Origin of the sequence: Streptomyces sp. NPDC059832, from assembly GCF_042731715.1 — a bacterium.
Lineage (GTDB): Bacteria > Actinomycetota > Actinomycetes > Streptomycetales > Streptomycetaceae > Streptomyces.
Window position 1 is genome coordinate 1 of sequence record NZ_JBHWIY010000008.1, and the last position, 114,797, is coordinate 114,797.

Genomic DNA, 114,797 nt, shown 5'->3' on the forward strand with positions numbered 1-114,797 from the left:
CACGCACCCCCGCCAGGGGGTGCGTGGCCGCCTCAAGAGCGAAGCTCAGCAGGTCACTTCAGGCCGAAGGCCCGGATGATCTCCTGGTCGACGCCCAGCCCGTCGGCCGCCTCGGCGTGCGCCTTGAGCGAAACGAACGAGCCGGCCTTCTTCGGGGTCTTGAACCGGGCGGTCCAGGAACCGGCCGCGTCCTTGCGGAGCTGCACCGCGTCCCAGGTCTTCCCGTCGTCGTAGCTGACCGACAGCGAGGCCCCGGTGGCCTTCACGGCACCCTTCAGCCACTCCTGCGTACCGGAGGCGAGACCGACCTCGGTCCACTTGCCCGCCTTCACGTCGCCGGCCAGGTCGGTGTCGACCCGGTAGTCCAGCTGAAGCATCGGGATGTCGGCCTGGAACGGGCCGTTCTCGTCCATGGCACCCGAGACGAAGTTCCACTCGGTGTGGGTGCGGGTGGACGTCTTCCACACGTCGCCGTCCCGGGCGGAGTCGAGGACGAAGCGGTACGGCAGCTTCTCGGGCGAGACGTCCCAGGCGAAGCCCGCCCGGCCCGCGGCCTTCTTGATCAGGGTGTCGCCCTGGTAGAAGGCCGTGGTGGTGGTGTCGTACTCGTCCTCCGGCATGGCGCCCGAGTGGCCCGCGCCCGAGTCGGTCCACGGGGTGAAGTTGTACTGGATGTCGTTGTAGACGGACCGGAACGGACCCCAGTAGCCGGTACCCAGACGCGGGCGGGCGATCGGTGCGAACCATTCGGCCGGGTAGGTGCGGCCGGCCGTGTAGTCCAGCTCGCCGCTGCGCATCTCCTGGGCGGAGTCCGTCTTCGTGGCGTTGAAGACCGAGTGGTTCTCGTACCAGAAGGAGGCTCCGGGAAGCGGGGTGACCCACTCGTCGCGGGTGCCGGGGAACTTCTCGTACTCCTCGAAGCCGATGCCCGGACCGTAGTCGGGGATGTCGTAGCGGTAGCCGCCGCCGAGCATGTCCTTGTGGCCGTAGAAGGTGTTCTCCACCTTCGCCAGCCGGCCGGCCGACGGGGCGTACTCCAGCGAGCGGTCCGGGACGACACCGTCGTGGCGGTCGACCAGGTCGTACACGTAACGGGCGAACTTCCGCTGGGCGATCGTCACCTTCGAACCGCGCCGCGCCACGTCGATCAGCTTCTCGCCCGCGAGGCGCTGGACCGAGGCGACCGGGACGGCGGTCTCGGTTCCGTAGGGGGCGTAAGACTCCATCGCGACGCCGTCGCCGTCGTTGACGACGAAGAGCGCCCTGGCGCCCGCGGCCACCGCGTTGGCGGCCCGGTCCTCGGGAGCGACCGCGTCGCTGCGGCGGATGACGACCGCCTTGCCCTTGACGTCCAGGCCCTTGTAGTCGGCCACGGCACCGTTGCCCGCGAAGACGGCGGCGAGCTTCTGCGTGCTGCTCTCCGCGACCGGCGAACCGCCCTGCGCGGTCACCGGGACATCACGGCCGCCGGCCGTCAGGTCGATCAGCTTCTCGCCCTGCCGCCAGCGGGTCAGGAAGGAGAAGCTGCCCTGGGTGACCTTCTTGGTGGGGCTCGCCCACAGCTGGTCGTACATCAGCGGGATCTGGTAGGCGTCGCGCTGGACGGTACCGTTGGGTGCGGTACGTGCCATGTCATATCGCAGCTGCCTGGTCTCGGTCTCCTTCGGCGTCCGCACGGAGACCTTGCGGGCCTTGGACGCGTCGAGGGTGACCGTGGTGGCCTTGTCGAGGATGACCTCGGGGGCCGCGAGGAAGGCCAGGGCCTTTGAGTCGGCGCGGTCGCCGGCGATGTCCGCCGCCGCCCAGGTGGTGTAGTTGCCCGGCGGCAGCCGCAGCGTGGTCTCGCCCGGGACCGCGACGGGCTGCAGCTGCGGGTCGCCCAGCGCGCCGAGGACGACGGTGCCGTCCATCGGCTTGCCGTCGCGGTCGCGGAGCTTGAGCGTCAGGTCGTACAGCTCCTGCTCCTTGTTCAGGGCGAAGCCGGTGTGGGCGACGGTGGTGCCCGCCGCGTCCTTGGCGACGACCTGTCCGGAGAACCGGGTGTTGTTCGCGACCTTCGACGGGTCCAGCGAGAGCACGGCCTCGGCGGTGGAGCCGGCCGGGACGGTCAGCTGCTTCGTCGAGAGGGTGTAGGCGTCGGCGTCCGTGTCCGTGGCCAGGTCCAGCGTGACGTCCTTCGCACCCGTGTTGCGGTAGGTGATGGTCCGCTCGGCGACCGGGTCGGACGGGGAGTGCGGCCAGTCGTACGAGGCGACCGCGACGGAGCCGGTGGCCTCGATCGTGGTGTCGACCGCCGCCTTCACGTCGAGCCGGCCGGTGCCCTGCTGGTACGGGGTGTAGTCCGGGAGCTCCTTGGACGAGCTCATCAACGTGTCCTTGATCCGCTGACCGGACCAGTCGGGGTGACGCTGCTTCAGAATGGCTGCGGCGCCCGCGACGTGCGGGGTCGCCATCGACGTACCGGACATCGACTGGTACATCCCGTCGATGCCCGGCACCGACTGCGAGGCGGCCGCGTTGATGTCCACGCCCGGTGCGGAGAGGTCGGGCTTCAGACCGTAGGACCTGACCAGCGGGCCCATGGACGAGAAGTCCGCGCGGTTGTCCTTCTTGTCGACGGCGGCGATGGTGAGCGCCTTCTCCGCCGACCCGGGCGAACCGATGGTGCCCGCTCCGTAGGCGTTGCCCGCGGCGATCACGAACAGTGGACCGCCGTCGGCGGAAAGGGCGTCGACGGCCTGGGACATGGGGTCGGAGCCGTCGTCCGGGATGCTGGAGCCGAGGCTCATCGAGACGACGTCGGCGCCTTCGGCCTTCGCCCACTCCATGGCTTCGATGATGCCGGAGTCGGCACCGGAGCCCTCGTCGCTGAGCACCTTGCCGATGATCAGGTCCGCGCCCGGGGCGACGCCCTTGTTGACGCCTTCGGAGGCGGCGCCGGAGCCCGCGATCGTGGAGGCGACGTGGGTGCCGTGGCCGTTCCGGTCGACGACCTCCTCGCCCGGCACGAAGCTCTTGGTCTTGAGGATGCGGTCCTTGACGTCCGGGTGCGTGGCGTCGATGCCGGTGTCCAGGACGGCGACCTTGGAGCCCTTGCCGTCGTATCCCTCGGCCCACGCCTGCGGGGCGTTGACCTGCGGCACGGAGTCCTTGAGCGCCGCCTCCGCACGGCCGTCGAGCCAGAGCTTGGCGATGCCGCCGTCCAGCGAACGGGCCGCGGGGGCACCGGCTATGCCGTTCCAGAAGGTGCGGGCGGTGTCCTTGCCGGCCTTCAGCGCGGCGCCGTGGATGCTCTCCAGGGTGCGGACCTTCTTGGCGCCACGCGGGGCGGCGGGCAGCGAACGGCCCTTGCCGGCCGGGTAGGTGGCGATCAGCGGAATGCCGCCCGACCGCTTGTCGTCGTACCCCATCTTCGCGAGGGCGGAGACATTGAACAGCCTGCGGTCCAGTTTCCCGGCCGCGAGCAGCCCGGTCGCCTCGTCGGGCAGTACGTAGATGTCGTCGCCGGCCTGCTGGACATGCACCCCGCCGGTCGCACCGTCGGGGCGGTCCACGGTGACGGTGTCCTGCTTGCCGACGCCGTCCGTGTAGTGCACGACATCGCCCGTGAGCAAGGTGATGTCGTACTCCTCGACGGGGGCGCCGGCCTGGCGGTCGGCGGTCGGACGGAGCCCGCCCGAAGCGGCGGAAGCGAGGCCGGCTGCGGGGACCAGCGCACCGCTCACGAGGGCGACCGCGGTCGCCAACAGCAGTGCTCTGCGTCCCGCGCGGGCGGATCTCGCCCGGCCGGAAGCGGAGGGAGGAGTAAAAGTCATGCTGCTGATCTACCGGCAAATGCATGGCTACGGTTGAGTTCACACCTGGCGTGAAACCGCCGTGGCGGCAACCCGCCCGCAGTGGTCGGGGTCCGGAGGCCGGTTCAGGCCACGGATGTGATCACTCCGGTCGGCGGCCGGCCGGCCTCGTGATGGATCGGGGTGTGCGCGCCCTTGAGCGGAACGCCGCTGCCGCCGCGCCGGTCGGCGACGATCTCAGCGGCGATCGACAGCGCGGTCTCCTCGGGGGTACGTGCTCCGAGGTCGAGGCCGATCGGCGAGTGGAGCCTGGCCAGTTCCAGCTCCGTGACGCCGACCTCGCGCAGCCGGTCGTTGCGCTCCAGGTGGGTGCGGCGCGATCCCATCGCCCCGACGTACGCGACCGGCAGCTTCAACGCCAGTTCCAGCAGCGGGACATCGAACTTGGCGTCATGGGTGAGGACGCACAGGACGGTGCGCGTGTCCACGTCGGTCGCCGCGAGGTAGCGGTGCGGCCAGTCGACGACCAGCTCGTCGGCCTCGGGGAAGCGGGCCTTCGTGGCGAAGACCGGGCGGGCGTCGCACAATGTCACGTGGTACCCGAGGAACTTGCCCGCCCGGACGAGTGCCGAGGCGAAGTCGATGGCCCCGAAGACGATCATCCGGGGTGGTGGGACGCTCGATTCGACGAGCAGGGTGAGCGGTTGTCCGCAGCGCGAGCCGTCGGCGCCGATGACGACACCACCGGTGCGGCCCGCGTCGAGCATGGCGCGGGCGTCGGCGGCCGCGGTGCGGTCCAGTTCCGGATGTCCGCCGAGCCCGCCCTCGTACGAGCCGTCGGGGTGGACGAGCAGGGGGCGCCCGAGGAGTTCCGCCGGCCCGTCGGTGATCCTGGCGAGGGCCGCCGCCGTCCCCCCTGCGGCGGCGGCGAACGCGGCGGCGAACACCGCCCGCGCGGGGTCGTCCGCACGGACCGGTGTCACCAGGATGTCGATGACGCCGCCACAGGTCAGTCCGACCGCGAAAGCGTCCTCGTCGCTGTAGCCGAACCGTTCGAGCACCGCGGTGCCGTCGTCCAGCGCCTGCCCGCACAGCTCGTACACCGCGCCCTCCACACACCCGCCGGAGACGGATCCGATCGCCGTGCCGTCACGGTCGACGGCGAGCGCGGCTCCGGGCTGCCGGGGCGCGCTGCCGCCGACCGCCACGACGGTGGCCACGGCGAAGTCGCGTCCCTGCTCGACCCACCGGTTGAGCTCTTCGGCGATGTCCAGCATGGCGTTTCTCCTTCTACGGATGTGCGGAGGGGCAGGAGGGACAGGAAGGACAGGAGGGACGGCGCGGGAGGTACCGGTGCGGACCGGCTGTGGTGCGGACCGGCTGTGGTGCTACTTGGCGCCGATCCAGCTCTCGATCGGGCTGAGCGCGAAGTACACGACGAACACGCCGGTCAGCACCCACATGAAGACGCCCACTTCACGGAACTTGCCCTGCGCCGCCTTGATCGCGGCGAAGGAGATCACCCCGGCGCCGACACCGGCGGTGATGGAGTAGGTGAACGGCATCAGCGCCACGGTCAGGAAGACCGGCACGGCGACGGAGCGGTCGCTCCAGTCGACATGGCGGGCGTTCTGCATCATCATCGCGCCGATCACGACCAGTGCGGCGGCCGCGATCGGCCCCGGCACGATCTGGGCGAGCGGGGTGAAGAACAGTCCGGCGGCGAAGAGCACACCGGTGACGACGGAGGACAGACCGGTGCGGGCGCCCTCGCCGACGCCGGTCGCCGACTCGATGAAGACGGTCTGCCCGGACGCCCCGGAGACGCCACCGATCGCGCCGCCCGCACCGTCGATGAACAGTGCCTTGGAGAGACCCGGCATCCGGCCCTTGCTGTCGGCGAGACCGGCCTCGGTACCGACACCGATGATGGTCGCCATCGCGTCGAAGAAGCCGGCCAGCACCAGGGTGAAGACGATCATGCCGACGGTCATGACGCCGATGTCGCCCCAGCCGCCGAACTCGACATGGCCGAAGAGCCCGAAGTCGGGCATCGAGACCGCGCTGCCCTGCAGTTCGGGCGCGCTGCCGCCCCATGCCTTGGGGCTGATGTCGCCGACCGCGTTGACGATGACGGCGAGGACCGTGCCGACGACGATGCCGATCAAAATCGCGCCGGGCACATTGCGGGCCTGGAGCATGAAGATGAGCAGCAGGGTGACGCAGAAGAGCAGTACGGGCCAGCCGGCGAGCTGCCCGCCGACACCGAGCGTGACGGGGGCGCCCTTGCCGACGAAACCGGCGTTGACCAGGCCGATCAGCGCGATGAACAGGCCGATGCCGATGGTGATGCCGTGCTTCAGGGCCAGTGGTATGGCGTTCATGATGACCTCGCGCAGCCCGGTGACGACCAGCAGCACGATCACGGCGCCGTACATCACGCACATGCCCATGGCCTGCGGCCAGGTCATGTGGGGTGCCACCTGGGTGGCGAGCACGCCGGAGACGGAGAGTCCCGCGGCGAGGGCGAGGGGCACCTTGCCGATGAAGCCCATCAGCAGGGTGGACACGGCGGCGGCCAGGGCGGTCGCCGTGATCAGCCCGGCGTGGCTGAGCCGGTGGCCCGCCGCGTCCGGCCCGGACAGCAGGAGCGGGTTGAGCAGAAGGATGTAACACATCGCCATGAAGGTGGTGATACCGCCGCGCACTTCGCGTGCGACGGTGGAGCCACGGTCGGAGATGTGGAAGTACCGGTCGAGCCAGGATCTTCCGGCGGGGACGCGCGAGCCCTGGCCCGCGTCCTCCGCACTGGTCCTGGGCTCCACTGACTGCTGGGTCATGATGCCTGACTCCCAAGGTTCACAGGGGCACCCGCGATGAAGAATCGATATGCGGGATTTGGGATGACTGCGCTGGCGGCACGACCCGGGGGACGGCCCGAGGCGAACTGTTCATGCAGAGTGGAATGTGACGTGTGACGTGGTACATGTGCGGCAGCACCCGCACTCCTGGTGCTGCGGTACTTCGGGTACCGCGGACTGCGGGTGCTGCGGTTCCCCGGGCGGTGCGGGCAGCGGAAGTGTGACGTTCCTGGGAGGCACACACCGCCCGGAGAGATCGTGTGGAGCCGAGGCTCAGGTGCCGGTGAGGTGCTCGGGGCGCACCGGCGTCCTGTTGAGCTCCAGGCCCGTCGCGTTCCGGATCGCCGCGAGGACGGCCGGGGTCGACGACAGGGTGGGGGCCTCACCGATGCCGCGCAGCCCGTACGGGGCGTGGTCGTCGGCGAGTTCGAGCACATCGACCGGGATGGTCGGGGTGTCGAGGATGGTGGGGATCAGATAGTCCGTGAAGGACGGGTTGCGCACCTTCGCGGTCTTCGGGTCGACGATGATCTCCTCCATGACGGCGACACCCAGGCCCTGGGTGGTACCGCCCTGGATCTGTCCTTCTACGGACAGCGGGTTGAGTGCCTTGCCGACGTCCTGGGCACAGGCCAGTTCGATGACCTTGACCAGGCCGAGTTCGGTGTCGACCTCGACGACCGCGCGGTGGGCGGCGAAGGAGTACTGGACGTGGCCTTTGCCCTGTCCGGTGCGGAGGTCGAACGCCTCGGTGGGCCGGTGGCGCCACTCCAGCTCGATGTCGACCGCCTCGTCCTCCAGTACGTCGACCAGGTCGGCCAGCACCTCGCCGCCGTCGGTGACGACCTTGCCGCCCTCCAGGAGCAGTTCGGCGGTGGCCCACGCGGGGTGGTACGTGCCGTACTTGCGGCGGCCCATCTCCAGGACCTTCTCGCGGACGGCCTCGCAGGAGTGCTTCACGGCGCCGCCGGTGACGTAGGTCTGCCGGGAGGCGGAGGTGGAGCCGGCCGAGCCGACCTGGGTGTCGGCCGGGTGGATGGTGACCTGGGCGACGCCGAGTTCGGTACGGGCGATCTGGGCGTGGACGGTGACGCCGCCCTGCCCGACCTCCGCCATGGCCGTGTGCACGGTCGCGACCGGCTCGCCGGCGATGACCTCCATGCGCACCCGGGCGGTGGAGTAGTCGTCGAAGCCCTCGGAGAAGCCGACGTTCTTGAGGCCGACCGCGTAGCCGATGCCACGTACGACGCCTTCGCCGTGGGTGGTGTTGGACAGTCCGCCGGGCAGGGCCCGTACGTCGGCCTGTTCGCCGGCCACCTCCCACTGGCGCTCGGGCGGCAGCGGCCTGGCCTTGACCCGGCGCAGCAGTTCGGCGACCGGGGCGGGCGAGTCGACGACCTGTCCGGTCGGCAGCAGGGTGCCCTGCTCCATGGCGTTGAGCTGCCTGAACTCGACCGGGTCCATGCCCAGTTCGGCGGCGAGCTTGTCCATCTGGGCCTCGTAGGCGAAGCAGGCCTGCACCGCGCCGAAGCCGCGCATGGCGCCGCAGGGCGGGTTGTTGGTGTAGAGCGCGATGGCCTCGATGTCGACGTCGTCGATGACGTACGGGCCGACGGAGAGCGAGGAGGCGTTGCCGACCACGGCCGGGGAGGCGGATGCGTAGGCTCCGCCGTCCAGCACGATGCGACATTTCATATGTGTCAGCTTGCCGTCGCGGGTGGCGCCGTGCTCGTACCAGAGCTTCGCCGGGTGCCGGTGGACGTGGCCGAAGAAGGACTCGAACCGGTTGTAGACGATCTTGACCGGCTTGCCGGTGCGCAGGGCGAGCAGGCAGGCGTGGATCTGCATCGACAGGTCCTCGCGGCCGCCGAAGGCCCCGCCGACGCCGGAGAGCGTCATGCGGACCTTGTCCTCGGGCAGGCCCAGGACCGGTGCGATCTGGCGGAGGTCGGAGTGGAGCCACTGGGTGGCGACGTACAGGTCGACGCCGCCGTCCTCGGCGGGCACGGCGAGGCCGGACTCGGGGCCGAGGAAAGCCTGGTCCTGCATGCCGAAGACGTATTCGCCGCTCACCACGACATCGGCGCGGGCCGCCGCCGCGTCCGCGTCGCCGCGGACGATGGGCTGGCGGTGCACGATGTTGGGGTGCGGTACGTGCCCTGCGTGGTGGTCGTCGCGTCCCTCGTGGACGAGGATCGCGTCGGGGGCGGTGGCGGAGGCCTCGTCGGTGATGACGGGCAGTTCGCGGTAGTCGATCCTGATCTTCGCGGCGGCGCGGCGGGCCGTCTCCGGGTGGTCGGCGGCGACGAGCGCCACCGGTTCGCCGTGGTGGCGGACCTTGCCGTGGGCGAGCACGGGGGTGTCCTGGATCTCCAGGCCGTAGTTCTTCACCGAGGTCGGCAGGTCGTCGTAGGTGAGTACGGCGTAGACACCGGACGTGGCGAGCGCCTCCGAGGTGTCGATGGAGACGATCTCGGCGTGCGCGACCGTGGAGCGCAGTGTGTGGCCCCAGAGCATGTCCTCGTGCCACATGTCGGAGGAGTACGCGAACTCGCCGGTGACCTTGAGGATGCCGTCGGGGCGGAGCGTGGACTCGCCGATGCCGCCCTTGGTGCGGGTGCCCTGGTTGATGCTGGTGGGGTTGCCGGTTACGCCCATCGTCAGACCGTTTCTTCCGCGCGGGCGGCCGCGAGGCGGACCGCGTCGAGGATCTTCTCGTAGCCGGTGCAGCGGCAGAGGTTGCCGGAGAGCGCCTCGCGGATGTCCGCGTCGGACGGTTCCGGGTTGCGCTCCAGCAGCTCGTCGGCGGCGACCAGCAGGCCGGGGGTGCAGAAGCCGCACTGGACGGCTCCGGCATCGATGAACGCCTGCTGGATCGGGGAGAGTTCACCGCCCTCCCGGGTCTCCTCGCCGGCCGGCCCGGCCTGCCACTGCCGGGCCTTGTCGAGCGCCGTGCCGCACGCGCCGGAGGCGCAGCCGCTGCCCGGGTGCTGCTCGGAGCGGTGGGCGGCGAAGTCGGCGAGGCCTTCCACCGTGACGACCTCGCGCCCCTCCACCTGGCCCGCCGCGACCAGGCAGGAGCAGACCGGCACACCGTCCAGGCGGACCGTGCAGGAGCCGCACTCGCCCTGCTCGCAGGCGTTCTTGGAGCCGGGCAGGCCCATCCGTTCACGCAGCACGTAGAGGAGGGACTCGCCCTCCCAGACGTCGTCCGCCTCGTGCCTGCGGCCGTTGACCGTGAAATTGACGCGCATGATCAGGCAGCTCCTTCGGTGCTGCGGCCGTTGCCGCGGTACGACTCCCAGGTCCAGCCGAGGGTGCGGCGGGCCATGATCCCGACCGCGTGCCGGCGATAGCTCGCGGTGCCGCGCACATCATCGATCGGGTTGCAGGCACCGGCGGCGAGCGTGGCGAACTGCTTGGCGATGGACGGGGTGATGATCGTGCGGCTGTCCCAGAACCCGCCCTCTTCGAGCGCGGCGTTCAGGAATTCCTCGGCCGCCTTCGCCCGTACGGGCGTGGGGGCGGCCGAGCCGATGCCGGTGCGCACCGTGCGGGTCTCGGGGTGCAGGGCCAGGCCGAAGGCGCAGACGGCGATGACCATCGCGTTGCGGGTGCCGACCTTGGAGTACTGCTGCGGCCCGTCTGCCTTCCTGATGTGCACGGCCCGGATCAGCTCGTCCGGTTCGAGGGCGTTGCGCTTGACGCCGGTGTAGAAGGCGTCGATCGGGATCATCCTGGTCCCGCGTACGGATTCGGCCTCGACCTCGGCGCCCGCGGCGAGCAGCGCCGGGTGGGCGTCCCCGGCGGGCGAGGCGGTGCCCAGGTTGCCGCCGACGCCGCCGCGGTTGCGGATCTGGGGCGAGGCGACGGTGTGCGAGGCGAGCGCCAGTCCGGGCAGCTCGGCCCGCAGGTGCTCCATGATGTGGCTGTACGGGACGCAGGCGCCGAGCCGTACGCTCTCCTGGCCCACCTCCCACTCGGTCAGCTCTCCGATGCGGTTCAGGTCCATGAGGTACTCGGGCCGCCGGTGGTCGAAGTTGATCTCGACCATCACATCGGTGCCACCCGCGATGGGCACAGCCGTCGGGTGCTCGGCCTTGGCGGCGAGCGCCTCCTCCCAGCTGGCGGGGCGAAGGAAGTCCATGAGTGGCTCTCTTCTTCTCAATCGGGTCGTTCACTGGGGGCGGGGTGCGGCCGGCCCTCGACTGGTCGTTCATGTGTTGTTAACGCGGTGTGGGGCCAAGTACACAAGCCGTGCTCCACCCGGTGCAGTCACCGAAACCATGAAGGAGTTGGCTGGTCGATCTCCTCGTCTTGTAGATTCGAACGAATGGCGGGGATCAGTAACCTCACCGCAATACCCAGTTTTCACCCGCACCAACGAAAGAGATCGGCGGCGACGAGATGCGGCTGCGCGCACTGCTGGAGACCGACGCGCTGGGCCTGCGGCTGCTCGGCGGCGAGGACGAGCTGGACCGTTCGGTCCGCGGCGTGATGACCACCGACCTGCGGGATCCCAGCCGCTATCTGTCGGGCGGCGAGCTGGTCCTCACGGGCCTGGCCTGGCGCCGGGACGCGGCGGACTCGGAGCCGTTCGTACGGATCCTGGCGGGTGCCGGCGTGGCCGGGCTCGCGGCGGGCGAGGCGGAGCTCGGCGACATCCCCGGCGATCTGGTGGAGGCGTGCGCGCGGCACCGGCTGCCGCTCTTCGCCGTCCATGAGACCGTCGCGTTCGCAACGATCACCGAGCATGTGGTGCGCCAGGTGTCCGGTGAGCGGGCGGGCGATCTGGCGGCGGTCGTGGACCGGCACCGCAGGCTCATGACCTCGGGCCCGGCGGGCGGCGGGCCCGAGGTGGTCCTGGATCTGCTCGGATCCGACCTCGACCTGCATGCCTGGGTGCTCTCCCCCACCGGCCGGCAGATCGCGGGCGCCGGTGAAACGTCACTGCCCGGACCGGTCGGCGCCGCGCTGGCGGGCCACCATCTGGCCGCCACCCGCACCGGTCACCGCCCCCCGCACCGGGCCACGGTGGATGGCACCGCGTATTCGCTCTTCCCGATCCGGAACACCGGCCGCGGCGCCGTCCCGGCCTCCCGCGACGTCCGTGAGTCGGTGCTCTCGGACTGGCTGCTCGCGGTCGAGGCGGACGCGAGCGACTGGCCGCCGGCCCGGCTGGATCTGCTCCAGGGCGTCACCCAGCTGATCGCCGTCGAACGGGACCGGCGCGACGCGGCCCGTACGGTACGCCGCAGGCTCGCCCAGGAAGTCCTGGAACTGGTCCAGACGGGTGCCCCGCCGGCCGAGATCGCCGCCAGGCTGCGGGTCGCGGCCCCGGTGCTGCTACCGGGGCTCGGGTCCGCGCCGCACTGGCAGGTCGTGGTGGCGCGGGTCGAGTGGGGCGGCGCGGAGGGCCAGTCCGCCGCCGGCGCCCCGGCAGGGTCCGGTTCCGCAGTCGCCGGCGGCCCGGTCGCCCAGGCGCTGCTGGAGGAGATCCTGGTCGACCCCGCGGTCACCGGCTCCGACTCGGCGGACCGGATCGCGGTCGCCCATACGGGCGAGGAGGCCGTCGCCCTCGTACCGCTGCCCGCCGTCACCGCGCCCGCGCCGGACCGGGACGCCGCGCACACCGAGGCGGGCGTGGATCCCGCGCTCCATGCCGATGTGCTGCTCGCCGCCGTCCGCGAACCGCTCTCCGCGGGCCTCGCCGACGACGGCCGGCTGACCCTGGGTGTCAGCGCGGCCGTCCATTCGCCCGAGGGACTGCGCGGTGCCCTGGAGGAGGCCCGGCACGCCCGCCGGGTGGCGGCGGCCCGCCCCGGCCGGGTCTGCGCGGCCGGACACCACGAGCTGGCCTCGCACGTGCTGCTGCTGCCGTTCGTCCCCGACGACGTGCGCCGCGCGTTCACCGCACGCCTGCTCGACCCGCTGCGCGACTACGACCGGCGCCACCGCGCGGAGCTGATCCCGACGCTGGAGGCGTTCCTGGACTGCGACGGATCGTGGACCCGCTGCGCGGCCCGTCTCCACCTGCACGTCAACACGTTGCGCTACCGGGTGGGGCGAATCGAGCAGTTGACGGGACGTGACCTTTCGCGCCTGGAGGACAAGCTCGATTTCTTCCTCGCCCTGCGTATGAGCTGATTTCCCGGCCCTGTCACGGCTGTTGGCGGCTCCGTTCGTTTGTGAAATCTTTCACCTGAGATTGAACGACCCCTTGGCCCGGCGTGCAGATCCGTGCTGAGATGCCGCCAGACCCAACAGCTCGATGGCGCGCTCGGGGAGGGCAATGTGGCGCATACCGCCATGTCTGGTTCCGGAACGACAGCAGATGACGATCCGCCGCTCCAGACAGCGGTATGGCGGCTGCGGTCACGCGCCTGCTGGACGGACGCCGCAGCGCTGCTCGAACCCGGCGCCGGCACCGATCCGGCCGCCGCGCTCCAGCGGACCGCCCTGCTGACCGAACGGTGCCTGTACACCGGAAAGGGCTGGACCGACGCCGAGGACGCCTTGCGTACCGCGGAGGCGCTGGCCCACGACGACGACGAACGCGGCGCGGCCGCGTGCGAACGCGGCCATCTGGCGTACGCGTCGACACTCCTGGGGGTACGCGACCGGGCCGACGAGGCCAGTGTCGCGCTGAGCCGGGCCGCCGCGCTGCTCGCCCCGTCCGCGCCGGGCCGTCCGCTGCTGGACTTCCGGCGGGGCCTGATCGCGCAGAACATCGCCGACTCGCCGGAGGCCGCGCGCGCCGCGTACCGCAGGGCCCACGCCGGGGCCACCGCCCAGGGGGACGCGCTGCTGCTCTCCTCGACCTGGCGCCATCTCGCCCTGCTGGCCCTGCGCGAGGGCGATCTGGCGGAAGCCCGGCACGGCTTCGCGGAGTCCCTGCGGCTAAGGGAGGAGCTGGGCTATCTGATCGGTACGGCTCCGGCCCTCATCGCCCTCGCGGACTCCGAACCGGAGCCCGAGCTGGCGACCCGGCTGCGCGCCGAGGCGGGCCGGCTGTTCCGGCTGCTCGGGGGCGTGCCGACGTGGCTGGCGCCGCATCTGGACCCGCCTCCCGCGGAGACGGCCGGGGCGAACTGAGGCCGGGTGTCGGTCGGCAGCCAGGGCGGGCCCCGGGTCCGGGGCGTCGCGCCCGGTCAGCCCTCGGCGCCGGTGAAGTGCTCCCGCACGAGCGACTGCACGACGGCCAGGTCCTGGGCGATCAGCGCGTCGAGCAGAGCGGTGTGCTCGGCCGCGTCGGCGAGGAGGTCGGCGCGGCGGGTGACGGGGTTGCTCTCCAGCGGCCACTGGGAGCGGCGGTGCAGGTCGTCGGCGACCTGCACCAGCTGCTCGTTGCCGCAGAGCGCGAGGACCGCGCCGTGGAAGGCCCGGTCGGACTCGGCGTAGCCTGCCCGGTCGCCCACGGCCGCGGCGGCCACCGTCGCCTCGGCCAGCGGGCGCAGGGCGCACCAGGCGCCGGGCGGGACGGTCCGGGCCAGCCGCAGCATCACGGGGACCTCGATCAGGGCGCGCACCTCGGCCAGCTCGGCGAGCTCGCGCGGGCCTCGCTCGGACACCCGGAACCCTCGGTTCGGTACGACCTCGACGGCGCCCTCGATGGCCAGCTGCTGCATCGCCTCGCGCACCGGCGTGGCGGAGACCCCGAACCGGGCACCGAGAGCCGGGGCCGAATAGACCTGCCCCGGAACCAGCCGGCCGTCGACCAGGGCGGCGCGCAGCGCCTCCAGGATCTGGCCGCGCACGGAGTGCCGCTGCACCACCGCGCGCGGGGCGGGCGGCTCGCTGTGGGTGTGTTCGCCACGCGCCTGCTCGCCACGCGTCTGTTCGGGCACCCGGACGACCGCCGGGACGGTCGCGGGCGTGGCGGTCCCGTACGCCTCACGCGCTCTGCCCTGCTCCACTCGGACCTCCTCGACCGGGCGCGGGCGCGGCTCGCGTACGCCATGCCTCTTGTGCACGATAGGCGCAGGACGCCGCAGTTCAAACATCGATCCGGTCGGGTAAGGTAAGGCTAACCTGCAAACGGTCGCGATTCGGTGGTCCCTGCATGACACTCCCCGCCCTGCTTCCCGGCACCACGGCGTCCGCCGTGACGGACGCCTACGCGCGCCTGGCCGAGGTCTTTCCCGGGCTGCGCGCGCAGGTGCTGGCGGACGACGAGACCGCTCCTCGCGGCACCGGCTGGGTGGGTGCCGACGAGCTGGCGGCGGGGGGCGCCGCACTGAACGCCTTCCTCGCCTGGGACCACGCCCAGGTGGTGCGGGACTACGGGCAGCAGCCCCGCCCCGACGTGGTCGCCAGCTTCGGGCTGCACCGCTACGCCTGGCCCGCCTGCCTGCTGGTGACGGTGCCCTGGTTCCTGCATCGGCGGGTGCCCCGGATTCCCGTCGGGGACGTGGCGTTCCAGCGGGCGCTGGGTCATCTGACCCTCCGGGTGAGGGAGTTCGCCTGCCTGCCGGACGATCCGGCCGCCGCGCTGCCGGGCGCCCGCGTGGTATCCGACGAGACGGAGCTGCGGGCCGAGGTGCTCGCGGCGGTGGCCGACCACATCGGCCCGGTGCTCGACGGCTTCGGACCGCGGATGCGGCGCGGCAGGCGCGCGCTGTGGGGCATGGCGACGGACGAGATCGTCGAAGGGCTCTGGTACGTCGCCCATCTGCTCGGCGAGGAACGACGGGCGATGGCCGAGCTGGAGGCACTCCTGCCGGGCACCACGAAGCCGTACGTCGGCTCCGCGGGCTTCCGCGATCTGACCGGACCGGACGGCGAATCGCTGCCCACCCGCGACCGGGCGAGCTGCTGTCTGTTCTACACGCTGCGCCCCGAGGACACCTGTGTCACCTGCCCCCGTACCTGTGACGCCGACCGGGTGCGGAAGCTGACGCCCGCTCACTGATCAACACCACTCGCGCGAGTAGTACAATTCGAACGCAACTCATCGGTCGCGTGCGGGCATTCGAGCCGACCCCGGTCTTCCGTACGCCGTGCCGACCCAATGGCGTTCTCTTGCCCCGAAACCCCCTGTGCGTGACGGGGTTTCGGCAATCATGGCGCCCGAAATGCCCTACGCAATGCAAGGGACCGCGCATGAGACTGACCGACATATCGCTGAATTGGCTGCTTCCGGGCGCCGTGCTGCTCGTGGGAGTCCTGGCGGCGGTGGCGGTGGTCGCGCGCGGCAAGCGCGCCGCTGACACATCCGCGGCCGAGGACAGCTGGGAACGCAGCGAAGAGCGTCGCAGACGCAAGGAGGCCCTGTACGCCACCGCCTCGTACGTCCTGCTGTTCTGCTGTGCGGCGGTCGCCGCCGCGCTCTCCTTCCACGGGCTCGTCGGCTTCGGCGAGCAGAATCTCGGCCTCTCCGGGGGCTGGGAGTACCTCGTCCCCTTCGGCCTCGACGGCGCGGCCATGTTCTGTTCCGTACTCGCGGTGCGCGAGGCCAGCCACGGTGACGCTGCGCTCGGCTCACGCCTGCTCGTGTGGACGTTCGCCGGCGCCGCCGCCTGGTTCAACTGGGTGCACGCACCGCGCGGGATCGACCACGCGGGCGCCCCGCACTTCTTCGCGGGGATGTCGCTCTCGGCGGCCGTGCTCTTCGACCGGGCCCTGAAGCAGACCCGTCGGGCCGCGCTGCGCGAGCAGGGCCTGGTGCCCCGTCCGCTGCCGCAGATCCGGATCGTCCGGTGGCTGCGCGCCCCCCGGGAGACCTTCGGCGCCTGGTCGCTGATGCTGCTGGAAGGCGTACGCACGCTGGACGAGGCGGTCGACGAGGTACGTGAGGACAGGCGGGAGAAGGAGCAGAACCGCCTCCGCAGGAAGGACCAGGAGAAGCTGGACCGGGCTCACATCAAGGCGCTGAACCGGCAGAACCGGGCCTGGCGCCGGGTCGGCCGCGGCGGCACCCAGGTGGACGTCCAGGCCATCGCGCCCACGGCGGGCTCCGCGTCCGTCGTGGAGCCCGCCATATCCGAGCCGGGACAACTGCCGTTGCGCCCCCGGCCATCCCTGCAAGCCGTGACGGGGCCGAGCGCCGCCGCCCCGGGCCGGAACCCGAATGATCCGGTCACCGTCGACCTCACCGCCGAGGACGACACCCAGGCACTGCCCCGGCTCGATTCACTGGAGCGGAAGCTGAAGGATCTGGAGCAGCAGTTCGGCTGATCCGCAGTCACAGGCCCTGACGGCCCGGTTCCCTTCCGGTCCGTCAGGGCCTTTCGCCGTCCAGCTCGAACCAGACGACCTTGCCCAGCGCATGGGCGCTGACTCCCCAGGCGTCCGCGAGGCTCCGCACCAGCAGGAGCCCTCGGCCATGCGTACCGTCGTCGGCGTTCGGTACGTACGACAGGGGCAGCCCGGACACGAAGTCCCGTACCTCCACCCGTAATCTGGCGGGCGCCACGCTCACCGTGACGACCGCGCCGTGTCCCGTGTGGATCAGCGCATTGGTCACCAGCTCGCTGAGCAGGAGCTCCGCCACCTGGACCGGTTCGGTACTCCACCGGTAGCGCAGGAACTCGCGTAACGCATGGCGCACTTCACCCACGGCCGCCAGATCGGTGTGGGCCAGTCTGCGATGCAGCCGGACCGGCTGCCGCTCCTTCGCCCCCGGTTCGTGCGTGACCTCGTCCTCCATGGGTTCGGCATCTCCCTGACGTTCCATCATTTCCCCCGCCCGCACAGTGAATCGCCCCCTTCTCGTGGTCCTGGTCTCCCGTATCGGATATTTCTCGTTGAACTCCTTCGCGGAACACGTTCACGGGATGCATGCCCCGCTGACGGTCCGCCACGCTTGTCGACTCATCAATAAGTGAACGGAGAACCGGAACCGGCCGGAGGACTGCCGGACATCTGCGCGACACATTTCCCCCCCTCGGGTTAACTTCCAAAAAATTCACATCGGTTGGCGTTGACGGGACCGTATCTACGCGCGTCATCATGGTGGCTATGCGAATCCCCCCACGGATCACCACGCTCGGTGGCGCAGCCGCCCTCCTGTCCGTCCTCCTCGTCGGCGCCCCGGCCACCACGGCCACCGCCTCGACCCCATCCACCTCCGTCTCCATCACGTCGGTCGGCAGCATCTGTTACTCGGCGCTGCCCGCCCAGGCGCACGACACCCTCGACCTGATCGACGCGGGCGGCCCGTTCCCGTACTCGCAGGACGGCTCCGTCTTCCAGAACCGTGAAGGCGTCCTGCCCGGCCAGAGCACCGGCTACTACCACGAGTACACGGTCGTCACCCCCGGCTCCCCGACCCGCGGTGCGCGCCGGATCGTCACCGGCGAGAAGGCGCAGGAGGACTACTACACCGGCGACCACTACGCCACCTTCGACCTGATCGACCAGGGCTGCTGAAGCCCGGCCCCTCCGGACCGATCCGCGCCGTAGACCCCCACCTGCGGCGCGGATCACGTTCCGGGGCCGGCAGGCGGACCCGCACGCTCCACGACTTGTACCCTCCCCCCATGACCGTGACCTATGTGATCGACGGCTCCCGGGTCACCGGCCTGGAGCAGTTCTGGGAAGTGATCGGCGAGGCCGTGAACGGCCCGGGTGGGTACTTCGGCCGCAATCTCGACGCCCTCGCGGACTGTCTCAGCGGCGGGATGGGTGCCCCGGACGACGGCGATTTCGTCTTCGAGTGGCGGGACCACGCTTCCTCCGCACAGGCCCTGGGACACGAGGAGACGGCGCGCTGGCTGCGGCAGATCCTGACCCGGGCGCATCCCACCAACCGGGCGTCGGTCCAGGAGCGGCTGGACGAGGCCCTGGCGGGGCGGGGACCGACACTCTTCGAGCTGATCGTGGAGATCCTGACGCGGGGCGGGGCGCCCGGCGCGCTGCGGCTGTCGTGAGCCCGGGGCCATGTCCGGCGGACGCGGCCCGGGGGACGGCACCGGCCGGCCGAGCGGGATCATCACTCGGCCGCCCGACACCATGGGGGTCGTAGGGATCAGAACTCGGTGGTGACCTTGGCTCCGTCGAACGCCTCGGTGCCGTAGAGGCTGATGAAGTGGTAGCCCGGCGCCGGGTTGTTGACGGTCAGGGTGTGCTCGTTGCCCGCGCCGACGGACTTGTCGGTGTAGACCTTGGTGGTCGCCCACTCCTGCGAGCTGTAGTAGAGATCGGCGTCACCCGTGCCGCCGGAGGCGGTGATCTTCAGCTGGGTGGTGCCGGCCGGGATGAGGACGGCCAGATAGGCGTAGTCGCCCTTGACGGCCTTCAGCCCGCTGCGCATGCAGTTCTGGCCCAGCATCCTGGTGTCGGCGTCCTTGCACTCGGTGATCTCACCGGGCGGGTTGGTGGACCCGCCGCCGCAGGCACCGGCCGCGCAGGCGGCCAGCCAGGTGTTCCAGTCGGCGTCGTAACGGCTGCCAATGGTCGACGTGAGCAGGGTGCGGGCGCCGTCCCAGTCGCCCTTGCGGTAGAGACCGAGCAGGGTGTCGACGTCGGAGCGGTGGGATTCGAGCATGTAACGGACGGCCAGGTAGCCCCAGTTGTAGACGCGGGTCTGGTCGGCGTTGTCGTAGGTGGTGTCGAACAGGGTCCGCAGGGTGTAGGTGCGGTTGGCGGCCTGGGCGACGGCGTCGTCGTAGGTGACCTTGCGGTACGAGTACGAGACGAACTCCGCGAAGCCCTCCACCCACCAGACGGTCGGCGTGGTCATTCCGGCGGCGAAGTCGCCGTACATGTTGAAGCGGCCGTCGAGGTAGTGCGTGTACTCGTGGTTGAGGTTCCAGATCTGGAAGTCGGGGCGGGCCCACTCGGCCTCGTAGGCGATGAACCGGGGCTGGTTGCCCACGGCCTTGGGGTCGCCCTCCAGGTACATGCCGCCGTTGTTGGTGTCGATACCGAAGATCACTCCGGCGTAGGTCTGGTAGTCGGTGCTGGAGTTGAAGGCCACGACCTCGATGGTCTTGTTGTTGTCGTCGGCGACCGCCCCGTTGTCCCGGGCCACCTCGTGGAAGTAGGCGTCCTGGTTGCGCAGGCTGGTACAGCTGGCTTCGAGCTCCTCCGCGGTCATGTCCTGCGCCCGGATGGTGATGCTGTCGCTGCAGGTGTGCCTCACCGGCAGGACGGCCTTCTCGAGACGCTCCGCGAGATCACAGGCGCCGTAGGCCGCGCAGTTGTCCTTGTCGTAGGCGTCGACCATCTTGGCCAGATTGACCCAGAGCGGGGCGGTGGGACCGTCGATGGAGCTCTTGCCCATCAGGTCGATCGCGAGCGGGCTCGCCTTGGCGCGCAGCGAGTCCTCCTTGAGGAAGCGGCCGAGCTCGAGTCCCGCGTTGGAGACCAGGAACGACTGCTTGGTGCCCAGCAGGTCGAGGTGGTTCGCGGCGAAGTCGCGCAGGGAGTTCAGCACGCTGGAATCGGCCTCGATGGCGCTGATGAACTCGGGCACCTGGTGACCGCGGAACATGACCGTGTACACACTGTTCACGGCGTTGAGCATGTACCAGGAGCTGTTGTACGACGCGTCGTAACCGGCCAGCATCCGCTTGACGATGTTCAGGTAGCGGGCGTTCTCCTCGGCGCTGTCGATCAGGATGATCGCCTCGGACAGGCTCTCGCCGTTGGCGTCGGTGACGTCGAAGGCGTGCGAGGAGCCGAAGAAGCCGTCGAGCGCGCCCTGGATGGCCGTGCGCAGGCGCGGCCCGTACTGTCCGACGGTGTCGGGGTCGTAGTACTGCACGTAGTAGCCGGCCCGCAGGAAGAGGACCAGCTGGGGCATGCCGGTGCTGCTGTCACCGGGGTAGGAGGCCGATGCGTCGCGCATGGCATCGGCGATGGTGACCATCTGGTCCTCGCGGAAGGCGTTGTAGCCGTCCTGGCCCTTGAGACGGAACAGCGTGTTGACGCAGTCGGTGGTCGCCGCCTTGACCTTCTCGACCAGAGCGCTTCCGGTGTTGTTGGTGAAATCGGTGGTGTTGCACTCGGCCGCGGCCCTGCCGAGCTTCTTGGCGCGGCGCTTCTCGGCCTTCATCGAAGGTGCCGGGTGGCTCGGAAGCGCGGTGGCCTGGTCGTCGTAGTCCCGCTTGAGCGCGTCCTGGGACGCGGACAGTGGCGGCCGGTCGGCGGCCTTGAGCGACTTGCGTTCGACGTGAGCGGCATCGTCGGCGGGTGCCGTCAGCGCCTCGGCGGTGGGGCCGCCGACGTCCTGGGTCCGAGTCTCCGCCCGTTCCTGAGCGGCGCCCGAGGAGTGGGCGGCCGACGCGGCGGGGCGCTGCTCGACGGCCTGGCTCGGTGCCGTGAACAGGCCCACGCCGAGGCATGCTGCCAGGACCACAGTGGACAATCCGGTTATTCTCTGTCGAACCATCAGGTTCTTCACGTGCCGCCTCCCAGCGGAGTGGTGACCGCGCGACAGGGCGCGGTTGTGGGGGAATGCAAGAGGCCGGTGGCGGACCGGGTCTGAACTGCACTCACGTCGTGACATGAGCACGGCTCCATTCCTCTTGCGCGCTGTACAATGGCACATGTCACATGTTCTTTGGAACCCCTCTCGCGCACATTCATCTGCGCGACAACTTCTCGTCGCAGCACGGGATATGGCACGCGGCCCCGAGCGCATCGGCCGCCACACCGGTTACCCCACTACCGCACCACCGCGTCCCGGGAATTCCGGCCCCGACCCCGGTCCCACAGAGCCCCCGAGGAGCAATGCCCGTGTCCCGTACCTTCTCCGCGCCCCGCACCGGCAGCCACGATCTGCCGGTGTCACCCGCCCTGGACGCCTTCATGAGCACCGGGTGGGCCAAGTCCCCACTGTCGACGGACCTTCGTGTCCCCTCCATCGACGCCACCCCCGCCCGCCGGGCCCGGCTGGCCGCCCGCTTCCCCGGCGAGCGCCTGATCATCCCGGCGGGTGCGCTCGCCGTTCGCTCCAACGACACCGACCACCGCTTCCGGCCGCACACCGGCTACGCCTGGCTCACCGGCCTCACCGGTGAGGACCAGGCCGGCCATGTCCTCGTCCTGGAACCGGACGGCGACGAGCGCCACGAGGCGGTGCTGTATCTGCGGCCCCGATCACCGCGCACCGGCCAGGAGTTCTACCGTGATCGCAGGTACGGGGAGTTCTGGGTCGGCCGCAGGCCCGACCTGGCGGAGGCCGCCCGGCTGACCGGCATCCGCTGCGCGCATCTGGACGCCTGGGAGAAACTGCTCACCGGGCCGCAGCCACCGGTGCGGGTGCTGGGCGGTGTGGACCCGTCCGTCGACGAACTGCTGCGTTCCTGCCGCGCGTTCCCGCACGGACGCTCGGCTCCGGCCGGGCTCGAAGCGGTGCTCAGTGAGCTCCGCCTCGTCAAGGACCCTTATGAAACCGGCCAGTTGCAGCAGGCCGTCGACGCGACGGCGACGGGGTTCGAGGACGTGGTGCGAAGCCTGCCGCAGGCGCTGCGCCACCCGCGCGGCGAACGCTGGATCGAGGGCGTCTTCGATCTGCGGGCCCGGCTGGAGGGGAACGGTCCGGGCTACTCCACGATCGCCGCGGCCGGGGCGCACGCCTGCGTCCTGCACTGGATCCGCAATGACGGACCGCTGGAACGCGACCAGTTGCTGCTCCTGGACGCCGGGGTGGAGACCGACTCGCTCTACACGGCCGACATCACCCGCACCCTGCCGCTGTCCGGCCGCTTCTCCCCCGTGCAGCGCACCGTCTACGAGCTGGTGCTCGCCGCCCAGGACGCGGGCATCGCGGCCCTGCGTCCGGGAGCGCGATTCCGTGACTTCCATCTGGCGGCCATGCGGGTCATTGCCGAAGGGCTGCACGCGTGGGGCGTGCTGCCGATGTCCGCGGACGAGGCGCTCGATCCGGACAACGGCTTCTACCGCCGGTACACGCTCTGCAGCAGCGGCCACATGCTCGGCATGGACGTGCACGACTGCGCGCAGGCGCGGGCCGACACCTATCTGGACGGGCGCCTGGAAGCCGGTCAGGTACTGACCGTGGAACCCGGGCTCTACCTCCAGCCCGACGACGAGACACTGCCGCGGTCGCTGCGCGGGATCGGGGTGCGGATCGAGGACGACCTCGTGATCACCGCCGACGGCGCTCGCCTCATGTCATCCGCGCTGCCGCGCACCGTCGACGGCATCGAGGAGTGGATGGCCTCGCTGCTGGAGACCCGGGCCTGAGACTCCGCTTCAACGGCCGTCCACCGGGCGGCCGTTGAAGGGCAGGGATCGGGGCGATCACGAGGAGACCGGAGGGGCGGGAGCCGATCAGGGTTCGCTCCCTGCGCTCCGCGGAATCCGTGAGCGCCATGAGCTCCGTGAGCTCTGCGGACTCCGCTGTCCCTCCGTGGGGTTCGGGCGGACTCGAAGGGTCAGGCCTCTGCGACCGGCAGTGACACCCTTCGGATCCGTATGCCTCCGGCGCCCGTGTCGTTGGGCTCCTCCTCTGCCCAGAGATTCCTGACATGTGACATATGAGCCAGCATGCACCGCTCGGCGCGCTCCGCGTTGCCGGCGATCAAGAGGTCGAGCAGTTGGCCATGTTCCTCGGCCGACTGGACCAACAGACCTGTCTCGTCGAGCCGGTTCAGCCCGAAGAGGCGTGATCGCTTGCGCAGATTGCCGACCTCCTCCACCAAGCGGCGGTTTCCCGCCAGGCCGAGCAGTTCGAGGTGGAAGCGACGGTCCGCCTCCAGATAGCCGAGGATGTCGTGCTCGGCGGCGGCTGCGACGATCGCCTGGGCGAGTGGCCGCAGCGCCTCCAGCTCCCTCGTCCTGCCCATCCGGGCGATGCGTCCGACGGTGGGAACCTCGATCATGACCCGCAGCTCGGTGAAGTCGTCGAGATCCTGTTCGGTCAACTCCGTTATCCGGAAGCCCTTGTTGCGTACGGCTTCGACCAGGCCCTCGCGAGCCAGGTCGAGCATGGCCTCGCGGACCGGGGTGGCGGACACTCCGAAGTCGGCGGCGAGCGCGGGAGCGGAGTAGATCACCCCCGGACGGAGTTCCCCCGCGATGAGGGCCGCCCTGAGGGCGTTTGCCACCCGGTCACGCAAGTGCTCCTGCGCGGAGATGGCGTTGAGCGTCGTCAGGCGGGCCATATGTGTTCCTCCAGCGCCGTGCGGGGCCTCAGAATACAATGTCACGTTTCCGCCAGGGCCCGTCGTTCCGGAGCTGTGGACAACTGGTTCAAGGCGCCGAATTCCGGAGCACCGCCTCGGCGACAGCGAGGTCTTCCCAGCCCATCCCGACGCTCTTGAAGAACCGGGGACGCTCGAAGTCGGCCGGCTTTCCGTCAAGGTTGCGACCGGTCACCAGCTCGGCGAGGTTGGCGACGATGTCCTCGGCCCCGAAGGCGCCCTCCGCCAGCGGGATCAGCAGATCGCCCGCCTCCGTCAGTGCCGCCGACCGCGATTCGACGATGACGGCGGAGCGTGACACCAGCGCGGTGTCCACCTCCCGGGCATCGGGGGTGTGCGAGCCGACCGCGACGACCGTCGCCCCGTCCGGCACGAGGGAACCGTCGAACAGCGGGGTGGCGGATGTGGTGCAGCAGAGCACCAGATCGGCCGTGGCGACCTCACCGGCGCCGTGCCCCTGCCCCGCGCGGGCGTCCACCCCGAGCCGGCGGGCGTGCTCGGCCAGCGCCTCGGCCCGGTGCGGGTTGCGGCCGACCACGGTGACCCGTTCGACCCGGCGTTCCGCGAGCACCGCGGCCAGGTGCCCGTACGCCTGGGGGCCGGTTCCGAAGAGCACCAGATGGCGCACGACGGGCCCGGTGAGGTGGCGGATCGCCAGTGCGGACACGGCCGGTGTACGCAGGGTGGTGAGCGCGGCCCCGTCCAGCAGGGCGAGCGGCAGCAGCGTGGGTGCGTCGAGCAGCAGATAGCTTCCGGTGATCCGGGGCAGGTCGCGCGCCGGGTTGGCCGGGGCGACCCCGGCGATCTTCACTCCGGTGACCTGCCGGGTGGTCGCGGGCATGATCAGCAGCTCCCCGCCGGGCACTGTGACATGGTGCCGGGCCGGCGCCGTCTCCGGATCCAGTCCCCCGCTCAGCGCCGCCTCCAGTGCGTCCACGGCTCCGGTCGGTCCCAGGGCCTCGATGTCGTCGGCGCCGAGCAGGGGAAGATTCACAGCAGGAATCCTTCGGGGAAGGGGTCGGACGGGTTCAGGAAGAATTGTGCGGTACCGGTGATCCAGGCGCGGCCGGTGACGGTGGGGACAACGGCCGGCAGCCCGCCCACGGTGGTCTCCTGGACGAGACGTCCGGTGAACGAGGTACCGATGAACGACTCGTTCACGAAGTCGGTGTCCAGGGGGAGTTCACCGCGTGCGTGCAGCTGGGCCATGCGGGCCGAGGTGCCGGTCCCGCAGGGTGATCGGTCGAACCAGCCGGGGTGGATGGCCATCGCGTGCCGGGAGTGGCGGGCGTCGGAACCGGGTGCGATGCACTGCACGTGCTTGAGGCCGTGAATGTGCGGGTCCTCGGGGTGGACGGGCCGGTCGGTGGCGTTGACCGCGTCCATCAGAGCGAGCCCGGCGGCCAGGATGTCGTCCTTGCGCGCCCGGTCGAAGGGCAGCCCGAGGTCGGACAGCTGAAGCATCGCGTAGAAGTTCCCGCCGTAGGCGAGGTCGTAGCGCAACGTCCCGTAGCCGGGTACGTCCACCGTCCGGTCGAGCGCGACGCTGAAGGCCGGAACGTTGGTGAAGGTCACCGCGGTGGCCGCGCCGTCCTTCACCTGTACGTCGACGCTGACGAGCCCGGCCGGAGTGTCCAGTCGCACGGTGGTGACGGGTTCGGTGACCTCCACCATGCCGGTCTCCACCAGTACGGTCGCCACCCCGATGGTGCCGTGCCCGCACATCGGCAGGAGGCCGGAGACCTCTATGTAGAGGACGCCGAAGTCCGCGTCCGGCCGGGTGGGCGGCTGGAGGATCGCGCCGCTCATGGCCGCGTGACCGCGCGGTTCGTACATGAGCAGGGTGCGCACGGCATCCCGGTGCTCCTGGAAGTGGTTGCGCCGTTCGGCCATCGTGGCACCGGGGATGGTGCCGATGCCTCCGGTGATGACGCGGGTGGGCATGCCCTCGGTGTGTGAGTCGACGGCATGGAAGATGTGACGTGTCTGCAAGGCTCCCCCTGGTTCGTCACGACGGACACGAAGAACACGAGAAACGGGACGGAACGAAACGTCCGGGCCGGACGCTCCGTCCGGGCGTACGGCGGCCGGATGCCGCTCTCAGTGAAGGCCCCCGGCGAGTGCCTTCTCCGTCGCGGCGCGTACGGCGGCCGCGTCGTCGGCGGGGAGGGGGAACCGGGGCGGACGGGTGCGGCCGCCGTGGCGTCCGGCGACGTCCATGGATGCCTTGATGGCCTGGACGAACTCCGGCTTCGAGTCCCACCTCAGCAGCTCGTGCAGCTCCCGGTACAGCGGCAGAGCGGTTGCCATGTCACCGGTGACAGCGGCCCGGTACAGATCGACGCAGCAGGAGGGCAACATGTTCGGGCAACCCGCGATCCACCCGACGGCGCCGGCGAGTGCCAGTTCCAGCAGTACGTCGTCGGCGCCCACGAGCAGGTCGAGGCCGGGCGCCTTTTCGGCGATCTCGTACGCCCTGCGGACATCGCCGGTGAACTCCTTGACGGCCACGATGCTGCCGTCCTGGTGGAGACGGGCGAGCAGGTCCGGTGTCAGATCCACCTTGGTGTCGTACGGGTTGTTGTACGCGACGACCGGGACCCCGACTTCGGCCACCTCGGCGTAGTGGGCGCGCACCGCCGCCTCCTCGCAGCGGTAGCCATTGGGCGGCAGCAGCAGTACGGAGCCGGCACCCGCCTCGGCGGCATGTTCCGCCCAGCGCCGTGACTCCGCGCTGCCGTAGGCGGAGACACCCGGCATGACGCGCCTGCCGTCGCCCGCGGCTTCGACGGCGACCCGGACCACCTGGTCGCGTTCGCTGTCCGTCAGGGTCTGGTACTCCCCCAGTGAGCCGTTGGGCACCACTCCGTCGCAGCCCGCAGCGATGAGCTGCCGCACATGGGTGGCGTAGGCGTCGTAGTCGATGGTGCAGTCGTCGCGCAGGGTGACCGGGGTGGCGACCATGACGCCGTGCCAGGGGCGGGTGCGCGAGTCGGTGTTCGTCTGCATCGTGGCTCCTTGAGAGGTGTGACATGTCACGGTGTGGCGGAAACATGGACGACGGTGGTGCACGCACCGTTCCGGTGCGCGGGAGCCCGTAGCGCCGGGCCGCGGGGCTCCGAGGGAAGGACTGGCTGCGGGCCTACCCGGGCCCGGCCAGGTCGGCAAGTGTGGAGAGCTTCACGGGGCAGGCCAGCGGGCGCCGGTCGGGTCCGCCCGGCTCCTGTCCGGCGCCGTGCGCGGCGGCGAGTTCACGGACGGCGAATCCGCACGTCCGGCCCTGGCACCACCCCATTCCGGCCCGGGTGAGCAGTTTGACGGTCCTGGCGTCACCGGCTCCCAGCTCCTCGCACGCCGTGCGGATCCGGCCCGCGGTGACCTCTTCGCAACGGCAGACCTCCGTATCGCCGGTCAGCCACTTGCTCCACCCGGGCCCCGGCCGGTGCACGGTCCCCATCAGCGCGGCGAAGGCCCGCAGTCGGCGCCGGGAGCGCTGCAGTGCGACCGCTCTGCGCGCCTCCTTCCTCAGCGCCCCGCCCCGCACCTCGCGAATGACGGAGAGGGCCACCAACTCACCTTCACAGAGGGCGAGTTCGACACCACCGATGCCACCGGACTCGCCGGCCGCCCAGACCCCGGGGACGGTGGTCCTGAGCTGCTCGTCGAGGGTGACCGCGTGTGTGCCGTCGGGGCCCGGACGTGTGGCGCAGCCGGCTGCCACGGCGAGTTCCAGCTGTGGCACGAGCCCGTGTCCCACGGCGAGCGCGTCGCAGTCGATCCGACGGCCGGTCCCCGCGACGGGGCGCCATCGGCGGTCCACCCTGCTGACGGTCACCGCCTCCACCCGCTCGTCGCCGTGCACCTCGGTGACCGCACGGTGGGTCAGTACCCGGACCCGGGCGCGCGCCAGCGCCGCCCCGAACCCGGCACCTTCCGCCGCCTTGCCGGGGTTGGCGGCCAGCACCCGGGGAGCACGGGCGTAGGCTCCGTAGCCGGCGGCTTCGACCAGCGCCGGGACGCGCGCCCCCGCACGCGTCAGCGACAGGGCGACGGCCTGCAGGAGCGGCCCGCTGCCCGCGACGACGATCCGGCGCCCCGGCAGCACCAGCCCCGACTTCAGCATGGCCTGGGCCCCCGCCGCACTCACCACCCCCGGAAGTGTCCAGCCGGGGAAGGGAAGTTGACGCTCGTGGGCCCCCGTGGCCAGGAGCATTCTGCGGGCCCGGACGGCGGTGCGCTTCTCCTCGTCGCCCCCGGTGACCGCGTGCAGGATCCAGTCCCCGTCGCCGGTTCGTTCGACCGTCCACACCTGGTGGCCGGTGAGATGGCGGATCCCGCCGGTGTCGCGGTGCGCGGCGAGTCGCGCGGAGAGTTCCGCGAAGGCGCGCCAGTTGTGGTGAAGGGCCCCGGGCCGGGTGGCGCCGAGTCCGTCGGCCGGGCTGCGGTAGTACTGCCCGCCGGGCGCGGCGGCCGCGTCCAGCAGCACCACGTCGAGCCCGTGGTCGGCGGCGGTGACGGCTGCGGCCAGGCCTGCCGGTCCCGCCCCCACCACGGCGATGGCTGCGCGGTCGGCCTCCCGCACCCGGCGGTCATCCGTCGAGTGCGGCATGCCCGTCGCCCTCCTGCGTAGTGATGGTGTCGCCCGGCCCGGCGGGCAGCAGGCAGGCACGCTGGTTGGACCGCCCGTTGACGGTGGCCAGGCAGTCGTAGCAGGCGCCGATGCCGCAGAAGGCGCCCCGCGGCCGGCCGTGGACCCGGGTGGTGCGCCAGGTCAGGATGCCCGCCGACCAGAGTGCGGCAGCGATGGTCTGGCCCGGTAGTGCGCGGATCGGGCGACCGTCGAAGGTCAGCCGGAACTCCGGTTCGGGCTCGGCCCCGACGAGCTCGGCGGGGGTACGTGCACGGGTGCGTCTCACTGGGTCCTCTCCTGGGGCACGGGCGCCCCGCTCTCCGCCGTCATGTGACATGGCAAGTGGCATCGAACCGGTCGGGGGCGAACGGTCCGAGATCGAGTACGGGCCGCTTCCCCCGGATCGCGTCGGCGATCAGCAGTCCGGTGGCGGGCGCCAGCCCGATCCCGGCACCCTCATGACCGCAGGCGTGGAAGAGCCCCGGCACCCGGGAGTCCGGTCCGATCGCGGGCAGATGGTCGGGCAGGTAGGGACGGAACCCGTGGTAGGCGCGCAGCACCCGCACATCGGCGAGCACGGGGAAGAGGGCGGCGGCCTGGGCCGCCAGCCGGGCGACCACCGGAACGGACAACGTCCGGTCGAATCCGACCCGTTCACGGCTCGCCCCGATGAGAACCGGACCAGAGGGTGTCCCCTCCACCACGGGCGAGGTCTGCAGCGCCGCCGACCCGCTCGACACGTCGGCCACGTACTCCGCCGCGTAGACCTTGTGCCGGATCAGTCGAGGCAGTGGTTCGGTGACGAGTACGAACCCCCTGCGCGGCAGGACCGGGAGGTTCACCCCGGCCAGTGCGGCGAGGTCGCCGCCCCAGGTGCCCGCCGCGTTGACGACGACGGGGGCCCGCAGTTCGCCCCGTGTCGTGCGTACCCCGCGTACGGCACCCCTCCCGTCCCTGAGTATTCCGACCACCTCCTCCCCCGGGCACATGAGCGCGCCGGCGCGAGTGGCCGACCGCAGCAACTCGGCCGCTGCCAGCGCCGGATGTACCTGCGCATCCTGCGGATAGTGGCAGCCGCCGGTCAGGTGCGGTGCGAGCTGGGGTTCGAGGTCGCGGAGCCGGTCGGATGTGACGTGGTACGCCTCGACGCCCGCCTCCCGCTGGCCGGCGGCCGTCGAGGACAGGGCGGTCAGGGAGTCCTCGGTCGCCGCGACGACCACACCGCCCTTGAGCTCGTACTCGATGTCCGGGGGCAGTTCCTCGGACAGTTGCTGCCACAACGTGGCGGAGAGCAGGGCCAGTTCCAGCTCCGGTCCCGGCACTTTGTCGGAGACCAGGAGGTTGCCCTCGCCGGCTCCGGTGGTGCCGCCGGCCACCGGCCCGCGGTCGACGACGGCTACGGACAGTCCGGACCGGGAGGTGTAGTAGGCGCAGGCGGCACCGACCACTCCGGCCCCGACGATGACGACATCCAAGGGGTGTCTCGTGAGCACGCCAGTAATATGTCACATTGCTCAAGGGTCGCCAAGGGTGCGCACAGGGCCAGTTGATCAACCGTCACCCCGTCGCGCTGCTCACAGGGGTGCCGGGTCGGCCGCCGGGGAAGTGGAGCCATGGACACCCGCAGGCACCAAACCCGAGGAGCCGTGATGCACGACGACCGCACCCTGGTGGAGGACCGCCTCGAACGTGCCCTTCACCAGTTCATCCGCCCCGCCCAGTACCCGGACCGGACCCCGCTCACCCTCTCCGTGCGGCACATCCCCGGCGAACCCGTTCCGGTGACGCAGGTCCTCCAGGAATCGTTCGAGCCGTTCCGTACCGGGACCGAGTGGGGCAGGCCCTGGTCCACCAGCTGGTTCCGGCTGGAGGGGACCGTGCCGGCAAAGTGGGCGGGGCGACGGGTCGAGGTGGTCGTCGATCCCGGGTTCTCCGGTCAGGGGCCGGGTTTCCAGGCCGAGGGCATGCTGTACGACATCGCGGGCGTCCCCATCAAGGGCATCCATCCGCGCAATCGCCATCTCACGCTGGCCTCCCCGGCAGCGGGCGGTGAGCCGGTCTCGCTGCTCCTGGAGGCGGCGGCCAACCCGGCCGTGCTGGAGCACGGTTTCGCGCCGACTCCGCTCGGGGACGTGACGACGGCGGGCGACCGGCCGCTCCACCGGTTCGCCGCCGCGGACCTGGCGGTGCTGGACGAGGAGGTCTGGCATCTGGTCCTGGACATCGAGGTGCTCTGCGAGCTGATGCGGGAACTCCCCGTCGAACGTTCTCGACGGCACGAGATCCTGCGGTCGCTGGAGCGCATGCTCGACGTGCTGGACCTGCACGACGTGGCGGCCACGGCGCGAGCCGGGCGGGACGAGCTGGCCGAAGCGCTGTCCCGCCCGGCCGCGGCGAGCGCGCACCGGATCTCGGCCGCCGGTCATGCGCACATCGACTCGGCGTGGCTGTGGCCGCTGCGGGAGACGGTGCGCAAGGCCTCGCGCACCTTCGCCAATGTCACCGCACTCGCCAAGGACTATCCGGAGCTGGTCTTCGCGGCTTCGCAGGCCCAGCAGTACGCCTGGATGAAGGAGCACCAGCCGCACATCTGGGAGCGGATCAAGCAGGCCGTGGCGGACGGGCAGTGGGCGCCCGTGGGGTCGATGTGGGTGGAGTCCGACGCCAACATGCCCGGTGGCGAGGCACTGGCCCGGCAGCTCGTGCACGGCAAGCGGTTCTTCGAGCAGGAGCTGGGAGTGGAGACCGAGGAGATCTGGCTGCCGGACTCCTTCGGCTACACGGCCGCGTTCCCGCAGCTCGCCCGGCTTGCAGGGGTGAAATGGTTCCTGACCCAGAAACTGTCCTGGAACCAGAGCAATAAAATGCCACATCACACCTTCTGGTGGGAGGGCATCGACGGGACCAGGGTCTTCGCCCATTTCCCGCCCGTGGACACCTACAACGCCCAGTTCCACGGCCGCGAACTCGCCCACGCGGAGCGGAACTTCGCGGAGAAGGGCCTGGCGACCCGCTCCCTCGTCCCGTTCGGCTGGGGTGACGGCGGGGGCGGGCCCACCCGCGAGATGCTGGAGAAGGCGCGCAGGCTCCGGGACCTGGAGGGTTCGCCGAGGGTGGGCATCGAGCGGCCGGCGGAGTTCTTCGCGGCGGCCGAGGAGGAGTACGGGGCACAGGCTCCGGTCTGGTCGGGCGAACTGTATCTGGAGCTGCACCGGGCCACGTACACCACGCAGGCCAAGACCAAACAGGGCAACCGCCGCAGCGAACACCTTCTCCGTGAGGCCGAGTTGTGGGCCACGGCAGCGGCCCTGCGCAACCCCGCCGACCGCTACGGCTATCCGTACGAGGCACTGGACCGACTGTGGAAGACGGTCCTGCTGCATCAGTTCCACGACATCCTGCCCGGCTCGTCGATCGCCTGGGTGCACCGCGAGGCCCGCGAGACCTACGAGCGGGTACGGGTGGAGCTGGCGGATCTGACGGCGGACGCGGTAGCCGCACTGGGCGCGGCCGAGGGCCTGGTGGTGCTCAACTCGTCCCCATACCGACGCCGTCAGGTGGTCGAGCTGGACGCGGAGGCGGGCGGGGTGCTGCCCTCCGGCGCGCATGTGCAGCACCTGGGCGACGGGCGCACGGCGGTGCTGGCCGACACACCGGGGCTCGGCGCGGGTCCGCTGAACGGCTCGGCGGTACCGGAACACCCGGTCACCGCGACCGATTCGGCGGGCGAGGGCCTCGTGCTCGACAACGGGCTGTTGCGGGTGGTGGTCGACGGCGACGGCCTGATCGCCTCCGTGCGCGATCTCGACGCGGGGCGGGACGTCCTCGTCCCCGGTCACCGGGCCAACCTCCTCCAGCTGCACCCGGATCACCCCAATCACTGGGACGCCTGGGACATCGACCGGCACTACCGCCGTACCCGCACCGATCTCACCGACGCCGACTCCGTCGAGCTGGTGGAGGAGGGGCCGTTGCGGGCCGCGGTCCGCGTGCTGCGGTCCTTCGGGCACTCACATGTCACACAGGAGATCCGGCTGACCGCGGGCAGCCGGCGGATCGACATCGACACCGAGGTCGACTGGCGGGAGTCGGAGAAGGTGCTCAAGGCGGCGTTCCCGCTCGATGTGCATGCCGAACGGTCCACCTCCGAGATCCAGTTCGGTCACATCCACCGCCCCACGCACGACAACACCGGCTGGGACGCGGCCCGTTTCGAGATCTGCGCCCATCGCTGGCTCCGGGTCGCCGAGCCGGGGTACGGCGTCACATTGCTCAACGACTCGACGTACGGGCACGAGGTGACCCGGACCCCGCACAGTTCGGGCCTCGGCACGACCGTACGGCTGACGCTGTTGCGCGCCCCGCACAGCCCCGACCCGGAGACCGACCTCGGCCGGCACCGGTTCAGGTACGCGCTGGCACCGGGCGGCGGGATCACGGACTCGGTACGGGAAGGGCTCGCGCTCAATCTGCCGTTGCGGGCGGCCGTGGCTCCCGTGCTGCCGTCGCTGGTCGACACGGGGCATCCGGCGGTCACGGTGGAGTCGGTGAAGCTCGCCGAGGACCGGAGCGGCGATGTGATCGTGCGGCTGTACGAGTCGGCGGGCGGTCGCGCCGGCACCACGTTGCGGGTCGGATTCCCCGTCGTACGGGCCCAGGTCACCGATCTGCTGGAACGGCCGCTGCGCGAGGCGGACACCGACGAGCACGGTCTCGTACTGTCGCTGCGGCCGTTCCAGATCCTGACACTGCGACTGACCCCGGCGTGATGGCCCGGGGCGTGTCCCGGTGTCACATGTCACCGCGCACCGCCCCGCACCGCCCCGCACCGCCCCGCACCGCCCCAGGTCCTGCCCGGGGCGCCCTTCAGGGGCGGGGCACGTTCCGCAGGTTGGAGCGGGCCATCTGGACCATCCGGCCCACTCCCCCGTCCAGCACGATCTTGCTCGCGGAGAGCGCGAAGCCGGTCACCATGTCGGCGCTGATCTTCGGCGGGATGGAGAGGGCGTTGGGGTCGGTGACGACGTCGACGAGCGCCGGACCCTTGTGCTTGAAGGCGTCCTTCAGGGCGCTTTCGAGCTGTTTGGGCTTCTCCACCCGCACGCCGTACGCCCCGCAGGCGCGGGCGACCGAGGCGAAGTCCGGGTTCTTGTTGGACGTACCGAACGACGGCAGACCCGCGACCAGCATCTCCAACTCGACCATGCTCAGCGAGGAGTTGTTGAACAGCACGACCTTCACCGGCAGGTCGTACTGCACCAGCGTCAGGAAGTCGCCCATCAGCATGGTGAATCCGCCGTCGCCGGACATCGAGACCACTTGCCGGTTCCGGTCGGTGAACTGGGCCCCGATGGCCTGCGGGAGCGCGTTGGCCATCGAGCCGTGGCTGAACGAGCCGATGACGCGGCGCTTGCCGTTGGGGGAGAGATAGCGCGCGGCCCACACGTTGCACATACCGGTGTCGACGGTGAACACGGCATCGTCGTCGGCCAGTTCGTCCAGCACCGAGGCGACGTACTCCGGATGGATCGGGACGTGCTTCTCGACCTTGCGGGTGTACGCCTTGACCACGCCCTCCAGCGCTTCGGCGTGCTTCTTCAGCATCCGGTCGAGGAACTTGCGGTCGCTCTTGGCCTTCACCCGCGGGGTCAGACAGCGCAGGGTCTCGCGGACATCGCCCCAGACCGCCAGGTCCAGCTTGGAACGACGGCCCAGGTGCTCGGGACGCACATCGACCTGGACGATCTTCACATCGGTCGGGAGGAAGGCGTTGTACGGGAAGTCGGTGCCGAGCAGGATGAGGAGATCGCACTCATTGGTCGCCTCGTACGCGGCGCCGTAACCGAGCAGGCCGCTCATCCCGACGTCGTACGGGTTGTCGTACTGGATCCATTCCTTGCCGCGCAGCGCGTGCCCCACCGGGGCCTTCACCCGTTCGGCGAACTCCATCACCTCGGCATGGGCGCCCGCCGTGCCGCTGCCGCAGAACAATGTCACACGTTTCGCCTCGTCGACCATCCGGCAGAGCTTGTCGATCTCCTCGTCACCGGGCCGGACCGTCGGCCGCGAGGTGACCAGCGCGTGCTCGATGGACTTCTCCGGGGCGGGCTGTGAGGCGATGTCGCCCGGCATCGTGACGACGCTGACCCCGCCCCGGCCGATCGCGTGCTGGATGGCCGTCTGGAGCAGCCGCGGCATCTGCTGCGGATTGGAGATCATCTCGTTGTAGTGGCTGCACTCCTGGAAGAGCAGCTCCGGGTGGGTCTCCTGGAAGTAGCCGAGACCGATCTCGCTCGACGGGATGTGCGAGGCGAGTGCGAGCACGGGGGCCATGGAACGGTGGGCGTCGTAGAGACCGTTGATGAGGTGCAGATTGCCGGGGCCGCACGATCCGGCGCAGGCCGCCAGCGAGCCCGTGACCTGGGCCTCCGCGCCCGCGGCGAAAGCGGCGGTCTCCTCGTGCCGGACCTGGATCCAGTCGATGTCCCGGTTGCGGCGGATGGCGTCGACGACCGGGTTGAGGCTGTCGCCGACGACACCGTACATACGCTTGACGCCCGCCCGGACGAGGATGTCGACGAACTGCTCCGACACGTTCTGCTTGGCCATGGGTGCGTACCCTTTCCGCGCTTCGGCTTCCGGATTCCGCATCCATCAACCCATGGCGCGCGCGGTTACGCCTCCCAGACGCCCACGCCCGTACGGTCGTCGGCGTACCCCTTCACCCGCAGCTGGGTGTCGGCGAGGAAGGTGACAAGACCGGGCGCCGTGCCGGGGGCCCAGCGTCCGGCGAGCTCCCGGGCCAGGGCGGGCTCGCCGCGCAGGGGTTCGGCCAGTCCGGGGCTGCACAGCAGCAGGGTGTCCCCCGGCCGGGCCACCGAGCCCCGGAACCGGAACGGTTCTGCCGGTGGGTCGAGCGGGGTCCCGGCGTACGACGACGCGGGGGCGGTGACGGCCGGATCCGTGGTGAGGCGGTCACTGTCGGGGCCGTTCCCGGGGGACGCGGGGCCGGATCCGGCCCCGGAGTCCGCGCCGGTGTCGCCGGCTGCCGGGACCTCCGGTTCGAGGTCCTGCCAGATGCCGTCGCGCAGCCGGAGGAGTCCACCGGCGCCGATGCCGAAGAAGATCCTCGTACGGCATTCGGGGTCCGCCGGCAGCAGGAGGCAGCGCAGGCCCGCGGTGTACTGCCGCGGTTCCTTCCCCAGCTCGGCGGCGCGGGCGCGCAGCTTGCCGTACGTGCGGTCGGTGAGGCGGTTCAGGCCGGACTTGAGGTCTCCGCGGCGGCCCGCCCTTATGTCCTCGGAGAGCCGGGCATGGCTGCGGCCGACCGCTGCGCCGATCCAGCGGCAGGCATCGGCCGCCGCCAGATGCGCCGATTCGGTGGCGCGGGCCCCGGTCGCCACGGCGACCAGGACGAGTGCGTGCTCGTCGGCGCCGAAGCGCGCGGTGAGCAGCGCGTCGCGGCGGGGCTCGCCGCGAAACCGTGCGGAGTCCCCGCGCACGGAGGCGGCGCGCAGGGTGTACGTGCCGTAGCGGGCGCCGTCGAGCGCGGTGTCGGAGACGAGACCGTCCAGCTCCTGCGGGACGGTGGCGGGCAGCGCGGTGGGCTCGGCGTCGTAGGTGGGCGGTCGGTCACCCACATGGCCGATCACGGAAGGGGGGACGGAGGCGGTTTCGCGCTCGGCCTCCGGTGCGGGTACGGCGGGTGAAACGGGTGCGACGGCCGTGGTGTCAGGGGCGGACTGGGCGACGGGCACCGGCGGGGCGGCGGGCCTCTCGGCGACCGGACGTCCGGGCAGCGGCGGCACGGACGGCACGGACACCGCGTCGCCGGTAGGCGGCTCGATCGGCAACTCAATCGGCGGCCCGGTCGGCGGCTCCGGGGCCGGCGGCCGGTCGGGCGCGGGCGGGGGATCTGCAGGAACCGTAGGCGCGGCGAAGGTACGCGGCTGCGACGGGCCGGCCGGGGACGCCCCCGACGCCCGTACGGTCGCGGCGGGCGGCTCCCACGGCGCACGCTCCCCCGCCGGCCTGGGCACGGCCACCGCACTCCGGGACCCGCCCTCCGCCTCCCTCCTCAAAGGCGCCGCCTCCCCCGCGGGCGTCGTCCCCGTCTCCCCGGCGGATCCCCCGCGCCCGCCCGGACCGACCGCGTCCGACGCCGAGTCGAAGCGGTCGTCGAGGCTGTCGGCCGCGTTGCTCGTCCCGGTGTCCCGGGCATTCTCGTCGTACAGCCTGCGCCACCAGTCGTCCTCGTGGGCGGCGGACCTCTCCCCCTGCTGACTCATGACCTTATTGTCGACCGCGGGGGCCGTACGAAAACGGGTCATCCGGAAAAAGTGGCCGCGAACATGGGTCCGCCGGGCGGCCCCACCCCCCACGGGAAGGACGCCCGGCGGACCGGTCAGGTCGTGATCAGCGCACGGCGTACGCGTCGTTCACGGTCTGGATGACGGAGTTGCCGTTGGCGTCCGTCAGTTCGGTCTTCAGGGTGACCGGCTTGCCGGCCGCGCCCGCGTGGTTCACGGTCGCGGTCCAACGGCCGCCCTGCTGTGCGGTGGTCGCGTCGATCCAGGTCTCCCCGCCGTCGTAGGAGTACGAGACCTTGGCCGCGGTCAGCTTGCCGGGCGTGTAACCGGCGTGACCGGTGACGCTGAGGCCGATCGTCTGACCGTCCTTCGCCGCCAGGGTCTTGAGCCCGTCGGCCGCCAGGTCGTAGCCCGGGAAGAGCAGCGGAAGGCCCTGGGAGTAGACGTTCTCGTCGCGCTTCGAACGGAACTTCCACGTGGTCTCGGTGCTGGTGGACCGCTTCCACACGGCGGCGGGCTGACCGAACCTGGTGGTCTGCATGGTGAGTTCGTACGCGGCGTCCTGCGCCGGGACGGTGAACACCCCGGACGGCCAGCCGGACTCGCCGATCACCTTGCCACCGCTGCTCAGGCGCATGCTGCCCAGGTCACCGAAGGAGCCCTGGAGACCGGCGTGCTCGCTGTCGCTCCAGAAGCCCGGGGCGACACCGATCAGGTTGTCCTGGCGCTCGCCGGCGAGCTGGAGCTTGCCGGCGGCGTCACGCGGGGCGGCGGGGGCGGGGATGCCCCGGTACCAGTTCTCCGTACGCTTCGAGCCCGCCGTGTAGGTGCGCGGCTGGTCGACCATCATCTCGCCCCAGGGGAAGCTGGAGGAGAGGTACCGCACCCACGCGGTGTCGCCCGCCGAGTAGTACTCGGTGCGCTTGCCGGGGACCGCGACGGAGTCGGTGACGGCGGAGAACGTCCCGCCGTACGGCCGGTTGATGATCACCGTGTCGACGTAGTCCGCCGCGACGCCCATCGCCTCGTAGTTGGCGGTGACCTTGCCGAGCTTGGTGTCGCGGACCTTGTAGGTGCGGTCCGAGGTGACCGGTCCGGTCTCGGGGAAGGCGAGGTTGTAGACGAACGGGCTGACCGCGGTGGCCTTCCAGCGCAGCTTGACCGGGCCGTCGGCCAGTGCGGCCTTCAGCGCGTCGGCCTCGTTCGTCTCGATGCCGAGCGCGGGCAGCATCGACGGGGCGTAGCCGACGGACGGCTGCCAGGGCCCCGCCGAGGGGCGGTGGGCGATGACGGCCTTGGCGCCGGCGGCCTTGGCGTCGCGCGCCTGGGTGTACATGGAACCCTCGTCACCGACCTCGACCAGGGCGATCTTCCCGGCAACACCCGCGGCCTTCAGTTCGTCGGGGGTACCCGTACCGGCGTCGACGAGTGCGGCCTCGCCCGTGCCGTCGAGGTTGGCGGAACCGGTGCTCGCCACCCTCGGGTGGAGTTCGGCGCCGCCGACGACCGACAGCTTCTCGATCTGCGGGGCGTACGCGCGCCAGAAGCTGGCGAACTCGAAGTCGCCGTCACCCGCCCTGCCCTGCACGTCGGCCAGGTAGTTCCTGACCGCGGAGCCGCCGGTGATGGAGCCCGAGTGCAGCCAGACATCGTCCCAGCTGCGGCCGAACGCGAGCGTCGTGGAGCGGTTCTCGGAGGCCCGGTCCTCGGTCTTCACCTGGATCCGGTGGGCCTTGCGGGCGTCCAGGACCAGGGTGGTGTCCTTGGTGACGTTCAGCTGGGGCCGCGCGAGGTAGGCGACGGACTCGTCCAGGTTGCCGGTGGCGTCCTTCGGGTCGGGCGTGGTGACGAAGCCGGACACGAAGTACGCGCCGGGGCGCACCTGGTAGACCTGGTCGGTGGCGCCCTCGTTGAAGCGGCGCTCACCGCTGGAGGTGTCGGTGCCGATCACGTCGAGCGAGGAGGAGCCCGCGGCGGCCTTGCCGGCACCGTCGACGAGCTTGACCCGCAGCGTGACGGTCTCGGCCCCGACGTACAGCGAGAACGGGGTGGAGACCTTGACGCCGCCGGGGCCGGTGGCCAGCACACGTCCCGTGACGTCGCCGTACTGGGCGGCCTTCAGCTTCGCCGTCGGGTCGATCTTCAGCGGGACCTTGACGGTGGCTCCGGCCGGGACGGTGACGGTGCTCGCGTCGAGCTTCGCGACGGAGGAGCGGACGGCCGAGCCGTCGTTCCCGGTGACGCCCTGGACGCTCAGCGACAGCTTCACCGGCTTGGTGCCGGAGTTGGTGTACGGGACGTCGACCGTGGTGCGGTCGCTCCGGTCCTGCGGCCAGTTGAAGGTGCCGCCCTGGACTGCGGGGGCGCCGACGAGGGTGGTGTCGATGGCGGCCTTGACGTCGAGGCGGCCGCCGCCGGTCTCGCGTACGTCGCCGGGGATGTCGCTCTTCGCGGACGAGACGAGCGCCGCCTTGATCTGCTGGGCGGTCCAGTCGGGGTGACGCTGCTTCACGATGGCCGCGGCGCCCGCGACATGCGGGGTGGCCATCGACGTACCGGACATCGTCTGGTACGCGTGGATGCCGCGGCCACCGGCCGCCGCGGCCGAGATGGCGACGCCGGGGGCGGCGATCTCGGGCTTGAGGGTGTGCGATCCGATCACGGGTCCGCGGCTGGAGAACTGGGCCGTGGTGTCGTCGCGGTCGACGGCGCCGACGGTCAGCACGCTCGGGGCACAGCCGGGCGAGGAGACGGTGTTCAGCGTCGGGCCCGAGTTGCCGGCCGCGATCACGAACAGGGTGCCCTTGTTCTGCGCGAGTTCCTCGGCGGCGACGCTCATCGGGTCGGTGCAGTCGGTCGGCTCCGGGCTGCCGAGGCTCATGGAGACGACGTCGGCCTTCTGGTCGACGGCCCACTGCATGCCGGCGATGATCCAGGACTCGGCGCCGGAGCCGCTGTCGTTGAGGACCTTGCCCGCGAGCAGGTCGGCGCCGGGGGCGACGCCCTTCTTCTTGCCGCCGCTGGCCGCGCCGGAGCCGCCGACGGTGGAGATGGTGTGGGTGCCGTGGCCCTGCCGGTCGTCGGTGCTGTCGGAGTCGGTGAAGTTCTCCGAGGCGGTGACCCGGCCCTTGAGGTCGGGGTGTTCGGCATCGACACCGGTGTCGAGGACGGCGACCTTGGTGCCCTTGCCGTCGTATCCGGCGGCCCAGGCGAGGTCGGCGCCGATCTGCTTGGTGGACCGGTCGAGGGTGGCCTGAACCTTGCGGTCGAGCCAGAGCTTCTTCAGACCGGAGGCCGAGCGGGACCGGGTGTCGGTGACGTCCGACCAGAAGTCGGCGGCCTTCGTCTTCTCGGCCTTGAGGGCGACACCGTCGATGGCGTCGAGCGCGAGTCCGCGCTTGGCGCCGCGCGGGGTGGCGAGCGCGGAGCGGGCCTGCTCCTTGCCGTAGACCGCGATCAGCGGCAGCGACTTGGTGTGCGCGTCGTCGTAGCCCTGCCGGATGAGGCCGGTGACGTTGAAGAGTTCCTCGTCGACCTTGCCCGCGGCCAGCGCGGCGGCGGCGGTGTCGGGGTAGACGTACAGGTCCTTGCCGGACTGCCTGGTCTGTACGAGGGGTACGGTCCCGTCCTCACGGGGCAGCGCGGTGACCGACGTGGCTCCCGAACCGCCCGTGCTCACCAGGACCTTGTCGCCGGTGACCAGCGTCACGGTGACCGGCTTGCCCTTCTTCGCCTCGGCGGCGACGCTGCCGGTCAGTGGTCTCTTCCCTGTCGCGTCGTCCTGCGGCGCTGCCGCTGACGGTGCGATCGCGGTGACGGCCAGGACGGCGGCGGTGGCCGCTCCCAGCGCCGTGCGCGATATCGGACGCATCGCTCTCCCCAAGTGAATCCGGAATCAACTGCGCAAACCGCAGCCTTCCGGAGGTTGTTGGTACTGCGGTGGCGCCACATTGGCAGAGCGACGGGCGATAAAGGGATGATGTACACGGCGGGTTTACGCCGTGGCCGCTTTCCGCCACGACCGGGCGCCCGACGACAGTGACAGGGTGCGGAATCAATCCGTCCGGGAGGGGTCCGGGGATGCTGGGAGCCATAGGTCTCGACGAGATACAGGAGTCGGCGTACCGCGCGCTCGTGGCGGTGGGAGCCGCGGAGGTCGCCGATCTCGCGCACCGGCTGTGCCTTCCCGAACCGGACACCGAGCGGGCCTTGCGCAGGCTGGAACAGCACGGCCTGGCCGCGCAGGCATCGGCCCGCACCGGACGCTGGGTGGCGGCGCCGCCGGGTGTGGCGCTCGGGGCGCTGCTGACCCAGCAGCGCCATGAGCTGGAGCAGGCGGAGCTGGCGGCGGCGCTGCTCGCCGAGGAGTACCGGGCGGAGGCCGCCGAACCGGCCGTGCACGATCTGGTCGAGGTGGTCACCGGGGCGAGCGCGGTGTCGCACCGATTCCATCAGTTGCAGCTAGGTGCGACGAGCGAGGTGTGCGCCCTGGTGACCGGGAAGCCGATCGCCGTCAGCGGGATGGAGAACGAGGCCGAGGAGCGGGCCGCGACGCGCGGGGTGTCGTACCGGGTGGTGGTCGAGCGGGAGCTGCTGTCGCTGCCGTTCGGGATTCTGGAGCTGTCGGCGGCGCTGAGCCGGGACGAGCAGTGCCGGGTCATCGACCGGGTGCCGACCAAGCTGGTCGTCGCCGACCGCGCCCTGGCGATGGTGCCGCTGACCGGACGCGGCGCCGAGCCGGCCGCCCTGGTGGTCCATTCCTCCGGGCTGCTGGAGTCGCTGATGGGGCTCTTCGAGGCGGTGTGGCGCGAGGCGATGCCGCTCAGGCTGGGCGAGAGCGGCCGGCCGCAGGAGGAGGACATGGGGCCCGATCCGACGGACCTGGAGATCCTGTCGCTGCTGCTGGCCGGGCTGACGGACGCGAGCGTGGCGAAACAGCTGGAGCTGGGGTTGCGGACCGTGCAGCGAAGGGTGAAGGGCCTGATGGAGCTGACGGGCGTCTCGACCCGGCTGCAATTGGGCTGGCACGCGTACGAACGAGGCTGGGTGTCCCGCACACCACGGGCTTGAGCAGGGCCCGCCGGATGCCCCGGGCCGGTGCGAGGGCGGCGCCGACGGCGTGCCGATACGGCTCCGGTACGGCTCTGAGCTGCGCCGACGGCCTCCGCCTCCGGGAGCGCTGACGGGCGGGACCGGCCGGACTCCGGCAGGCTGGACAGATGGGTGTGTGGCAACTCGTCGCCGTCGGCCTCGTCATGCTCCTCGGCCTGCTGGGCGTGCTGGTGCCGGGGGCACCGGGACAGGCGATCGTCTGGGCCGCCGTGCTGTGGTGGGCGCTCACCGACACGACGCCGGTCGCCTGGGGCGTACTCATGGGCGCGACGGCGCTGCTGCTGCTGAACCAGGCGCTGAAGCCGTTGCTGCCGCCGCGCCGCCCGCGCGAGACGGGGGCGCCGCGCAAGACGCTGATGCTCGGCGGGATCGGCGCGATCGTGGGCTTCTTCGTGGTGCCGGTGATCGGCGGAGTGGCCGGATACGTGGGGGCCATCTACGGGGCGGAGCGACTGCGGCTCGGCAGCCGCGGGGCGGGCTGGACATCGGTGCGCTCGGTGATGCGGGCGACCGGCTATTCGGTACTCGTCGAGCTCTTCGCGTGCCTCCTGGTGGCGGGGGCCTGGCTGGGCGCGGTGATCTGGGGCTGATCACGCCCCGCCCTCCCGTACATCTGGCTGACTCCAATCAGATACGCGGCAACACATCGGATCTCTCCCGCTCCATTGACGCAGCAATGCCTCGCGCCTACCTTCCCTCAAGGAATAGCTCGGATGAATTGAGCGCCTGCGTACGAGCCGCCAGGAGAAGCCTTGCCCACAGCACCGGACCCCTCCCGCACGCCCCGGACCGAAGCCTCGTCACCGTCCCCTTCCCGGCCGTCCCCTTCCCGGAGAACGGTTCTCGCCACCGGCACCGCGATCGGCGGCATCCTCGTGGTCGGCGGTGCGGCCGTCCCGGCCCGAGCAGCCACCCCGGCCGCGCCGGGGCCCGCCGTCCCGGCGCCCACCACCGTGCACTCCCCCGGCGACAGCTGGCGCACCGTCCTCGACGACGCCGACCTGCTCTGGCAGAAGCTGCCGAAGGCCTGGTACGAGGGCCCGTATCTGGGCAACGGCCGCCTCGGCTCCGGCATCTACGCGGAGCCCGGCGCCACCACCCGGGCCATCCGCTTCAACGTCCAGCACTCCGAGGTCCAGGACCACCGCCCCGAGTTCGGTTCGCTCTTCGGCCTCGCCCGCCTCCCCATCGGCCACTTCACCCTGGAGCCGGTCGGCACCATCACGGGCGTCGAGTGGTGGATGCGGCTGCGCACCGCCCAGCTCGAAGGCACCGTCACCACGACCGCCGGCACCCTGGAGCTCCGCGCCTTCGTCCACTCCACCACCGATCTGCTCACCGTGGAGGTCACCCCGAGCGCGGGCGAACAGGACTTCCGCTGGGTCTTCCACCCGGCCGAGGCGATCAGCCCGCGAGCCGCCTTCAAGCCCCTGCCGGACGGCTACACCGGCAACCCTCCCGCCCTGACCGAGCAGCACGGCGGGACCACCGCGGCCGTCCAGCCGCTGCTCGCGGGCGGTCAGCACGTCACCGCCTGGCGCGAACGCACCAGGGGAGCCGGCCGCACCCTGTACGTCACGGTCGCGCACTCCCACCCCGCGGCAACGGCCCGGGACCGTGCGCTGCGTACCGTGAAGACCGCTTCCGCGCTCCCGTACGGTCCGCTCGCCGCACCTCATCGCACCTGGTGGGACCGGTTCTACCGGAAGAGCTTCCTGTCCCTGCCCGATGCCCGGCTCCAGCGCTTCTACTGGATCCAGCTCTACAAGACCGCGTCGGCGGCCCGCAAGGACGCCCCGGTGATGGCCACCTCCGGCCCCTGGCTGGAGCCCACCCCCTGGCCCAACACCTGGTGGAACCTCAACGTCCAGCTGGAGTACTGGCTGATCCACGGCTCCAACCACCTGGAGCTGGACGCGGTCACGCGCGCCCTGAGCGAATTCCGCGACCAGCTCTCGCGCGAGGTCGCCGCCCCCTACCGGGCCGACTCGGCCGGCATCCCCCGCACCACCGACCCCCAACTGGTCAATGGCGCCTCGGTCGCCGACGGCGGCTACGGGGTCGGCATCCCCGGCCAGGACCCGCCCACCCCCGAGGTCGGCAACCTGACCTGGGCGCTGCACAACGTATGGCTCTCCTACCGCCACACCATGGACGAGTCGATCCTGCGCGACACGCTCTTCCCGTTGCTGCGCAAGGCGGTCAACTACTACCTGCACTTCCTGACGCCCGGCGCGGACGGCAAGCTGCACCTCCCGGCAACGTTCTCCCCCGAGTACGGTGTCAACGCCCCCGACTGCAACTACGACCTCATGCTGCTGCGTTGGGGCTGCCGCACCCTGCTGGATTCGGCCGAGCAGCTCGGCGTCCACGACCCGCTGACGGCCCGCTGGCAGGAGGTCCTGGCCAGGCTCGCGCCGTACCCGGTCGACGCCAACGGGTTCATGATCGGCGCCGGGGTCCCGTTCGCGCAGTCGCACCGCCACTACTCGCACATGCTCGCGGTGTATCCGCTGTACGAGCTGACGGGCGCGACGGCCGGCGAACGCGCTCTGATCGAGAAGTCCCTCGCCCACTGGGTGGGCTTCGAAGGCGCCCTGCAGGGCTACACCTTCACCGGCGCCGCGTCGATGTCCGCGCTGCTCGGCAAGGGCGAGGACGCGCTGAAGTACCTCGGTCAGCTGATGAGCCGCTTCATCCAGGCGAACACCATGTACAAGGAGCGGGCCCGGTCATCGAGACCCCGCTGTCGGCGGCCCAGTCCCTGCACGACATGGTCTGCCAGTCGTGGGGCGGCACGATCAGGGTCTTCCCGGCGCTGCCCGACGCCTGGCGGGAGCTGACCGTGCACGACTTCCGGACCCAGGGCGCGTTCCTGCTCAGTGCGGTACGCGAGGAGGGCCGGACCCGCTGGGTGCGGCTGACCAGCGAGGCCGGCGCACCCTGTGTCGTACGCCACGGCATCGACGGCCCGGTGGAGATCCGCGACCGGCACGGACGGCCACTGGCTCACGAGGAATCGGCCGACGGCACGGTACGCATCCACCTCCGCACGGGCGACTCGGCGCTGATCACGGCGAGGGGCGACCGCCCGGACCTGGCCATCCGCCCGGTGACGGCGAACGAACCCGCGCCACGCTGGGGCCTGCCGGCGTAGGGCCTGTCCGACCCTGATCCGCCGGACAGGCCCCCGGGCCCGCTCACAACAGGCCCAGGAGCCCCAGATGGCGCACCCCGTACGAACGCCAGGGCCGCCACAGGTCCGACTCGGGCCGCTCTTCCGGATCCACATCCGGATCGCCGAGCGCACGCATCCTGATCAGCGCCGCGGCTGCCGGGCCGATCCCCGGCAGCCGTAGCAGCGCCTGCTCGGCCTCGTCGCGGTCGGCCCCGGCGTCGAGCCGTACGTCCCCGTCGGCGAGCGCGGACGCCAGCGCCCCGAGCTCCGTGCCGTCCGCCGCCCCGGCCAGCACGCCCGGCTCGGGGAACACATGCGTGAGCCCGCCGCAGGGCACGTCCAGGAGCTTCCCGTACGTCTCCACGAGCCGCTCCGCCTCGTCCCTGCCCACCAGCGTCCGTACCGCGAACTCCTCCGGATCCGCGGCACCGGGCGAACGCAGCCCGGGGCGGGCGGCGACGCCCGGTGCGAGTCGCGGGTCGGCGCCGAGCCGCTCGTCGACGGCGTACGGATCGGCGTCCAGATCCAAGAGCCGCCGCAGTCGCTGGACGGCCGTCGTCAGGTCCCGCAGGTCCGTGAGGTGGATCCGGGCCTCCAGCCAGGACCCGGCGGACCGCTCGTCGACGGCCACGATGCCCGTGCCGTACGGAAGCCGCAGGGTGCGCCGGTAGGTACGGGCGCCGGCCGCACCACTGACCTCCTCGATCCGGGCGACCGTCTCACCGGCCAGAAGATCGAAGACCTCGCGGGCCGCGTACGGCCCCCGGTGGGCGAGCCTCAGCGGGATCCCGGTGGTCCGTGCCTCCCGGACCGCCGCTCCCAGCCCCGTCCCGGCCTCGGCCCGCAGCGCACTCGGCGTGCGGGCGTAGATCTGCCGGATCGTGTCGTTGAACTGGCGCACACTGGCGAAGCCCGCGGCGAAGGCGATCTCCGTCACGGGCAGCCCGGTCGTCTGGAGCAGCACGCGCGCGGTGTGGGCCCGCTGGGCGCGGGCGAGCGCGACCGGGCCCGCGCCCAGCTCGGCGTTGAGCTGCCGCTGCACCTGGCGCGAGCTGTAGCCGAGCCGGTGGGCGAGACCGGGCACGCCCTCCCGGTCGACCACACCGTCGCCGATCATCCGCATGGCCCGGCCCACGACATCGGCCCGGACGTTCCAGTCCGCCGAGCCGGGCACGGCGTCCGGGCGGCAGCGCCGACAGGCCCGGAAACCATGGCCCTGCGCGGCGGCCGCGGTCGGGTAGAAGCGGACGTTCTTCCGCTTGGGCGTGACGGCGGGGCAGCTCGGCCGGCAGTAGATGCCGGTCGTTTCGACGGCGAAGAAGAACTCCCCGTCGAATCGGGCGTCGCGGCTGCTCACCGCCTCGTACCTGGTCCGTTCGTCCATCACACCGTCCAGTGTGCGGCACCCGCCGGTACCGCACTCGCGGTTTTCGGACGTGGACCACCGGCCTACGACCGTGGCCGGTCGCGGAGCGGGGAACCGCCTCTACCGCACCCGGCCCCGCTTCGCGTTCATGGCTGCCCGGCCCTCGGCGCCCTTGCGCTTCCAGTCGCGCAGGATCTCCGACCGCACCCGGGCGTCGGTCTTGGCGACGATGCGCTGGTTCTCGCGCAGCAGCTTGCGGAAGCTGTCGAGGCGCCGTTCGTGCAGCGAACCGTCCTCGATCGCGGCGAGCACCGCGCAGCCGGGCTCCGTCTCATGGGCGCAGTCGTGGAACCGGCACTGCTCGGCCAGCTCCTCGATCTCGGAGAAGACCTGGCCGACACCGGCCTCCGCGTCCCAGAGCCCGACCCCGCGCAGCCCGGGGGTGTCGATCAGCACGCCCCCGGAGGGCAGAACCAGCAGATTGCGGGTGGTGGTGGTGTGCCGGCCCTTGCCGTCGACGTCACGGGCGGCCTGCACCTCCATCACGTCGGCGCCGAGAAGGGTGTTGGCGAGGGTCGACTTGCCCGCACCGGACGCCCCGAGCAGCACGCTCGTGCCGCCCGAGACGATGGCGGAGAAGACATCGAGCCCCTCCCCAGTGGCGGAGCTGACGGTCAGCACCTGCACACCGGGGGCGACGCCCTCGATGTCCTGGACGAGGTACGACAGCGTGGCGGCGTCCGGTACGAGGTCGGCCTTGGTCAGCACCACGATCGGCTCGGCGGCGCCGTCCCCGGCCGGCCCGCCGTCCCGCAGCAGCGCGTCACCGCTGGAGCTGGACATCGCGAGCGCGAGGAAGCGCTCCACCCGTCCCAGGTCGAACTCGACCGCGAGCGAGAGGCAGATGACGATGTGGTCCACGTTGGTGGCGAGCACCTGTCCTTCGGAGCGCTGCGACGACGTCGAGCGGACGAAGGCGGTACGCCGCGGCAGCAGCGTCCGTACGAACTGCGGATCACCGTCCGGGTCGACGGCGACCCAGTCGCCGGTGCAGACGATCCGCATCGGATCGCGCGGGACGACGAAGGCGGTGTCGGCCCGGAGCGTGCCGTGCGGGGTGACGACGTCGCACTGGCCGCGGTCCACCCGCACCACGCGTCCGGGCAGCAGACCCTGCTCGGCGTACGGTGCGAATTCGGCCGCCCACGCGTCGTCCCAGCCGTACGGGGACAGCGGATGCGACGCGGACGAGCCCTGAAGAGAAGAAGCGGACGGAAAAGACGGGAAAGACAAGGGAAACCCTTCAAAGGGGTGGCCCCGGCAACGCGCAGACGGCGCGGAGAGTTACGGAGTAGGTCAGCCGGCGACCACGGGGGTGGGAACGATGCTCTTCGGGTTGTGGGCAGCGCCCATCGCAGCGACAGTCATCACGATCCTCACCTCCTGGTTCAAGCACGGGACCGACAGCGGTGATTGGTCTCCGCCGTCCGGAACAGTGGACACCATAGTCCGTCCGCGTCGGGCGGCTCAACACATTTGATCGCAGCCGTGGGCAGCCGTCGGGCGGAGACGATTCGAGCCGCATCCATCAGTGATATCCGGCTATCTCCCTCGATCAGGTGATACTCATGCACAACGACCGGTCCGGGGCCGTTATGGTGCCGAGCATGACCTCACCCCAGACCTCCACCGGCACGTTCGCACAAGCCCAGTTGGGCACGATCACACTGATCGGGTGGAGCGGCGAACACCCCGCCGACGGCAACGACGTCGCCTTCCTTCTCGTCTACTCGCTGGGCGACGGTACGGACGGCCCCGCCGCCGGCGAGGCCGCCATGCGCGTGGCCCTGGAACGCACCGGACTGCCGGTCGGCAGCGCTCCCGTGTACGCCGCCGAGACCCCTGGGCTCCAGGTGAAGCTGCTCGTCCAGGCCGGTCAGGCGGTCCTGACGCTGCCTCACTTCACGGCCCAGTACCCCGCACCGCCCGAGTGGCTGGCCGCGGCCGGCCGGCGGGGCGAGGTGCATGCGATGTTCGCCACCCGCCCGTGGCCCCAGGGCGAACCGGGCCGACCGGTGAGCGAGGAGCAGCTGCGGTCCTTCGCGGCCGACCCGGAGGTCATCACGACCGCCGCCCACTGCGTCCTTCCGGTACGCAGCCTGGGCTGACCCGCCCGGGTACGCCGGATGCCCACCGCCCCCGTGGCGCGGTGGGCATCCTCATGCGTGGAGCCCTGGGGCAGTGCCCCGGATCCTGCCTGTGCGGCGCGGTGCGCCGCGGTGCGGGCGACCTCGGGGAATCCCCGGGCAGTCCGCACGTCGGTCACATCAGTCGTTGGCGATCCCGTTGCCCGAGAGCACCGGGATGTCGTCGACGAGGTGCGACAGCGGCTCGTCACCCTTGGCCTGGGTGGAGTTGTCGGCGCACTGCTGGTTCTGCGGCGAGGCCAGGACATTGACGTCCTGGACCGCGACCGGCACCGGCAGACCGGCGAGCGAACCGACGTTGGCCTTGAGCGGCAGGCCGACGCAGGCCTTGTTCAGCGCGCCCTGGACGAGCTGGACCTGCGGGCTGCCGTCGCCGCGGGTCACGCTGTTGCCGAACTCGTCCACGGCGCCGTTGCCGTTGACCGACGTGGTGCCCCCGTCGTTGCCGATCGCCATGGCCGCAGGGGCCACTGCGGCGGACAGGCCGACCAGGGACACGGCCACTGCTGCGCCGGCCATCATCTTCTTCATCACGCTTCACCTTTCGGAGCGTCCCGTTGTGGAACGTACTGATCAACCCGCTACGGAAGCGTCGGTTCCGCAGTACCACTCAAACGGGTTCGATCCGGCATGAGTTCGATCGTCTTCGGTCACCCGTCGACGGCTTCACCGGAGGTGCGGGCTGCGGGGACCCGGCTTCCCGCGCACGGCCGGTCGGGCTCCGCGGGCGGCGCCGGCTCCGGGCCGCCGCGGGCCGCCTGCCACTCGGCGAGCAGCCGGTCGTAGATGGGTGTGCCGTCCTGTGCGTGCCGCTGCCGGCCGCGGGGGCGTTGACTGTCGTACTGGTCCATGAATGGCCCCTACCCGGTGCGGCGGGTGATGTCCGCCGTCACTACGGCAACCGGCCCAGTCCACCCGCCCCTTCGAGGGCCGTGGCGCCCCGGACACCCGAGTCCGGACACACGAGTGGGGCCGACGCGTCCGGGCGGCCGACGAACGGCTGCCGTGCGGATACGTCGACCCCACGGGTGTTTCGGGTACTGCGTACAGGCAGGCTCGAAGCTGCCCGCGGCACGCTCCCCTGCCGGTTCGAACACCGGCGAGGAGCGCCCGGAGCGGTACGGCCTTAGTTGTTGCCGACGCCGTTGCCGGACAGGACCGGGATGTCGTCCAGGATGTGCGACAGCGGCTCGTCACCCTTGGCCTGGGTGGAGTTCTCCGTGCACTGCTGGTTCTGGGGCGAGGACAGGACGTTGAGGTCCTGGACCGAGACCGGGACGGCCCCGAGGACCGAACCGACGTTGGCCTTGGCCGGCAGCGCGATGCAGGGCTTGTTGAGCGAGCCCTGGACGAGCGCGAACTGCGGGCTCATGTCGCCGTGGGTGGCGGAGTTGCCGTACGACTGGATGGCGTCGTTGCCGTTGACCGACGTCGTGCCACCATCATTGCCGATGGCCATGGCCTGCGGGGCGATCGCGGCGGAGACGCCGACGATCGAAGCAGCGACGGCTGCCGAGGCCATAATCTTCTTGATCATGAAATAGCCCTTCTGGGTTTTCTGTTGCCCGCCTGTCCGGAGCGCCCTGATCAACTCACGACAACGGGGATGGTTGTGCGGATTCACTCGAACGGTGCTTTTACGTTCGGTTGTTCGCCGAATTCACAGCACCGGAGGAATACGAAAGGACGGGGCCGGCGGGGAACTGCCGTGGCGCGACGGATCAGCCGCCGAGCGGCAGACCGCCCATGAGCGGGGCCGCACCCTTGGCCGCGCCGGTCGCCTGGCCGGCCAGCTTGGCGACGGTACCGTTCTTCTGCACCGACTCCGCGGCGCCGCCGACCGTGTTCACGATCGGGTCGACAGACTTCGGGGCGTTCTCCACCGCCTGGTTGACGCCTCCGTTGAGGCTGAAGTTGGGGGCCGTGGCGTTGGTGACGGCGAAGGCGGGAGCAGCCGTTCCGAGAGCAACCACGGAACCGGCAACGAACGCAGCAGTCTTCGCGTACTTCACTATCGGGTTCCCTTCTGCAGCGGCATCTGTTTCGGTCGCGTACCCGCGCCGCACGAGCCTTCTTTAGCCGTGCCTTCTGCCGCTTTCGCCCTGGGTAACGATGCGGTTGCGACACGGCAACTGGACGGCGTCGGTTTTTCTGCGGGACCACCCGATCGAATGCCGGAAGGCAAGGGGGAAGGCCCCGGACCGCGCGGGAATGCGATCCGGGGCCTTCGGTCACGAGCGTTCGGCTCGTCCGACCAGAGGTCAGGCGTTGACGCAGGTGCTGCCGAAAGTGGGGTTGAGCAGACCGATCGCGTTCACGGTGTTGCCGCACAGGTGGAGCGGAACGTGGATCGGAGCCTGAACGTTGTTGCCGGACACCAAGCCCGGGGAGAAAGCAGCGCCGCCCTCGGCACCGGAGTCGGCGAATGCGGGCGCGGCGGCACCCATCGCCATCAGGGTTCCGGCGGCGATGGCGGCAACCTTGGTGTACTTCACTTTGTTCCCTTTCTTTGACGGAGTCCGAAGCGGCCACGTCTTTCGTGCCGCACGAGTGCGAATCCGATCACCCGTAACCCCGCCGATGTAATTCGTAACGATTTCAGACCGCAGACGAAACTCTTCTGGCGGAAGATTCTCGAAAGATCGCCCGAACGATGCAACATCGATCGCTCGATATCACCGGAAAGGTCTTCCGACAATCGGATGCGCCACTGCCGGGGGACGACAGCAACAGGCCCGGGACGCGCGGAGGAGGAACGCCGGCGGCCCGGGCCTGTCGTTGCGGCTGGATCAGCTGCGGATCAGCTGTTGCCGGCACCGTTGCCGGAGAGCACCGGGATGCCGTCCAGGATGTGCGACAGCGGCTCGTCGCCCTTGGCCTGGGTGGAGTTCTCCGTGCACTGCTGGTTCTGCGGCGAGGACAGCACGTTGATGTCCTGGGCCGCGACCGGGATCAGGCCGATGAGCGAGCCGACGTTGGCCTTGGCCGGCAGGCCGATGCACGGCTTGTTCAGGCTGCCCTGGACCAGACCGAACTGCGGGCTGCCGTCACCGTGGGTCTCGGCGTTGCCGAACGACTGCGAGGCTCCGTTGCCGTTGATCGAGGTCGTACCGCCGTCGTCGCCGATGGCCATGGCCTGCGTCGCGCCCAGACCGAGGACGGAGGCGGCAACGGCACCCGTAGCCAGAACCTTCTTGATCACGATTAACCCTTCTCGTACCGAATGCCCCGTACCGGAGCGCCCTGCCCAACTCACGACCGGGCGTTTGGTTCTCTCCGTTCACCCGAATGCCAGGGGTGCACGCACAGCAGTACGAAAAAGCGCTTCAAGGGCTCGTCTGCGGAATCGATCCGCCCGGCTGTTCCACGGCCCCCAGCAGCCGTTTTCCCACCCGCCGACCCGAGCGCCCCTACACGCCGGGCGGGGTCGGTTCCCACCCGAACGCGTACTCCATTCGTGTGGACACACAACTTCCACGACCATTCTGGTTTCCTCGACAAACCCTCCTCGTTATGAGTGTCACAAGCGTGCAGTTCGGGCGCTTGACCGGCAGAAGCCAAGGACTCTTCAACATGAAGCGCACGTCTTCGTGGTCTCTGCGCTTTCCGTAACCGCCGCTTACCGAGTCGCGCACAGGCACCGCCGGGGTGGCCTCCGGCGGCCTCCGCACCGGCCTGACCAATGAACTGCGAGCGTTCCGCTCGCACGGAATGTCCTAAGAAGGGGCAATCAATGCGAAAAGCCTTGAGTAAGAGCGTGCTGGTGATGGCGGCGGCATCAGGGATCCTGACCGCAGCCGGCGGATACGCGTTCGCGGATGCCTCCGCCGACGGCGCGGCCGTCGGTTCGCCCGGCGTCGGCTCGGGCAACAACCTGCAGGTCCCGGTGCACGTGCCGGTCAACGTGTGTGGCGACACGGCGAATGTGATCGGTCTGCTGGACCCCGCGTTCGGCAACGAGTGCGTGAACGCGGACGGTCAGGGCGGCGGGGACCAGGGTGCGAGCGCCGAGGGCGGCGGGGACCAGGGTGCGAGTGCCGAGGGCGGCGGGGACCAGGGTGCGAGTGCCGAGGGCGGCGCGGTCGGCTCCGCCGGGGTGCTGTCCGGCAACAACATCCAGGCTCCGGTGGACGTTCCGGTCAACGTGTGCGGCGACACCGTCGACGTCATCGGTCTGCTGAACCCTGAGTTCGGGAACAAGTGCGGCAACGAGTCCGGTGGGCAGGAGACCCCGCCGCCGCCGGTGCACCCGCCGCACAAGCCGCCGGTGCATCCCCCGCACAAGCCCCCGGTCTACCCGCCGCACAAGCCGCCGACGACGCACAAGCCGCCGCACCACCACACTCCGGACTGCCCTCCCCCGCACCACAAGCCGCCCACGCACCACAAGCCTCCGACCCACCACCAGCCGCCGACCCACCACCAGCCTCCGACCCACCACCAGCCGCCGGCGCATCACCACCAGCCGCCGACGCACCACCACCACCACAAGCCGCACCACCACAGGCCGCCGGAGCTGGCGCACACCGGTGCCGACGCCAACCTGGGGATGGCCGGCGGAGCCGCCGCGGCCATGGTGCTCGGTGGAACCGTGCTGGTCCGCCGTACCCGCGCCTCGAAGAGCTGACCGGCGCGGTCGACAGCTAGCGGACCGAAAAGAAGCGGTCCGTCGTCCCGGCCGGGGCTGTGACGACGGACCGCTGTCCTTTGATCCGGGCCGCTCACACCCGGGCGAGCCCCGCGCGGTCCAGGCAGGCCGCGATCTCGGCGGTCTCGGCCGCGTCCAGGCGACGCATCGGCGCGCTCATCGCGTTCGTGTCGATGATCCCGCGCAGCATGAGTGCCGTCTTGAACGCGCCGAGCCCCGCGGCGGTGGCGGACGCCGTGCCGGGAGGGGCCGCACGGACGATGTCGAAGAGCGCGACCAGGCGGTCCTGTTCGGCCCTGGCGGTGGCCCAGTCGCCCCGTACCGCGGCCTCGTGGAGACGTACGTACCCGTGCGGGTCCACGTTTCCGAGCCCGGGGACCGAACCGTCCGCGCCGCCGAGCATCATCGCGTCGACGACCAGCTCGTGCCCGGTGAGCACGGAGAACTCCGGGAGCTCACGGGCGCCGATGGCCAGGCGGCGGAACGAACCGTCGTCGCCGCTGGAGTCCTTGACTCCGGCCAGCACGCCGTCCGCGGCGAGCGGCAGCAGCAGCTCCGGGTCGAGCTTGCTGTGCACGCAGACCGGCACGTCGTACGCCAGGACCGGCAGGTCGAGAGCGGCGGCGATGTCGCGGAAGTGGCGGTCGATCTCGGTGTCGTGCGTGCGCGTGTAGAAGGGGGCGGTGACGACGACGGCGTCGGCGCCGAGCGCTTCGGCGGCGCGGGCCCGCTCGATCGCCCGGCCGGTGGTGGTCTCGATCGCGCCGACGAGCACCGGGACCTGACCGGCGCAGGCGGCCGTGATGACCTCGATGACCTCGTCCTGACGGCCAGGCGTCAGATAGGCGGTCTCCCCCGAGCTGCCGAGGGCGAACAGGCCACTGACGCCGCCGTCGAGCAGATGCCCCACGGCCCGCTCCAGGGAGGGGCGGTCGATCTCGCCGTCCGCGGTGAGCGGGGTGACGACGGGCGGGATCACTCCGGTGTAGCGGGGGTTCCGGGCGGTCATGCGGTGCTCCTTGCGGACGGTACGGGGGCCGGGTGCCCGGCGGGGGACGTGGGGTTCTGGGGGTGGACGCAGTGCCAGCGGTGTCCGTCCGGGCCGGAGGCCGCGGCGGGAAAGACCGTGGCGCAGGCGTCGTCGGCCTTCCAGCAGCGGGTGCGGAACGGGCAGCCGGACGGCGGGTTGGTCGCCGAGGGCACCGGCCCGGTGAGCACGATGCGTTCGGTGGTCTCCAGCAGGCTCGGGGTCGCGGAGAGCAGTGCCTCGGTGTACGGGTGCACCGGGGCGCCCGCCACGTCGGCCGCACGCCCTTCCTCCACGATCCGGCCGAGGTAGAGGACGGCGAGGCGGTCGGCGAGGTAGCGCACGGTCTGGATGTCGTGCGAGATGAACACCATGCCGAGCCCCAGGCGTTCACGCAGATCGACCAGGAGGTTGAGTACCTGGGCGCGGACGGAGACGTCGAGGGCGGAGGTCGGTTCGTCGGCGACGATCAGTTCCGGTTCCAGGGCCAGGGCGCGGGCGATGGCGACGCGCTGGCGCTGGCCGCCGGAGAGCTGTCCGGGGAGCGCGGCGAGGGTGTGGCCGGGCAGGCCGACCAGGTCGAGGAGTTCCTCGACCCGTGCCTCGCGGGCCTCGCGGGTGCCCCGCTTGTGCACGTCGAGCGGGTCACGGAGGATCTGACGGACCGTGAGCCGGGAATTGAGGGCGGTGGACGGGTCCTGGAAGACGACGCCGACGGCGGAGCCGAAGTCGTCGCGGCGCTGCGCCGCGGACATGGTCCACAGGTCGCGGCCGTGGAAGGTGACCTCGCCCTCGGTGGGCTTCTGCAGGCCGGTCAGTACCCGGGCCAGGGTGGACTTGCCGCAGCCGGACTCACCGACCAGGCCGACGATCTCGCCGCGCTCGACCTCCAGGGTGGCGTCGGTGAGGGCGTGCACCGCGTCCCGGCGGAAGACTCCGCCGCTGCGTGCCTTGTGGCGTACGTGGACGCCGTCGAGCCTGATCACCGGGCGCTCCCTTCCAGTTGTGCGGCCTTCGCCGGGTGGTGGCAGGCGAAGCCGTGGTCGTTCGCGGCGTCGCGGGCGGTGAGTTCGGGTGCGGTGGTACGGCACAGATCGGTGGCCGCTTCGCAGCGCGAGGCGAAGCGGCAGCCGGTGCCGAAGCCCTGGGGTGCGGGGACGATGCCGCGGATCTGGTGCAGCCGGTCGGCGCCGGCCTCCAGGGAGACGACCGAGCCGAGCAGGCCGCGGCTGTAGTGGTGCGTGGGGCCGGTGAGTACGGAGCGGGTGGCGCCGATCTCGGCGAGGCGGCCCGCGTACATCACGGCGACCCGGTGCGAGAGGTCGCCGACGAGGGCGAGGTCGTGAGAGACGAGGACCATGGCGAAGCCGAGTTCGTCACGCAGTTCCACGAGGAGTTCGACGACCTGGGCCTGGACGGTGACGTCGAGGGCGGTGGTCGGTTCGTCGGCGATGAGCAGGCGGGGGTCGCGGGAGAGCGCCATGGCGATCAGGACGCGCTGGCGCTGGCCGCCGGAGAGCTCGTGGGGGTAGCTGCGCAGGGTGCGTTCGGGTGCGAGACCGACGAGTTCCAGGAGTTCGGCCGGGGTCTTCGTACCGCCGCGCGAGGTGAGCTGCTTGAGCTGGGTGCCGACGAGGACGGAGGGGTTGAGGGAGGAGAGCGCGTCCTGGTAGACCATCGCGATCTCCGGGCCCATCAGCGCGCGGCGTTCCTTCGGCGGGAGGTCCAGCAGGTTCCGGCCGCGGTACAGGATCTCGCCGCCGACCTCGGCGTTGCGGGCGAGCAGGCCCATGACGGCGAGGCTGGTGATGGACTTGCCGCAGCCGGACTCACCGACCAGGCCGAGGGTCTCGCCCTCGTGGACGGTGAAGTTCAGTGAGTCGACGACGGGGATCTGCCCGTAGCGGTCGGGGAAGCGGATCGACAGGTCCCGTACGACGAGCAGTTCGGCGGCGTCGTCCCGTACCGGGGTGATGGTCGGCTCGGTGGCGTTGATGCGGTCGGCGAGCCCGGTGAGGGCGGCGTCGATGTCCACGGTGGCGGTGGCCTCGACCGGGTCGGGTGCGGTGACCGCGGTGGGTGCGACGGCGGCCCTGGCGCTCCTGGGCGCCGCGGAGGCGTCGGTGAGGCCCTCGGAGAGGACGTTGAGGGCGAGGACGGTGATCAGCAGCGCGAGGCCGGGGAAGAACGTGGCCCACCAGCCGCCGGCGAGGAGGATCTGCCGGCCGTAGGCGAGGACGCTGCCCCAGCTGGGGTCGGGGTCCTGCACTCCGGCGCCGATGAAGGAGAGGCCGGCCTCGAAGATGATCGCCTCGGCGACCATGACGGTGGCGAACACCATGACCGGGGCCATGCAGTTGACGGCGACGTGGCGGAGCACGATGTGGCCGCGGCGGGCGCCGATGACCTTCTCGGCGGCGACGTAGTCCTCGCCGTACTGGGAGAGGACGTTGGCGCGGACCACGCGGGCCAGCGACGGGGTGTAGACGAAGGCGATGGTGAAGATGATCACCGGGATGCTGGTGCCGAAGACCGCGACGAGGACGGCGGCCAGCGCGATCGGCGGGAACGACATCACGATGTCGAGGGTCCGCATCACGGACTCGTCGCCGAGCTTGCGCGAGGTGGCGGCGATCGAGCCGAGGAGCGCTCCCGCGACCAGTGCGAGCGCGGTCGCGCCGAGGCCGATCACCAGCGAGTAGCGCGAGCCGTGCACGACCCGGGCGAAGACGTCGCGGCCGGCCCGGTCGGTGCCGAACCAGTGGTCGCCGCCGGGTGCCTGGACCGGGGTGCCGGTGGTCAGCGGGTCCTGGGTGAATACGGGGGCGAGTACGGCGCCGAGGACGACGACGATCAGTACGCCGAGGGCGATGCGGGAGGTGACCGGGAGGGCGCGGAACGCGATGCCCGGTCGGGACAGTTTGTTGGCCAGACGGCCGGTGGCGAACATGTCACACCGTCCTGATGCGCGGGTTGACCAGCAGACAGAGCAGGTCGACGATGACGTTGACCACCAGGAACGCGATGGCGATGGTCAGTACGGTGCCCTGGACCAGGGCGACATCGCCGCCGGTTACACCTTCGAGGATGAGCTTGCCCATACCGGGCAGATCGAAGATCGCTTCGATGACGACCGCGCCGCTGAGCATGTAGCCGACCTTGATGCCGAGCACGGTCAGCGGGGTGACGAGCGCATTGCGCAGCACCGAGCGGATCACCAGCAGCGGCGGGAGGCCGTTTCCGCGGGCGGTGCGTACGTAGTCGCGGTCGAGTTCGGCGACCATCGAGGTCCGGACGAGGCGGGCGAGGGAGGCGGAGACCGGGAGCGCGAGCGAGATCGCGGGCAGGGCCATGGTGGTGAGCCAGCCGTTGAAGGAGTCGGCCGGGTTGGTGTAGCCGCCGGTCGGGAAGATCCGGGTGTTCAGCGCGAACTGCTGGATGAGCAGCACGCCGAGCCAGAAGGACGGGATGGCGACCCCGGCCATGGAGACCACCCGGAACAGCTGGTCGGGCCAGCGGTCCCGGTACATCGCGCCGGTCACTCCGAACAGCACGGCCAGCACGACCGCGAGGAGCAGTCCGAGCAGGGTCAGCTGGAGGGTGAGCGGGAAGGCGGCCGTGATCCGGTCGGCCACGGGCTGGCTCGGCGGGACGGTCATCCCGAGGTCGAAGTGGAGCAACTGGCCGAGGAAGTGGAAGTACCGGACCGGGAGGGGGTCGTTGAGGCCGTTGGCCTCGGCGAAGGCCGCTCGGGCCTCGGGGGTGGCGCTCTCCCCGAGCGCGTTGAAGGCCGGGTCGGCCGGCGAGAACTGGAGCACCACGAAGACGAGCAGCGCGATGCCGAGGATCATCACCGGCATCATCGCGACGCGGCGCAGCGCGAGCCGGAGAAAAGCAACCATCGTCGGGTTCCTTGCGGTTGGGCGGTCTGGTGGCCCGAGCACCGAAGGGCGGGGTGCCGGACCGGGCTGTCGGCCACCTGTGACATGTCATCGGCGCACCGTCCGCGGCACGGCGGTCCGGTGACATGTCACAGGTGGCCTGTGCGCTTCGGTCAGGCGCGGCTGACGTCCAGGAAGGAAAGGCCCGTGGTGGGCAGCGGCTTGAAGCCGGGCAGCGCCTTCTCGTTCCAGGCGGTGGGCAGCTTGCGGTGGAGGATCGGGTAGAGCGCGGCCTCGTCGGCGACCAGGTCGGTGACCTCGCCCCACAGCTCCTTGCGCTTCGCCTCGTCGGCGGCCTGCGCCGCCTTGTCGAGGGTCTGCCTGACCTTCTTGTACGCGTCGGACTTACCCCAGCCGTAGCGCTTCTCGGGCCAGAAGCCGTAGTAGAACCAGCGCAGCAGGAGGTCGGCGTCGTTGCCGAAGACGGACGGGTCGCCGGGGGCGACCAGCACCTCGAAGGCACCCTTGTCGATCTTGGCGTACTGGGCCGGGGACTGGGCGATGTCGAGGGTGACCTTGACGCCGGCCGCCTCCCAGCTCTCCTTCAGCAGCGGGGCGATGTCCTTGACCCAGCCGGTGTCGGTGGTGAGGACGGTGAAGGAGAGGTTCTTGACACCCGCGTCGGCGAGGAGCCGCTTGGCCTTCGCGACATCGTGCGTGTAGACCGTGGCGGCCCTGTGGTAGTCGGGGTGGGTGGCGGGGACGTACCCGGTGGCGGCTGCGGCGTTGCCCACCATCGCGGTCGAGATGATCTTCTCGGTGTCCAGTGCGTAGTGCAGTGCCTGGCGCACGCGCTTGTCCGCGAACCGCTTGTCGGCGGTGTTGAACATCAGGAAGAGCAGGCCGAAGGACTGCACGGACTCGGTCTTCGAGGCGCCCGCGAGCCGCTTGACGTCGATGTAGGGGGCGTCCTCGATGGCCTGGACCCGGCCCGACTCCATGGCGCTGACGCGGGCCGACTGGTCGGACATCAGCCGCCAGATCATCTTCTTGGCCTTGGCCGGGTGTGCGCCGTTGTACTTGTCGTACGCCTCGAAGACGATCTTGTCCTCGCGGGTCGCCTCGATGAACTTGTACGGTCCCGAGCCGACCGGCCTGGCGTCGAATGCCCTGGGGTCCGGTTCGACGATCTTCTTCGGGACGATCCGGGCCACGGCGATGCGGGACGGGAAGAGCGCGAAGGGGTACTTCAGCTTGAACTCGACCGTGCCGGCGTCGACGGCCTTCACCGTGTCGATGAAGGGCACGAACTGCGCCATGAGCGAGGCGTTCTTCGGGTCCAGGATTCGTTCGAAACTGAACACCACGTCGTCGGCGGTGACCGGTGATCCGTCATGGAAGGTCGCGCCCTTGCGGAGCGTGGCCCGGTAAGTGGTGGCGTTGATCTTCTTCGGCATCTCGGTGGCAAGTGCGGGACGGGCCACGAGTGTTGCCGGATCGAGATCCACGAGGCCCTCGAAGATGTGCATATTGGCGGCGTACGGAGTCGCGCCCGAGGTGATCATCGGGTCGAAGCCGGTGGACAGGGGGTACGAGAGACCGGCCTCGATGAGGCCGCTGCCGCTGCCCTTGTCCACCGTGCCGTCAGCGGTCGAGGACGGTCCGCCGCAGGCGGAAAGGCTCGCCGTGATGGCTGCTGCCGCGCCGACAGCGCCGGTGTATCGCAGGAAGGTGCGGCGCTCGACACCGGCTGGTCTCAGCTCGGGCACGGGTCCTCCAGGGACGTCGAAGGTGGAACGTAAGGGCGGAAAACTGGCGGGGAAACGGGTGACGGAACGCGGGATCGCGAGGGATCGAGGAACCGGGGGCATCAGACGTCAGATGTCTGATGCCTTGATAGCGTGGGAACGTAGCTGGACAATCGAGAGGGGTCAAGAGGTGGGGAGTTCACATATGTCCGGTGCGAGGCCCGGCCGGCAGCTGCTCCGGCAGGAAGTCGTCGAGGGCATCAAGCGCTACATCCTCGAAAAGCGACTCCGCCCCGGGGACCCGCTGCCCACCGAGCCGGCCCTGTGCGAGGCGCTCGGCGCCAGCCGCTCCAGCGTCCGCGAGGCGGTCAAGATCCTCAACGCGCTGGACATCGTGGAGGTGCGGCACGGGCACGGCACGTACGTGGGCAGGCTGAGCCTGTCGGCCCTGGTGGAGAGCCTGACCTTCCGCGGGCTGCTCTCCCCCGACGACGACTTCCAGGTGATGGCCGACCTCGTCGACGTACGCGAGCTCTTCGAGCGCGGGATGGCCGACCGGATCGTCTCGCTGCTCAGCAAGGACCAGCTCGACGCGCTGGACGGCCTGGTCGCCACGATGCGCAGGACCGGCGCCCAGGACGGGCACGGCTTCGTGGAAGCGGACCGGGCGTTCCACGCGCTCCTGGTGGCGCCGCTCGGCAATGAGCTGATCGGCCAGCTCTCGATGGCCTTCTGGGACGTGTACTCGATCGTCGCGCCGCATCTCGACGGATTCACGCACGCCGACGAGATGGCGACGATCGCGGCCCACCAGAACATCGTGGACGCCGCGCGGGCCGGGGACATCACCGGCTTCATGAAGGCGCTGGGCGAGCACTACGCCCCGGTCAGGCGCCGGATCTCCGAGGCCCGCACCCGCGACAACGCCCCGGACTGACCCTGCCGCCCGCCCTTCCGGGGAGACGCGACCGGGCCCTGCCGGGACAGATCCTGGTCCGGCGGGGCCCTTGACGGCCGCCGCGAGCGCTGCCTAGGGTCCGTGTGCCGCCGGGACATCTGACGTCTTCTGTCTCGATGCCCGGCATTCACACCCCCGGCGCATCCCAGGAGGGCACCTCCATGCCGTTGACGGACCTCTCGCTCGCGGACTGTCGCGAATACCGGCCCGAGTTGCCGGTTCCGGACGGCTTCGACGCCTTCTGGTCGAGCACCCTGAGCGAGGCGTCCGCCGCCGGCGGTCCGGTGCCGAAGCCGGTGTTCGCCCCCGTGGACACCGGGCTCACCCAGGTCCGTACGTACGATGTGACATTGCCCGGCTTCGCCGGACGTCCGGTCCGCGGCTGGCTGCATCTGCCGGCCGGGGCCACCGAACCCCTCGGCTGCGTGGTCGAGTTCCTCGGTTACGGACGTGGGCGCGGCCTGGCGCACGAGAATCCGCTCTGGGCCTCCGCCGGTCACGCACACCTGATCATGGACACCCGCGGTCAGGGCTGGTCGGCCGCGAGCGGTTCCACCGCCGATACGGACGCCGGTGCGGCCGGCACCGTACCCGGTTTCCTCACCCGCGGCATCGAGAGCCCCGAAACGTACTACTACCGGCGGGTGTTCACCGACGCGGTGCGCTGTGTCGAGGCGATGCGCGAGCACCCCGCGGTCGATCCGGACCGGATCGTCGTGACCGGGGTCAGCCAGGGCGGCGGCATCGCCCTGGCGGTGTCGGGGCTGGTGCCGGGGCTGGCCGGGGTGATGCCGGATGTGCCGTTCCTCTGCAACTTCCGGCGCGGCACGGAGATTTCGGGCCGGCCGCCCTACACCGAGATCGCCGAGTACCTCAAGCTCCACCGCGACCGCGCCGGGACGACCTTCACCACCCTCTCGTACTTCGATGCCGCACTGCTCGCCACCCGCGCCACCGCTCCCGCACTGTTCTCGATCGCGATGATGGACGAGATCTGTCCGCCCTCCACCTGCTTCACCGCGTACAACCACTACGCGGGCCCCAAGGACGTACGCGTCCACGAGTTCAACGGACACGAGGGTGGCGCGGCGTATCAGCAGCGGGAGCAACTGGCCTGGGTGCGTTCCCTGTTCGCAGGCCCGCCGTCGGGGCGGGCCGGCCACTCCTGACCGGAGGCACCTTCCGTGCGCAGACGATCCATGCTTCTTGCCGCCGGCGCGGCGGCCCTGAGCGCCCAGTTCGGCGGCCGCGCCTTCGCCGCCGCTTCGGGCGGCGGCCCGCTCCTGGACCACGACACCCCCGTGGACCTGGACGGCAGCGAGTACGTCGACCTGTCGAACCAGGTCGGCGCACTCGCCCCGCTCACCGCGGGGACCATCGTCGTCACCTTCCGCACCACCAGCCACAACGAGGCGATGACCCTGCTCAGCGCCTCCGATCCGACCGAGCCCTCGTCCGACATCACGCTGAATTTGAGCGGCGGCGCCCTTCAGTTCTCCGTGCGCGAGAAGGGTGCGGTACTGGTCAATGTCATGACCAGGACACGCTATGACGACGGGTTGCGTCATACCGTCGCCGTCACCGTCGACTCCTGGGGCACCCGGCTGCACGCCGGCGGACGCAAGGTCTTCGAGACGGCACGGCGCTCCTTCTTCGCCGCCGTCTCCGGGCTGAGCGCACTCGCTCTCGGCCGCAATCTCGACAGCGACCACCCCGGCGGCGAGTGGTTCTGCACCGGCACGATCGAGCGGGCCGCAGTCTGGGACCGGGTGCTCGACGAGGCCGAACTGGTCGCGCAGAGCCCCCGCCCCGACCTCGCCGATCTGGGGAGGATCTCCACGGTCCTGAACAGCGACACTCCCGCCACCTGGGTCGTCACCGGCGACAGCATCACCCACGGCGCCCTGCACACCAACGGCTGGCGCAGCTACCCGGAGCACTGGACGGAGCGGGTCCGCTGGGAGCTGGGCAAGCCGAAGAACCGGGACTTCGTGATCGATTCCGGCGTGAGCGGCGCCACCAGCGCCGAACTCGTCGCCATGTTCGGGGAGCGGGTCACCGCCTTCTCGCCCCGGGTGGTCTCGATCATGATCGGTACGAACGACATCGCCACGTCCGGCCTCGGCCCCGAGGCCTACCGGGCCAACCTCGTCTCGCTCGTCCGCTCGGTGCGGGCACTGCCCGGCTCGCCGGTTCCGGTACTCCAGTCACCCAACCCGGTCGATCCGGCCAAGTGGCCCGGCCGGGTGGGACTTTCACGGTACGCACAGGTCATGGGCGAGGTCGCGGCGGAGCAGAACGCCGTGTTCATCGACCACCACGACGACTGGCTGAGCGGCAACGGCGGCCAGGTCCCGCTCTCCCTGCTCAACGACGGGCTCCATCCCGATGAGCGGGGCCATCATCGCCTCGCGCTGAAGATGATCAAGGACTTGCGGGTCTTCGACATCGACAGCCGGGTCTGCTCGCTGCGCATCCCGTAGCGGCGCGCGGGTCTCGGCACCCGCCCCCGGCCCCCGGCCCGGCCTTCCCAGAAGCACCACCCCCTTCCGAGAAGAGAGATCGTCCATGCAGCGAAGAGTCTCCGTCGCTCTGCTCAGCGCCGCCATGCTGGTGGTCACCGCGACCGGCACCGCCCACGCCGCCTCCCCCGCCCCCGGTCAGCCGACCTCGCAGGACCTGACCGTCGACGGGGTGGGTTCGCCCCACTACCGCATCCCGGCACTCACCACCTCCGTCAAGGGCACGGTGCTCGCGGCCTACGACGCCCGCCCCACCCTCGGCGACCTGCCGAGCAACATCTCCATCGTGCTGCGCCGCAGCACCGACAAAGGTGTGACATGGCAGCCGCAGCAGGTGGTCCACCAGGACGCCGCGCCCAAGGGCTACGGCGACCCGAGCCTGCTCGTGGACCGCACCACCGGCCGGATCTTCCTGTTCTACGCGGCCTCGGTGAACCAGGGCTTCTTCGGCTCGGGCACCGGCAATGACGAGACCGACCCGAACGTCCTCCAGGCCGACTACAGCTACTCCGACGACGACGGGGTGACCTGGACCCATCGCCGTATCACCAAGCAGATCAAGAACCCCGCCTGGGCGGGCATGTTCGCGGCCTCCGGCGAGGGCATCCAGCTGCGCCGGGGCCCGTACAAGGGCCGGCTGATCCAGCAGTACGCCGTCCGCATCAACGGTGCCAACCACGCGGCGAGCGCCTACAGCGACGACCACGGCGAGACCTGGAAGATGGGCAATCCGGTCGGTCCCGGCGGCGACGAGAACAAGACAGTCGAGCTGTCCGACGGCAGGGTCATGCTCAACAACCGTTCGAAGCCCTACCGGACGATCGCGTACTCCACCGACGGCGGGGTCAACTACACCCCGTTCGCCCAGGACACGCAGCTCACCGACCCGGCGAACAACGCCTCGGTGATGCGGTACGCCCCCGATGCCGCACCGTCGAACCCGCAGTCCTCGTGGCTGCTGTTCAGCAACACGGAGGACGCCTCGGCACGGCGCAACCTCACGGTGAAGATGTCCTGCGACAACGGGAAGACCTGGCCGATCCGGAAGGTCGTCGACCCCGGCGCCGCGGCCTACTCGACGCTGACCCGGCTGCCCGACGGCCGCCTCGGACTGCTCTACGAAAGGGCCGACTACCAGCACATCACCTACGCGTCCTTCGACCTGAAGTGGCTCGGCGGCACCTGCGCCGACATCACGATCACCCCGCCGGCGACGCTCAAGGCCGGTACCGGCACCGAGGTGACGGTGCGGGTGGTCAACCGGATGGACGTGCGCCGTGACCGGGGCACCGTCGATCTCACCGTGCCCGGCGGGTGGACGACGAGCCAGGTCGTCGTCCCGGCGCTCAACCCGGGCCAGGGAGCGAATGTGAAGGTCCCGGTGACCGTCGCGGCGGGCACCTCGGGCGGTGTCACGCTCACCGCCACGTACCGGGCGAGCGGCAAGCAGGCGTCCGGCAGCGCGACGGCGACCGTGACTCCTTAGGGTCCGGCCCCCGGGAGGTGGCGCGCGTTCCCGTCCCGCACCTGCCCGCGCACGGGTGCGACGATGTGGGCGTCCAGCACCTCCCGGAGCGTCGGAACAGGCGGTAGCACGGTGGCAGTGACAGGTTTACGCATCGGGGTGGTCGGCGGCAGCATCGCCGGCTGCGCGATGGCGGTCGCGGGGGCGCGGGCCGGGGCGGACGTCACCGTCCACGAGCGCAGCGACGGCGCGCTGCAGGACCGGGGATTCGGCATCGTCATCCCTCCGCCGCTCCATCAGGAGCTGGTCGCGGGCGGGTATCTGGGCGCGGACATGCCGACGGCACCGGTCGCCGCCCGGGTCTGGCTCGCACGGGCGCCGGGGCGTCGGACGGCACGTGAGCTGGCACGGCAGCAGGCCCCGGTCGCGGCGTGCAACTGGGGTCTGCTGTGGCGGGCGTTGCGCTCGAACATCGGGGGCAGCACCTACCACCGCGGGCGGCCCGTCGGCTCCGTCGTCCGTACCGCCTCCGGCGGCGCCCTGATCCGTACCGCGGACGGCGAGCGGGAGTACGACATCGTCGTCGGGGCGGACGGGCACCGGTCCGTCACCCGTGGACTGATCGCACCCGAGGTGCGGCCGGTTCCCGCCGGATATCTGGTCTGGCGGGGCACGATCCCGGCGAGCGCGCTCCGCGACCATCCGGAGCAGCTGGCACTGCTGGAGAGCGCCTGGGTCACCCTGGGCTTCCCCGGCGGACACGGTGTCTTCTACCTGATCCCGGGAACGGAACCGGGATCACGGCTGCTGGCGTACGCCATCTACGCGCCTCCCCCGGCGTCGGTGACGGCACCGGGGTCCGGTGCCCCGGTCTCCGCCGCGTACGTGCGGCACATCGCCGGGGAACACTTCCCCGCGGAGTGGGCCGACATCGTCGCCCGGGGCGAGCACACCTCCCAGGCGCTCCACCCGGTCGCCGACTTCGTCGTGCCGCGGGCGGCGGAACCCCCCTTCCTGCTGGCCGGCGACGCGGCGAGCGTGACCCGGCCGCACACCGCGAGCGGGGCGGTCAAGGCGCTCCAGGACTCGTTGTGCCTGGAACGGGCGCTGCGCGCGTCCTCCTCGGCGGCGGAGGCCCTGCACCGGTACGCGGAGGAGCGTTCCGCCGAGGGGGCCCGCCTGGTCGGACTCGGTCGCAGGCTGGGGCGGGAACTCGTCAAGAGCCCGCCCGACTGGCCGACGATGGGGCCGGCCGAGGTGGCCGCGCTCAGCCGCGCCGCGTTGAACGGCGCCGACAGTTATCTGTACGGCAGCGTCCAGCGGCACTGACGGATCCGGACCCGGTCGCGGACCCGGTCGCCGTCCCGGTCGCGGTCGCGGGGCGGGGTCAGCGGCCGGGCCGTGCGGTCGAAGCCGCGTCGGCGGTCAGCGCGGCCATGTCCACGACCCGGTCGGCGGCCTCCACCACGGCCGGGTCGTGCGTGGCCACGACCGTGACGCAGTCGTCCTGGCGGGTGCGCTCGGCGAGAAGCGCGGCCAGTTCGCCGGCCCGGGACCGGTCGACGGCCGCCGTCGGTTCGTCGATCAGCAGCAGTTTCGGGGAGAGGAAGAGCGCACGGGCCAGGGCGACGCGCTGGCGTTCGCCGCCGGAGAGCTGTTCGGGGCGGTGGCGCAGGCGATGGCCGAGGCCCACCCGGGTCAGGGCCTCCTCGGCGCGGGAGCGGTGCGCGCGGGGGCGTCGGCCACCGATGTGCACGGCGGCGAGCAGCTGGTCGACGGCGGCCAGTCCGGAGAGCAGATTGCCGCTCTGGAACATGTAGCCGATCCGTTCGCGGCGCGCCTCGGCGCGCCGGGCGTCGGAGAGTCGGGCGAGGTCCTCGCCGTCCAGCAGGACCTGTCCCGCGGTGGGCCGCAGCAGCGCTCCCGCGACGGCGAGCAGCGTGGACTTGCCGGAGCCCGACGGGCCGACGAGGGCCGTCATACGGCCGGGTCCGAAGGTGACGTCGAGGTCGTCGAAGACGGTGGTACGGGCGTCGGCGCGGCCGAACTCGACGGTTACGCCGGTCAGTTCGAGGCTCATCGGTTGGCTCCCAGCATGGTCAGCGGGTCGGCTGCGGTGACCCGGCGCAGGGTCAGGGCGGTGCCCGCGAGGCCGACGGCCGCGACGGTGCACATGGTGGCGGCGAGGGTGGTGGCGGGCAGGCTGAACGGCACCTTTTCACCGACCAGCAGCCCGACCGCTCCGGCGAGCACGGCGCCCGCCGCGGTGCCGAGGACGACGACCAGGGCCGCCTGGAGCACGGTGTGGGCGAGCAGCCGCCGGCGGGAGGCGCCCAGTGCGCGCAGCAGGGCGAGTTCGGGCTGCCGCTGCACGGTCCACACGGCGAAGAAGGCGCCGACCACGAGCGGGGCTATCAGATGGAGGAAGACCTGGATCGAGGTCATGGTGACGCGCTCGCCGGTGTAGCCGGGGGCCGCCTCGTACGCCTTCTCCTTGGTGAGGGTGGTGGTGGAGTGCCGCGCGTCGAGGATCGCGGTCGAGGTCCTGGCCGGCGGGGTGCGCAGGGCCAGGGCGCTGAACTGGTCGGGGATCGCGACGGCCGCGGACGCCGGGGCACCGGGGGTGCTGAAGCGGATGCGCTGCCAGGTCTTCAGCGGGACGTAGGCGACGGGCACATGGCCGTAGCTGGAGCGCTCGGTCAGCCCGATGACGCGCAGTTCGATGTCGAGCCGGTCGATGACAAGGGTGTCGCCGACGCGTACGCCCTCGTCGGCGAGCTCGGCGGACATCACGATGCTGTCCGCCTTCCCGTCCGCGAGGGCCTCGCCCTCGGTGACCGAGGGGTCGAGGAAGGAGTCGGGCTCGACGCCGAAGGCGGCGAGATCGACCTCGGCGCCACGGTTCGTCGTACCGCGGGTGATGGAGACGCCCAACGGGGTCGTGTCGGTGTCCGCGTCCGCACGCCAGGCGGCGGCGGTCTTCTCGTCGAGGAGGCTGCGGGCGAACTGGTCGGACCGGGCGTCCGAGGAGAAGACCAACTGCGAGGCGGGAAGGCGGCGCAGCGCGGAGATGGTGTCGTCACCCAGGCCGGTGGTGAAGCCGGAGACGATGCCGACGAGTGCGGCGACGAGCACCACGACGGACCCCATGAGCAGGAAGCGCCCTCGGGCGGCGCGCAGCTCCAGCAGAGCGAGGAACACGGCGGTTCCCTTCGATGGATCGATGTTAGGGACGGTGTGTCGCCAACATAGATGATGGGGACGCGGCGTCCCCAAGTGGGGGGTGGGTGGTGCGCCGGGGCTTCTAGACTGGGCCGGTGCCCAGGATCAGAGCCGCCACGGTTGCCGAGCACCACGCCCAGCAACGGCTGGCCCTGGTGCGGGCGGCGCGCGAACTGCTGGAGGGCGGCGACGCCGAGGCCGTGACCTTCACCGCGGTCGCCAGGGCCACGGGCCTCGCCCGCAACAGCGTGTACAAGTACTTCCCCGGCCGCCCCGAGCTGCTCGCCGCGGTCGTGGAGGACGCGATGCCGCGCTGGACGGACGCCGTCCGGGCCGGCATGTCGGCGGCCGGTACACCGGAGGAGAAGATCGCCGCCTATGTGTCGTCCCAGCTGGAGCTGGTGCGCGGCGGGGAGCACCGGATCGCCCAGGCGCTGGCCGGGGTCCGGGACGCGACGGTGGTGCGGGAGAGCGCGGTGCGCGCCCACCGGGAGCTGCTCACCCCGCTGATCGGCGCGCTGACCGAGTTGGGCGAGGAGGACCCGCGGCGCACGGCGCTGCTCCTCCAGGGCATCGTCAACGCGGCCACGACGGCGATCGAGAGCGGCGACGACCCCCGGGCGGTGACGGACCGGGCGGTCCGGATGGCCGTCACCGCGATCACCGGGGCGCCGCCGGGGCGGTGAGGGACCGGACGGCCCCTCGCCTCCGCCGCCCGAAGGCGTCCGTCACCCCGGCTGCGGGACCGGCGAGGGTGCGAGGCGGGTGCGGATGCCGTCGAAGTGGGTGCGCATGGCACGCACCGCGCGTTCGCCGTCGGCCGCCGCGACCGCCTCGACGATCTCGCGATGCTGGGCGCAGGTGGCCATGGGGTCCTGATGGCCGTCGTCGAGATCTTCGCGCACCCGGTCCATGGCCGCCCAGAACGCGTCGAGCACCTCGCTGAGCAGGTGGTTGTCGAGCGAGGCGTAGAGCGCGAGGTGGAAGGCGCGGTCGGTGCCGCGCGCCACCCGGCCGCCGTCGCGGGCCTCGGCGTCCATCTTCTCGACGAGGCCGCGCAGCACGTCGAGGTCCTCGTCGGGGATGCCGGCCGTGACGGCGCCGACCAGGCCGGCCTCCAGCGCCTCCCGCACCTTCATCAGCTCGAAGAGACCCGACTCCCCCTGCCGGTGACGGACGGCGGCACGGAAGGCGAGCCCTTCGGCGAAGGGTGACAGGGAGAGCGAGCCGACGAAGGTGCCGTAGCCGCGGCGGATCTCCACGACGTTGACGGCCTGGAGCGCCTTGAGGGCTTCGCGCACCGATACCCGGCCGGCCCCGAAGAGCTCCATCAGCTCCGCCTCCGTGGGCAGCGCGTCACCGGGGCCGAGTCTGCGTTCCAGGATCAGCTCCTTGAGCCGGCGCTCTATGTCCTGAGCCATGGTGGGGCGCGCCACAACATCCTCCCGAGGTGCGATTGCCCCTTGACCGGTCACAGGAGCATCTGTTTAAGGTGAGCCAGACATAGGACATCTTACGTCTCACGTCTCGATCCGTGCAGCTGCCTCGGGCCACGGATCGGCGCATCGACCGAGCTGGAGCCCTCACCATGTCCCTGACCTCACCGCTGCACGGCGTCGTCCCGCCGGTCTGCACCCCGCTCGACCCCCGGGGGGAGGTCGACACCGCGTCCCTCGCCCGGCTCGTCGAGCACCTCATCGGCGGTGGTGTGCACGGGCTGTTCGCGCTCGGCTCCACCAGCGAGGTCGCGTACCTCACCGACGAGCAGCGCGCCACGGCGCTGGAGACCGTGGTCGATACGGCCGACGGCCGGGTCCCGGTCCTCGCCGGTGTCATCGACACCACCACCGCTCGTGTCGTCGAACATGCCAGGTCGGCCGCCGAACTGGGCGCGGACGCCCTGGTGGCGACCGCGCCGTTCTACACCCGCACCCACGGCAAGGAGATCGCCCAGCACTTCCGGCGGCTGCGCGCGGCGGTCGACCTGCCGCTGTTCGCGTACGACATCCCGGTCGCCGTGCACAGCAAGCTCTCCCCCGCGCTGGTGCGCGAGCTCGCCGAGGACGGCACGCTGGCCGGCCTCAAGGACAGCAGCGGCGACGAGGGCGGACTGCGCCGCCTGATCGTCGAGCTGGGTGGCCGCGAGGGCCGCACGGACGGACCGGCGCCGTGCTTCAGCATCCTCACCGGCTCCGAACTCATCGTGGACGCGGCCCTGTTGGCCGGGGCCGACGGTGTCGTGCCGGGCATCGGCAATGTCGACCCGGCCGGCTACGTACGGCTCTACGACGCCGCGCGGGCCGGGAAGTGGGAGCTGGCCGCGAAGGAGCAGGAGCGGCTCGTCGAGCTGTTCGCCATGGTCGACGCCGGTCCGGAGGCGGACATGGGCCGCAGCTCCTCGGCGCTCGGCTCCTTCAAGGCGGCGCTCCGGCTGCTCGGCGTCATCGCCTGCGGCGACACCGCCTTCCCGCAGATCCAGCTGAGCGCCGAGTCCGTCGCCCTGGTCTCCCGGCGCCTGCGCGCCGCCGGCCTGCCGCCGGTCCGATGAACGACCGCTCCCGGCCGTCCGCCGGCAGAACGGGTGCCGCGGTGATCGGGCTCGACCTCGGCGGTACGAAGATCGCCGCCGCACTCCTCGGACCCGACGGCACGATCCTGTCCCGGCACACCCGGCCCACCCCGGCCCGGGACGGCGCGGCGGCCGTGCTGGACGCACTCGCCGGGGCGGCCGCGGCCGTCGATCCGGGGCGGCTGGCCACGGCGCTCGGCATCGCGGCGGCCGGGGTCGTCGATCCCCGTACCGGCATGGTCACCAGCGCCACCGACTCCATCCGCGGCTGGGCGGGCACCGCCCTGGGCGCCGGCCTCGCGGACCGCACCGGATATCCGGTGGCCTGCGACAACGACGTACGCGCCACGGCGGGTCCGGAACTCGCGGCGCTGACGGCGGACGGCGGACCGGACCGGGCGGACCAGGGGTCGCTGCTGTTCGTGGCGGTCGGTACGGGCGTGGGCGGCGCGATAGCCGTCGACGGGCGGATGCTGCACGGCGCGGCCGGTCTCGCCGGGCATCTCGGCCATCTGCCCAGCCCGGAGGCCGCCGGACTGCCCTGCACCTGCGGCGCCGCCGGACACCTGGAGGTCATCGCCTCCGGTCCCGGCATCGCCGCCCACTACGCCCGGCTGACCGGCGCCCCCGTGGACCGGCTCGAAAGCGTCGCCGCGCGGGCCGGGCAGGGCGACGCGTCGGCCGTCCGCGCCATCACCACCGGCGCGACCGCCACCGGCCAGGTGCTCGGCGGGCTCGCCAACGCGCTGGGGCCCGACCGGGTCGTCGTCGGCGGCGGTGTGCCGCGGATCGGCCCGCTGTACGGGGACGCCCTGGCCGCCGCCTTCACCGCGGAACTGATGCCGCCGCTGCGCGGGCTCGTGCCCCGGGCGCCTCTGTTCGGCGCCGACGCGGCGGTGCTCGGCGCCGCCGCCCTGACCACCGCACTTCCCCTCCACCACCCGGGAGTCCTTCGATGACCGCTCAGGAACTGGCCACCGCCCTCCAGGGCAAGCTGATCGTGTCCTGCCAGGCGCCCCCCGGCGACCCGATGCGGGAGACCGGCACCCTGGTCCGGCTCGCCCGGTCGGCCGTGGCCGGTGGCGGCGCCGCGATCCGCGCCAATGAGCCGGAGGTCGTCGCCGCGATCGTCGCGGCCGTGGACCTGCCGGTCATCGGCCTGTGGAAGGACGGAGACGTCGGCGTCTACATCACCCCGACCGTCCGGCACGCCCTGGCGATCGTGGAGGCCGGTGCCGATGTGGTCGCCGCCGACGCCACCGACCGGCCGCGCCCCGACGGATCCTCCTTCGCCGAGCTGGTCGCGGCGGTGCACGGGGCGGGCGCCCTGGTGATGGCCGACGTCTCCACGCTCGCCGAAGGCATCGCGGCGGCCGGGCAGGGCGCGGACTTCGTCTCCACCACCCTCTCCGGCTATGTGCCGGGCACGCCGGAGCAGACCGGCCCCGATCTCGGCCTGGTCTCCGCACTCGCCGCCGCGATCGACGTCCCGGTGGTCGCCGAAGGCCGTATCAACACCCCCGAGGAGGCCGCCGAGGCCCTGGCACGCGGCGCCCACAGCGTCGTCGTCGGCACCGCCATCACCGCACCGACCGCCCTGACCGCCCGCTTCGTCGCAGGCATCGCCCGGCCCTGACCTTCCCCCACCACGCGGCCCGGCGGCTCAGCGACGAGCCCCGTCCCGCATCCTGGAGTCACCGTGCAGACCACATCACCCGCCGAACTCCCCTGGTATCGAGAAGTGAGCGGTACCCAGTGGAAGTCGTTCTTCGCCGCCTGGATCGGCTACGTCCTCGACGGCTTCGACTTCGTGCTGATCACTCTCGTGCTCACCGAGATCAGTGACGACTTCGGGCTGAGCACGGTGCAGGCCGCCAGCCTGATCTCCGGTGCGTTCATCACCCGCTGGCTGGGCGGCGCGGTGCTCGGCGCCATCGGCGACCGGTACGGGCGCAAGCTCTCCATGGTCCTGAGCATCCTGCTGTACTCGCTCGGCACCTTCGCCTGCGGATTCGCCTGGAACTACCAGAGCCTGTTCGCCGCCCGGCTCGCCATCGGCATGGGCATGGCCGGGGAGTACAGCGCCAGCGCCACGTACGTCATGGAGAGCTGGCCCGCGAGGCTCCGCAGCCGGGCCAGCGGCTTCCTGATCTCCGGCTTCTCGGTCGGCTCGGTGCTCGCCGCGCAGGTCTACAACTGGGTGGTGCCGTCGCTCGGCTGGCGGTGGATGTTCTACCTCGGCCTGATACCGATCGCCATCGCGCTGTGGATGCGGCGGGCGCTGCCCGAGGCCGAGGAGTGGACGGAGAACGTCGCGGACAAGGGTGCCAAGCCCAATCCGTTCCGGCCGCTGTTCGTGACCCGGGGCCGGGCCGTCGTCAATACGGTCCTGGTCGTCGTCGCCACCGTCTCGCTCTTCCTGGTCTTCACCCCGGGCGGCGCCGGAATGGTTCCGGTGCTCTCGGTGGTCGCCGGACTGGCCCTCGCCGCGTTCGCCGTGCAGATGGGCGGGAGGCGCAGCTGGGTGCTGTATCTGTCGATGATCGTGACGCTGTTCTTCGCGTTCCTGTACTCGTGGCCGATCCAGGCACTGCTGCCCACGTATCTGAAGACCGAGCTCGGCTACTCCACCGACCAGGTCACCGACGTCCTGTACTTCGCGGGCTTCGGGACCATGGTCGGCTGCTGGACCGCGGGCTTCCTCGGTGACCGGATCGGTGCGAAGAAGGCGTACGCGCTGACGCTGCTCGCCTCGCTGGCCTTCGTGTATCCGGTCTTCGCCGTGCACGACAATCTGCTGCTGCTCGGCATTCTGCTCTTCCTGCTGCAGGCGACCAGCTTCGGCATCTCCGGGCTGCTGCCCCGATACATCGGCGGGCACTTCCCGACGGCGAGCAGGGGCGCGGCGCTCGGCTTCACGTACAACGTGGGGGCGCTGGGCGGTGCGGTCGCTCCGGTCCTGGGGGCGCATCTGGCGTCCGGGATGGATCTTGGGCAGGCGCTGGCCGTGCTGACCTTCGCGGGCACGGTGATCGTGGTGCTGCTGGTCGGGTTCGACGTACCGGCCCGGCTGAACCGGCTGACCGATCCCGATGCCGAACCGGACCATCTCGCGGTGCCGCCGGCGACGGAGCGCGGCAGGGCCTCACGCACCAAGGCCGCCGGCTGACCCGACGGCGCGGCCCACGCCCTCGACCCGGAGCAGCTCGGCGAACATCGGGATGCCCCAGCTGAGCACCATGTACCCGTGCGCGATGGTCCGTCCGTACGGGCCGGACGCGGCGCGTGCGACATCGGTGTGGATCCACTGGTGGTCCCCGGAGACGTGCGCGTGCGCGTCAATGAGTTCCTGGGTGATCTCCTTCCGGTCGAAGTGCCCGAGGTCGCGCCCGCTCAGCGCGAGGATCTCCGGGATGCCGTTCACGGTCAGCGGCATGGCGAGGGCGTCTCGTCTCTCTTCTCTTGGGGCAGGGGTCAGACGGCGGCGACCGCGGTATGTGACATGGCAACGGGCTCCGCGGCCTGCTCGTCGTGGTTGGGGCGCTTGAGCAGCAGGAGCATGCAGCCCAGGGTCAGTGCCACCCGGAAGACGGCGTACGCGATGACGGCGGTGATCGATCCGGTGCGGTTCAGCAGGAACCGGCCGATGATCGAGGTCGTGCCGCCGAACGGTCCCATACTGAATTGCCGGTGCAGTGAGACGCCGCGCGTCTCACTGCACCTGTCGGCCGAACGTCAGGCCGCGATCCGCTCGAAGACCGCGGCGAGACCCTGTCCGCCGCCGATGCACATGGTCTCCAGCCCGTACCGGGCCTCGCGGCGGTGCAGCTCACGGGTCAGCGTGGCGAGGATACGGGCGCCGGTGGCGCCGACCGGGTGGCCGAGGGAGACGCCGGAACCGTTGACGTTGACGCGCTGCTCGTGGTCCTTCTCGCCGAGGCCCAACTCGCGGGTGCAGGCGAGCACCTGAGCGGCGAAGGCCTCGTTGAGCTCGATCAGGTCGAGGTCGGCGAGGGTGAGTCCGGCGCGGTCGAGGGCGGCCCGGGTCGCCGGGACGGGGCCGATGCCCATCGTCGCGGTGGGCACCCCGGCACGGGCGAAGGAGACCAGCCGGACCAGCGGGGTGAGGCCGAGCCGTTCGGCGGTGGCGGCGCTGGTGACCAGGCAGGCGGCGGCCGCGTCGTTCTGGCCGCTGGCGTTGCCCGCGGTGACGGTCGCCTCCGGGTCGGACTTCGCCATGATCGGGCGCAGCGCGGCGAGTTGTTCGGCGGTGGTGTCGGGGCGGGGGTGCTCGTCGGCGGTGACGACGGTCTCGCCCTTGCGGGTGCGTACGGTGACGGCGACGGTCTCCGCGTCGTACCGGCCCTCCGCCGCTGCCCGGCCGGCGCGCTGCTGCGAGCGCAGGGCGAGGGCGTCCTGGTCGGCACGGCTGATGCCGTAGGCGCGCCGGAGGTTCTCGGCGGTCTCGATCATGCCGCCCGGCACGGGATGGTTGACGCCGCCCGCGGTGACCCTGCCCCGGGCCAGCGAGTCGTGGAGCTGGAGGCCGGGGCCCTTGATGCCCCAGCGGCCGTCGTGCGTGTAGTACGGGGCGGCGCTCATCACGTCGACGCCGCCCGCGACGACGACCTCGCTGAACCCGGCCCGGATCTGCATCGCCGCGTCGAGCACGGCCTGGAGGCCCGATCCGCAGCGGCGGTCGACCTGGGAGCCGGTGACGGTCTCGGGCAGTCCGGCGTCGAGAGCGGCGACCCGGCCGATGGCGGGGGCCTCGGCGGAGGGGTAGGAGTGCCCGAGGATCACCTCGTCGACGGCGGCGGGGTCGATTCCGGTACGGGCCACGACCTCGGCGATGACGCGTGCGGCGAGTGCGGCCGGCGTCTGCTGTGCGAACACTCCGCCGAAACGGCCGATGGGGGTGCGCAGTGGTTCACAGATGACGACATCGAGCTGCTGATCGGGCACGGCGTGACCTTTCGGAGGCGAGTGGCGTGTGCCGCCGACCCTTGCACCCGGCGACTGAGCCGGTCCAATATCCAGTTCGCCCTGGTTCAAGACGTGGCGCGTCTCAATGCCGGCTCGCGGCGGTTCGGCCCGCGGCCGGGCCCGACGGCGTGGGCAGGGCCTCCTCCGCCACCGCCAGTACCGCCCGCAGCGCGGCGGAGGGGTTGTCGGCGCGCCAGGCCAGCGCCGCCTGGAGCCGGATCGGCGGCCCGGCCAGGGGCCGGTAGACGAGGCCGTTCTGCTGGATGTGCTGGACGGAGGTGACAGTGAGCGTGACGCCGACACCCGCGGCGACCAGCGCCAGGATGGTGTACGAGTCGGGCGCCTCCTGGACCACCCGGGGGTTGAACCCGGCGGCCTCGCAGGCCCCGACCATCGCGTCGCGCACGGTGGAGCCGGTGTTGGCGGGAAAGGAGACGAAGGGCTCCTCGGCCAGGACGCCGATGGGGACGCTCTCCAGCCGGGCGAGCGGGTGGTCGAAGGGCAGCGCGCACACCAGCTCCTCCTCGTCGATCACCCGGTACGCCACTCCCGGCCGGGTCACCGGCAGCCGGACGAAGCCCAGGTCGAGCGAGCCGTCGGCGACCCGGTCGAGGGCGACGTTGGCGTAGGTCTGCCCCTTCATGACCAGTTCGAGCGCGGGGTGGGCGGCGCGCACGGCCCGGGTGAGGAGCGGCAGCGTCTCGTGGCTGGAGGCGCCCGCGAAGCCGATGGTGACCCGCCCGTACTCGCCGCGGCCCGCCGCCCTCGCGGCACGCACCGCGGTGTCGAGGTCGTCGAGCACGGTCCGTACCGGCTGGAGGAAGGACTCCCCCGCGCTGGTGAGCCGCACCGACCGGGTGTTGCGTTCGAAGAGCTGGACGCCCAGCTCCTTCTCCAGTTGACGGATCTGCTGGCTCAGCGGCGGCTGGGCCATCTGCAGCCGTTTCGCGGCCCGCCCGAAGTGCAGCTCCTCGGCCACGGCGACGAACGCGGACAGATGACGCAGCTCCATGCACGCTCCTTCGGCCGCCGGCCGCCGGCCGTCACCGGTCACCGGTCACCGGTCATCGACTGATCCGATTCATTAATCAGACGTCTCGATACGACCTTAATTTGGTATTGGACAGCAATCAATAGCCGCTGACACGGTGGGGCGACGCGCATACCCAGGACGCGCCAGCAGAGCCGGAGGAGCACCGTGGCCACGACGGACCGGAAAGACAAGACGATGTCGATGAAGGCGGCGATCACCACCTTCGTCCACGACGGCGGCACCGTCTGTCTCGAAGGCTTCACCCATCTCGTCCCGACCGCCGCGGGCCACGAGATCATCCGCCAGGGCCGCCGCGACCTCACCGTGGTCCGGATGACCGCGGACATCGTGGTGGACCAGATGATCGCCGCGGGCTGTGTCTCGCGGCTGGTCTCCTCCTTCGTCGGCAACTCCTCCGCCGGGTCGCTCGGCGAACTGCGCCGCCGCATCGAGACCGGTGAACCGGCGCCGCTCGCCTTCGAGGAGTACAGCCACTACGGAATGATCTGCCGCTACCTGGCCGGCGCCCAGCGGCTGCCGTTCCATCCGCTGCGCAGCTACGGCGGCAGCGATCTGCCGTCCGTCAACAGCGGTCTGCGCAAGGTCACTTCGCCCTACCCCGGCCCGGACGGCGAGCCCGAGCAGATCTATGTCGTACCGCCCGTCAACCCGGATGTGACGATCATCCACGCCCAGCGCGCCGACCGCAGCGGCAACACCCAGATCTGGGGCCTGACCGGCATCCAGGCCGAGGCGGTGTACGCGGCGGACAAGGCGGTCGTCGTCGTGGAGGAGATCGTCGACGACGAGGTGATCCGCTCGGACCCGAACCGCACGCTCGTCCCCGCCCACGCGGTCGACGCGGTCGTCGTCTGTCCGCGCGGCGCGCACCCCTCCTTCGCGCAGGGGTACTACGACCGGGACAACGCCTTCTACCGCGCCTGGTCGCACATCAGCAAGGATCCGCAGCGGCTCCAGGAGTGGCTGGCCGAATGGGTGCTCGGGACGGCCGACCACGCGGAGTACGTCGACAAGCTCGGCGAGGAGTACTGGGCGGGCCTGGCGGTCGGCGAGGCGCTGAGCCTGCCGGTGAACTACGGGCGGCGGCTGTGAGCGGACAGGCAGGACGGGCAGGACGGGCAGGACAGGCAGGACGGGCGACGGAATCGGGACACGAGAAGGAACGCGCCATGGCCATCACCACCACCGCACCGGACAGCATCACCTCGTCGGAGCTGCTCTCCGTCGTCGCCTCCCGTGAACTGGCCGCGCGCCGCACCGTGTTCGCCGGCATCGGCCTGCCGACGCTCGCCACCGAGCTGGCGCATCTGACGGTCGCCCCGGAGATCGAGGTCGTGTACGAGTCCGGGGTGTGCGGCGCGCACCCCTCGCACCTGCCGGAGACCATCGCCGACGCGGTCCTGATCACCGGTGCCGAGGCGGTGCTGTCGATGCCCGCGCTCTTCGGCTGTGTCCTCCAGGGCGGCCATATCGACGTGGGGTTCCTGGGCGCCGCGCAGATCGACCGGTGGGGCAATCTCAACACGTCCGTGATCGGTGACTGGGACAGCCCCGCGGTCCGGCTGCCCGGTTCCGGCGGTGGCATCGAGGTGATGGCCAACTCCCGTGAGGTCTTCGTCGTGATGCGCCGCCACAATCCGCGTTCCTTCACCGGGACCCTCGACTTCTGCACCACCCCCGGCCCCGACCGGGCACTGGCCGAGGGCATCCGGCCGCTGGGCAACGGTGTCACCCGGGTCATCACCGAACTGGGCATCCTGGCCCGCACGGGCGTCGGCGAGGAGCTGAGGCTGGTCGCCGTCCACCCCGGCGTCACCGTCGAACAGGTACGGGCGGCCACCGGCTGGGACCTGAAGGTGGCCGGCACGGTCGGGACCGTACCGCCGCCGACGGAGGCCGAACTCCGGCTGCTGCGCGAGGACGTGGACCCGGAACGCGTCTATCTTCGCTGAGACGCATCACATGTCACAGCCGCTCGCTTGGACGCATCACATGTCACAGCCGCTCGACCGGACGGATCACATGTCACACCCCGAGAGGACCGCAACCGCCATGCGTATCAGGATCGTCGGCGCCGGGGCCATGGGCCGCGGCATCGCCCAGTGGGCGGCGACCGCCGGACACACCGTCGAGCTGTGCGACGTGCGCACGGAGGCCGTGACGGCCGCCGTGGACTTCGTACGGTCCATGCTCGAACGGGCCGTCCAGAAGGGCCGGATGTCCGCCGAGGACCGCGCCGCCGCCCTGGAGCGGCTGGTCCCGCTCGACGACCCCTGGGCAAAGGGGCCGGACATCGAGCTGGTCGTCGAGGCCGTGCGGGAGGACCTCGACACCAAGACGGAGGTCTTCGGCAGGCTGGAGCGGGTGCTGCCCGCGACGGCGGTCTTCGCGACCAACACCTCGTCCCTGTCGGTCACCCGGATCGCCGCGGCGCTGAAGGACCCGACGCGCCTGGCCGGGCTGCACTTCTTCAATCCGGTACCGCTGATGAAGATCGTCGAGATCGTGCCCGGCGCGGCCACCCGCCCGGAGATCCCGCCGGTCCTCACCGCGCTCGTCGAGAGCTGCGGACACCGCGCGGTCACCGTCGCCGACACCCCCGGCTTCCTGGTCAACCACGCCGGCCGCGGTCTGGTCACCGAGGCGCTCGCGCTGCTGGAGGAGACGGTCGGCGACCCGGCGGACATCGACCGGATCGCCCGCGACGTACTGGGCCTGCGGATGGGCCCGTTCGAGCTGATGGACCTCACCGGGCTGGATGTGACGGCCGCGGTGATCGACTCGATCTGGCAGGGCTTCCGGTACGCGGACCGGCTCCGCCCCTCCTACCTCACCCCCAACCGGGTGGCGGCCGGACTGCACGGCCGCAAGACCGGGCACGGCTGGTACGCGTACGGTCCCGAGACGCCCGCCCCCGCGCCGGAACCGCCCGTCACGGGCGACGCGGACCGTCCGGTGTTCGTCCACGGCACCGCGGGGCAGGACCGGGACGCGGCCGCGCTGCGGGCGGCGCTGACCGCCGCGGGCGCCGTCGTCGAGACCGGCACCGGGCCGTCCGCCGAAGCCCTGGTGCTGGTTCCGGTCTGGGGCACCGCGGTCGCCGAGGCAGTCGCCGGGAACGGGCTGCCCGCGGGGCGCACCTTCGGCGTGGACCCGCTGCCCGCGGCCGGCCGGCGCCGGGTGCTGGCCGTGACCCCGGCGGCGGATCCGGCCGCCGCGCGCGACGCCCGCGCGGTGCTGGCCCGCGCGGCGGAGGGCGACGAGCCCTGGGCGGTCTCGGTGGTGCGGGACACCGCGGGCTCGGTCGCCCAGCGGCTGCTCGCCTCGATCGTGTCGGTCGCGGCGGGCATCGCGGAGCGCTCCATCGCCGCCCCCGCCGATATCGACCTGGCCGTCACCACCGGACTCGGCTACCCCGTCGGCCCGCTGGCCTGGGGCGACCGGATCGGCGCGGACCGGATGCTGGAGCTGCACCGGGCGCTGCACCGCACGACGGGCGATCCGCGCCACCGCCCGAGCCGCTGGGTCACCGAACGCGCCCAGCTCGGTCTCACGCTGACGGACCCGGGCACCTCGCCCGCCGACTGCACGACCGGCGCCGCACCCTCGTAGGACTTCATAGGGCTCATGGGGCTCATGGGGCTCATAGACGCGGGCGGGGGTGCTGTCGGCAGGCTGCGGCACTCCCCCTTCGCGCTCGTCCTCGCGGATGTCCGTTTCGTACAAGACCCGCGCCGGCGCCCGGCATACGGTCGGGGCATGACTCCACGCATGGACGCGATCGGCATCGTCACGACGGATCTGGCCGCATCGCTCACCTTCTACCGCCGGCTCGGCCTCGACATCCCCGCCGGAGCGGAATCCGCACCCCATGTCGAAGTGACGCTGCCGGGCGGGCAACGACTCCTCTGGGACACCGAGGACGTCACCCGCTCCTTCGACCCCGGATGGACCCCGCCGACCGGCGGCGACCGCCTCTCGCTGGCCTTCCTGTGCGACAGCCCGGCAGAGGTGGACGCGGTGTACGACGACCTGACCGGCGCGGGATACCGGGGGCATCTGAAGCCGTGGGACGCCGTGTGGGGGCAGCGTTACGCGACGGTCCTCGACCCGGACGGCTGCGCGGTGTCGTTGTTCGCCGCCAACGGCTGAGGCCGGGGGCCCGGACGCGAGCGGCTATCGGGCTAGGGTCTGCCCGGCGGATCAGCGCCCCCGGCCATGATCCGCCGGACAGGCCCTAGGTGGGCGGTCAGGGTGGTCCCGGCCAGGTCACGCATCTCCCGGGCGAGATGGGCCTGGTCGGTGCAGCCCGCCTCGACCGCCGCCTCGGCGTACGGCGTCCCGGACCGTGCGAGGGCGAGCGCGCGCTGCAGCCGCAGGACCCGGGCGAGCGTCTTGGGCCCGTAACCGAAGGCCGCGAGCGAACGCCGGTGCAGCTGGCGGGTGCCGAGGCCGGCCCGGTGCGCGGTGTCCGCGACGGACCGTCCGGCGCCGAGCCGGTCCGCGACGTACCGCATCAGCGGGTCCGGCGGTGTGCTCTCGGCGGCCCGGCGCAGCGCGATGTTCTCCAGCGCGGCAGCCGGGTCGGGCGCTTCGGCGAGCTGCTCGGTGAGTACGCGGACCCGTTCTCCGGGCCACAGGTCCGCGAGCCCGACGCGACGGTCGCGCAACTCGTGCGCCGGCACACCGAGCAGCGCGGGGGCCGTGCCGGGTGCGAAGCGGATGCCGACGCACTGCCCGCCGGCCGGGGCGGACGGCGTCGCGGCCCGGGTGTCGGGGCCCGCGACGAGCAGCCGTCCGCCGATCCAGAGCAGGTCCATGCAGCCGTCGGGCAGCACCGGATGGACCGCGCCCTCCGGCACGCCCAGTGTCCACACGATCGCACCGTCGAACCGCGACGTCCGCTCTTCGTACCTGTCGCCCATACCCCACACGCTAATCTCGTCGACGGACGGAATCGGCTTCCCGGGGGCGGTCATGACGGCACTGATGGAGTTCACCACCGACAACGGCGCCACCGTGACGGTCGAGGTCGACCGTCACACCCAGGGCGCGCAGCTGGTCGCGCTGGGCGACGACAACACCCTGGCCAGGGCCGGGCGTACGTTCGACAGCGCACTCACGGGAATCCGGTCGGCGGCCGAGTCCGCCCTCGCGGTGTTCCGGGACGGCGACCTGAAACCGGACGGTGTGGAGCTCGAATTCGGGGTGAAGATCACGGCGGAGGCCGGGGCGGTGATCGCCAGGAGCGCGGTCGAGGGCCATCTGGTGGTCAAGCTGTCCTGGTCTCCCGGCGCGACCCCGTCGGTTCCGGCGGCACCGACCGTCCCGGCACCCGCGCCCGCCCCCTAGGGTCCGTCCGGCGGGCACGCTCAGCCGTCGGACGCGTCGTCCGGCCTATCCGGGTTCGGCTTGTCCGGCTCCTTGTCGCGGCTCGGTTGAAGCCTGGACTTCACATCGTCCGGCGGCAGGAACTTCGACCAGCGTTCGGGGAACTCGGACGGCATGTAGGGGCTGTCGCCTTCATCGTCGTCCTCGTCGTCCTCGTCATCCTCGTCCCAGTACCCGTCGTCCTGGTTCCCCGCCTGCGCCCGCGCGACCAGTTCCGCCGCCTGGGCCGCGCGTACCCGGTCGTTCGCCGCGCGGGCGGCGGCCGTCGCCAGCGAGGGCCACACCCGGTCGATGGCCGCGTTCACCGCCGCTCCCACCAGCACCGCGAACGCGGAGATGCCGATCCACAGCAGGACGGCGATCGGGGCCGCCAACGAACCGTAGATCGTGGGCCCCTCGACCGTACTGGTGAGATAGATCCGCAGCAGGAAGCTGCCGAGCACCCACATCGCGAGCGCCACCAGCGCACCGGGCATGTCCTCGATCCAGGGCGAACGGACCGGCACGGACACGTGGTAGAGCGTCGTGAGGAACGCGATCGACAGCAGGATCACCAGCGGCCAGTACAGGACGCTTATGAGCTCGGTGCCCCATGGGACGAACTCCACGACCCGGTCGGGGCCGACGACGAGCAGCGGCAGCACGACGGAACCGAGCAGCAGCGCGACGACGTACAGCAGGAAGGAGAGCAGTCGCGTCTTGACGATGCCGCGCTGGCCGTCGAGGCCGTACATCACGGTGATCGTGTCGATGAAGACATTGACCGCGCGGGAGCCGGACCAGAGCGCGATGGCGAAGCCGATCGAGATGACATCGGGCCGGGCGCCGGTGGTGACGTCCGCCAGGAGCGGCTTGGCGAAGTCGTTGACGCCCCGCTCGCTGAGCACGGTCTGCGCGGCGTTGAGGATGTTGCGCTCGATGGAGGCGACCGTGGTGGTGCTGGTCCACTCGTCGACGTATCCGAGCAGCCCGATCAGGCCGAGGAGCAGGGGTGGCAGGGACAGCAGGGTGAAGAACGCCGCCTCGGCGGCGAGCCCGAGAATGCGGTACTCCATGCACGAGTTGACGGTGTCCTTGAGCAACTGCCAGGCCATCTGCCGCTTGGATACGTTGCGGTAGAGGACTCGGGCCCGGTGGAGCCGGCCCGGTGGCCGCTCGGGTGTTTCATTTGCTGCCTGCACGTCCTTACCGTATCGGCATGGCAGCCACCACCCACACCGTGTCCAACCAGGTACCACCGCTGACCGGCTACGACGTCTTCGCCGCCGACCGGGCGCTCACCGAGGCGGTGCAACGTCACACGTCACCCGGGCTCCTGGCCGAAGTCCGGGGCGAGCTCGGTGAGCTGGGCAGATCCGCGGGCTCCGCGCAGGTGCAGGAGTGGGGTGCGCAGGCGAACGGGAATCCGCCGGTGCTGCGTACCCACGACCGGTACGGCCACCGCATCGACGAGGTCGGGTTCCACCCGGCCTGGCACCGCCTGCTGGGCCACGCGGTCACCGCGGGCCTGACCGACGCCTGGGGCAGGCCGGGCGGTCATGTACGGCGGGCGGCCGGCTTCCTCGTGTGGACGCAGGCCGAGGCGGGCCACGGCTGCCCGCTGTCGATGACGCACGCGGCGGTGCCCGCGCTGCGCACCGATCCGGCACTGGCCGCCGAGTGGGAGCCGCTGCTCACCTCGACGGTGTACGAGCAGGGGCTGCGGCCCGCCGCGCGGAAGGCCGGTGTGCTCTTCGGGATGGGGATGACGGAGAAGCAGGGCGGCACGGACGTACGGTCGAACACGACTCGCGCCGAGCCGCTGGCCGCGGAGGGCGAGTATCTGCTCACCGGGCACAAGTGGTTCTGCTCGGCGCCGATGTCCGACGGTTTCCTGGTACTGGCCCAGGCGCCGGGCGGCCTGACGTGTTTTCTGCTGCCCCGGGTACTGCCCGACGGCACCCGCAACACGTTCGCGATCCAGCGGCTCAAGGACAAGCTGGGAAACCGGTCGAACGCGTCGGCCGAGGTCGAGTTCGACGGCACGTGGGCGCGCCGGGTCGGCGAGGAGGGGCGCGGGGTGCGCACCATCATCGGGATGGTGGCGGCTACCCGGCTGGACTGTGTGGTCGGTTCGGCGGCGCTGATGCGGCAGGCGGTGGCGCAGGCGATCCACCACTGCACGTACCGCAGCGTGTTCGGCGGGGTGCTGATCGAGAAGCCGCTGATGCGCAATGTGCTGGCCGATCTGGCGCTGGAGTCGGAGGCCGCGACGGTGCTGGCGATGCGGCTGGCCGCGGCCTACGACGACGGATCGGAGAGCGAGCGGGCCTTCCTGCGGATCGCGGTGCCCGCGGCGAAGTACTGGGTGACCAAGCAGTGCACGCCGATGGTGGCCGAGGCACTGGAGTGTCTCGGCGGCAACGGCTACGTCGAGGAGTCCGGGATGCCCCGGCTGCTGCGCGAGGCGCCGCTCAACTCGATCTGGGAGGGCTCGGGGAATGTGCAGGCGCTGGACGTGCTGCGGGCGCTGCAGCGTGAGCCGATGGCTCTGAACGCGTTCCTCCAGGAGGTCGGCAGGGCGCGCGGAGCCGATCACCGGCTGGACGGGGCGATCAAGGACATGCTGACGGAACTCGCCGATCTGGACGGGATCGAGGCGCGGGCCCGCCGGCTGGTCGAGCGGATGGCGCTGGTGCTCCAGGGTTCGCTGCTGGTGCGGTGGGCGCCGCCGGAGGTGGCCGACGCGTTCTGCGCGTCACGGCTGGGCGGGGACCGGGGCGCGGCCTTCGGGACGCTGCCGCACAGCCTCGATCTGGCGTCGATCGTCGAACGGGCGCGGCCCGTCGGTCCCTGACCGGCCCTGCCCGTAGCTGTACAGCAACGGAGGGTGGTGCTGCGCCGACACGGCACCACCCTCCATGCTGTGCACACCGAACAGTGGGGCACGCGCTCCGCCGCACGGTGGTTCCACCACTCTCATACGGCCCCGCACCCCCTCGCCAGAGTTGCAAAGGGTTGCAACCATTGTGCGGAGTGTGCGGTGCCGGTCCCCTCGCAGCGGCAGGATGGGGCCCGTGGATCGTCGAGCCTGCCTGGCATCTGGGGGGAACCGAGAGTGGAGACAAGCGACTCCGGGGTGACGCGAGCGGATGCCCGGCAGTCCGCCGCGGCCCTTCGCATGATCCACCGGGCCAGGGAGGACAGGCTCGTCGGCGACCGCCCGGCGGTCGCCCCGCGGGCCGAGATCGGCGCCTCGTGGGACCGGGTGCTGCGCAGCGGTATCGATCCGGACCAGTCCACCGAGAGTGTGCTGCTCGATGTGGACGAGATCGAGCACCGGCGCCGGAGCTCGACGCTGAGCGAGGTGATGCCGCTGCTGAACGACGGCCTGCTCTCCCTGGCGGACGCCGCCCAGCAGATCCTGGTGGTCACCGACGTGGAGTGCCGGGTGCTGTGGCGCCGGGGCAACGCGGGGGTGCTGCGCCGGGCGGACGACGTCTGTCTGGCGGAGGGCGCGGCCTGGGCGGAGGAGAGCACGGGGACGAACGCGATAGGTACGGCGCTGGTCTCCCGCGTCCCGGTCCAGGTCCATTCCTCGGAGCACTTCGTCCGCACCCTGCACAACTGGACGTGCGCGGCGGCCCCGGTCCGGGACCCGCGCGACGGCAAGGTGAAGGGCATCGTCGACATGAGCGGCCCCGCCTCGACGTTCCATCCGACGACGCTCGCCCTGGTCAGTTCGGTCGCCAGGCTGGCGGAGAGCGAGATCAGGAACCGGCATCTGCAGGCGATCGACCGGCTGCGTTCGGTGGCGGCACCGCTGGTGTGCCGACTGGGCGGCCGGGCCCTGGCGGTGGACACCCATGGCTGGCTCGCCGCGGTGACCGGGATGCCTCCGGTCGACCGGCTGCCGCTGCCCAAGTCCTTGCGGCCGGGCCGGGTGTGGCTGCCGTCGCTCGGGATGTGCCGGGTCGAGCCGCTGCCCGGCGGCTGGCTGCTCCAGGTCGCGGACGGTCCGTCGGACGGGGCTCCGCAACGGGTGGTGCTGGATCTGAGCCGGCCACGCGGACTCACGGTCAATGTGGTGGGCGCGGTGGGCACCTGGACGCAGCGGCTCTCGCCCCGCCACGCGGAGCTGCTGTACGCCCTGGCGCTGCACCGGGAGGGGCGTACGGCGTCCGAGCTCGCCCAGGACATCTTCGGCGACGCGACCCGGACGGTGACGGTGCGGGCGGAGATCTCCCGGATGCGCCGTCATCTCGCCCAGGTGCTCGCGCACCGCCCGTACCGCTTCGGCGAGGACGTCGAGGTGGAGGTGATCCATCCCGACCACCCGGCCGATCTGCTGCCGCACTCGACGGCTCCGGTGGTGGTCAGGGCGCGTACGGGCGACTGAGTCCTGAACGGAGGATCGGCCGCCGGTCCGCCGTCCGCGCTACGGGACCGGCTTTGGCGCGGGAGGCGGGGCGTGGTTCCCTGGCAGTCATGAGCAACCCCGTGCATACCGCCGCCACCGCCACCACCGAGGTGACCATCTGGTCCCTGGAACAGACCTCCCCCGACGACCTGCGGCCCGCCGCGGTCCCGGAGGGCGATGTGCGGATCGTGCGGTCGGAGACAGCGCTGCCCGAGTTCAGCCGGTTCCTCTACACGGCGGTCGGCGGCGACATCCGGTGGACGGACCGGCTCGGCATGACGTACGCGCAGTGGCAGGAGGCCCTGGACCGGCCGGGGGCCGAGACCTGGGTGGCGTACGCGAACGGCACCCCGGCGGGATACATCGAGCTGGACCCGCAGGACGAGGGCGCGGTCGAGATCATGTACTTCGGGCTGATCCCGGCGTTCCGGGGGCGGCGGATCGGCGGTCATCTGCTCTCGTACGGGGTCGCCCGTGCCTGGGACCTGGCGGAGCGCTGGCCGGAGCGGACGCCGACGAAGCGGGTGTGGCTGCACACCTGCTCCAAGGACGGCCCGCACGCCATGGACAACTATCTGCGGCGCGGCTTCCGGCTGTTCGACACGAAGGTGGAGCTGGAGCCGGAGGTGGCGACGCCGGGGCCGTGGCCGGGGGCCGGGCGGTAGCGGTTCGGGCGGCCGCCCGCCACTTCCGGTGGCACGTCCCGGCGACAAGTGGGGAGATTGCGGCGATTACGGGCGGGCCGGTCCGGGCATTCCACGTGACGAGCACCACACCGTCTTGCGATGCGGGACACTCTCGTCCACATCTTGGATAGTGGTGGACTGGCCCGAGATCCGCGTGCCACGCTTCCGTCATGCCTGGAACTGGAATTGCCTTGGTGAGTCGACGCCACGTCGATCTCGGCCGCGTGTCCAGCGCCATCTGTCCGGCGAGCTGAGAGTCCCAGCACCGCCGCGCTCCCCCCTTTTTCTCTGCAATCCCTGCGCACCGCCGCGCCTTGACGCGAGTGTGCAGTTCAGAGCCGCCCTCCTGCAGTCCCGAAGGACGTACCGTCATGGCCGCTACCCCGGAACAGCCTGCGACCACCACGCCCCGCCGCAAGGCCGGACGCCATCGTGGCGAAGGCCAGTGGGCCGTGGGGCACCACACTCCGCTCAACGGCAATGAGCAGTTCAAGAAGGACGACGACGGTCTCAATGTGCGGACACGCATTGAGACGATCTACTCCAAGCGCGGCTTCGACTCGATCGACCCCAACGACCTGCGTGGACGCATGCGCTGGTGGGGTCTCTACACCCAGCGCAAGCCCGGGATCGACGGCGGCAAGACGGCGATCCTGGAGCCGGAGGAGCTGGACGACAAGTACTTCATGCTGCGGGTCCGGATCGACGGCGGCCGGCTGACCACCGCGCAGCTGCGGGTGATCGGCGAGATCTCGCAGGAGTACGCACGCGGCACCGCGGACATCACCGACCGGCAGAACATCCAGCTGCACTGGATCCGCATCGAGGACGTCCCGGCGATCTGGGAGAAGCTGGAGGCCGTCGGGCTCTCCACCACCGAGGCGTGCGGTGACTGCCCCCGCGTGATCATCGGCTCCCCCGTGGCCGGCATCGCCGCCGACGAGATCATCGACGGCACGCCGGCCGTCGACGAGATCCACGACCGGTACATCGGCAACAAGGAATTCTCCAACCTGCCGCGCAAGTTCAAGACCGCGATCTCCGGTTCGCCGGTGCAGGACGTGGTGCATGAGATCAACGACATCGCGTTCGTCGGCGTGGTCCACCCCGAGCACGGTCCGGGCTTCGACGTCTGGGTCGGTGGCGGGCTCTCCACCAACCCGCGACTCGCCGAACGGCTGGGCGCGTGGGTGCCGCTCGACGAGGTTCCGGACGTCTGGGCCGGAGTCGTCGGCATCTTCCGCGACTACGGATACCGGCGGCTGCGCAACCGCGCCCGGCTGAAGTTCCTGATGGCCGACTGGGGCCCGGCGAAGTTCCGCCAGGTGCTGGAGGACGAGTACCTGAAGCGTCCGCTGACCGACGGTCCCGCACCCGAGCAGCCCAGCAGCCGCTGGCGCGACCACGTGGGTGTGCACCAGCAGCAGGACGGCCGTTACTACGTCGGTTTCGCCCCCCGGGTCGGCCGGGTGGACGGCTCCACGCTCGCCAAGATCGCCGACCTGGCCGCCGCACACGGCTCGGACCGGCTGCGCACCACCGTCGAGCAGAAGATGATCATCCTCGACGTGGCGCAGGACCAGGTGGACTCCCTGGTCGCCGGACTGGAGGCGCTCGACTTCCAGGTGAAGCCGTCACCGTTCCGGCGCGGCACGATGGCCTGCACCGGCATCGAGTTCTGCAAGCTGGCGATCGTCGAGACCAAGGCGCGCGGCGCGGCGCTCATCGACGAACTGGAACGCCGCCTGCCGGACTTCGACGAGCCGCTCACCATCAACCTCAACGGCTGCCCCAACGCGTGCGCCCGCATCCAGACCGCCGACATCGGCCTCAAGGGCCAGCTCGTGCTGGACGACGACGGCAACCAGGTCGAGGGCTATCAGGTGCACCTGGGCGGCGCCCTGGGCCTGGAGGCCGGGTTCGGCCGCAAGGTCCGCGGCCTGAAGGTCACTTCGGCCGAGCTGCCCGACTACGTCGAGCGGGTGCTGGGCCGCTTCCAGGAGGAGCGCGAGGACGGCGAGCGGTTCGCGGCCTGGGCGGCGCGGGCCGGTGCGGAGTCGCTGTCATGAGCGAACGCGCCGCACCGTTCCACTGCCCGTACTGCGGGGACGAGGACCTGCGCCCGCACGAGAGCGGCCACGGCGCCTGGGAATGCGCCTCGTGCAACCGCGCGTTCCAGCTCAAGTTCCTGGGTCTGCTGACCCGGGGGCTGCGGCGCAACGACGGTGAGGGGGACGGGATATGACGGAGACTCCGCTGACCGAGGACCTCGAAGGCCTGGCCGGACGGGCCGGCCGGGAGCTGGAGGACGCCTCCGCGCCGGAGATCCTGAAGTGGGCCGCCGACACCTTCGGCGGGAGGTTCTGCGTCACGTCCTCGATGGAGGACGCGGTCGTCGCGCACCTCGCCTCGCGCGTCTTCCCCGGCGTCGACGTGGTCTTCCTCGACACCGGCTACCACTTCCCGGAGACGATCGGCACCCGCGACGCGGTCGAGGCCGTGATGGACGTCCACGTCATCACGCTGACCCCCCGGCAGACGGTGCCCGAGCAGGACGCCGAGTACGGGCCGAAGCTGCACGACCGCGACCCCGACCTGTGCTGCAAGCTGCGCAAGGTCAAGCCGCTCGAAGAGGGTTTGACCGCCTACACCGCCTGGGCGACCGGGCTGCGCCGCGACGAGTCCCCCACCCGGGCGAACACCCCGGTCGTCGGCTGGGACAGCAGGCGGCGGAAGGTGAAGATCTCGCCGATCGCCCGCTGGACGCAGGACGACGTCGACGCGTACGTCGCGGAGCACGGCGTACTCACCAACCCGCTGCTGATGGACGGCTACGCCTCCGTGGGCTGCGCACCCTGCACCCGCCGGGTGCTGGAGGGCGAGGACGTCCGCGCCGGACGCTGGGCCGGCCGGGGCAAGACCGAGTGCGGGCTGCACGACTGATGACGACTGATCAGGAGACTTCGATGAGCGTGACGGAGACGGGAGCCACCATCTGGCTGACCGGTCTGCCGAGCGCGGGCAAGACCACCATCGCGTACGAACTCGCCGGGCGGCTGCGCGGCGAGGGCCATCGCGTGGAGGTGCTCGACGGCGACGAGATCCGGGAGTTCCTCTCCGCGGGCCTCGGCTTCTCCCGCGAGGACCGCCACACCAACGTCCAGCGGATCGGCTTCGTCGCCGAGCTGCTGGCGGCCAACGGCGTGAAGGTGCTGGTCCCGGTCATCGCCCCGTACGCGGACAGCCGGGACGCGGTGCGCAAGCGGCACCAGACCGAGGGCACCGCCTATCTGGAGGTGCATGTCGCGACTCCGGTCGAGGTGTGCTCCGAACGCGATGTGAAGGGTCTCTACGCCAAGCAGGCGGCGGGCGAGATCAGCGGGCTCACCGGGGTCGACGACCCGTACGAGGCGCCCGAGTCGCCCGACCTGCGGATCGAATCGCACCGGCAGACCGTGCAGGAGTCCGCGGCGGAGCTTTACGCGCTGCTGAGCGAGAGGGGTGCGGCGTGACGACGGTCGCGACCGTGTCGGAAGGCACCGGCAATCCGTACGCACTCAGCCACCTGGACTCCCTGGAGTCCGAGGCCGTGCACATCTTCCGCGAGGTGGCGGGCGAGTTCGAGCGGCCGGTGATCCTGTTCTCCGGCGGCAAGGACTCCATCGTGATGCTGCACCTGGCGCTCAAGGCGTTCGCGCCCGCGCCGGTGCCGTTCACGCTGCTGCACGTCGACACCGGGCACAACTTCCCCGAGGTGCTGGAGTACCGCGACCGCACGGTGGCCCGGCACGGGCTGCGGCTCCATGTCGCCTCCGTGCAGGAGTACATCGACGCCGGAAAGCTCCGCGAGCGCCCGGACGGCACCCGCAACCCGCTGCAGACCGTGCCGCTGACCGAGGCGATCCAGCAGCACCGCTTCGACGCCGTGTTCGGCGGCGGGCGCCGGGACGAGGAGAAGGCGCGCGCCAAGGAGCGGGTCTTCTCGCTGCGCGACGAGTTCTCCCAGTGGGACCCGCGCCGCCAGCGGCCCGAGCTGTGGCAGCTCTACAACGGCCGGCACGCCCCCGGCGAGCACGTCCGGGTCTTCCCGATCTCCAACTGGACCGAGCTGGACGTCTGGCAGTACATCGCCCGCGAGGGCATCGAGCTCCCGGAGATCTACTTCGCCCATGAGCGCGAGGTCTTCAGCCGCTCCGGCATGTGGCTGACCGCGGGCGACTGGGGCGGCCCCAAGGACGGTGAGCGGGTCGAGACCCGTCAGGTGCGCTACCGCACGGTCGGCGACATGTCGTGCACCGGCGCCGTCGACTCGGACGCGGTGACGCTGGACGACGTGATCACCGAGATCGCCGCCTCCCGGCTCACCGAGCGGGGCGCGACGCGTGCCGACGACAAGATGTCCGAGGCCGCCATGGAGGACCGCAAGCGCGAGGGGTACTTCTAAATGACCACACTCACCCAGCACGCGGAGCAGTTGTCGACCACCACCCTGCTGCGGTTCGCCACCGCGGGGTCCGTCGACGACGGCAAGTCCACCCTCGTGGGACGTCTGCTGCACGACTCCAAGTCGGTCCTCACCGACCAGCTGGAGGCCGTCGAGCACGCCTCGCGCAGCCGTGGCCAGGAGGCGCCCGACCTGGCGCTGCTGACCGACGGACTGCGGGCCGAGCGCGAGCAGGGCATCACCATCGATGTCGCCTACCGCTACTTCGCGACGCCGCGCCGCCGGTTCATCCTGGCCGACACCCCGGGGCATGTGCAGTACACCCGGAACATGGTGACCGGCGCCTCGACGGCCGAGCTGGCCGTCGTCCTGGTCGACGCCCGCAACGGTGTCGTCGAGCAGACCCGCCGCCATGCCGCCGTCGCCGCGCTGCTGCGGGTGCCGCACGTGGTGCTGGCCGTCAACAAGATGGACCTGGTCGAGTACGCGGAGCCGGTGTTCGCCGCCATCGCCGAGGAGTTCACGGCGTACGCGGCCTCACTGGGAGTTCCCGAGATCACGGCGATCCCGATCTCCGCGCTGGCCGGTGACAACGTCGTGGAGCCGTCCGCGCACATGGACTGGTACGGCGGGCCGACGGTCCTGGAACACCTGGAGACGGTGCCGGTCAGCCATGACCTCACCGCCTGCCACGCCCGTTTCCCGGTCCAGTACGTCATCCGGCCGCAGACCGCCGAGCACCCCGACTACCGGGGCTACGCGGGCCAGATCGCCGCCGGCGCGTTCCGGGTGGGCGAGGCCGTCACCGTCCTGCCGTCCGGCCGCACGTCGACGATCGCCGGGATCGACGCGCTCGGCGAGAGCGTGGACATCGCCTGGGCGCCCCAGTCGGTGACCATCCGGCTGGCCGACGACATCGACATCTCTCGCGGTGACCTGATCGCACCGGCCGACGACGCGCCGGCCGTCACCCGGGACGTCGAAGCGACCGTCTGCCACGTCGCCGACCAGCCGCTCGCGGTCGGCCAGCGGGTGCTGCTCAAGCACACCACCCGCACGGTCAAGGCGATCGTCAAGGACATCCCCTCGCGCCTCGCGCTGGACGACCTCTCCCAGCACCCGGCGCCCGGACAGCTCGTCGCCAACGACATCGGCCGGGTCGTCGTCCGTACCGCGGAGCCGCTCGCACTCGACGCGTACGCGGACTCCCGGCGCACCGGATCGTTTCTCCTGATCGACCCGGCGGACGGCACCACGCTGTCGGCCGGCATGGCCGGCGCCTCGTTCGCCGCCGCGGCCGAACCCGAGGCCGCCGCGGACGACGCCGAATGGGACTTCTGATGGCCATCGACATCTACTCCACGTTCGCGAAGGAGGGCGGCCGCATCGGCAGCGGCGCCCTCGGCAGCGGTCAGGGCGGGGTCGCGCGATGTGCGTGATGACGTACGCGCACCGCCTGCGCGCCCACTCGTACCAACCGCACCGCTGGCACAGCCAGTTCAGACGAAGACCTGCCGACTTCCCGGCCGCGTCCCCCTGATCGACCGGGACGCGAGCACCGGGCCGACGAGAGGAAAGCCTCCCGTGTCTGCCCCCCGTACCACGCCGCGCCGTGCCCTCGCCGCCGTCGCCGCCCTGCCGCTGCTCGCCCTCGCGCTCACCGCCTGCGGCTACGGCTCCGAGGCGAAGCAGGACGACGCCAAGAAGGCGGACGTCGCCACCGGCGGCAAGAAGCTCTCCGCGGACACCGTGAAGATCGGCTACTTCCCGAACCTCACCCACGCCACCGCCCTGGTCGGCATCCAGGAAGGCCTCATCGCCAAGGAGCTCGGCTCCACGACGGTCAAGCCGTCGACGTTCAACGCCGGTCCGTCCGAGATCGAGGCGCTCAACGCGGGCTCGATCGACATCGGCTTCATCGGCCCCTCGCCCTCCATCAACGGCTTCACCAAGTCCAGGGGCAAGAGCCTGCGGATCATCGGCGGTTCGGCCTCCGGCGGCGTGAAGCTGGTCGTCGACCCGAAGAAGATCAAGACCCTGGACGACCTCAAGGGCAAGAGGATCGCCACCCCGCAGCTCGGCAACACCCAGGACGTGGCCTTCCTCAACTGGATCTCCGAGAAGGGCTGGAAGGTCGACGCCAACAGCGGCAAGGGCGACGTCTCCGTGGTCCGTACGGACAACAAGGTGACGCCGGACGCCTACAAGTCCGGTTCCATCGACGGCGCCTGGGCCCCCGAGCCGACCGCCTCCAAGCTGGTCGCGCAGGGCGCGAAGGTGCTCCTCGACGAGTCGTCGCTGTGGCCGGACAACAAGTTCGTGATCACGAACATCATCGTGTCGCAGAAGTTCCTCGCCGAGCACCCGGACGTCGTCGAGGCGGTGCTGCGCGGTTCGGTCAACACCAACGCGTGGATCAACGCCAACCCGGACAAGGCGAAGGCCTCCGCCAACGCCGCGCTCAAGACGCTGTCCGGCAAGGAACTGCCGGCGGACGTCCTCGACCCGGCGTGGAATTCGATCCGGTTCACCGACGACCCGCTGGCCGCGACGCTCGACACCGAGGCCAAGCACGCGGTGAAGGCCGGTCTGCTGGAGCAGACGGACCTGACGGGCATCTACGACCTGAAGCCGCTGAACAAGATCCTCAAGGCCGCGGGCAAGCCCGAGGTCGCCGACGCCGGTCTCGGCGTCAAGTAAGCGGCACCCGAACAGGATTCCCAGGAGGTGACGACCATGGCGACCACCACGCTCACCAAGGCCGAGGACCGTACGGCGGTCGGGCACGCCGCCCGCATCGACCACGTCTCGAAGTCCTTCGGCGGACCGGAGGGGCAGCAGCTCGTACTGGACGACATCACACTCGATGTCGCTCCCGGCGAGTTCGTCACCCTCCTGGGCGCCTCCGGGTGCGGCAAGTCGACCCTGCTCAACCTGGTGGCCGGACTCGACCGCCCGACCGCGGGGTCCATCGAGACCCCCGGCGGGCGGCCGGCCCTGATGTTCCAGGAGCACGCCCTCTTCCCGTGGCTGACCGCGGGCAAGAACATCGAACTCGCGCTGCGGCTGCGCGGCGTACCCAGGTCCGATCGCCGCGCCGAGGCGGAGCGGCTGCTCGAACTCGTACGGCTGGGCGGGGCGCACGGGAAGCGGGTGCATGAGCTTTCGGGCGGTATGCGGCAGCGGGTGGCGATGGCCCGCGCGCTCGCCCAGGACAGTCAACTGCTGCTGATGGACGAGCCGTTCGCCGCGCTCGACGCCATCACCCGGGACGTGCTGCACGACGAGCTGACCCGGATCTGGCGCGAGACGAACGTCTCGGTCCTCTTCGTCACGCACAACGTGCGCGAAGCGGTCCGGCTCGCCGAGCGGGTCGTCCTGCTCTCGTCGCGGCCGGGCCGGGTCGCCCGGGAGTGGACGGTCGACATCGACCAGCCGCGCCGCATCGAGGACACCGCGGTGGCCGAGCTGTCCGTGGAGATCACCGAACAACTGCGTGGGGAGATCCGCCGACATGGCCAGCACTGAGACCGCCGCCAAGGACACCGCCAAGGACCTGGCGGGTCTGGAGGCGGGGCTGGACGCGCTCGACGCCGTACGGGTGAGCCGGACCCCGGTCCGAGAGGTGCTGGTGCGCAAGGTGCTGCCGCCGGTCGTGGCCGTGGTCCTGGTGCTCGTCGTCTGGCAGATCCTGATCCGGGCGCAGGTCACCGACGACTACAAGCTTCCGTCGCCGTCCCAGGTGTGGGCCGAGGTGACCGACGCCTGGGCGCAGGGCACCCTGCTCGGCTACATCTGGACCAGCGTCTCGCGCGGTCTGCTCGGCTTCCTGCTGGCGCTGGCCATCGGCACTCCGCTCGGGCTGCTGGTGTCGCGGGTCAAGCTGGTCCGGGCGGCGATCGGGCCGGTGCTCTCCGGGCTCCAGTCGCTGCCGTCGGTCGCCTGGGTGCCCCCCGCGGTGATCTGGCTGGGGCTCGACGACCGGATGATGTACGCGGTGATCCTGCTGGGTGCCGTCCCCTCGATCGCCAACGGCCTGGTCGCGGGCGTCGACCAGATCCCGCCGCTGCATCTGCGGGCCGGGAAGACACTGGGCGCCACCGGTCTTCGCGGCACCTGGCACATCGTGCTGCCGGCCGCGCTGCCCGGCTATCTGGCGGGCCTGAAACAGGGCTGGGCGTTCTCCTGGCGTTCGCTGATGGCCGCCGAGATCATCGCTTCCTCGCCCGATCTGGGTGTGGGCCTGGGCCAGTTGCTGGAACAGGGCCGGGAGACCAGCAGTATGTCGATGGTGTTCCTCGCCATCATCCTGATCCTCACTGTCGGCATCGCGATCGACCTGCTGATCTTCAGTCCGCTGGAGCGGTGGGTGCTGCGCGGCCGCGGCCTCCTCGTCAAGAACTGAGGACGACCATGACCGCTCCGGTGCTTCTCGTCATCGCCCACGGCAGCCGCGACCCGCGGCACGCGGCGACCGTGCACGCGCTCACCGCGCGGGTGCGGTCGCTGCGGCCGGGGCTGCGTGCGGAGACGGGCTTCCTGGACTTCAACGCGCCGTCGGTGCCGCGGGTCCTGGAGCGGCTGGCCGCGCAGGGGGCACAGGACGTCGTCGCGCTCCCCCTGCTCCTCACCCGGGCCTTCCACGCCAAGTCCGACATCCCCACCGTGCTGCACGAGGCCCGGAGCAGGCTGCCCCGGCTGCGGGTCCGGCAGGCCGAGGTGCTCGGCCCGTCGCCGCTGCTGAACTCGGCGCTGGAACGGCGGTTGCACGAAGCCGGGGTCCGTCCCGGCGACCGGGGCTCGACCGGGCTCGTCCTGGCCTCGGCGGGCTCCACAGACCCGGAGGCGATCGCAGTGATCGCTGAAATCGCGCGGGAGCTGCGGCGCACCGGTTGGTGTTCCGTGCGGCCTGCGTTCGCCTCCGCATCCCTCCCCCGTACCGAGGACGCGGTACGGGCCCTGCGGGACGAGGGTGTGCGCCGGGTGGCGGTGGCGCCGTACGTCATCGCTCCCGGCCGGCTCCCGGACCGGATCGCCGGAGGGGCGGCCGGCGCGGACGTACGGGCCGATGTGCTCGGCGCCTCGCCGGAGTTGGCACGGCTGCTGCTGACCCGGTACGACGAGGCCCGCGTCCCCGGCGCACGGGCGGCGTCGCTCACCGCGTGAGGCGGTGCCCGGTCATCCCACGTCCAGGCTGCCCGTGCGGGTCCGCTTGAGCTCGAAGAGGTCGGGATTCCCGGCGAGCACCCGGAAGCTGTCGAAGACGCGTCCGGCCTCCTCGCCGCGCGGTGCCGCCCGCAGGACCGGCCCGAACCAGACCGAGCCGTCGACATGGATCGTGGGCGTACCGACGTACGCGTCGGCCTCCGGGTCCTTGCCGGCGTCATGGCTGCGCCGCAGCGCCTCGTCGTACGTCTCCGAGTGCGCGGCGTCGGCGAGCGCGGCGGGCAGTCCGAGCTCCGCGAGGGACTCGGCGACCACCTCGTCGAAGTCCTCGTTCTTCTGTTGGTGGATACGGACGCCCATCGCGGTGTAGAGGTCGCGGAGCACCCCGTCGCCGTGGGCGTCGGCCGCCGCGACCGCGACCCGCACCGGGCCGATCGACCTGTCGACCAGTTCCCGGTACCAGTCGGGCAGTTCGTTGCCGATGTTGTGCAGATACAGACTCATGACGCGGAAGCGGAGATCGATGTCGCGCCGCTGCTCCACCTCCAGCATCCAGCGGGAGGTGATCCAGGCGAACGGGCATGCCGGGTCGAAGTAGAAGTCGACGGCCGTCCGGCCCGATCGAGGGGTGTGCGATGTGGTCATGAGGTCGAGCCTAGAGATGAATTGGCATGGAGTCCCGGGCCATTCGGCGTCGTATCCGCTGGGCCATTCAGGGCTGGACGAGGCGGGCGGTAGCATCCCGGGATGCGAACCATCGAGAGCCTGGTCCCGCAGGCCGGGCAGACCGATACCGAGGGCCTGCGCGCGTTCGACGCGGACGCACTCGCGGGGCACGTCGCCGATCCGGCGCATCCGTGGTGGCGCCGCAGGGCCTGCGTGGTCGCGTTGGCCGGGCGGGTGCCCGAGCACCGCGTCGCCGGGCTGATCGCACGCATCCACGACCCCGACGACGTGGGCGAGGTCCGTATCGCGCTGCTGGACCTTCTCGCGGACCGGGCCGAACTCCTGCCCTGGCTCCGGCACAAGGACCGGCGGAAGGAGGGCTGGTACGGAATGTCCGCGGCGATCCTCAAGGCGCGCGGCCTGCTCGGCGACCGCTCGGCAGCCGGCGAACTGGCGACACTCGCCGCCGAACCGTGGCCGCGCCTGCGGGAGATCGGCGAGGCCGGACTGGACGCGCTGGTCACCCGGTACGGAACGGAGGCGGTCCTGGCCGACGTCGGTGACGCACGCCCCCAGGACCGGGCCTTCCGCGTCCGGATGAGGCACCGCGCCGGCCAGGACGTCACCGACGCGCTCGCGGACCCCGACCGGGCGGTCGCGTACCTCACCCAGTCGCTGCTGACCGACCCGGACCGGCTCCGCGGCTACCTCGGCGAGGCGCCGACGGCCGAGGCGAAGCTGTGGGCCGCGTACGCGCTGCACCGCCTCACCGGCGACGCCGCCGAGACCCGGGCGATCCACGGCTCACTGGGCCGCCCGCGGGTCGAAGTCGACGGCCTGGACGACGAGTTGCGCGCGGTGGTCCTCCACGAGTACGGGCACGACTGCGAGGAGTGGAGCGACCCGCGCTGGCGGGTCGAGGCCATCTGCGCCGGGCCGCCCGTCCAGCCGGACGAGGACGAGCAGCTCCGCCGGGCCGTGGCCGCGCTCACCGCGGCGGGCCTGGCGCCGGAGCCCCCGGTCTCCTGCGGCCAGGACCACCGGCAGGGCGGTGGCACCTATCACGTCATCAGGTTCGGCGGGAGCGAGATCTCCCTCAGCACCCTCGGGCGGTTCGCCACCTCGCACGAGGACGAACCCGCCGCCCGCGCGGCCCTGGAAGCGGCCGGCTTCCGCTGGATCGACCCGGCGACCGGCGCGATCCGGGTCACCGGCCTCTGCGTCTACTACTTCGGCGGGCGCGAACCCCTGGACGTCAGCACCCTGCTCTTCTACTGGCAGGACTAGGGTCTCAGGCCCCGGTCCACTTCGGGTCGCGTCCGCTGCGGGCCAGCGCCTGTTCGAAGACCGACGCCGACGCGGGCACCGTCACCTCGTCGGCGAAGCCGTCGTACTGCCGGTAGAGCGCGGCGGTGCTGTCGACGACACCGAGGACGTACGCGGCCGCCTCGTCGGAGAGCCGGAACTCCTCGCCGACGGCACGGGCCACGTCCCAGCCGTGCAGGGCCGTCTCCTCGATGAGCATCGCGGCGATGTCGGCGGCCGGGGAGGTCGATCCCCCGAGGTCGACCTCCCCGTCCCAGACCGCCGGGTCCGACCAGGCGGCGACCGCACGGTCCAGCTGCGCCGCGTACTGCTGCGCCCAGTCGGCGTCGGCGGTGAAGTCGCGGGTGGTGAGCTCCTCGGGGAGGTCCTTGCGCAGGGCACGGTGCTCCAGGCCGTGGGAGGTGTACAGCACCCAGTGGTTGACGAGGCCGCGCACATCCCAGTCGCCGCAGGGCGTGTTCGGTGCGTCGAGCTGTTCGGTGCCGATGGAGCGGGCGATGCGTGCCGCCTCGGCGGCGACTTCGGTCATGTGCGCGTGCTCGTTCTTCATGCGTCCCAGTCTGCGTGCGTCCCGGCAGCCGGTATTGAAGAAACGCGACACTGGGGAGCGCGACGCCGTCCGTTGCGACCCGCTCAGGACGTCGCGGCGTCGACGGCCGCGACGAGTTCGGCCACGGACATCGAACCGGCCTCCCGGCGCTCGCGCGCGAAGGTGTTCGCGGTGCGGCGGAGTACCTCGTTGACCGGTGCGGGAATCCCGTGGAGGCGGCCGAGCAGCACGATCTCGCCGTTGAGGAAGTCCGCCTCGATCGTGCCGGTGCCCCGGCTGAGGCTCTGCCAGGACGAACCGCCGCCGCGCGGGGAGCCGTCGAACGGTTCGAAGCTCATCCTTCCGGTGCGTGACTCCGTCTGTTCCTCCCGGCCGACCGGGTCGATTCCGGCGGCGGCGAGCACGGCCTCCCCCTCGGCGAACGCCCGCTCGAACAGATCGAGGGCGGTCCGTTCGGCGAGCGGGCCGGTGACGGCCTCGATCGCGTTGGCGAGGTTGGAGAGCAGCTTGCCGTACTTCCAGCGCATCACGTCCGGCACGACGGGGGCGAGCAGCTTCGACTTCTCCAGGTCGGCGGCGATCAGCCGGGCCGTCGCGTCGGTCCCGGTGGGGTAGCGGCCCAGGTGCAGGATGCCGGTCAGCGGTGTACCGGCGGCGGAGACCTCGCCCGGTTCGACGAAGGTGGCGGGCAGCCAGACGCACATCCCGTACACATGGCGGAAGCGGCGCAGGGCGAGCCGCTCGCTCGCCACCCCGTTCTGCGCGCAGATCAGCGGCAACCGCTCACCCGCCGTGGCACCGCCCGCGACCGGCCGGACGCTCCACGCGTCGAGGGCGGCCGTGCTGTCCTGCGTCTTCACGGCGAGCACGAGTACGTCGTCCGCGGTCAGGTCGAGCGCCTCGGGCCGGTCGACGACGGGGAGGCGGTGGGTGCGGGCGCCCTCGGGCGTGACGAGCCGCAGTCCGCCGGTGCGCAGTGCCTCGTACTGCGCACCGCGCGCCACGAGCACGACATCGTGGCCGGCCTCGGCCAGGCGTCCGCCGATGGCACCGCCGACGGCGCCCGCCCCGATGATGATGTAGCGCATCCCCACTCCCGTTCCACGGCGTCACAGGTCAGAAATCCGGCCCCGCGAAGGGGCGTCGGCGCCTCAGCATAGGGTCCGTGGCCACGGCACCGATCGCATGCGCCCGCCGGGGATCACGGGACGGCCCGTAGTGTTCCCGTCATGTCTTCGCTCTCCCCTCTTCCCGATGATGTGTTCCTGCTCGGCGGCGAGCTGCCCGTACGCCGCCTCGGCTACGGCACCGCCCAGCTGACCGGCCCCGGTTACTGGGGGCCGCGCGGTGAGCGGCAGGACGCCGTAACGGTGCTGCGGGCGGCCGTCGAGCAGGGCGTCACGCTCGTCGACACCGCCGACAACTACGGCCCGGGGGTGGCCGAGGAACTCGTCGCCGAGGCGCTCCATCCGTACCGCGAGGATCTGGTGATCGCGACCAAGGGCGGTGTGGTGCGCACCAGCGACAGCGCGTGGCACGTCGCGGGCCGGCCGGAGCAGCTGCGGGCGATGTGCGAGGCCAGTCTCCGACGGCTGCGGACGGACCGGATCGACCTCTATCAGCTGCACCGGCTGGACCCGGAAGTGCCGATGGCCGACCAGCTGGGCGCTCTGGACGCGCTGAGGCAGGAAGGTAAGATCCGGTACATCGGTCTGGACACCCTCACCGCCGACCAGCTGGAGCAGGCTCTCTCCCTGACCGGGATCGCCTCGGTGCAGAACCGCTTCAATCTCCTCGACCGTTCGTCGGACGCGGTACTGAAGGTGTGCGAGGCCCACGGCCTGGCTTTTCTGCCCTGGTTCCCGCTGGCCAACGGCGCTCTGACCGGCGACGCCGCCACGGCGCTCACCGGCATCGCCGACCGGCACGGTGCCACCCGCGGGCAGATCGCCCTCGCCTGGCTGCTGCACCGTTCCCCCGTGCTGTGTCCGACCCCGGGCACCGGTTCGCCCGCCCATCTGGCGGAGAACCTGGGGGCCCGGGAGATCCGGCTGTCCGCCGACGACCTGAGCGGCCTGGAGGCGCTCGCACCCGCATGAAGGAGTAATCGCCCGTGACCACCGCCCGTACCACCTCCGCCGTACCCGCTCCGGCCGCCGCCCCCGGCCCGAGCGCCGCCGAAACCGCCGCCCCGGTGATCCGGGCCGACGACGTCTCGCTCGTCCGGGACGGCAATGTGCTGCTCGACTCGGTCTCCCTGACCGTGCGCAGCGGTGAGCACTGGGCTCTGCTCGGAGCCAACGGCGCCGGGAAGAGCACGCTGCTGGGGCTGCTCGGCGCGGTCAACCACCCCACCCGGGGTTCGGTGGAGGTCCTGGGACGCACCCTCGGCCGGGTCGATCTGCGGGAGCTGCGGTCACTGCTCGGGCATGTCAATCCGCGTCATCCGCTGCGTTCCCCGCTGTCGGTGCACGAGGTGGTGCTGACCGGCCTGACCAACTCGGTCGAGCCGGTACCGCGCCGGTCGGTGGACGAGGAGCAGCGGGACCGGGCGGAGCGGCTGCTCAAGATGCTCGGCATGGGCGGCAAGTCGGGGTCGCGCTGGCCTGCGCTGTCGCAGGGTGAGCGGGGCCGTACGCTCATCGCCCGCGCCCTGATGCCGCAACCGCGGCTGCTGCTGCTCGACGAGCCGGCCACCGGTCTCGATCTCGCCGCGCGTGAGCAGTTGCTCGACAGTCTGGACGTGCTGCGCGAGGAACATCCGGAGCTGGCGACGGTCCTGGTCACCCATCACCTGGAGGAGCTGCCCGCCTCCACCACGCACGCGCTGCTGCTGCGGGGCGGCCGGTGCGTGGCCTCGGGTCCGGCGGACGAGGTACTGACCACGGACCGGGTCAGCGACTGCTTCGGGCATCCGGTGCGGATCTCCCGCACGGATGGCCGGTGGGCGGCGCGGGCACAGCGCGTCGCCCGTCGCTGACCGGGCTCAGCCGTCGTCGGCACCGGTGTCCGTGGCGGTGCCGAACGGCGTGGCCTGGTGGAAGTAGAGCAGCCAGCCCGCGTCGGTCAGCCGCCACACCGAACTGCGGTGGGCGAGGCGCCCCTTCGTCTCGGTGTCGTAGGTGAGGTGGACGAGGTCGTCGCCGAGCTGGACCCCGCTCATCCGGGACGCGGTCATCGGGCCGGGGCGCGGGGCGTCCTTCCCGGTGAGCGAGGCGATCATGGTCTCGCGGTCCCAGACCCGGCCGGCGTAGTCGATCTCGCGGTAGTCGGGGTGCAGCACCCGGGAGAGGAGTTCGGCGGAGGCGCGCACGGCGGGGTCCAGGAGGCGCAGCTCGCCCTCGACCGCCGAGGCCACGCCGGGGAAGGGTTCGGTCATGCGGGGGCTCCGTCTCGCGCGGTCCCCGTGGGCGCCGTCATCTCCACCAGCTTGACCACGGTGTTCCAGTTGCGCGAGGTGGCGACGATGCCCTTGGTGACGGAGGACCGGGACAGCGCCTCGGCGAGTTTCGAACGGCCCAGTCCGTCGGGGGCGTAGAGGTAGAGCGCACGGTCGCCGAGGCCGAACGCCTCGGGGAGGAAGGCCGCCGGGTCGATCCGGGCGAAGCGGTCGGCGTCGACCGGCCGGTCGTAGTAGGTGATGTGCAGCTGCTTGCCTTCGAGTTCGGCGGCCGGGAACGGGCAGGCCGCCGCAACTGCCGCCAGGTAGGCGCCGTCCCGGACCAGACAGGGGACGGGGAAGCCGAACCGCTTCTCGATGGCCTGCTCCAGCTCGGCGGCGAGGGCGTTCTCGTCGTCCGACGCGCTGCTGAAGACGGCGTTGCCGCTCTGCAGGTGGGTGCGGACGTCGCCGTGTCCCAGTTCGGTGAGCAGCGTGCGGAGTTCGGCCATCGGGACCCTCTTGTGGCCGCTCACGTTGATCCCGCGCAACAGCGCCGCGTACATGGTCATGGGCACACCATAGGACGATCTCTTCGCACGGTGCGGCCGCCGCGCCCCGTGGGGGAGGGCACGGCGGCCGCCGGTTCCGTCGTGACCGGGCATGCGCCGCCCGGTCACTGCTGCGGGGTCGGCTACTCGACGACCTTCAGCAGCTTGTTCGGCGTGCCCTCGGTCGCGTTGGAGATCGCGTCGGGGGTGGCCCCGTCGGTCAGCGCCGTGGCGACCTCCTCCGGGGTGGCGTCCGGGTGTCCGGCGAGGTAGACGGCGGCGGCACCGACGACGTGGGGGGTCGCCATGGACGTGCCGGAGATGGTGTTGGAGCCGTCGTCGCTGTCGTTCCAGGACGAGGTGATGTCCGAGCCCGGGGCGTAGATGTCCACGATCGAGCCGTAGTTGGAGAACGAGGACTGCTCGTCGTCCACCGTGGACGAGGCGACCGTGATGGCCTCCGGGACGCGGGCCGGGGAGCTCTCGCTCGCGTCGGCGGAGTCGTTTCCGGCGGCCACCGCGAAGGTGACTCCGGAGGCGATGGCCTTCTGGACCGCGGCGTCGAGCGCCTCGTCCGCGCCGCCGCCGAGGCTCATGTTGGCGACGGAGGGTCCCTCGTGGTTCTCGGTGACCCAGTCGATGCCGGCGACGACCTGCTCGGTGGTGCCCGAGCCGGAGTCGTCGAGCACCCGGACAGCGACGATCTTGGCCTTCTTGGCGACCCCGTAGGTCGCACCGGCGATGGTGCCCGCCACGTGGGTGCCGTGGCCGTTGCCGTCGTCGGCACTGTCGTCGTTGTCCACCGCGTCGTAGCCCGAGCTGGCCCGGCCCTCGAACTCGTTGTGCGTGGTACGGACACCGGTGTCGATGACGTACGCGGTGACACCTTCGCCCGCGCTGTCCGGGTAGGTGTACGCGTTGTCGCCGGCCGTCTCGGTCTGGTCGATCCGGTCCAGTCCCCAGGACGGCGGGTCGGCCTGGGTCCCGTCGATGTGGAACTTCTTGTTCTGGACGACCTTGGAGACGGCCGGGTCGGCCGCCAGACGCTTGGCCTCGGTGAGCGAAAGGCCGCTGGCGGAGAAGCCGTTGATGGCGGAGCTGTAGTTCCGCTTCAGCTTGCCGCCGTACTCCTTGGCGAGCTTCGCCTTGTCGGCCTTCTGGTCCAGCATCACGATGTAGCTGCCGGAGACGGCGTTCGCCGCGTCCGCGCCGTAGACGACGCCCATCGCGGGAGCGGGTGCGGCGCCGGCGAGGGAGGTGTTGAGGAGGGTGACTCCGGCCGCTGCGGCCACCGCGGTTATCGCCGCGGTCAGCTTGATCCGGCGTGCGCGCTTGTGAATTGCCATGAAGAGGGGTCTCCTCGTCATTCTTTGTGGGGGGATTGGCCCCCGGCCGGAAGATCTCCGGGGGTTGGCTCGAAACCCTCGCCGATTGACGCGCCCAGATCAAGACCTTCATGCAGCTGTGACTTACTCAACAAAGTTGCGTAATAAGAAACCGGCCAGCCGCACCCAAGTCGGGCGCGGTTGCCGCGACATCCGCCGCGCACACCGGGCCCACGGCACGACCGGCACACTTCGCACATGGGAAGACGAACCCCGCCCGGCCGTAGGCGCGGACGGGGGGACGGCTTGTTTCCACCCCCGTGTTCACAGAGCCCTCACGAGGTGACCACGTTGAGGTCAGCTTCGGACGACCCGGACCCCGGAGACCCCCATCAGCCCGGCGAGGGGCACCTGTGCGGTGGTCTGCTCCGGACTCACCGTCAGGCCGTCGCCGCGCAGCATGTCGAGCAGCATCTCGGCGAGCGGCATCACCATGTGCCGGCCCCAACAGCGTTCGGAGGCATGCCCGAAGGGGAGGTATCCGGGCTGATCGTCCGGGTCGAGACTGTCCCAGCGCTCGGGGCGGAACTCGTCGGGGTCGTCCCAGAGCGCGGGGTCGCGGTGACTCACCAGCGGCAGGATCAGTACGTCGTCGGCCGCGCCGATCCGGGAGTCGAGTGCGGGGTACTCCGGTGACGCCTTCCGCAGGACGTTCCAGGAGGGCGGCAGCAGTCGCATGGCCTCGTACAGGATGTTCCGGTTCGAGGTGTCCGCGTCGAAGGGCGCTCCGAGCCAGAGCGCGTTGGCGACGAGCGTCGAGACGGTGAAGCAGACCGGGGCCGCCGCCCGCCGGTAGAGGCCCATCGCGTAGCGCCGGTCGCTGTAGCTCCCGGCTTCTGCAGTCAGGCCCGCGATGGCGGAGACGGGTGCGCCGGGGCGGAGCCGGCCGGGCAGCGCGGCCCCCGCGGCGATGACCGTCCAGGTGAGCTTGGGTGTCAGCTCCAGCGCGCGGTCCATGAGGATGCGCAGCCGGTAGGGGTCGGCTCCGAGAACCAGATCCCGCAGGAACACATGGCCGACGTGCGGCCACTCGCCGGAGAGGTCGACCGCCTCGACGGGCTTCTTCAGTGCCGTCCGCACGTCCCGGCCGATGGCCTGCATGACCGTCGACGCCTCGGTGCGCGGAATGGAGCGCCCGTGAAGGGGCTTGAACGTGGGGCGTTCGTCCTCGGCGGCCGGCCTGGCGGCGAGGATCCGGTCCGTCAGGTCGGCCCCGGCGACGCCGACGGTGCCGGGGTCGAGGCGGAAGACCTCCTCGCCCCGGTGGTCTCGCAGGAGCGCCTGGAGTCTCGGCGCGAAGACGACGTCCCGGGCGCGGCTGCCGGTACCGGACATGTGCATCGGTGGTCTCCAAGAAGCGGGAAGGGCCCGCGCCCGGCGGGCCGATGAGGCCTGGCCGGACACGGGCCCGAATCGACTGACCGTGTCCCTCGAAGTGACGGACCGTTCTGTCGGTTTAGTACCAGTGGTACCAGGCGTACGCCTTCAGGCTCTTCTCCGGCGTCATCTTGTCCTTGAGCAAGAAAAGGAACTTCATAACAGCACCTCCATCTTTTACTCTGAATTTGCATTCATGCGGGCATGACTCTGACCGTTCACGACGACAATCCCCCGCCTCTGACCGGGAATTTCTCGCCGCTCACCGCCGAAAGGAGTGAAGCTCAGCGCGAAAGGGGTTGTCAATGACTTCTTCTTTCGCCGCGCCCGAATCACGGCGAATCGGGCAGAGGTGGAACCAAGTCCGGGCGATTGCCGTCCGGGCAGACCGAAACAGGCCGCGCGTTCAGTTTTCGGCAGCGTCCGACAGGCGAGACGCGCCGGAGGAACCACCGCGGCATCAGGCACGATGTGGCACCCATACCCGCACAGGCGCACGGGCACAAGGATCTGAAGAGGCGGATTCAAGCCACTGAATGTCTGAATCGCCGACGTTCAGGAATATTTCGGACCGGGCTCCGCGATTCCCGTGCCCGCGCCGGGGAGCTCGGGCGGCGAGCTCAAAGAAACGTACCGGTCGGTAATTCTGGGTCCGGCCGCAAGAAAAACTGAGTGGCCCATGAAACCGACCCGACCGGAAGGGCGGCGGAATGACCGGAAGGACCATCCGCCGCCGCGTCGGCCGTGGGTGGGCTCAGCGCTGATAGCGGGCCAGGACCCGGTTCCCGTCGTCGACCACACGCTTCCTCAGCTCGTCCGCCCCGACAGCACCGCTGTAGTACTCCTGGAGGGCGGGCGTGGCGACCTTGTCCTTCCACTCCGGGTAGCCGCGCACCGACTGGGCGGGCGCCGGCCGGAGCGCCTTCGCGACGGCGACACCGGTCGCCCAGCCGTTCTCGGCGGTGTGCAGGGACGGGTCGGCGAGGGCCGCGGCGCCGGTCGGGAGCATCCAGTCGCCCTTGGCCAGGCGCACCATGTTCGGCGGCCGGAGCAGGAAGTCGATGAACTGCGCGGCCTCCTTCTTGTGCGGGCTGGCCTCCGAGACGGACAGGGTCTGCGGACTCACCCCCTGGGCGAGGCCCGCCCTGCCCGCGGGAGCCGGCAGGACCGTCCATTCGAAGCCCTCGGGGGCCTGTTCGACGACCTGCTGGCGGTACGAGAAGCCCAGCGGCACCATCGCGTACTTGCCGCCGAAGAATCCGGGCAGGGTGTCGGAGCCGCCCATGCCGAGTGCGGTGCGCGAAGCACTGTGGTCGATGTTGACCTGGTCGTGGATGGTGCCGGGGACGATCCGGTCGCCCTCGTCCGCGCGGATGGTCACCTTGCCGTCGGCGCCGCGGTGGAAGAGCTCGCCGCCGCCGGAGAGGCCGAGGTTGAGGGTGACGGAGACCGGTTCCTTGAGCGGCCAGGCGACGCCGTATCGCCCCTTGCCCGTCAGCTCCTTGGTGACCTGCCGGAACTCGGCCCAGCTCCACGGCTTGCCGGGGGTCGGGATGCGGACCCCGGACCCGGCGAGGATCTTGGTGTTGGCGATCAGGACGCGGGGCTCCTGGAGGAACGGCACTCCGTAGACGCCGTCGCCGAAGGTGGTGGTGGACCAGCTCTGCCGCGGGATGTCGGCGGTCAGCCGGCCGGGGAGCAGCCCGCGCAGGTCCGCGAGGCGGCCGCCGTACGCGAAGTCGGCCAGGTCGTCGGAGGCGTCGTGGATGATGTCCGGTGCCTCGCCGCCCTCGAAGGAGGTGAGCAGCTGGTCGTGGACGGTGTCCCAGCTGCCCTGTACGTAGCTGACATGGATGCCCGGATGGGCTTCGTTCCACTCCTTCACCAGTTGCTTGTTGGCGTCGACGGACTCCTTCTGCCAGGCCAGCGACTGGAAGCTGAGCTCGATCCTCCCGTTGTCGCCCCTGCCGTCGTCCGTCCCCGCGCAGCCGGTGAGCAGCAGGGCCAGCGCGGTGGCCGCCGCGGCGGCCGTCGTCCGCAGGGATGCCCGCATCAGCTCTTCACCGCCCCGGCCAGCATGCCGCCCGTGATCCGCCGCTGGATGATCGCGAAGATGACCAGCGAGGGCAGGGTGGCGAGGAACGCGGCGGCGGCGAGCGGCCCGAGATCGGCCGCGCCCTCCGCACCGATGAAGTGGGTCAGTACGACCGGCAAAGTCTGCTTCTCCGGAGTCTTGAGCAGGACGAGCGCGAAGAAGAGCTCGTTCCACGCGGTGATGAAGGCGAAGAGCGCGGTGGCGACGATGCCGGGGGTCAGCAGCGGGGCCGTGACCGAGACGAGTGTCCGCAGCCGGCCCGCACCGTCGACCGAGGCGGCCTCCTCCAGTTCGGCGGGCACGGCACGCACGTATCCGACCAGCATCCAGAGCGCGAAGGGCAGCGCCCAGACGGCGTAGACCATGATCAGCCCCCACCGGGTGTTGATCAGATGGAGGTTCTTCAGGATCAGGAAGAGCGGGATGATCAGCAGGACGAGCGGGAACGCCTGGCTGATCACGACCCATCCGGTGGCCGCCGTCGAGAGCCTGGAGCGGCGGCGGGCCATCACGTACGCCATGGGCGTGGCGACGACGACCGCGATGAGGGCGGCGCAGACCGCGGCGATCAGCGAATTGGCGGCGGCCTGGAGCAGCGGCTGTTCGTCGAACGCCTTGCGGAAGTTGTCGAACGTCGGATGGTCGGGGATCCAGGTGGGGTGCAGGGAACCGAGTTCGCGCGCCGGTTTGAAGGCGGTGGAGATCAGCCACAGGAACGGGAACGCCAGGAAGACGAGATAGCCGAGCAGCGCGGCGTACTGTCCGGCGCGTGCGGTTCTGCTGGTGCGCATGCTCATCGGTCCTCGCCTCCCCTGAGCCGGCCGGCGAGATGGACCGCGAGGATCACGGAGATCACCGCGACCATCACACAGCCCATCGCCGCGGCGTATCCGAACTGTCCGTAGTGGAAGGCCTCTTCGTACGCGAAGAGCATCGGCAGCCGGGTGCGACCGCCGGGTCCGCCGTTGGTCAGTACGTAGACCAGGGCGAAGGAGTTGAAGTTCCAGATGAAGTTGAGCGCGGTGATGGCGAGCGCGACCGGTCTGAGCACCGGCCAGGTGACGGTACGGAAGCGGCGCCAGGCACCGGCTCCGTCCAGGGCGGCCGCCTCGTGGAGTTCGTGCGGGGTGTTCTGCAGCCCGGCGAGCAGGGCGACGGTGGTCTGGGGCATGCCCGCCCAGACGCCCACGACGATCACGGCGGGCAGCGCGGTGGCGAGTCCGGTGAGCCAGTCCCGGCCGTCGCCGAGGCCGAGATCGCGGATGGTCTCGTTGAGGACGCCCGCGTCCGGGTTGTAGACGAGCCGCCACATGATGCCCACGACCACCTCGGGCATCGCCCACGGGATGATCGCCAGCGCCCGCGCCAGCCAGCGCATCCGCAGATTCTGGTTGAGCAGCAGGGCGAGGCCGAGGGCCAGTACGAACTGCGGGACGGTGACGCCGAACGCCCACACCAGACCGATCCGGAACGAGTCCCAGAAGAGGGTGTCGTGGAGCAGGTCCTGGAAGTTCAGTCCGCCCACCCACTGGGTGGAGCGGGTGCGTCCGGACTGGGCATCGGTGAAGGCCAGCGCGATGCCGTAGAGCAGGGGGCCGACACTGAGAATCAGGATCGGGATCAGCGCGGGCAGCACCAGGAACCAGGTTCCGGCATTCCGGTCGACCGGCCGGGACCGTCTGTCCTGCGGCCGGCCGGGCGGGTCATGCTTTTCGGAACGTACGGTTGCACTCGCCAATGTCACGAATTAGCCCCCTTGCGTCATTCGATCGGTTTCATACCGTTCTGGCCGCTCAGGTGGCCTCCGTCATCGTGCTGACGGGCCGTCGGTTCGTCAAGCCAACCTGCACTGATGCGAAAATCGGAGCCATGAACGAGATGCGTGCGCGTGAGGTGCTGACCGCTGCCGGACTGTCCGGTGGTGCGGAGCTGCTCGCGATGGGTGAGAACGCGGTGTTCGCCGTCGGCGACCTGGTGGTCAAGGTCGGCCGGGACGCCGTGCAGCACCCGGAACTGCGGGACCGGGCCGAACGCGAGGTGGCCGTCGCCCGGTGGCTGGCCGCCTCGGGCGTCCCCGCCGTACGGGCCGCCGAGCCCGCGGCGCGCCTGGTCGAGGGCCACCCGGTGACCCTCTGGCACCGGCTGCCCGACGCCGTACGCCCCGCCGAGCCGCGGGATCTTGCACGGCTGCTCACCCTGGTGCACGCGCTGCCCGCCCCGGACGGCTTCGGCCTGCCGCGCCGTGAACTGCTGGGCGGGGTCGAACGCTGGCTGCGGCTCGCGGGCGACGCGATCGACCCGGCCGACGCCGACTATCTGCGGGAGCGCCGCGACGGCTTCGCGGCGGCCGCCGCCGCACTGGTCCCGCATCTGCCCCCGGGGCCCATCCACGGCGACGCGCTGCCCCGTAATGTCCACGTCGGTCCAAACGGGCCGGTGCTGGTCGATCTGGAGACCTTCTCCGTGGATCTGCGCGAGCACGATCTGGTGGTGCTCGCACTGTCCCGGGACCGGTACGGCCTGGCGCCCGAGGCGTACGACGCCTTCACCGCCACATACGGCTGGGACGTCCGCGAGTGGGAGGGCTGCGCGGTGCTTCGCGGGGCCCGGGAGACGGCCAGCTGTGCCTGGGTGTCCCAGCACGCGCCGGCCAACCCGAAGGCCCTCGCGGAATTCCGCCGCCGTGTGGCCTCCCTGCGAGACGGCGACACGGCGGTGCGGTGGTATCCGTTCTGAGGGCTGCCCCCGCGGACCTCGGCGGCGGTCCGGGGTGTCAGCCCGCGGCGACCCCGACCGGCTCCCGCAGCGGCCAGTGGCCGTCGATCACCGCGTCCGCGGTGCCCTTGCGGCGCAGGAACTGCTGGAAGTCCGCCGCCCATTGCGCGTACCACTCCACCTGGCGCTCATGCAGCTCGGCGGCGGTCAGCGCGGCCACCGAGCCGTGTCGCTCGGCTATGGCGTACGCCACCCGGACGGCGGCCAGCGCGTCCGCCCCCGCGTCATGGGCTCCGCCGTGCACCACGCCGTACTCGACGCAGACCGCTTCCAGGTTGCGCTTGCCCTTGCGGTAGCGGTCGACGGCCCGGTCGATGGTGTACGGGTCGATGACCGGACCGATCCCCGCCCCGTCGAGCCGGTCGCTCAGCGACGGCAGCCCGTGCCGCTGCAACTCGGCCGTGAGCAGCGTCAGATCGAAGGCCGCGTTGTACGCGACGACCGGCACGCCGCGGCGCCAGTACTCCGTGAGCGTCCCGGCGATCTCGTCGGCCACCTCGCGCACCGGCCGGCCCTCCGCCGCCGCCCGCTCGCTGCTGATGCCGTGGATCGCCGAGGCCTGCTCGGGAATCCGGATGCCCGGATCCGCCAGCCAGCTGTGCTGCCGCACCGGCTCCCCGTCCCTGCCGCCGACGCCGACGATCGCGGCTGTCACGATCCGGGCCTCCAGCGGTTCCGTGCCCGTCGTCTCCAGGTCGAAGCCGACCAGCGCCTCCCGGTGCCAGCTCATCCCGTACCTCCTTCGTGGTGCTCTCCCCCAGGTGATGACCACCCTCGCATGCACCACTGACAACGCGGTCCCGGCCCCTCAGGAGACGGGCCGGGAGTCCGCCCACACGGACTCGAATTCCTCGCGGTACGTCTCGAACAGCCCGTGCTCGTTGTCCTGCCCCGCCCGGACCACGGCGCGCCCGCCGCCGCGCAGCACCAGCACGGGCGCCTCCATGCCGCGGGCGCGCCGCAGATAGGTCTGGACGACCCCGACCGCGTCCGTCCCGTCGCCGTCCACCAGATAGGCCGTGAAGCGCGGCGTCTCGTCGAACACATGGATCTCGAAGGCACCCGGATCACGGAGCTTGGAGCGGACCCGGCGCATATGGAGGATGTTCATCTCCACCGACCGGCTCAGCTCGCCCTTCTTCAGACCCAGCTCCCGCTCCCGGCGCTTGACCGCGCTGCTCGCCGGGTTGATGAAGAGCAGCCGGACCCGGCAGCCCGACTCGGCGAGCCGGATGAGCCTGCGGCCGGAGAAGTTCTGCACCAGCAGGTTGAGCCCTATGCCGATCGCGTCGAGCCGGCGCGAACCGCCGAAGAGATCCTCGGCGGGCAGCTGGCGCTGGAGCCGCACCCGGTCGGAGTGGACGGAGACCACGTCCGCGTACCGGTCGCCGACGAGCTCCTCGACGGCGTCGACCGGGAGCCGGTCGGCCGACGGGACCGCGGCGCCACTGCCCAGGATCTCCAGGAGCCGGGCGGAGGCGCGCTCGGCCTGGGCGAGGACCGCCTCGTTCAGGGCGCGGTTGCGGGAGACCACGTTGCGGGCGACCTCCAGCTCGTCGAGCGCCAGCTCCACCTCGCGCCGGTCGTCGAAGTACGCCTCGAAGCACGGCCAGTGCTGGACCATCAGCTCACGCAGCTGAGGCAGCGTGAGGAAGCTGAGGACGTTGTCGTCGGCGGGGTCCAGCAAATATCCCTTGCGGCGCGAGACCTCGCGCACGGCGACGGCGCGCTGCACCCACTCCTGCCCGGCGGGCCCGGCGGCGGCCACCACCCAGTCCTCGCCGTGGACCGGCTCGTAGATGGGCCGGAGCACCGCGGCGACCACGGCGCGCAGCCGCTGCTCCACGAGATTCAGCCAGATGTAGGCCCGGCCGGCCCGCTGGGCGCGCGTACGCACCTCGCTCCAGGCGTCCGCTCCCCAGTCCAGTTCCGCGCCGATCTCCATGGGCTGCGCAAGTGAAACCGCCCCCGGCGGGACATCGGTGGAGTCCCCCTCGTGACCTGGGTCACCTGGGGGCAGCTCGAAGCCTCCCGAGCTCACCCGCGCACCGCCTTCCACTCCCCCACCAACGATCAAGGAAGGGTACTCCGGGAGCGGGAGCCGGTGCAGCCGGATGCACATGCTGCTTCGTCAACTCCCCTGTGGCGCAAGCATGTTCCCGGCGGCAAGATCTGCCGTAGTGAGGGGATTCATAGTGATTGGGCACCCCGTCCGGGGCTCTGTACCGGGCGAGGGCCGGGGCCGGGGAGCCCGATCCCGGTTCCGGGCGACACGGAGAGGCCCGATGTTGACCGGACCGCGTGCCGTGCCGGTCGGTCTTAGGTAGCCGCACCTCTTTCGGGGAAGATCTGGCTCCAGGGCCCGTCCGGCGGATCAGGGCCGGACAGGGTCCAGGGCGTGTCCGCAAGCTCCAGGCACCCGGATCAGAAGTGGAAGAGTCGAGCCTATGCAGGTCTGGCCGGGACAGGCGTATCCCCTCGGCGCCACGTACGACGGCGCCGGGACCAACTTCGCGGTCTTCTCGGAGGCCGCCAGACGAATCGAGTTGTGCCTGCTGCACGACGACGGTTCCGAGACGGCGGTGGAGCTCAGGGAGACCGACGCCTTCGTCCGCCATGCCTATCTGCCCGGGGTGATGCCCGGTCAGCGGTACGGATTCCGGGTCCACGGGCCGTACGAACCGGAGCGCGGCGCCCGCTGCAATTCGGCCAAACTGCTGCTCGACCCGTACGCCCGCGCCGTCGCCGGGCAGATCCGGTGGGGCGAGGCGGTGTACGGCTATCCGTTCGGCCGGCCCGACGCGCGCAACGACCTCGATTCGGCGCCGCACACCATGACCTCGGTCGTGGTCAACCCGTACTTCGACTGGGGCGACGACCGGCGGCCCCGTACGGACTACCACCGCACGGTGATCTACGAGGCCCATGTGAAGGGCCTGACCATGCTCCACCCGGGGCTGCCGAAGGAGCTGCGCGGCACCTACGCGGGGCTGGCCCATCCGGAGGTGATCGCCCATCTGACGGAACTGGGTGTCACGGCCATTGAACTGATGCCGGTCCACCAGTTCGTCCAGGACCACCGGCTGGCCGACGCGGGGCTGGCCAATTACTGGGGCTACAACACCATCGGCTTCTTCGCCCCGCACAACGCCTACGCCTCCTGGGGCGACCGCGGCGAGCAGGTGCTGGAGTTCAAGCAGGCCGTACGGGCCCTGCACCAGGCCGGCATCGAGGTGATCCTCGACGTGGTCTACAACCACACCGCGGAGGGCAACCACCTGGGTCCGACGCTCTCCTTCCGGGGCCTGGACAATGCCTCGTACTACCGGCTCGCGGACGACCAGCGGTACTACATGGACACCACGGGGACCGGGAACTCCCTGCTGATGCGGTCGCCGCACGTGCTCCAGCTGATCATGGACTCGCTGCGGTACTGGGTCACGGACATGCATGTGGACGGCTTCCGCTTCGATCTGGCGGCCACCCTGGCCCGGCAGTTCCACGAGGTGGACCGGCTGTCTTCGTTCTTCGACCTGGTGCAGCAGGACCCGGTGGTCAGCCAGGTGAAGCTGATCGCCGAGCCGTGGGACGTGGGCGAGGGCGGCTACCAGGTGGGGAACTTCCCACCGCTGTGGACCGAGTGGAACGGCAAGTACCGGGACACCGTGCGGGACCTGTGGCGGGGCGAGCCTCGGACGCTGGCCGAGTTCGCGGGGCGGCTGACCGGGTCGTCGGACCTGTACCAGGACGACGGCCGGCGGCCGCTCGCCTCGATCAACTTCACCACCTGCCACGACGGATTCACGCTGCACGACCTGGTCTCGTACAACGACAAGCACAACGAGGCCAACGGCGAGGGCAACCGGGACGGCGAGAGCCACAACCGGTCCTGGAACTGCGGGGTGGAGGGGGAGACCGACGAGCCGGAGGTCCTCGATCTGCGGACGCGGCAGATG

At 71.0% G+C, this 114,797-nt stretch carries 99 protein-coding genes and 2 pseudogenes (1 of these 101 running past the window's edge); 47 read left to right on the plus strand and 54 right to left on the minus strand.

What is annotated here, in order from left to right; all coding sequences use genetic code 11:
- Positions 1–53: 53 nt before the first annotated feature.
- The 6 genes from ACFV8T_RS15985 to ACFV8T_RS16010 all read right to left on the minus strand — a co-directional run bounded on the left by ACFV8T_RS15985 (position 54) and on the right by ACFV8T_RS16010 (position 10,802).
- Positions 54–3,815, minus strand: coding sequence for a S8 family serine peptidase (locus tag ACFV8T_RS15985; protein WP_385327905.1), 3,762 nt, complete (start codon positions 3,813–3,815; stop codon positions 54–56).
- A 104-nt stretch (positions 3,816–3,919) separates the two neighbouring features.
- Positions 3,920–5,071 (minus strand): XdhC family protein, encoded by a 1,152-nt coding sequence (locus tag ACFV8T_RS15990; RefSeq protein WP_385327906.1) that lies wholly within the window; start codon positions 5,069–5,071, stop codon positions 3,920–3,922.
- 111 nt (positions 5,072–5,182) lie between these two features.
- Positions 5,183–6,634 carry an NCS2 family permease gene (locus ACFV8T_RS15995; RefSeq protein WP_385327908.1) on the minus strand — a complete coding sequence of 484 codons (1,452 nt, stop codon included), beginning with the start codon at positions 6,632–6,634 and terminating at the stop codon, positions 5,183–5,185.
- 294 nt (positions 6,635–6,928) lie between these two features.
- Complete coding sequence (gene pucD, locus ACFV8T_RS16000; protein WP_385327910.1) at positions 6,929–9,313, minus strand: xanthine dehydrogenase subunit D; 2,385 nt, start codon at positions 9,311–9,313, stop codon at positions 6,929–6,931.
- A gap of 2 nt (positions 9,314–9,315) precedes the next feature.
- Complete coding sequence (locus ACFV8T_RS16005; RefSeq protein ID WP_385327911.1) at positions 9,316–9,909, minus strand: (2Fe-2S)-binding protein; 594 nt, start codon at positions 9,907–9,909, stop codon at positions 9,316–9,318.
- A gap of 2 nt (positions 9,910–9,911) precedes the next feature.
- Positions 9,912–10,802: an FAD binding domain-containing protein gene (locus ACFV8T_RS16010; protein ID WP_385327913.1), complete on the minus strand. Its 891-nt coding sequence runs from the start codon at positions 10,800–10,802 to the stop codon at positions 9,912–9,914.
- 260 nt (positions 10,803–11,062) lie between these two features.
- Between ACFV8T_RS16010 and ACFV8T_RS16015 the strand changes: the two genes are divergently transcribed.
- On the plus strand, positions 11,063–12,802 hold the full coding sequence (locus ACFV8T_RS16015) for a PucR family transcriptional regulator (protein WP_385327914.1): 1,740 nt from the start codon (positions 11,063–11,065) through the stop codon (positions 12,800–12,802).
- Between the two features lie 162 nt (positions 12,803–12,964).
- Positions 12,965–13,750 carry a hypothetical protein gene (locus tag ACFV8T_RS16020; protein WP_385327916.1) on the plus strand — a complete coding sequence of 262 codons (786 nt, stop codon included), beginning with the start codon at positions 12,965–12,967 and terminating at the stop codon, positions 13,748–13,750.
- A gap of 56 nt (positions 13,751–13,806) precedes the next feature.
- Here the strand turns inward: ACFV8T_RS16020 and ACFV8T_RS16025 are convergent, their stop codons facing one another.
- On the minus strand, positions 13,807–14,571 hold the full coding sequence (locus ACFV8T_RS16025) for a GntR family transcriptional regulator (RefSeq protein WP_385327917.1): 765 nt from the start codon (positions 14,569–14,571) through the stop codon (positions 13,807–13,809).
- Between the two features lie 146 nt (positions 14,572–14,717).
- Between ACFV8T_RS16025 and ACFV8T_RS16030 the strand changes: the two genes are divergently transcribed.
- A complete protein-coding gene (locus ACFV8T_RS16030) occupies positions 14,718–15,566 on the plus strand; it encodes a (2Fe-2S)-binding protein (RefSeq protein WP_385327919.1) in 849 nt (282 codons plus the stop codon).
- A 191-nt stretch (positions 15,567–15,757) separates the two neighbouring features.
- Complete coding sequence (locus ACFV8T_RS16035) at positions 15,758–16,831, plus strand: DUF2637 domain-containing protein (protein WP_385327920.1); 1,074 nt, start codon at positions 15,758–15,760, stop codon at positions 16,829–16,831.
- A gap of 43 nt (positions 16,832–16,874) precedes the next feature.
- On the opposite strand, the gene ACFV8T_RS16040 is transcribed toward ACFV8T_RS16035, so the two are convergent.
- Positions 16,875–17,237, minus strand: a complete 363-nt coding sequence (locus ACFV8T_RS16040) for an ATP-binding protein (RefSeq protein WP_385328331.1) — start codon at positions 17,235–17,237, stop codon at positions 16,875–16,877.
- A gap of 377 nt (positions 17,238–17,614) precedes the next feature.
- Between ACFV8T_RS16040 and ACFV8T_RS16045 the strand changes: the two genes are divergently transcribed.
- On the plus strand, positions 17,615–18,025 hold the full coding sequence (locus ACFV8T_RS16045; protein WP_385327921.1) for a ribonuclease domain-containing protein: 411 nt from the start codon (positions 17,615–17,617) through the stop codon (positions 18,023–18,025).
- A gap of 110 nt (positions 18,026–18,135) precedes the next feature.
- A complete protein-coding gene (locus ACFV8T_RS16050) occupies positions 18,136–18,525 on the plus strand; it encodes a barstar family protein (protein ID WP_385327922.1) in 390 nt (129 codons plus the stop codon).
- Between the two features lie 98 nt (positions 18,526–18,623).
- Here ACFV8T_RS16050 and ACFV8T_RS16055 read toward each other — a convergent pair whose 3' ends face one another.
- A complete protein-coding gene (locus ACFV8T_RS16055; protein ID WP_385327924.1) occupies positions 18,624–20,990 on the minus strand; it encodes a M9 family metallopeptidase in 2,367 nt (788 codons plus the stop codon).
- A gap of 341 nt (positions 20,991–21,331) precedes the next feature.
- On the opposite strand from ACFV8T_RS16055, the gene ACFV8T_RS16060 reads away from it, so the two are divergent.
- Positions 21,332–22,810 (plus strand): aminopeptidase P family protein, encoded by a 1,479-nt coding sequence (locus ACFV8T_RS16060; RefSeq protein ID WP_385327925.1) that lies wholly within the window; start codon positions 21,332–21,334, stop codon positions 22,808–22,810.
- Positions 22,811–23,001: 191 nt separating this feature from the next.
- On the opposite strand, the gene ACFV8T_RS16065 is transcribed toward ACFV8T_RS16060, so the two are convergent.
- From ACFV8T_RS16065 to ACFV8T_RS16095, 7 genes are all read right to left on the minus strand, one after another.
- Entirely contained in the window at positions 23,002–23,730 is a 729-nt protein-coding gene (locus tag ACFV8T_RS16065) for a GntR family transcriptional regulator (protein WP_385327926.1), read from the minus strand.
- Positions 23,731–23,818: 88 nt separating this feature from the next.
- A complete protein-coding gene (locus ACFV8T_RS16070; RefSeq protein ID WP_385327928.1) occupies positions 23,819–24,763 on the minus strand; it encodes an ornithine cyclodeaminase family protein in 945 nt (314 codons plus the stop codon).
- Positions 24,760–25,761 (minus strand): proline racemase family protein, encoded by a 1,002-nt coding sequence (locus ACFV8T_RS16075; RefSeq protein ID WP_385327930.1) that lies wholly within the window; start codon positions 25,759–25,761, stop codon positions 24,760–24,762. The genes ACFV8T_RS16070 and ACFV8T_RS16075 overlap by 4 nt, the downstream gene beginning before the upstream one ends.
- 108 nt (positions 25,762–25,869) lie before the next feature.
- Positions 25,870–26,778 (minus strand): dihydrodipicolinate synthase family protein, encoded by a 909-nt coding sequence (locus tag ACFV8T_RS16080; protein ID WP_385327932.1) that lies wholly within the window; start codon positions 26,776–26,778, stop codon positions 25,870–25,872.
- A gap of 133 nt (positions 26,779–26,911) precedes the next feature.
- The gene (locus tag ACFV8T_RS16085; RefSeq protein ID WP_385327934.1) at positions 26,912–28,378 is read right to left on the minus strand and encodes an NAD(P)/FAD-dependent oxidoreductase; all 1,467 of its coding nucleotides are present in this window, start codon (positions 28,376–28,378) and stop codon (positions 26,912–26,914) included.
- Positions 28,359–28,685, minus strand: a complete 327-nt coding sequence (locus tag ACFV8T_RS16090; RefSeq protein ID WP_385327935.1) for a (2Fe-2S)-binding protein — start codon at positions 28,683–28,685, stop codon at positions 28,359–28,361. The genes ACFV8T_RS16085 and ACFV8T_RS16090 overlap by 20 nt, the downstream gene beginning before the upstream one ends.
- Positions 28,686–28,725: 40 nt before the next feature.
- Positions 28,726–29,892 carry an NAD(P)/FAD-dependent oxidoreductase gene (locus ACFV8T_RS16095; RefSeq protein WP_385327937.1) on the minus strand — a complete coding sequence of 389 codons (1,167 nt, stop codon included), beginning with the start codon at positions 29,890–29,892 and terminating at the stop codon, positions 28,726–28,728.
- Positions 29,893–30,048: 156 nt separating this feature from the next.
- Between ACFV8T_RS16095 and ACFV8T_RS16100 the strand changes: the two genes are divergently transcribed.
- Entirely contained in the window at positions 30,049–33,168 is a 3,120-nt protein-coding gene (locus ACFV8T_RS16100) for an alpha-mannosidase (RefSeq protein ID WP_385327939.1), read from the plus strand.
- 97 nt (positions 33,169–33,265) lie between these two features.
- On the opposite strand, the gene ACFV8T_RS16105 is transcribed toward ACFV8T_RS16100, so the two are convergent.
- From ACFV8T_RS16105 to ACFV8T_RS16115, 3 genes are all read right to left on the minus strand, one after another.
- On the minus strand, positions 33,266–35,008 hold the full coding sequence (locus ACFV8T_RS16105; RefSeq protein ID WP_385327941.1) for a pyruvate dehydrogenase: 1,743 nt from the start codon (positions 35,006–35,008) through the stop codon (positions 33,266–33,268).
- Positions 35,009–35,073: 65 nt separating this feature from the next.
- Positions 35,074–36,687: a protein phosphatase 2C domain-containing protein gene (locus tag ACFV8T_RS16110; protein WP_385327942.1), complete on the minus strand. Its 1,614-nt coding sequence runs from the start codon at positions 36,685–36,687 to the stop codon at positions 35,074–35,076.
- Between the two features lie 127 nt (positions 36,688–36,814).
- On the minus strand, positions 36,815–40,579 hold the full coding sequence (locus ACFV8T_RS16115) for a S8 family serine peptidase (RefSeq protein ID WP_385327944.1): 3,765 nt from the start codon (positions 40,577–40,579) through the stop codon (positions 36,815–36,817).
- A 209-nt stretch (positions 40,580–40,788) separates the two neighbouring features.
- Between ACFV8T_RS16115 and ACFV8T_RS16120 the strand changes: the two genes are divergently transcribed.
- From ACFV8T_RS16120 to ACFV8T_RS16130, 3 genes and pseudogenes are all read left to right on the plus strand, one after another.
- Positions 40,789–41,778, plus strand: coding sequence for a helix-turn-helix domain-containing protein (locus ACFV8T_RS16120; protein WP_385327946.1), 990 nt, complete (start codon positions 40,789–40,791; stop codon positions 41,776–41,778).
- Between the two features lie 149 nt (positions 41,779–41,927).
- Positions 41,928–42,410 carry a DUF456 domain-containing protein gene (locus tag ACFV8T_RS16125; RefSeq protein ID WP_385327948.1) on the plus strand — a complete coding sequence of 161 codons (483 nt, stop codon included), beginning with the start codon at positions 41,928–41,930 and terminating at the stop codon, positions 42,408–42,410.
- Between the two features lie 270 nt (positions 42,411–42,680).
- A pseudogene (locus ACFV8T_RS16130) lies at positions 42,681–44,977 on the plus strand (glycoside hydrolase family 95-like protein).
- 43 nt (positions 44,978–45,020) lie between these two features.
- On the opposite strand, the gene ACFV8T_RS16135 reads toward ACFV8T_RS16130, so the two are convergent.
- Both ACFV8T_RS16135 and rsgA read right to left on the minus strand, forming a co-directional pair.
- Positions 45,021–46,382, minus strand: coding sequence for a DNA-3-methyladenine glycosylase 2 family protein (locus tag ACFV8T_RS16135; protein WP_385327950.1), 1,362 nt, complete (start codon positions 46,380–46,382; stop codon positions 45,021–45,023).
- A 102-nt stretch (positions 46,383–46,484) separates the two neighbouring features.
- A complete protein-coding gene (rsgA, locus tag ACFV8T_RS16140) occupies positions 46,485–47,657 on the minus strand; it encodes a ribosome small subunit-dependent GTPase A (RefSeq protein WP_385327952.1) in 1,173 nt (390 codons plus the stop codon).
- Between the two features lie 374 nt (positions 47,658–48,031).
- On the opposite strand from rsgA, the gene ACFV8T_RS16145 reads away from it, so the two are divergent.
- Positions 48,032–48,532, plus strand: a complete 501-nt coding sequence (locus tag ACFV8T_RS16145) for a DUF5949 family protein (protein WP_385327953.1) — start codon at positions 48,032–48,034, stop codon at positions 48,530–48,532.
- Positions 48,533–48,691: 159 nt separating this feature from the next.
- On the opposite strand, the gene ACFV8T_RS16150 is transcribed toward ACFV8T_RS16145, so the two are convergent.
- The 6 genes from ACFV8T_RS16150 to ACFV8T_RS16175 form a co-directional block, all read right to left on the minus strand.
- Positions 48,692–49,102, minus strand: a complete 411-nt coding sequence (locus ACFV8T_RS16150) for a rodlin (RefSeq protein ID WP_385327954.1) — start codon at positions 49,100–49,102, stop codon at positions 48,692–48,694.
- A gap of 119 nt (positions 49,103–49,221) precedes the next feature.
- Positions 49,222–49,422, minus strand: a complete 201-nt coding sequence (locus tag ACFV8T_RS16155; protein ID WP_385327956.1) for a hypothetical protein — start codon at positions 49,420–49,422, stop codon at positions 49,222–49,224.
- Between the two features lie 275 nt (positions 49,423–49,697).
- Positions 49,698–50,108 (minus strand): rodlin, encoded by a 411-nt coding sequence (locus ACFV8T_RS16160; protein WP_385327958.1) that lies wholly within the window; start codon positions 50,106–50,108, stop codon positions 49,698–49,700.
- A gap of 184 nt (positions 50,109–50,292) precedes the next feature.
- Positions 50,293–50,583, minus strand: a complete 291-nt coding sequence (locus tag ACFV8T_RS16165; protein WP_385327960.1) for a hypothetical protein — start codon at positions 50,581–50,583, stop codon at positions 50,293–50,295.
- Positions 50,584–50,832: 249 nt separating this feature from the next.
- The gene (locus ACFV8T_RS16170) at positions 50,833–51,066 is read right to left on the minus strand and encodes a chaplin (protein WP_385327961.1); all 234 of its coding nucleotides are present in this window, start codon (positions 51,064–51,066) and stop codon (positions 50,833–50,835) included.
- A gap of 305 nt (positions 51,067–51,371) precedes the next feature.
- Positions 51,372–51,773 (minus strand): rodlin, encoded by a 402-nt coding sequence (locus tag ACFV8T_RS16175; RefSeq protein WP_385327963.1) that lies wholly within the window; start codon positions 51,771–51,773, stop codon positions 51,372–51,374.
- Between the two features lie 555 nt (positions 51,774–52,328).
- Between ACFV8T_RS16175 and ACFV8T_RS16180 the strand changes: the two genes are divergently transcribed.
- A complete protein-coding gene (locus ACFV8T_RS16180) occupies positions 52,329–53,198 on the plus strand; it encodes a chaplin (protein WP_385328333.1) in 870 nt (289 codons plus the stop codon).
- Between the two features lie 94 nt (positions 53,199–53,292).
- Here the strand turns inward: ACFV8T_RS16180 and ACFV8T_RS16185 are convergent, their stop codons facing one another.
- The 5 genes from ACFV8T_RS16185 to ACFV8T_RS16205 form a co-directional block, all read right to left on the minus strand.
- Positions 53,293–54,228, minus strand: a complete 936-nt coding sequence (locus ACFV8T_RS16185) for a dihydrodipicolinate synthase family protein (RefSeq protein WP_385327965.1) — start codon at positions 54,226–54,228, stop codon at positions 53,293–53,295.
- Complete coding sequence (locus ACFV8T_RS16190; protein ID WP_385327966.1) at positions 54,225–55,232, minus strand: oligopeptide/dipeptide ABC transporter ATP-binding protein; 1,008 nt, start codon at positions 55,230–55,232, stop codon at positions 54,225–54,227. Before ACFV8T_RS16190 ends, ACFV8T_RS16185 begins: the two co-directional genes overlap by 4 nt.
- Positions 55,229–57,196, minus strand: a complete 1,968-nt coding sequence (locus tag ACFV8T_RS16195; RefSeq protein WP_385327968.1) for a dipeptide/oligopeptide/nickel ABC transporter permease/ATP-binding protein — start codon at positions 57,194–57,196, stop codon at positions 55,229–55,231. Before ACFV8T_RS16195 ends, ACFV8T_RS16190 begins: the two co-directional genes overlap by 4 nt.
- Before the next feature lies 1 nt (position 57,197).
- Complete coding sequence (locus ACFV8T_RS16200) at positions 57,198–58,148, minus strand: ABC transporter permease (RefSeq protein ID WP_385327970.1); 951 nt, start codon at positions 58,146–58,148, stop codon at positions 57,198–57,200.
- A gap of 152 nt (positions 58,149–58,300) precedes the next feature.
- A complete protein-coding gene (locus ACFV8T_RS16205; protein ID WP_385327971.1) occupies positions 58,301–59,896 on the minus strand; it encodes an ABC transporter substrate-binding protein in 1,596 nt (531 codons plus the stop codon).
- A 184-nt stretch (positions 59,897–60,080) separates the two neighbouring features.
- Between ACFV8T_RS16205 and ACFV8T_RS16210 the strand changes: the two genes are divergently transcribed.
- From ACFV8T_RS16210 to ACFV8T_RS16230, 5 genes are all read left to right on the plus strand, one after another.
- Positions 60,081–60,812 carry a FadR/GntR family transcriptional regulator gene (locus ACFV8T_RS16210; RefSeq protein ID WP_385327973.1) on the plus strand — a complete coding sequence of 244 codons (732 nt, stop codon included), beginning with the start codon at positions 60,081–60,083 and terminating at the stop codon, positions 60,810–60,812.
- 182 nt (positions 60,813–60,994) lie between these two features.
- Entirely contained in the window at positions 60,995–62,002 is a 1,008-nt protein-coding gene (locus ACFV8T_RS16215; protein ID WP_385327975.1) for an acetylxylan esterase, read from the plus strand.
- Positions 62,003–62,017: 15 nt separating this feature from the next.
- Positions 62,018–63,316 carry a GDSL-type esterase/lipase family protein gene (locus ACFV8T_RS16220; RefSeq protein ID WP_385327976.1) on the plus strand — a complete coding sequence of 433 codons (1,299 nt, stop codon included), beginning with the start codon at positions 62,018–62,020 and terminating at the stop codon, positions 63,314–63,316.
- An 85-nt stretch (positions 63,317–63,401) separates the two neighbouring features.
- Complete coding sequence (locus ACFV8T_RS16225) at positions 63,402–64,841, plus strand: exo-alpha-sialidase (protein ID WP_385327978.1); 1,440 nt, start codon at positions 63,402–63,404, stop codon at positions 64,839–64,841.
- A 117-nt stretch (positions 64,842–64,958) separates the two neighbouring features.
- Positions 64,959–66,149 (plus strand): FAD-dependent monooxygenase, encoded by a 1,191-nt coding sequence (locus ACFV8T_RS16230; protein WP_385327979.1) that lies wholly within the window; start codon positions 64,959–64,961, stop codon positions 66,147–66,149.
- A 58-nt stretch (positions 66,150–66,207) separates the two neighbouring features.
- Here ACFV8T_RS16230 and ACFV8T_RS16235 read toward each other — a convergent pair whose 3' ends face one another.
- Positions 66,208–66,900 (minus strand): ABC transporter ATP-binding protein, encoded by a 693-nt coding sequence (locus ACFV8T_RS16235; protein WP_385327981.1) that lies wholly within the window; start codon positions 66,898–66,900, stop codon positions 66,208–66,210.
- Positions 66,897–68,021: an ABC transporter permease gene (locus ACFV8T_RS16240; RefSeq protein WP_385327982.1), complete on the minus strand. Its 1,125-nt coding sequence runs from the start codon at positions 68,019–68,021 to the stop codon at positions 66,897–66,899. The genes ACFV8T_RS16235 and ACFV8T_RS16240 overlap by 4 nt, the downstream gene beginning before the upstream one ends.
- A 116-nt stretch (positions 68,022–68,137) precedes the next feature.
- On the opposite strand from ACFV8T_RS16240, the gene ACFV8T_RS16245 reads away from it, so the two are divergent.
- Entirely contained in the window at positions 68,138–68,728 is a 591-nt protein-coding gene (locus ACFV8T_RS16245; protein ID WP_385327984.1) for a TetR/AcrR family transcriptional regulator, read from the plus strand.
- A gap of 42 nt (positions 68,729–68,770) precedes the next feature.
- On the opposite strand, the gene ACFV8T_RS16250 is transcribed toward ACFV8T_RS16245, so the two are convergent.
- Positions 68,771–69,478: a FadR/GntR family transcriptional regulator gene (locus tag ACFV8T_RS16250; protein WP_385327986.1), complete on the minus strand. Its 708-nt coding sequence runs from the start codon at positions 69,476–69,478 to the stop codon at positions 68,771–68,773.
- A 152-nt stretch (positions 69,479–69,630) separates the two neighbouring features.
- On the opposite strand from ACFV8T_RS16250, the gene ACFV8T_RS16255 reads away from it, so the two are divergent.
- From ACFV8T_RS16255 to ACFV8T_RS16270, 4 genes are all read left to right on the plus strand, one after another.
- Positions 69,631–70,590: a dihydrodipicolinate synthase family protein gene (locus ACFV8T_RS16255; RefSeq protein WP_385327987.1), complete on the plus strand. Its 960-nt coding sequence runs from the start codon at positions 69,631–69,633 to the stop codon at positions 70,588–70,590.
- A complete protein-coding gene (locus tag ACFV8T_RS16260) occupies positions 70,587–71,570 on the plus strand; it encodes an ROK family protein (protein ID WP_385327989.1) in 984 nt (327 codons plus the stop codon). The genes ACFV8T_RS16255 and ACFV8T_RS16260 overlap by 4 nt, the downstream gene beginning before the upstream one ends.
- Positions 71,567–72,247, plus strand: a complete 681-nt coding sequence (locus ACFV8T_RS16265) for an N-acetylmannosamine-6-phosphate 2-epimerase (RefSeq protein WP_385327991.1) — start codon at positions 71,567–71,569, stop codon at positions 72,245–72,247. The genes ACFV8T_RS16260 and ACFV8T_RS16265 overlap by 4 nt, the downstream gene beginning before the upstream one ends.
- Before the next feature lie 63 nt (positions 72,248–72,310).
- On the plus strand, positions 72,311–73,780 hold the full coding sequence (locus ACFV8T_RS16270; RefSeq protein WP_385327993.1) for a sialate:H+ symport family MFS transporter: 1,470 nt from the start codon (positions 72,311–72,313) through the stop codon (positions 73,778–73,780).
- A 3-nt stretch (positions 73,781–73,783) separates the two neighbouring features.
- Here the strand turns inward: ACFV8T_RS16270 and ACFV8T_RS16275 are convergent.
- The 4 genes and pseudogenes from ACFV8T_RS16275 to ACFV8T_RS16290 form a co-directional block, all read right to left on the minus strand.
- Positions 73,784–74,047: pseudogene (locus tag ACFV8T_RS16275) on the minus strand (MaoC/PaaZ C-terminal domain-containing protein); the annotation flags it as partial.
- A gap of 38 nt (positions 74,048–74,085) precedes the next feature.
- Positions 74,086–74,289, minus strand: coding sequence for a hypothetical protein (locus ACFV8T_RS16280; protein WP_385327994.1), 204 nt, complete (start codon positions 74,287–74,289; stop codon positions 74,086–74,088).
- 57 nt (positions 74,290–74,346) lie between these two features.
- Complete coding sequence (locus tag ACFV8T_RS16285) at positions 74,347–75,576, minus strand: acetyl-CoA C-acetyltransferase (protein WP_385327995.1); 1,230 nt, start codon at positions 75,574–75,576, stop codon at positions 74,347–74,349.
- Positions 75,577–75,679: 103 nt separating this feature from the next.
- A complete protein-coding gene (locus tag ACFV8T_RS16290; RefSeq protein ID WP_385327997.1) occupies positions 75,680–76,609 on the minus strand; it encodes a LysR family transcriptional regulator in 930 nt (309 codons plus the stop codon).
- Positions 76,610–76,825: 216 nt separating this feature from the next.
- Here ACFV8T_RS16290 and ACFV8T_RS16295 point away from each other — a divergent pair, with 216 nt between their 5' ends.
- From ACFV8T_RS16295 to ACFV8T_RS16310, 4 genes are all read left to right on the plus strand, one after another.
- Entirely contained in the window at positions 76,826–77,743 is a 918-nt protein-coding gene (locus ACFV8T_RS16295) for a CoA transferase subunit A (RefSeq protein WP_385328335.1), read from the plus strand.
- Positions 77,744–77,820: 77 nt separating this feature from the next.
- Positions 77,821–78,603: a CoA-transferase subunit beta gene (locus tag ACFV8T_RS16300; protein WP_385327999.1), complete on the plus strand. Its 783-nt coding sequence runs from the start codon at positions 77,821–77,823 to the stop codon at positions 78,601–78,603.
- A 100-nt stretch (positions 78,604–78,703) separates the two neighbouring features.
- Positions 78,704–80,263, plus strand: coding sequence for a 3-hydroxyacyl-CoA dehydrogenase (locus ACFV8T_RS16305; RefSeq protein WP_385328000.1), 1,560 nt, complete (start codon positions 78,704–78,706; stop codon positions 80,261–80,263).
- Positions 80,264–80,410: 147 nt separating this feature from the next.
- Complete coding sequence (locus ACFV8T_RS16310; RefSeq protein ID WP_385328001.1) at positions 80,411–80,803, plus strand: VOC family protein; 393 nt, start codon at positions 80,411–80,413, stop codon at positions 80,801–80,803.
- 32 nt (positions 80,804–80,835) lie between these two features.
- On the opposite strand, the gene ACFV8T_RS16315 is transcribed toward ACFV8T_RS16310, so the two are convergent.
- On the minus strand, positions 80,836–81,576 hold the full coding sequence (locus ACFV8T_RS16315) for a DUF6597 domain-containing transcriptional factor (RefSeq protein ID WP_385328002.1): 741 nt from the start codon (positions 81,574–81,576) through the stop codon (positions 80,836–80,838).
- A 52-nt stretch (positions 81,577–81,628) separates the two neighbouring features.
- Between ACFV8T_RS16315 and ACFV8T_RS16320 the strand changes: the two genes are divergently transcribed.
- A complete protein-coding gene (locus ACFV8T_RS16320) occupies positions 81,629–82,003 on the plus strand; it encodes a CU044_2847 family protein (RefSeq protein ID WP_385328003.1) in 375 nt (124 codons plus the stop codon).
- A 20-nt stretch (positions 82,004–82,023) separates the two neighbouring features.
- Here the strand turns inward: ACFV8T_RS16320 and ACFV8T_RS16325 are convergent, their stop codons facing one another.
- A complete protein-coding gene (locus tag ACFV8T_RS16325; protein ID WP_385328004.1) occupies positions 82,024–83,223 on the minus strand; it encodes a YihY/virulence factor BrkB family protein in 1,200 nt (399 codons plus the stop codon).
- A 17-nt stretch (positions 83,224–83,240) separates the two neighbouring features.
- Between ACFV8T_RS16325 and ACFV8T_RS16330 the strand changes: the two genes are divergently transcribed.
- The 14 genes from ACFV8T_RS16330 (at position 83,241) to ACFV8T_RS16395 (ending at position 96,737) form a co-directional block, all read left to right on the plus strand.
- Positions 83,241–84,878 (plus strand): acyl-CoA dehydrogenase family protein, encoded by a 1,638-nt coding sequence (locus ACFV8T_RS16330; RefSeq protein ID WP_385328005.1) that lies wholly within the window; start codon positions 83,241–83,243, stop codon positions 84,876–84,878.
- A 324-nt stretch (positions 84,879–85,202) separates the two neighbouring features.
- Positions 85,203–86,420: a GAF domain-containing protein gene (locus ACFV8T_RS16335; protein ID WP_385328336.1), complete on the plus strand. Its 1,218-nt coding sequence runs from the start codon at positions 85,203–85,205 to the stop codon at positions 86,418–86,420.
- An 89-nt stretch (positions 86,421–86,509) separates the two neighbouring features.
- Positions 86,510–87,106, plus strand: a complete 597-nt coding sequence (locus tag ACFV8T_RS16340) for a GNAT family N-acetyltransferase (RefSeq protein WP_385328006.1) — start codon at positions 86,510–86,512, stop codon at positions 87,104–87,106.
- A 191-nt stretch (positions 87,107–87,297) separates the two neighbouring features.
- Positions 87,298–87,381, plus strand: a complete 84-nt coding sequence (locus ACFV8T_RS16345; RefSeq protein WP_317864749.1) for a putative leader peptide — start codon at positions 87,298–87,300, stop codon at positions 87,379–87,381.
- Between the two features lie 117 nt (positions 87,382–87,498).
- Positions 87,499–89,196 carry a nitrite/sulfite reductase gene (locus ACFV8T_RS16350; protein ID WP_385328008.1) on the plus strand — a complete coding sequence of 566 codons (1,698 nt, stop codon included), beginning with the start codon at positions 87,499–87,501 and terminating at the stop codon, positions 89,194–89,196.
- Entirely contained in the window at positions 89,193–89,372 is a 180-nt protein-coding gene (locus ACFV8T_RS16355; protein WP_385328010.1) for a hypothetical protein, read from the plus strand. Before ACFV8T_RS16350 ends, ACFV8T_RS16355 begins: the two co-directional genes overlap by 4 nt.
- Positions 89,369–90,070 (plus strand): phosphoadenylyl-sulfate reductase, encoded by a 702-nt coding sequence (locus tag ACFV8T_RS16360; protein WP_385328011.1) that lies wholly within the window; start codon positions 89,369–89,371, stop codon positions 90,068–90,070. Before ACFV8T_RS16355 ends, ACFV8T_RS16360 begins: the two co-directional genes overlap by 4 nt.
- A gap of 23 nt (positions 90,071–90,093) precedes the next feature.
- Positions 90,094–90,639: an adenylyl-sulfate kinase gene (cysC, locus tag ACFV8T_RS16365; RefSeq protein ID WP_266428495.1), complete on the plus strand. Its 546-nt coding sequence runs from the start codon at positions 90,094–90,096 to the stop codon at positions 90,637–90,639.
- Complete coding sequence (gene cysD / locus ACFV8T_RS16370) at positions 90,636–91,571, plus strand: sulfate adenylyltransferase subunit CysD (RefSeq protein ID WP_385328012.1); 936 nt, start codon at positions 90,636–90,638, stop codon at positions 91,569–91,571. The genes cysC and cysD overlap by 4 nt, the downstream gene beginning before the upstream one ends.
- Positions 91,572–92,912, plus strand: a complete 1,341-nt coding sequence (locus ACFV8T_RS16375) for a sulfate adenylyltransferase subunit 1 (protein ID WP_385328014.1) — start codon at positions 91,572–91,574, stop codon at positions 92,910–92,912. It begins immediately after the preceding gene.
- A 243-nt stretch (positions 92,913–93,155) separates the two neighbouring features.
- Complete coding sequence (locus ACFV8T_RS16380) at positions 93,156–94,271, plus strand: aliphatic sulfonate ABC transporter substrate-binding protein (RefSeq protein WP_385328016.1); 1,116 nt, start codon at positions 93,156–93,158, stop codon at positions 94,269–94,271.
- A gap of 36 nt (positions 94,272–94,307) precedes the next feature.
- The gene (locus tag ACFV8T_RS16385) at positions 94,308–95,099 is read left to right on the plus strand and encodes an ABC transporter ATP-binding protein (RefSeq protein ID WP_385328018.1); all 792 of its coding nucleotides are present in this window, start codon (positions 94,308–94,310) and stop codon (positions 95,097–95,099) included.
- Positions 95,086–95,976 (plus strand): ABC transporter permease, encoded by an 891-nt coding sequence (locus ACFV8T_RS16390; protein ID WP_385328020.1) that lies wholly within the window; start codon positions 95,086–95,088, stop codon positions 95,974–95,976. Before ACFV8T_RS16385 ends, ACFV8T_RS16390 begins: the two co-directional genes overlap by 14 nt.
- Positions 95,977–95,984: 8 nt before the next feature.
- Positions 95,985–96,737, plus strand: coding sequence for a sirohydrochlorin chelatase (locus tag ACFV8T_RS16395; protein ID WP_385328022.1), 753 nt, complete (start codon positions 95,985–95,987; stop codon positions 96,735–96,737).
- Between the two features lie 12 nt (positions 96,738–96,749).
- On the opposite strand, the gene ACFV8T_RS16400 is transcribed toward ACFV8T_RS16395, so the two are convergent.
- Positions 96,750–97,382: a DsbA family protein gene (locus ACFV8T_RS16400; RefSeq protein ID WP_385328024.1), complete on the minus strand. Its 633-nt coding sequence runs from the start codon at positions 97,380–97,382 to the stop codon at positions 96,750–96,752.
- A 102-nt stretch (positions 97,383–97,484) separates the two neighbouring features.
- Here ACFV8T_RS16400 and ACFV8T_RS16405 point away from each other — a divergent pair, with 102 nt between their 5' ends.
- On the plus strand, positions 97,485–98,690 hold the full coding sequence (locus ACFV8T_RS16405; RefSeq protein ID WP_385328025.1) for a hypothetical protein: 1,206 nt from the start codon (positions 97,485–97,487) through the stop codon (positions 98,688–98,690).
- A gap of 4 nt (positions 98,691–98,694) precedes the next feature.
- On the opposite strand, the gene ACFV8T_RS16410 is transcribed toward ACFV8T_RS16405, so the two are convergent.
- Entirely contained in the window at positions 98,695–99,279 is a 585-nt protein-coding gene (locus ACFV8T_RS16410; RefSeq protein WP_385328027.1) for a TIGR03086 family metal-binding protein, read from the minus strand.
- An 83-nt stretch (positions 99,280–99,362) separates the two neighbouring features.
- A complete protein-coding gene (locus ACFV8T_RS16415) occupies positions 99,363–100,367 on the minus strand; it encodes a ketopantoate reductase family protein (protein WP_385328029.1) in 1,005 nt (334 codons plus the stop codon).
- Between the two features lie 141 nt (positions 100,368–100,508).
- Here ACFV8T_RS16415 and ACFV8T_RS16420 point away from each other — a divergent pair, with 141 nt between their 5' ends.
- Together ACFV8T_RS16420 and ACFV8T_RS16425 are read left to right on the plus strand one after the other, a co-directional pair.
- On the plus strand, positions 100,509–101,378 hold the full coding sequence (locus ACFV8T_RS16420; RefSeq protein ID WP_385328030.1) for an aldo/keto reductase: 870 nt from the start codon (positions 100,509–100,511) through the stop codon (positions 101,376–101,378).
- A 95-nt stretch (positions 101,379–101,473) separates the two neighbouring features.
- Complete coding sequence (locus ACFV8T_RS16425) at positions 101,474–102,259, plus strand: ABC transporter ATP-binding protein (RefSeq protein WP_385328338.1); 786 nt, start codon at positions 101,474–101,476, stop codon at positions 102,257–102,259.
- A 6-nt stretch (positions 102,260–102,265) separates the two neighbouring features.
- On the opposite strand, the gene ACFV8T_RS16430 is transcribed toward ACFV8T_RS16425, so the two are convergent.
- From ACFV8T_RS16430 to ACFV8T_RS16465, 8 genes are all read right to left on the minus strand, one after another.
- A complete protein-coding gene (locus ACFV8T_RS16430; RefSeq protein ID WP_385328032.1) occupies positions 102,266–102,658 on the minus strand; it encodes a DUF4440 domain-containing protein in 393 nt (130 codons plus the stop codon).
- Positions 102,655–103,230, minus strand: a complete 576-nt coding sequence (locus ACFV8T_RS16435) for a DUF1697 domain-containing protein (RefSeq protein ID WP_385328033.1) — start codon at positions 103,228–103,230, stop codon at positions 102,655–102,657. The genes ACFV8T_RS16430 and ACFV8T_RS16435 overlap by 4 nt, the downstream gene beginning before the upstream one ends.
- A 122-nt stretch (positions 103,231–103,352) precedes the next feature.
- Positions 103,353–104,555, minus strand: a complete 1,203-nt coding sequence (locus ACFV8T_RS16440) for a S8 family serine peptidase (protein WP_385328035.1) — start codon at positions 104,553–104,555, stop codon at positions 103,353–103,355.
- 336 nt (positions 104,556–104,891) lie between these two features.
- Positions 104,892–105,935, minus strand: coding sequence for a cytochrome P450 (locus ACFV8T_RS16445; RefSeq protein WP_385328037.1), 1,044 nt, complete (start codon positions 105,933–105,935; stop codon positions 104,892–104,894).
- Positions 105,936–106,050: 115 nt separating this feature from the next.
- Positions 106,051–106,131: a tryptorubin family RiPP precursor gene (locus tag ACFV8T_RS16450; protein WP_350985409.1), complete on the minus strand. Its 81-nt coding sequence runs from the start codon at positions 106,129–106,131 to the stop codon at positions 106,051–106,053.
- Between the two features lie 594 nt (positions 106,132–106,725).
- Positions 106,726–108,024, minus strand: coding sequence for an ABC transporter substrate-binding protein (locus ACFV8T_RS16455; RefSeq protein ID WP_385328039.1), 1,299 nt, complete (start codon positions 108,022–108,024; stop codon positions 106,726–106,728).
- Positions 108,024–108,863 carry a carbohydrate ABC transporter permease gene (locus ACFV8T_RS16460; protein WP_385328041.1) on the minus strand — a complete coding sequence of 280 codons (840 nt, stop codon included), beginning with the start codon at positions 108,861–108,863 and terminating at the stop codon, positions 108,024–108,026. The genes ACFV8T_RS16455 and ACFV8T_RS16460 overlap by 1 nt, the downstream gene beginning before the upstream one ends.
- Positions 108,860–109,804, minus strand: a complete 945-nt coding sequence (locus ACFV8T_RS16465) for a carbohydrate ABC transporter permease (protein ID WP_385328340.1) — start codon at positions 109,802–109,804, stop codon at positions 108,860–108,862. The genes ACFV8T_RS16460 and ACFV8T_RS16465 overlap by 4 nt, the downstream gene beginning before the upstream one ends.
- A 131-nt stretch (positions 109,805–109,935) precedes the next feature.
- On the opposite strand from ACFV8T_RS16465, the gene ACFV8T_RS16470 reads away from it, so the two are divergent.
- The gene (locus ACFV8T_RS16470) at positions 109,936–110,802 is read left to right on the plus strand and encodes a phosphotransferase enzyme family protein (protein ID WP_385328042.1); all 867 of its coding nucleotides are present in this window, start codon (positions 109,936–109,938) and stop codon (positions 110,800–110,802) included.
- Positions 110,803–110,839: 37 nt separating this feature from the next.
- Here the strand turns inward: ACFV8T_RS16470 and ACFV8T_RS16475 are convergent, their stop codons facing one another.
- Together ACFV8T_RS16475 and ACFV8T_RS16480 are read right to left on the minus strand one after the other, a co-directional pair.
- On the minus strand, positions 110,840–111,571 hold the full coding sequence (locus ACFV8T_RS16475; RefSeq protein WP_385328044.1) for a 3'-5' exonuclease: 732 nt from the start codon (positions 111,569–111,571) through the stop codon (positions 110,840–110,842).
- A 78-nt stretch (positions 111,572–111,649) separates the two neighbouring features.
- Positions 111,650–112,882, minus strand: a complete 1,233-nt coding sequence (locus ACFV8T_RS16480) for an SAV2148 family HEPN domain-containing protein (protein ID WP_266428444.1) — start codon at positions 112,880–112,882, stop codon at positions 111,650–111,652.
- Positions 112,883–113,288: 406 nt separating this feature from the next.
- Between ACFV8T_RS16480 and glgX the strand changes: the two genes are divergently transcribed.
- Positions 113,289–114,797, plus strand: partial view of a glycogen debranching protein GlgX gene (gene glgX, locus ACFV8T_RS16485; RefSeq protein ID WP_385328046.1) — the 5' portion only. The gene runs 657 nt beyond the window's last position; the window shows 1,509 of its 2,166 coding nt (coding positions 1–1,509); it begins with the start codon at positions 113,289–113,291; its stop codon lies off the right edge, out of view.

Bases quoted from the DNA above. Each gene is read 5' to 3' on its own strand.
- ACFV8T_RS16050 (WP_385327922.1), top strand. From the start codon at position 18,136: ATGACCGTGACCTATGTGATCGACGGCTCCCGGGTCACCGGCCTGGAG.
- ACFV8T_RS16185 (WP_385327965.1), bottom strand. From the start codon at position 54,228: ATGACCGCCCGGAACCCCCGCTACACCGGAGTGATCCCGCCCGTCGTC.
- ACFV8T_RS16060 (WP_385327925.1), top strand. From the start codon at position 21,332: ATGCCCGTGTCCCGTACCTTCTCCGCGCCCCGCACCGGCAGCCACGAT.
- ACFV8T_RS16450 (WP_350985409.1), bottom strand. From the start codon at position 106,131: ATGAAGTTCCTTTTCTTGCTCAAGGACAAGATGACGCCGGAGAAGAGC.
- ACFV8T_RS16455 (WP_385328039.1), bottom strand. From the start codon at position 108,024: ATGCGGGCATCCCTGCGGACGACGGCCGCCGCGGCGGCCACCGCGCTG.
- ACFV8T_RS16320 (WP_385328003.1), top strand. From the start codon at position 81,629: ATGACGGCACTGATGGAGTTCACCACCGACAACGGCGCCACCGTGACG.
- ACFV8T_RS16385 (WP_385328018.1), top strand. From the start codon at position 94,308: ATGGCGACCACCACGCTCACCAAGGCCGAGGACCGTACGGCGGTCGGG.
- ACFV8T_RS16160 (WP_385327958.1), bottom strand. From the start codon at position 50,108: ATGATCAAGAAGATTATGGCCTCGGCAGCCGTCGCTGCTTCGATCGTC.
- ACFV8T_RS16010 (WP_385327913.1), bottom strand. From the start codon at position 10,802: ATGGACTTCCTTCGCCCCGCCAGCTGGGAGGAGGCGCTCGCCGCCAAG.
- ACFV8T_RS16420 (WP_385328030.1), top strand. From the start codon at position 100,509: ATGTCTTCGCTCTCCCCTCTTCCCGATGATGTGTTCCTGCTCGGCGGC.
- ACFV8T_RS16395 (WP_385328022.1), top strand. From the start codon at position 95,985: ATGACCGCTCCGGTGCTTCTCGTCATCGCCCACGGCAGCCGCGACCCG.
- ACFV8T_RS16290 (WP_385327997.1), bottom strand. From the start codon at position 76,609: ATGGAGCTGCGTCATCTGTCCGCGTTCGTCGCCGTGGCCGAGGAGCTG.
- ACFV8T_RS16410 (WP_385328027.1), bottom strand. From the start codon at position 99,279: ATGAAGAACGAGCACGCGCACATGACCGAAGTCGCCGCCGAGGCGGCA.
- ACFV8T_RS16315 (WP_385328002.1), bottom strand. From the start codon at position 81,576: ATGGGCGACAGGTACGAAGAGCGGACGTCGCGGTTCGACGGTGCGATC.
- ACFV8T_RS16470 (WP_385328042.1), top strand. From the start codon at position 109,936: ATGAACGAGATGCGTGCGCGTGAGGTGCTGACCGCTGCCGGACTGTCC.
- ACFV8T_RS16330 (WP_385328005.1), top strand. From the start codon at position 83,241: ATGGCAGCCACCACCCACACCGTGTCCAACCAGGTACCACCGCTGACC.
- ACFV8T_RS16390 (WP_385328020.1), top strand. From the start codon at position 95,086: ATGGCCAGCACTGAGACCGCCGCCAAGGACACCGCCAAGGACCTGGCG.
- ACFV8T_RS16005 (WP_385327911.1), bottom strand. From the start codon at position 9,909: ATGCGCGTCAATTTCACGGTCAACGGCCGCAGGCACGAGGCGGACGAC.
- ACFV8T_RS16115 (WP_385327944.1), bottom strand. From the start codon at position 40,579: ATGCGTCCGATATCGCGCACGGCGCTGGGAGCGGCCACCGCCGCCGTC.
- ACFV8T_RS16235 (WP_385327981.1), bottom strand. From the start codon at position 66,900: ATGAGCCTCGAACTGACCGGCGTAACCGTCGAGTTCGGCCGCGCCGAC.
- ACFV8T_RS16015 (WP_385327914.1), top strand. From the start codon at position 11,063: ATGCGGCTGCGCGCACTGCTGGAGACCGACGCGCTGGGCCTGCGGCTG.
- ACFV8T_RS16335 (WP_385328336.1), top strand. From the start codon at position 85,203: ATGATCCACCGGGCCAGGGAGGACAGGCTCGTCGGCGACCGCCCGGCG.
- ACFV8T_RS16280 (WP_385327994.1), bottom strand. From the start codon at position 74,289: ATGGGACCGTTCGGCGGCACGACCTCGATCATCGGCCGGTTCCTGCTG.
- ACFV8T_RS16080 (WP_385327932.1), bottom strand. From the start codon at position 26,778: ATGCAGACGAACACCGACTCGCGCACCCGCCCCTGGCACGGCGTCATG.
- ACFV8T_RS16105 (WP_385327941.1), bottom strand. From the start codon at position 35,008: ATGGCCAAGCAGAACGTGTCGGAGCAGTTCGTCGACATCCTCGTCCGG.
- ACFV8T_RS16125 (WP_385327948.1), top strand. From the start codon at position 41,928: ATGGGTGTGTGGCAACTCGTCGCCGTCGGCCTCGTCATGCTCCTCGGC.
- ACFV8T_RS16145 (WP_385327953.1), top strand. From the start codon at position 48,032: ATGACCTCACCCCAGACCTCCACCGGCACGTTCGCACAAGCCCAGTTG.
- ACFV8T_RS16360 (WP_385328011.1), top strand. From the start codon at position 89,369: ATGACGGAGACTCCGCTGACCGAGGACCTCGAAGGCCTGGCCGGACGG.
- ACFV8T_RS16020 (WP_385327916.1), top strand. From the start codon at position 12,965: ATGTCTGGTTCCGGAACGACAGCAGATGACGATCCGCCGCTCCAGACA.
- cysC (WP_266428495.1), top strand. From the start codon at position 90,094: ATGAGCGTGACGGAGACGGGAGCCACCATCTGGCTGACCGGTCTGCCG.
- ACFV8T_RS16085 (WP_385327934.1), bottom strand. From the start codon at position 28,378: ATGCCGCACTCGACGGATGACCGCCGGGTGCGGGAGGCCGACCGCGCA.
- ACFV8T_RS16400 (WP_385328024.1), bottom strand. From the start codon at position 97,382: ATGACCACATCGCACACCCCTCGATCGGGCCGGACGGCCGTCGACTTC.
- ACFV8T_RS16295 (WP_385328335.1), top strand. From the start codon at position 76,826: ATGTCGATGAAGGCGGCGATCACCACCTTCGTCCACGACGGCGGCACC.
- ACFV8T_RS16030 (WP_385327919.1), top strand. From the start codon at position 14,718: ATGACACTCCCCGCCCTGCTTCCCGGCACCACGGCGTCCGCCGTGACG.
- ACFV8T_RS16045 (WP_385327921.1), top strand. From the start codon at position 17,615: ATGCGAATCCCCCCACGGATCACCACGCTCGGTGGCGCAGCCGCCCTC.
- ACFV8T_RS16110 (WP_385327942.1), bottom strand. From the start codon at position 36,687: ATGAGTCAGCAGGGGGAGAGGTCCGCCGCCCACGAGGACGACTGGTGG.
- ACFV8T_RS16200 (WP_385327970.1), bottom strand. From the start codon at position 58,148: ATGGTTGCTTTTCTCCGGCTCGCGCTGCGCCGCGTCGCGATGATGCCG.
- ACFV8T_RS16135 (WP_385327950.1), bottom strand. From the start codon at position 46,382: ATGGACGAACGGACCAGGTACGAGGCGGTGAGCAGCCGCGACGCCCGA.
- ACFV8T_RS15985 (WP_385327905.1), bottom strand. From the start codon at position 3,815: ATGACTTTTACTCCTCCCTCCGCTTCCGGCCGGGCGAGATCCGCCCGC.
- ACFV8T_RS16310 (WP_385328001.1), top strand. From the start codon at position 80,411: ATGACTCCACGCATGGACGCGATCGGCATCGTCACGACGGATCTGGCC.
- ACFV8T_RS16375 (WP_385328014.1), top strand. From the start codon at position 91,572: ATGACCACACTCACCCAGCACGCGGAGCAGTTGTCGACCACCACCCTG.
- ACFV8T_RS16100 (WP_385327939.1), top strand. From the start codon at position 30,049: ATGCACGACGACCGCACCCTGGTGGAGGACCGCCTCGAACGTGCCCTT.
- ACFV8T_RS16255 (WP_385327987.1), top strand. From the start codon at position 69,631: ATGTCCCTGACCTCACCGCTGCACGGCGTCGTCCCGCCGGTCTGCACC.
- pucD (WP_385327910.1), bottom strand. From the start codon at position 9,313: ATGGGCGTAACCGGCAACCCCACCAGCATCAACCAGGGCACCCGCACC.
- ACFV8T_RS16445 (WP_385328037.1), bottom strand. From the start codon at position 105,935: ATGCACATGTCCGGTACCGGCAGCCGCGCCCGGGACGTCGTCTTCGCG.
- ACFV8T_RS16055 (WP_385327924.1), bottom strand. From the start codon at position 20,990: ATGGTTCGACAGAGAATAACCGGATTGTCCACTGTGGTCCTGGCAGCA.
- ACFV8T_RS16345 (WP_317864749.1), top strand. From the start codon at position 87,298: ATGCCTGGAACTGGAATTGCCTTGGTGAGTCGACGCCACGTCGATCTC.
- ACFV8T_RS16300 (WP_385327999.1), top strand. From the start codon at position 77,821: ATGGCCATCACCACCACCGCACCGGACAGCATCACCTCGTCGGAGCTG.
- ACFV8T_RS15995 (WP_385327908.1), bottom strand. From the start codon at position 6,634: ATGACCCAGCAGTCAGTGGAGCCCAGGACCAGTGCGGAGGACGCGGGC.
- ACFV8T_RS16430 (WP_385328032.1), bottom strand. From the start codon at position 102,658: ATGACCGAACCCTTCCCCGGCGTGGCCTCGGCGGTCGAGGGCGAGCTG.
- ACFV8T_RS16305 (WP_385328000.1), top strand. From the start codon at position 78,704: ATGCGTATCAGGATCGTCGGCGCCGGGGCCATGGGCCGCGGCATCGCC.
- ACFV8T_RS16195 (WP_385327968.1), bottom strand. From the start codon at position 57,196: ATGTTCGCCACCGGCCGTCTGGCCAACAAACTGTCCCGACCGGGCATC.
- ACFV8T_RS16415 (WP_385328029.1), bottom strand. From the start codon at position 100,367: ATGCGCTACATCATCATCGGGGCGGGCGCCGTCGGCGGTGCCATCGGC.
- ACFV8T_RS16460 (WP_385328041.1), bottom strand. From the start codon at position 108,863: ATGAGCATGCGCACCAGCAGAACCGCACGCGCCGGACAGTACGCCGCG.
- ACFV8T_RS16210 (WP_385327973.1), top strand. From the start codon at position 60,081: ATGTCCGGTGCGAGGCCCGGCCGGCAGCTGCTCCGGCAGGAAGTCGTC.
- ACFV8T_RS16355 (WP_385328010.1), top strand. From the start codon at position 89,193: ATGAGCGAACGCGCCGCACCGTTCCACTGCCCGTACTGCGGGGACGAG.
- ACFV8T_RS16405 (WP_385328025.1), top strand. From the start codon at position 97,485: ATGCGAACCATCGAGAGCCTGGTCCCGCAGGCCGGGCAGACCGATACC.
- ACFV8T_RS15990 (WP_385327906.1), bottom strand. From the start codon at position 5,071: ATGCTGGACATCGCCGAAGAGCTCAACCGGTGGGTCGAGCAGGGACGC.
- ACFV8T_RS16065 (WP_385327926.1), bottom strand. From the start codon at position 23,730: ATGGCCCGCCTGACGACGCTCAACGCCATCTCCGCGCAGGAGCACTTG.
- ACFV8T_RS16120 (WP_385327946.1), top strand. From the start codon at position 40,789: ATGCTGGGAGCCATAGGTCTCGACGAGATACAGGAGTCGGCGTACCGC.
- ACFV8T_RS16350 (WP_385328008.1), top strand. From the start codon at position 87,499: ATGGCCGCTACCCCGGAACAGCCTGCGACCACCACGCCCCGCCGCAAG.
- ACFV8T_RS16435 (WP_385328033.1), bottom strand. From the start codon at position 103,230: ATGACCATGTACGCGGCGCTGTTGCGCGGGATCAACGTGAGCGGCCAC.
- ACFV8T_RS16265 (WP_385327991.1), top strand. From the start codon at position 71,567: ATGACCGCTCAGGAACTGGCCACCGCCCTCCAGGGCAAGCTGATCGTG.
- ACFV8T_RS16475 (WP_385328044.1), bottom strand. From the start codon at position 111,571: ATGAGCTGGCACCGGGAGGCGCTGGTCGGCTTCGACCTGGAGACGACG.
- ACFV8T_RS16260 (WP_385327989.1), top strand. From the start codon at position 70,587: ATGAACGACCGCTCCCGGCCGTCCGCCGGCAGAACGGGTGCCGCGGTG.
- ACFV8T_RS16340 (WP_385328006.1), top strand. From the start codon at position 86,510: ATGAGCAACCCCGTGCATACCGCCGCCACCGCCACCACCGAGGTGACC.
- ACFV8T_RS16155 (WP_385327956.1), bottom strand. From the start codon at position 49,422: ATGGACCAGTACGACAGTCAACGCCCCCGCGGCCGGCAGCGGCACGCA.
- ACFV8T_RS16440 (WP_385328035.1), bottom strand. From the start codon at position 104,555: ATGGCAATTCACAAGCGCGCACGCCGGATCAAGCTGACCGCGGCGATA.
- ACFV8T_RS16150 (WP_385327954.1), bottom strand. From the start codon at position 49,102: ATGAAGAAGATGATGGCCGGCGCAGCAGTGGCCGTGTCCCTGGTCGGC.
- ACFV8T_RS16215 (WP_385327975.1), top strand. From the start codon at position 60,995: ATGCCGTTGACGGACCTCTCGCTCGCGGACTGTCGCGAATACCGGCCC.
- ACFV8T_RS16225 (WP_385327978.1), top strand. From the start codon at position 63,402: ATGCAGCGAAGAGTCTCCGTCGCTCTGCTCAGCGCCGCCATGCTGGTG.
- ACFV8T_RS16035 (WP_385327920.1), top strand. From the start codon at position 15,758: ATGAGACTGACCGACATATCGCTGAATTGGCTGCTTCCGGGCGCCGTG.